The 113,809-nt window shown below is 62.9% G+C and carries 115 protein-coding genes and 1 pseudogene; 50 read left to right on the forward strand and 66 right to left on the reverse strand.

The features are described 5' to 3' along the window. Window positions 1-173 precede the first annotated feature (173 nt). Window positions 174-1,043, reverse strand: coding sequence for an SMP-30/gluconolactonase/LRE family protein (locus tag BJD99_RS03435; RefSeq protein WP_143542064.1), 870 nt, complete (start codon window positions 1,041-1,043; stop codon window positions 174-176). A 38-nt stretch (window positions 1,044-1,081) separates the two neighbouring features. Here BJD99_RS03435 and BJD99_RS03440 point away from each other — a divergent pair, with 38 nt between their 5' ends. Then, window positions 1,082-1,816, forward strand: a complete 735-nt coding sequence (locus tag BJD99_RS03440; RefSeq protein ID WP_084345407.1) for an amidohydrolase family protein — start codon at window positions 1,082-1,084, stop codon at window positions 1,814-1,816. 8 nt (window positions 1,817-1,824) lie between these two features. Here BJD99_RS03440 and BJD99_RS03445 read toward each other — a convergent pair whose 3' ends face one another. Beyond that, a complete protein-coding gene (locus BJD99_RS03445) occupies window positions 1,825-2,307 on the reverse strand; it encodes a DUF456 domain-containing protein (RefSeq protein WP_084345408.1) in 483 nt (160 codons plus the stop codon). Further along, window positions 2,304-3,491, reverse strand: a complete 1,188-nt coding sequence (gene purT / locus BJD99_RS03450) for a formate-dependent phosphoribosylglycinamide formyltransferase (protein ID WP_179142201.1) — start codon at window positions 3,489-3,491, stop codon at window positions 2,304-2,306. Before purT ends, BJD99_RS03445 begins: the two co-directional genes overlap by 4 nt. 117 nt (window positions 3,492-3,608) lie before the next feature. Here purT and BJD99_RS03455 point away from each other — a divergent pair, with 117 nt between their 5' ends. Next, entirely contained in the window at window positions 3,609-4,685 is a 1,077-nt protein-coding gene (locus BJD99_RS03455) for a CaiB/BaiF CoA-transferase family protein (RefSeq protein ID WP_084345410.1), read from the forward strand. An 11-nt stretch (window positions 4,686-4,696) separates the two neighbouring features. Here the strand turns inward: BJD99_RS03455 and BJD99_RS03460 are convergent, their stop codons facing one another. Further along, entirely contained in the window at window positions 4,697-6,175 is a 1,479-nt protein-coding gene (locus BJD99_RS03460; protein WP_084345859.1) for a PLP-dependent aminotransferase family protein, read from the reverse strand. Between the two features lie 75 nt (window positions 6,176-6,250). Between BJD99_RS03460 and BJD99_RS03465 the strand changes: the two genes are divergently transcribed. Beyond that, window positions 6,251-6,769 (forward strand): methylated-DNA--[protein]-cysteine S-methyltransferase, encoded by a 519-nt coding sequence (locus BJD99_RS03465; RefSeq protein WP_084345411.1) that lies wholly within the window; start codon window positions 6,251-6,253, stop codon window positions 6,767-6,769. A gap of 146 nt (window positions 6,770-6,915) precedes the next feature. Here BJD99_RS03465 and BJD99_RS03470 read toward each other — a convergent pair whose 3' ends face one another. The 10 genes from BJD99_RS03470 to BJD99_RS03510 form a co-directional block, all read right to left on the reverse strand. Further along, window positions 6,916-7,356: an LGFP repeat-containing protein gene (locus BJD99_RS03470; RefSeq protein WP_084345412.1), complete on the reverse strand. Its 441-nt coding sequence runs from the start codon at window positions 7,354-7,356 to the stop codon at window positions 6,916-6,918. Window positions 7,357-7,494: 138 nt separating this feature from the next. After that, entirely contained in the window at window positions 7,495-9,216 is a 1,722-nt protein-coding gene (locus BJD99_RS03475; RefSeq protein WP_084345413.1) for a signal peptidase I, read from the reverse strand. A gap of 7 nt (window positions 9,217-9,223) precedes the next feature. After that, window positions 9,224-9,841, reverse strand: a complete 618-nt coding sequence (locus BJD99_RS20700) for a SipW-dependent-type signal peptide-containing protein (protein WP_143542040.1) — start codon at window positions 9,839-9,841, stop codon at window positions 9,224-9,226. After that, complete coding sequence (locus BJD99_RS20705; protein ID WP_256895466.1) at window positions 9,825-10,394, reverse strand: signal peptidase I; 570 nt, start codon at window positions 10,392-10,394, stop codon at window positions 9,825-9,827. Before BJD99_RS20705 ends, BJD99_RS20700 begins: the two co-directional genes overlap by 17 nt. Window positions 10,395-10,405: 11 nt before the next feature. Further along, complete coding sequence (locus BJD99_RS03485; RefSeq protein ID WP_256895467.1) at window positions 10,406-11,032, reverse strand: TasA family protein; 627 nt, start codon at window positions 11,030-11,032, stop codon at window positions 10,406-10,408. Further along, a complete protein-coding gene (locus tag BJD99_RS03490) occupies window positions 11,029-11,547 on the reverse strand; it encodes a hypothetical protein (protein WP_084345414.1) in 519 nt (172 codons plus the stop codon). The genes BJD99_RS03485 and BJD99_RS03490 overlap by 4 nt, the downstream gene beginning before the upstream one ends. Further along, on the reverse strand, window positions 11,544-12,146 hold the full coding sequence (locus tag BJD99_RS03495) for a signal peptidase I (RefSeq protein WP_084345415.1): 603 nt from the start codon (window positions 12,144-12,146) through the stop codon (window positions 11,544-11,546). The genes BJD99_RS03490 and BJD99_RS03495 overlap by 4 nt, the downstream gene beginning before the upstream one ends. Next, window positions 12,143-12,706, reverse strand: coding sequence for a hypothetical protein (locus BJD99_RS03500; RefSeq protein WP_084345416.1), 564 nt, complete (start codon window positions 12,704-12,706; stop codon window positions 12,143-12,145). The genes BJD99_RS03495 and BJD99_RS03500 overlap by 4 nt, the downstream gene beginning before the upstream one ends. Before the next feature lie 16 nt (window positions 12,707-12,722). Next, window positions 12,723-13,280 (reverse strand): alternate-type signal peptide domain-containing protein, encoded by a 558-nt coding sequence (locus tag BJD99_RS03505; RefSeq protein ID WP_084345417.1) that lies wholly within the window; start codon window positions 13,278-13,280, stop codon window positions 12,723-12,725. 407 nt (window positions 13,281-13,687) lie between these two features. Further along, on the reverse strand, window positions 13,688-14,977 hold the full coding sequence (locus tag BJD99_RS03510) for an adenylosuccinate synthase (protein ID WP_084345418.1): 1,290 nt from the start codon (window positions 14,975-14,977) through the stop codon (window positions 13,688-13,690). A gap of 211 nt (window positions 14,978-15,188) precedes the next feature. Here BJD99_RS03510 and BJD99_RS03515 point away from each other — a divergent pair, with 211 nt between their 5' ends. The 3 genes from BJD99_RS03515 to BJD99_RS03525 all read left to right on the forward strand — a co-directional run bounded on the left by BJD99_RS03515 (window position 15,189) and on the right by BJD99_RS03525 (window position 17,223). Then, window positions 15,189-15,866 carry a hypothetical protein gene (locus BJD99_RS03515; protein WP_084345419.1) on the forward strand — a complete coding sequence of 226 codons (678 nt, stop codon included), beginning with the start codon at window positions 15,189-15,191 and terminating at the stop codon, window positions 15,864-15,866. Continuing rightward, the gene (locus BJD99_RS03520; protein ID WP_256895468.1) at window positions 15,863-16,606 is read left to right on the forward strand and encodes a site-2 protease family protein; all 744 of its coding nucleotides are present in this window, start codon (window positions 15,863-15,865) and stop codon (window positions 16,604-16,606) included. Before BJD99_RS03515 ends, BJD99_RS03520 begins: the two co-directional genes overlap by 4 nt. A 149-nt stretch (window positions 16,607-16,755) precedes the next feature. Continuing rightward, window positions 16,756-17,223, forward strand: coding sequence for a pyridoxamine 5'-phosphate oxidase family protein (locus tag BJD99_RS03525; protein ID WP_084345421.1), 468 nt, complete (start codon window positions 16,756-16,758; stop codon window positions 17,221-17,223). Here BJD99_RS03525 and BJD99_RS03530 read toward each other — a convergent pair. From BJD99_RS03530 to BJD99_RS03540, 3 genes are all read right to left on the reverse strand, one after another. Beyond that, window positions 17,213-18,139: a cation diffusion facilitator family transporter gene (locus BJD99_RS03530; protein WP_084345422.1), complete on the reverse strand. Its 927-nt coding sequence runs from the start codon at window positions 18,137-18,139 to the stop codon at window positions 17,213-17,215. The two genes, BJD99_RS03525 and BJD99_RS03530, sit on opposite strands and share 11 nt — an antisense overlap. A gap of 71 nt (window positions 18,140-18,210) precedes the next feature. Beyond that, window positions 18,211-19,308: an aromatic acid exporter family protein gene (locus tag BJD99_RS03535; protein WP_084345861.1), complete on the reverse strand. Its 1,098-nt coding sequence runs from the start codon at window positions 19,306-19,308 to the stop codon at window positions 18,211-18,213. A gap of 37 nt (window positions 19,309-19,345) precedes the next feature. Continuing rightward, window positions 19,346-19,762, reverse strand: a complete 417-nt coding sequence (locus BJD99_RS03540) for a DUF3151 domain-containing protein (RefSeq protein WP_084345423.1) — start codon at window positions 19,760-19,762, stop codon at window positions 19,346-19,348. A gap of 101 nt (window positions 19,763-19,863) precedes the next feature. Between BJD99_RS03540 and BJD99_RS03545 the strand changes: the two genes are divergently transcribed. Next, window positions 19,864-20,655 (forward strand): hypothetical protein, encoded by a 792-nt coding sequence (locus tag BJD99_RS03545; RefSeq protein WP_084345424.1) that lies wholly within the window; start codon window positions 19,864-19,866, stop codon window positions 20,653-20,655. A gap of 73 nt (window positions 20,656-20,728) precedes the next feature. Here the strand turns inward: BJD99_RS03545 and fbaA are convergent, their stop codons facing one another. After that, window positions 20,729-21,769, reverse strand: a complete 1,041-nt coding sequence (gene fbaA, locus BJD99_RS03550) for a class II fructose-bisphosphate aldolase (protein WP_084345862.1) — start codon at window positions 21,767-21,769, stop codon at window positions 20,729-20,731. A gap of 214 nt (window positions 21,770-21,983) precedes the next feature. On the opposite strand from fbaA, the gene BJD99_RS03555 reads away from it, so the two are divergent. Both BJD99_RS03555 and BJD99_RS03560 read left to right on the forward strand, forming a co-directional pair. Beyond that, the gene (locus BJD99_RS03555) at window positions 21,984-22,712 is read left to right on the forward strand and encodes a VTT domain-containing protein (RefSeq protein ID WP_143542041.1); all 729 of its coding nucleotides are present in this window, start codon (window positions 21,984-21,986) and stop codon (window positions 22,710-22,712) included. 60 nt (window positions 22,713-22,772) lie between these two features. Continuing rightward, window positions 22,773-23,423: a DedA family protein gene (locus BJD99_RS03560; RefSeq protein ID WP_084345864.1), complete on the forward strand. Its 651-nt coding sequence runs from the start codon at window positions 22,773-22,775 to the stop codon at window positions 23,421-23,423. Window positions 23,424-23,430: 7 nt separating this feature from the next. Here the strand turns inward: BJD99_RS03560 and BJD99_RS03565 are convergent, their stop codons facing one another. The 4 genes from BJD99_RS03565 to BJD99_RS03580 form a co-directional block, all read right to left on the reverse strand. Beyond that, entirely contained in the window at window positions 23,431-24,543 is a 1,113-nt protein-coding gene (locus tag BJD99_RS03565; RefSeq protein ID WP_084345425.1) for a glycoside hydrolase family 76 protein, read from the reverse strand. Between the two features lie 43 nt (window positions 24,544-24,586). Next, the gene (locus BJD99_RS03570; RefSeq protein ID WP_143542066.1) at window positions 24,587-25,261 is read right to left on the reverse strand and encodes an RNA methyltransferase; all 675 of its coding nucleotides are present in this window, start codon (window positions 25,259-25,261) and stop codon (window positions 24,587-24,589) included. Between the two features lie 5 nt (window positions 25,262-25,266). After that, entirely contained in the window at window positions 25,267-25,872 is a 606-nt protein-coding gene (locus BJD99_RS03575) for a DUF6636 domain-containing protein (protein ID WP_179142173.1), read from the reverse strand. 82 nt (window positions 25,873-25,954) lie between these two features. Continuing rightward, on the reverse strand, window positions 25,955-26,782 hold the full coding sequence (locus tag BJD99_RS03580; RefSeq protein ID WP_179142174.1) for an SDR family oxidoreductase: 828 nt from the start codon (window positions 26,780-26,782) through the stop codon (window positions 25,955-25,957). 48 nt (window positions 26,783-26,830) lie between these two features. Between BJD99_RS03580 and BJD99_RS03585 the strand changes: the two genes are divergently transcribed. Next, window positions 26,831-27,283 (forward strand): hypothetical protein, encoded by a 453-nt coding sequence (locus BJD99_RS03585; RefSeq protein ID WP_084345428.1) that lies wholly within the window; start codon window positions 26,831-26,833, stop codon window positions 27,281-27,283. Here BJD99_RS03585 and BJD99_RS03590 read toward each other — a convergent pair. Then, window positions 27,248-27,919: a lysoplasmalogenase gene (locus BJD99_RS03590; protein ID WP_084345429.1), complete on the reverse strand. Its 672-nt coding sequence runs from the start codon at window positions 27,917-27,919 to the stop codon at window positions 27,248-27,250. The genes BJD99_RS03585 and BJD99_RS03590 overlap by 36 nt on opposite strands. 127 nt (window positions 27,920-28,046) lie before the next feature. Between BJD99_RS03590 and BJD99_RS03595 the strand changes: the two genes are divergently transcribed. From BJD99_RS03595 to BJD99_RS03605, 3 genes are all read left to right on the forward strand, one after another. Continuing rightward, window positions 28,047-28,646 carry a hypothetical protein gene (locus tag BJD99_RS03595; RefSeq protein ID WP_143542042.1) on the forward strand — a complete coding sequence of 200 codons (600 nt, stop codon included), beginning with the start codon at window positions 28,047-28,049 and terminating at the stop codon, window positions 28,644-28,646. 275 nt (window positions 28,647-28,921) lie between these two features. After that, window positions 28,922-30,715, forward strand: a complete 1,794-nt coding sequence (locus BJD99_RS03600; RefSeq protein WP_084345431.1) for a hypothetical protein — start codon at window positions 28,922-28,924, stop codon at window positions 30,713-30,715. 67 nt (window positions 30,716-30,782) lie between these two features. Continuing rightward, window positions 30,783-31,304 (forward strand): class F sortase, encoded by a 522-nt coding sequence (locus BJD99_RS03605; RefSeq protein WP_256895469.1) that lies wholly within the window; start codon window positions 30,783-30,785, stop codon window positions 31,302-31,304. A gap of 8 nt (window positions 31,305-31,312) precedes the next feature. Here BJD99_RS03605 and pyrE read toward each other — a convergent pair whose 3' ends face one another. From pyrE to BJD99_RS03645, 8 genes are all read right to left on the reverse strand, one after another. Then, window positions 31,313-31,861 carry an orotate phosphoribosyltransferase gene (gene pyrE / locus BJD99_RS03610; protein ID WP_084345867.1) on the reverse strand — a complete coding sequence of 183 codons (549 nt, stop codon included), beginning with the start codon at window positions 31,859-31,861 and terminating at the stop codon, window positions 31,313-31,315. Between the two features lie 64 nt (window positions 31,862-31,925). Continuing rightward, window positions 31,926-32,501, reverse strand: a complete 576-nt coding sequence (locus BJD99_RS03615; protein WP_084345432.1) for a LemA family protein — start codon at window positions 32,499-32,501, stop codon at window positions 31,926-31,928. 61 nt (window positions 32,502-32,562) lie between these two features. Beyond that, on the reverse strand, window positions 32,563-33,351 hold the full coding sequence (locus BJD99_RS03620; RefSeq protein WP_179142204.1) for an SDR family oxidoreductase: 789 nt from the start codon (window positions 33,349-33,351) through the stop codon (window positions 32,563-32,565). A 103-nt stretch (window positions 33,352-33,454) separates the two neighbouring features. After that, window positions 33,455-34,264: a hypothetical protein gene (locus tag BJD99_RS03625; RefSeq protein WP_143542067.1), complete on the reverse strand. Its 810-nt coding sequence runs from the start codon at window positions 34,262-34,264 to the stop codon at window positions 33,455-33,457. A gap of 67 nt (window positions 34,265-34,331) precedes the next feature. After that, window positions 34,332-35,285 carry a DUF5666 domain-containing protein gene (locus BJD99_RS03630; RefSeq protein WP_256895470.1) on the reverse strand — a complete coding sequence of 318 codons (954 nt, stop codon included), beginning with the start codon at window positions 35,283-35,285 and terminating at the stop codon, window positions 34,332-34,334. A 76-nt stretch (window positions 35,286-35,361) separates the two neighbouring features. Beyond that, a complete protein-coding gene (clpB, locus tag BJD99_RS03635) occupies window positions 35,362-37,908 on the reverse strand; it encodes an ATP-dependent chaperone ClpB (protein WP_084345436.1) in 2,547 nt (848 codons plus the stop codon). Between the two features lie 97 nt (window positions 37,909-38,005). Then, window positions 38,006-38,629, reverse strand: a complete 624-nt coding sequence (locus BJD99_RS03640) for a response regulator transcription factor (protein WP_084345437.1) — start codon at window positions 38,627-38,629, stop codon at window positions 38,006-38,008. After that, window positions 38,626-39,810 (reverse strand): sensor histidine kinase, encoded by a 1,185-nt coding sequence (locus tag BJD99_RS03645; RefSeq protein WP_256895471.1) that lies wholly within the window; start codon window positions 39,808-39,810, stop codon window positions 38,626-38,628. Before BJD99_RS03645 ends, BJD99_RS03640 begins: the two co-directional genes overlap by 4 nt. A 182-nt stretch (window positions 39,811-39,992) precedes the next feature. On the opposite strand from BJD99_RS03645, the gene BJD99_RS03650 reads away from it, so the two are divergent. The 3 genes from BJD99_RS03650 (at window position 39,993) to BJD99_RS03660 (ending at window position 42,999) form a co-directional block, all read left to right on the forward strand. Beyond that, entirely contained in the window at window positions 39,993-41,078 is a 1,086-nt protein-coding gene (locus BJD99_RS03650) for an ABC transporter permease (protein ID WP_084345438.1), read from the forward strand. Next, on the forward strand, window positions 41,075-41,761 hold the full coding sequence (locus tag BJD99_RS03655) for an ABC transporter ATP-binding protein (RefSeq protein ID WP_084345439.1): 687 nt from the start codon (window positions 41,075-41,077) through the stop codon (window positions 41,759-41,761). Before BJD99_RS03650 ends, BJD99_RS03655 begins: the two co-directional genes overlap by 4 nt. A 74-nt stretch (window positions 41,762-41,835) precedes the next feature. Further along, on the forward strand, window positions 41,836-42,999 hold the full coding sequence (locus BJD99_RS03660) for an FAD-binding oxidoreductase (RefSeq protein WP_084345440.1): 1,164 nt from the start codon (window positions 41,836-41,838) through the stop codon (window positions 42,997-42,999). Here BJD99_RS03660 and BJD99_RS03665 read toward each other — a convergent pair. Both BJD99_RS03665 and BJD99_RS03670 read right to left on the reverse strand, forming a co-directional pair. Then, on the reverse strand, window positions 42,996-44,555 hold the full coding sequence (locus BJD99_RS03665; RefSeq protein ID WP_084345441.1) for an acyl-CoA synthetase: 1,560 nt from the start codon (window positions 44,553-44,555) through the stop codon (window positions 42,996-42,998). The genes BJD99_RS03660 and BJD99_RS03665 overlap by 4 nt on opposite strands. Window positions 44,556-44,577: 22 nt before the next feature. Then, window positions 44,578-45,606: an LLM class F420-dependent oxidoreductase gene (locus tag BJD99_RS03670; protein ID WP_084345442.1), complete on the reverse strand. Its 1,029-nt coding sequence runs from the start codon at window positions 45,604-45,606 to the stop codon at window positions 44,578-44,580. Window positions 45,607-45,673: 67 nt separating this feature from the next. On the opposite strand from BJD99_RS03670, the gene BJD99_RS03675 reads away from it, so the two are divergent. The 4 genes from BJD99_RS03675 to BJD99_RS03690 are packed head-to-tail and all read left to right on the forward strand — an operon-like array spanning window position 45,674 to window position 49,724. Continuing rightward, window positions 45,674-46,636, forward strand: coding sequence for a Zn-ribbon domain-containing OB-fold protein (locus BJD99_RS03675; RefSeq protein ID WP_084345443.1), 963 nt, complete (start codon window positions 45,674-45,676; stop codon window positions 46,634-46,636). Window positions 46,637-46,647: 11 nt separating this feature from the next. Next, the gene (locus BJD99_RS03680; RefSeq protein WP_084345444.1) at window positions 46,648-47,697 is read left to right on the forward strand and encodes a thiolase domain-containing protein; all 1,050 of its coding nucleotides are present in this window, start codon (window positions 46,648-46,650) and stop codon (window positions 47,695-47,697) included. Further along, a complete protein-coding gene (locus BJD99_RS03685) occupies window positions 47,698-48,867 on the forward strand; it encodes a thiolase domain-containing protein (RefSeq protein WP_084345445.1) in 1,170 nt (389 codons plus the stop codon). It begins immediately after the preceding gene. After that, entirely contained in the window at window positions 48,864-49,724 is an 861-nt protein-coding gene (locus BJD99_RS03690) for a TIGR03619 family F420-dependent LLM class oxidoreductase (RefSeq protein ID WP_084345446.1), read from the forward strand. The genes BJD99_RS03685 and BJD99_RS03690 overlap by 4 nt, the downstream gene beginning before the upstream one ends. A gap of 70 nt (window positions 49,725-49,794) precedes the next feature. Here the strand turns inward: BJD99_RS03690 and BJD99_RS03695 are convergent, their stop codons facing one another. Beyond that, a complete protein-coding gene (locus BJD99_RS03695) occupies window positions 49,795-51,063 on the reverse strand; it encodes a cytochrome P450 (RefSeq protein WP_084345447.1) in 1,269 nt (422 codons plus the stop codon). Between the two features lie 230 nt (window positions 51,064-51,293). Here BJD99_RS03695 and BJD99_RS03700 point away from each other — a divergent pair, with 230 nt between their 5' ends. Then, window positions 51,294-52,424, forward strand: a complete 1,131-nt coding sequence (locus BJD99_RS03700) for a steroid 3-ketoacyl-CoA thiolase (RefSeq protein WP_084345448.1) — start codon at window positions 51,294-51,296, stop codon at window positions 52,422-52,424. A 16-nt stretch (window positions 52,425-52,440) separates the two neighbouring features. On the opposite strand, the gene BJD99_RS03705 is transcribed toward BJD99_RS03700, so the two are convergent. Together BJD99_RS03705 and BJD99_RS03710 are read right to left on the reverse strand one after the other, a co-directional pair. Next, window positions 52,441-53,118, reverse strand: coding sequence for a hypothetical protein (locus BJD99_RS03705; protein WP_084345449.1), 678 nt, complete (start codon window positions 53,116-53,118; stop codon window positions 52,441-52,443). A 178-nt stretch (window positions 53,119-53,296) separates the two neighbouring features. Continuing rightward, on the reverse strand, window positions 53,297-53,716 hold the full coding sequence (locus BJD99_RS03710) for a helix-turn-helix domain-containing protein (RefSeq protein WP_084345450.1): 420 nt from the start codon (window positions 53,714-53,716) through the stop codon (window positions 53,297-53,299). Between the two features lie 260 nt (window positions 53,717-53,976). Here BJD99_RS03710 and BJD99_RS03715 point away from each other — a divergent pair, with 260 nt between their 5' ends. From BJD99_RS03715 to BJD99_RS03730, 4 genes are read left to right on the forward strand one after another with little or no spacing between them, the layout of a single operon-like run. Further along, window positions 53,977-54,744 (forward strand): enoyl-CoA hydratase family protein, encoded by a 768-nt coding sequence (locus tag BJD99_RS03715; RefSeq protein ID WP_084345451.1) that lies wholly within the window; start codon window positions 53,977-53,979, stop codon window positions 54,742-54,744. Window positions 54,745-54,749: 5 nt separating this feature from the next. Then, entirely contained in the window at window positions 54,750-55,574 is an 825-nt protein-coding gene (locus BJD99_RS03720) for a CoA transferase subunit A (RefSeq protein ID WP_084345869.1), read from the forward strand. After that, window positions 55,571-56,317 carry a CoA-transferase subunit beta gene (locus tag BJD99_RS03725; RefSeq protein WP_084345452.1) on the forward strand — a complete coding sequence of 249 codons (747 nt, stop codon included), beginning with the start codon at window positions 55,571-55,573 and terminating at the stop codon, window positions 56,315-56,317. Before BJD99_RS03720 ends, BJD99_RS03725 begins: the two co-directional genes overlap by 4 nt. Then, window positions 56,314-57,381 (forward strand): nitronate monooxygenase family protein, encoded by a 1,068-nt coding sequence (locus BJD99_RS03730; RefSeq protein ID WP_084345453.1) that lies wholly within the window; start codon window positions 56,314-56,316, stop codon window positions 57,379-57,381. Before BJD99_RS03725 ends, BJD99_RS03730 begins: the two co-directional genes overlap by 4 nt. Window positions 57,382-57,437: 56 nt before the next feature. On the opposite strand, the gene BJD99_RS03735 is transcribed toward BJD99_RS03730, so the two are convergent. The 3 genes from BJD99_RS03735 to BJD99_RS03745 form a co-directional block, all read right to left on the reverse strand. Beyond that, a complete protein-coding gene (locus tag BJD99_RS03735; protein ID WP_084345454.1) occupies window positions 57,438-57,716 on the reverse strand; it encodes a DUF2277 domain-containing protein in 279 nt (92 codons plus the stop codon). A 33-nt stretch (window positions 57,717-57,749) separates the two neighbouring features. After that, window positions 57,750-58,325 (reverse strand): TetR/AcrR family transcriptional regulator, encoded by a 576-nt coding sequence (locus tag BJD99_RS03740; RefSeq protein WP_084345870.1) that lies wholly within the window; start codon window positions 58,323-58,325, stop codon window positions 57,750-57,752. A gap of 89 nt (window positions 58,326-58,414) precedes the next feature. Continuing rightward, complete coding sequence (locus tag BJD99_RS03745) at window positions 58,415-59,524, reverse strand: ABC transporter permease (protein WP_256895472.1); 1,110 nt, start codon at window positions 59,522-59,524, stop codon at window positions 58,415-58,417. Between the two features lie 135 nt (window positions 59,525-59,659). On the opposite strand from BJD99_RS03745, the gene BJD99_RS03750 reads away from it, so the two are divergent. Genes BJD99_RS03750 through BJD99_RS03760 form a run of 3 tightly spaced genes read left to right on the forward strand, consistent with a single transcriptional unit; the run spans window position 59,660 to window position 62,376 of the window. Then, window positions 59,660-60,262 (forward strand): TetR family transcriptional regulator, encoded by a 603-nt coding sequence (locus tag BJD99_RS03750; protein ID WP_084345872.1) that lies wholly within the window; start codon window positions 59,660-59,662, stop codon window positions 60,260-60,262. 19 nt (window positions 60,263-60,281) lie between these two features. Beyond that, entirely contained in the window at window positions 60,282-60,935 is a 654-nt protein-coding gene (locus BJD99_RS03755) for a GyrI-like domain-containing protein (RefSeq protein ID WP_084345873.1), read from the forward strand. A 52-nt stretch (window positions 60,936-60,987) separates the two neighbouring features. Beyond that, window positions 60,988-62,376, forward strand: a complete 1,389-nt coding sequence (locus BJD99_RS03760; protein WP_084345455.1) for a cytochrome P450 — start codon at window positions 60,988-60,990, stop codon at window positions 62,374-62,376. Here BJD99_RS03760 and dinB read toward each other — a convergent pair. The 4 genes from dinB to BJD99_RS03780 form a co-directional block, all read right to left on the reverse strand. Then, entirely contained in the window at window positions 62,362-63,543 is a 1,182-nt protein-coding gene (gene dinB, locus BJD99_RS03765) for a DNA polymerase IV (protein WP_256895510.1), read from the reverse strand. The two genes, BJD99_RS03760 and dinB, sit on opposite strands and share 15 nt — an antisense overlap. Before the next feature lie 110 nt (window positions 63,544-63,653). After that, on the reverse strand, window positions 63,654-64,802 hold the full coding sequence (locus tag BJD99_RS03770; RefSeq protein ID WP_084345457.1) for an acetyl-CoA C-acetyltransferase: 1,149 nt from the start codon (window positions 64,800-64,802) through the stop codon (window positions 63,654-63,656). A 12-nt stretch (window positions 64,803-64,814) separates the two neighbouring features. Then, complete coding sequence (locus BJD99_RS03775) at window positions 64,815-65,444, reverse strand: TetR/AcrR family transcriptional regulator (protein ID WP_256895473.1); 630 nt, start codon at window positions 65,442-65,444, stop codon at window positions 64,815-64,817. A gap of 110 nt (window positions 65,445-65,554) precedes the next feature. Continuing rightward, window positions 65,555-66,010, reverse strand: coding sequence for a MarR family winged helix-turn-helix transcriptional regulator (locus BJD99_RS03780; RefSeq protein ID WP_084345459.1), 456 nt, complete (start codon window positions 66,008-66,010; stop codon window positions 65,555-65,557). Between the two features lie 228 nt (window positions 66,011-66,238). On the opposite strand from BJD99_RS03780, the gene BJD99_RS03785 reads away from it, so the two are divergent. After that, window positions 66,239-67,120, forward strand: coding sequence for an alpha/beta fold hydrolase (locus tag BJD99_RS03785; RefSeq protein ID WP_084345874.1), 882 nt, complete (start codon window positions 66,239-66,241; stop codon window positions 67,118-67,120). A gap of 11 nt (window positions 67,121-67,131) precedes the next feature. Here the strand turns inward: BJD99_RS03785 and BJD99_RS03790 are convergent, their stop codons facing one another. From BJD99_RS03790 to BJD99_RS03800, 3 genes are read right to left on the reverse strand one after another with little or no spacing between them, the layout of a single operon-like run. After that, complete coding sequence (locus tag BJD99_RS03790) at window positions 67,132-68,997, reverse strand: Na+/H+ antiporter (protein WP_084345460.1); 1,866 nt, start codon at window positions 68,995-68,997, stop codon at window positions 67,132-67,134. A gap of 52 nt (window positions 68,998-69,049) precedes the next feature. Next, on the reverse strand, window positions 69,050-69,847 hold the full coding sequence (locus BJD99_RS03795; RefSeq protein WP_084345461.1) for an SDR family oxidoreductase: 798 nt from the start codon (window positions 69,845-69,847) through the stop codon (window positions 69,050-69,052). Beyond that, window positions 69,844-71,040: an acyl-CoA dehydrogenase family protein gene (locus BJD99_RS03800; protein ID WP_256895474.1), complete on the reverse strand. Its 1,197-nt coding sequence runs from the start codon at window positions 71,038-71,040 to the stop codon at window positions 69,844-69,846. The genes BJD99_RS03795 and BJD99_RS03800 overlap by 4 nt, the downstream gene beginning before the upstream one ends. 55 nt (window positions 71,041-71,095) lie before the next feature. On the opposite strand from BJD99_RS03800, the gene BJD99_RS21180 reads away from it, so the two are divergent. The 5 genes from BJD99_RS21180 to BJD99_RS03820 are packed head-to-tail and all read left to right on the forward strand — an operon-like array spanning window position 71,096 to window position 75,253. Next, the gene (locus BJD99_RS21180; RefSeq protein ID WP_256895475.1) at window positions 71,096-71,230 is read left to right on the forward strand and encodes a hypothetical protein; all 135 of its coding nucleotides are present in this window, start codon (window positions 71,096-71,098) and stop codon (window positions 71,228-71,230) included. After that, window positions 71,227-72,063 carry an enoyl-CoA hydratase gene (locus BJD99_RS03805; RefSeq protein ID WP_084345462.1) on the forward strand — a complete coding sequence of 279 codons (837 nt, stop codon included), beginning with the start codon at window positions 71,227-71,229 and terminating at the stop codon, window positions 72,061-72,063. The genes BJD99_RS21180 and BJD99_RS03805 overlap by 4 nt, the downstream gene beginning before the upstream one ends. After that, window positions 72,064-73,206: an acyl-CoA dehydrogenase family protein gene (locus BJD99_RS03810; protein ID WP_084345463.1), complete on the forward strand. Its 1,143-nt coding sequence runs from the start codon at window positions 72,064-72,066 to the stop codon at window positions 73,204-73,206. After that, entirely contained in the window at window positions 73,203-74,177 is a 975-nt protein-coding gene (locus BJD99_RS03815) for an acyl-CoA dehydrogenase family protein (RefSeq protein WP_084345464.1), read from the forward strand. The genes BJD99_RS03810 and BJD99_RS03815 overlap by 4 nt, the downstream gene beginning before the upstream one ends. Continuing rightward, the gene (locus BJD99_RS03820; RefSeq protein WP_179142175.1) at window positions 74,174-75,253 is read left to right on the forward strand and encodes an acyl-CoA dehydrogenase family protein; all 1,080 of its coding nucleotides are present in this window, start codon (window positions 74,174-74,176) and stop codon (window positions 75,251-75,253) included. The genes BJD99_RS03815 and BJD99_RS03820 overlap by 4 nt, the downstream gene beginning before the upstream one ends. A gap of 98 nt (window positions 75,254-75,351) precedes the next feature. Here BJD99_RS03820 and hsaB read toward each other — a convergent pair whose 3' ends face one another. From hsaB to hsaA, 4 genes are read right to left on the reverse strand one after another with little or no spacing between them, the layout of a single operon-like run. Further along, on the reverse strand, window positions 75,352-75,918 hold the full coding sequence (gene hsaB / locus BJD99_RS03825; protein ID WP_084345466.1) for a 3-hydroxy-9,10-secoandrosta-1,3,5(10)-triene-9,17-dione monooxygenase reductase subunit: 567 nt from the start codon (window positions 75,916-75,918) through the stop codon (window positions 75,352-75,354). Beyond that, entirely contained in the window at window positions 75,919-76,818 is a 900-nt protein-coding gene (gene hsaC / locus BJD99_RS03830) for an iron-dependent extradiol dioxygenase HsaC (RefSeq protein ID WP_084345467.1), read from the reverse strand. 3 nt (window positions 76,819-76,821) lie between these two features. Next, window positions 76,822-77,700 carry a 4,5:9,10-diseco-3-hydroxy-5,9,17-trioxoandrosta-1(10),2-diene-4-oate hydrolase gene (hsaD, locus tag BJD99_RS03835; protein ID WP_084345468.1) on the reverse strand — a complete coding sequence of 293 codons (879 nt, stop codon included), beginning with the start codon at window positions 77,698-77,700 and terminating at the stop codon, window positions 76,822-76,824. Further along, window positions 77,697-78,878: a 3-hydroxy-9,10-secoandrosta-1,3,5(10)-triene-9,17-dione monooxygenase oxygenase subunit gene (gene hsaA / locus BJD99_RS03840; RefSeq protein ID WP_256895476.1), complete on the reverse strand. Its 1,182-nt coding sequence runs from the start codon at window positions 78,876-78,878 to the stop codon at window positions 77,697-77,699. Before hsaA ends, hsaD begins: the two co-directional genes overlap by 4 nt. Window positions 78,879-79,033: 155 nt before the next feature. Between hsaA and BJD99_RS03845 the strand changes: the two genes are divergently transcribed. Continuing rightward, window positions 79,034-80,176 carry a Rieske 2Fe-2S domain-containing protein gene (locus BJD99_RS03845; protein WP_084345469.1) on the forward strand — a complete coding sequence of 381 codons (1,143 nt, stop codon included), beginning with the start codon at window positions 79,034-79,036 and terminating at the stop codon, window positions 80,174-80,176. Beyond that, window positions 80,173-80,496, forward strand: coding sequence for a hypothetical protein (locus BJD99_RS03850; RefSeq protein ID WP_084345470.1), 324 nt, complete (start codon window positions 80,173-80,175; stop codon window positions 80,494-80,496). The genes BJD99_RS03845 and BJD99_RS03850 overlap by 4 nt, the downstream gene beginning before the upstream one ends. 38 nt (window positions 80,497-80,534) lie before the next feature. Here the strand turns inward: BJD99_RS03850 and BJD99_RS03855 are convergent, their stop codons facing one another. Beyond that, complete coding sequence (locus tag BJD99_RS03855) at window positions 80,535-82,151, reverse strand: FAD-binding protein (RefSeq protein WP_084345877.1); 1,617 nt, start codon at window positions 82,149-82,151, stop codon at window positions 80,535-80,537. A 115-nt stretch (window positions 82,152-82,266) separates the two neighbouring features. Here BJD99_RS03855 and kstD point away from each other — a divergent pair, with 115 nt between their 5' ends. The 6 genes from kstD to BJD99_RS03885 all read left to right on the forward strand — a co-directional run bounded on the left by kstD (window position 82,267) and on the right by BJD99_RS03885 (window position 90,644). Continuing rightward, window positions 82,267-83,934, forward strand: coding sequence for a 3-oxosteroid 1-dehydrogenase (gene kstD, locus BJD99_RS03860; protein WP_179142176.1), 1,668 nt, complete (start codon window positions 82,267-82,269; stop codon window positions 83,932-83,934). Beyond that, window positions 83,931-84,791 (forward strand): MaoC/PaaZ C-terminal domain-containing protein, encoded by an 861-nt coding sequence (locus BJD99_RS03865; RefSeq protein ID WP_084345472.1) that lies wholly within the window; start codon window positions 83,931-83,933, stop codon window positions 84,789-84,791. Before kstD ends, BJD99_RS03865 begins: the two co-directional genes overlap by 4 nt. 40 nt (window positions 84,792-84,831) lie before the next feature. Continuing rightward, window positions 84,832-86,565 (forward strand): cholesterol oxidase substrate-binding domain-containing protein, encoded by a 1,734-nt coding sequence (locus tag BJD99_RS03870; protein ID WP_084345473.1) that lies wholly within the window; start codon window positions 84,832-84,834, stop codon window positions 86,563-86,565. A 122-nt stretch (window positions 86,566-86,687) separates the two neighbouring features. Next, window positions 86,688-88,991, forward strand: a complete 2,304-nt coding sequence (locus BJD99_RS03875) for a bifunctional diguanylate cyclase/phosphodiesterase (RefSeq protein ID WP_084345474.1) — start codon at window positions 86,688-86,690, stop codon at window positions 88,989-88,991. Further along, the gene (gene bluB / locus BJD99_RS03880) at window positions 88,981-89,625 is read left to right on the forward strand and encodes a 5,6-dimethylbenzimidazole synthase (protein ID WP_084345475.1); all 645 of its coding nucleotides are present in this window, start codon (window positions 88,981-88,983) and stop codon (window positions 89,623-89,625) included. The genes BJD99_RS03875 and bluB overlap by 11 nt, the downstream gene beginning before the upstream one ends. Continuing rightward, entirely contained in the window at window positions 89,622-90,644 is a 1,023-nt protein-coding gene (locus BJD99_RS03885; RefSeq protein WP_084345476.1) for a hypothetical protein, read from the forward strand. Before bluB ends, BJD99_RS03885 begins: the two co-directional genes overlap by 4 nt. 3 nt (window positions 90,645-90,647) lie before the next feature. Here BJD99_RS03885 and BJD99_RS03890 read toward each other — a convergent pair whose 3' ends face one another. The 9 genes and pseudogenes from BJD99_RS03890 to BJD99_RS03925 form a co-directional block, all read right to left on the reverse strand. Further along, entirely contained in the window at window positions 90,648-91,145 is a 498-nt protein-coding gene (locus BJD99_RS03890) for a DUF427 domain-containing protein (RefSeq protein ID WP_084345477.1), read from the reverse strand. 89 nt (window positions 91,146-91,234) lie between these two features. Next, on the reverse strand, window positions 91,235-92,011 hold the full coding sequence (locus tag BJD99_RS03895; protein WP_084345478.1) for a DUF2637 domain-containing protein: 777 nt from the start codon (window positions 92,009-92,011) through the stop codon (window positions 91,235-91,237). Window positions 92,012-92,149: 138 nt separating this feature from the next. Next, window positions 92,150-92,644, reverse strand: a complete 495-nt coding sequence (locus BJD99_RS03900; RefSeq protein ID WP_084345878.1) for a gluconokinase — start codon at window positions 92,642-92,644, stop codon at window positions 92,150-92,152. 154 nt (window positions 92,645-92,798) lie between these two features. Beyond that, window positions 92,799-93,974, reverse strand: coding sequence for a lipid-transfer protein (locus BJD99_RS03905; RefSeq protein WP_084345479.1), 1,176 nt, complete (start codon window positions 93,972-93,974; stop codon window positions 92,799-92,801). Next, window positions 93,971-94,399, reverse strand: coding sequence for a MaoC family dehydratase (locus BJD99_RS03910; RefSeq protein ID WP_084345480.1), 429 nt, complete (start codon window positions 94,397-94,399; stop codon window positions 93,971-93,973). Before BJD99_RS03910 ends, BJD99_RS03905 begins: the two co-directional genes overlap by 4 nt. Further along, a complete protein-coding gene (locus tag BJD99_RS03915) occupies window positions 94,381-95,301 on the reverse strand; it encodes a bifunctional MaoC family dehydratase N-terminal/OB-fold nucleic acid binding domain-containing protein (RefSeq protein WP_084345481.1) in 921 nt (306 codons plus the stop codon). The genes BJD99_RS03910 and BJD99_RS03915 overlap by 19 nt, the downstream gene beginning before the upstream one ends. Continuing rightward, complete coding sequence (locus BJD99_RS21185) at window positions 95,298-96,437, reverse strand: acyl-CoA dehydrogenase family protein (RefSeq protein ID WP_256895511.1); 1,140 nt, start codon at window positions 96,435-96,437, stop codon at window positions 95,298-95,300. Before BJD99_RS21185 ends, BJD99_RS03915 begins: the two co-directional genes overlap by 4 nt. 114 nt (window positions 96,438-96,551) lie before the next feature. After that, a pseudogene (locus BJD99_RS21190) lies at window positions 96,552-97,478 on the reverse strand (acyl-CoA dehydrogenase family protein); the annotation flags it as partial. A 132-nt stretch (window positions 97,479-97,610) separates the two neighbouring features. Next, window positions 97,611-99,752 carry an acyl-CoA dehydrogenase gene (locus BJD99_RS03925; RefSeq protein WP_084345483.1) on the reverse strand — a complete coding sequence of 714 codons (2,142 nt, stop codon included), beginning with the start codon at window positions 99,750-99,752 and terminating at the stop codon, window positions 97,611-97,613. Window positions 99,753-99,846: 94 nt separating this feature from the next. Between BJD99_RS03925 and kstR the strand changes: the two genes are divergently transcribed. Together kstR and otsB are read left to right on the forward strand one after the other, a co-directional pair. Continuing rightward, a complete protein-coding gene (kstR, locus tag BJD99_RS03930; RefSeq protein WP_084345484.1) occupies window positions 99,847-100,539 on the forward strand; it encodes a cholesterol catabolism transcriptional regulator KstR in 693 nt (230 codons plus the stop codon). Window positions 100,540-100,590: 51 nt separating this feature from the next. Beyond that, window positions 100,591-103,140 carry a trehalose-phosphatase gene (gene otsB / locus BJD99_RS03935; protein ID WP_084345485.1) on the forward strand — a complete coding sequence of 850 codons (2,550 nt, stop codon included), beginning with the start codon at window positions 100,591-100,593 and terminating at the stop codon, window positions 103,138-103,140. A gap of 218 nt (window positions 103,141-103,358) precedes the next feature. Here the strand turns inward: otsB and BJD99_RS03940 are convergent, their stop codons facing one another. Continuing rightward, on the reverse strand, window positions 103,359-104,447 hold the full coding sequence (locus BJD99_RS03940; protein WP_179142177.1) for a LacI family DNA-binding transcriptional regulator: 1,089 nt from the start codon (window positions 104,445-104,447) through the stop codon (window positions 103,359-103,361). 217 nt (window positions 104,448-104,664) lie between these two features. Here BJD99_RS03940 and BJD99_RS03945 point away from each other — a divergent pair, with 217 nt between their 5' ends. From BJD99_RS03945 to BJD99_RS03970, 6 genes are all read left to right on the forward strand, one after another. Next, window positions 104,665-105,603, forward strand: coding sequence for a metal ABC transporter solute-binding protein, Zn/Mn family (locus BJD99_RS03945; RefSeq protein ID WP_084345879.1), 939 nt, complete (start codon window positions 104,665-104,667; stop codon window positions 105,601-105,603). A gap of 106 nt (window positions 105,604-105,709) precedes the next feature. Further along, window positions 105,710-106,528 carry a metal ABC transporter ATP-binding protein gene (locus BJD99_RS03950; RefSeq protein WP_084345487.1) on the forward strand — a complete coding sequence of 273 codons (819 nt, stop codon included), beginning with the start codon at window positions 105,710-105,712 and terminating at the stop codon, window positions 106,526-106,528. Continuing rightward, on the forward strand, window positions 106,529-107,407 hold the full coding sequence (locus BJD99_RS03955) for a metal ABC transporter permease (RefSeq protein ID WP_084345488.1): 879 nt from the start codon (window positions 106,529-106,531) through the stop codon (window positions 107,405-107,407). Window positions 107,408-107,418: 11 nt separating this feature from the next. Then, window positions 107,419-108,177, forward strand: coding sequence for a LamB/YcsF family protein (locus tag BJD99_RS03960; protein WP_084345489.1), 759 nt, complete (start codon window positions 107,419-107,421; stop codon window positions 108,175-108,177). Then, on the forward strand, window positions 108,177-108,779 hold the full coding sequence (locus BJD99_RS03965) for an allophanate hydrolase subunit 1 (protein WP_084345490.1): 603 nt from the start codon (window positions 108,177-108,179) through the stop codon (window positions 108,777-108,779). The genes BJD99_RS03960 and BJD99_RS03965 overlap by 1 nt, the downstream gene beginning before the upstream one ends. Further along, on the forward strand, window positions 108,776-109,633 hold the full coding sequence (locus tag BJD99_RS03970; protein ID WP_084345491.1) for a biotin-dependent carboxyltransferase family protein: 858 nt from the start codon (window positions 108,776-108,778) through the stop codon (window positions 109,631-109,633). Before BJD99_RS03965 ends, BJD99_RS03970 begins: the two co-directional genes overlap by 4 nt. Window positions 109,634-109,653: 20 nt before the next feature. On the opposite strand, the gene rlmB is transcribed toward BJD99_RS03970, so the two are convergent. The 5 genes from rlmB to BJD99_RS03995 are packed head-to-tail and all read right to left on the reverse strand — an operon-like array spanning window position 109,654 to window position 113,705. Then, the gene (rlmB, locus tag BJD99_RS03975; RefSeq protein WP_084345492.1) at window positions 109,654-110,631 is read right to left on the reverse strand and encodes a 23S rRNA (guanosine(2251)-2'-O)-methyltransferase RlmB; all 978 of its coding nucleotides are present in this window, start codon (window positions 110,629-110,631) and stop codon (window positions 109,654-109,656) included. Further along, window positions 110,631-112,046 carry a cysteine--tRNA ligase gene (cysS, locus tag BJD99_RS03980; protein WP_084345493.1) on the reverse strand — a complete coding sequence of 472 codons (1,416 nt, stop codon included), beginning with the start codon at window positions 112,044-112,046 and terminating at the stop codon, window positions 110,631-110,633. The genes rlmB and cysS overlap by 1 nt, the downstream gene beginning before the upstream one ends. Window positions 112,047-112,069: 23 nt before the next feature. Beyond that, complete coding sequence (ispF, locus tag BJD99_RS03985; RefSeq protein ID WP_084345494.1) at window positions 112,070-112,534, reverse strand: 2-C-methyl-D-erythritol 2,4-cyclodiphosphate synthase; 465 nt, start codon at window positions 112,532-112,534, stop codon at window positions 112,070-112,072. After that, a complete protein-coding gene (ispD, locus tag BJD99_RS03990) occupies window positions 112,531-113,205 on the reverse strand; it encodes a 2-C-methyl-D-erythritol 4-phosphate cytidylyltransferase (RefSeq protein ID WP_373270515.1) in 675 nt (224 codons plus the stop codon). Before ispD ends, ispF begins: the two co-directional genes overlap by 4 nt. Before the next feature lie 11 nt (window positions 113,206-113,216). Continuing rightward, a complete protein-coding gene (locus BJD99_RS03995; protein WP_084345496.1) occupies window positions 113,217-113,705 on the reverse strand; it encodes a CarD family transcriptional regulator in 489 nt (162 codons plus the stop codon). Window positions 113,706-113,809: the final 104 nt, after the last annotated feature.

The raw sequence follows: 113,809 nt of genomic DNA on the forward strand, positions 1-113,809 counted from the left end.
CTGGTACCGCCTCGACGCCCACGAACGCAGCCTCGGCGAAACAGAAGGCCGCGAACGCGTCAAAGTCGTCGAACGTGAGGACATGCTGAAGGCGTCCGAGCCGGACAAGGCCTAGCGGCATGTGAGTGGAAATACGCCTGAAGGACGTATTTCCACTCACATGCGCACAGCCTCTATATCTGAACTGCCAGCAGTTTTCCTGCCGTCTCCACCTTGCGCTGATGTTCGTTGAAGTCGGGGGCGGCGCAGACGAACAATGTGCGGCCGTCGTCCCCACCGAGTCCGCATGCGAAGACACCGGTATCGAAGTCGAGCTGATCGATGATGCCTTTGCCGTGCGCGAGGTGAACCACACGTTGCCCGAGCGCGTCGGCTACCCACAGCGTTCCGTCGGTGTCGATACAGCACCCGTCGGCGGCTACGACCAGCTGCCCGAGTGCGGCAGTCACGTCGCCCATGTCGGGGAGTTCGGCGAACTTCACCCAGTCACGCCGCTCCCCGAGCGATCCATCGGGATGAACCGCGAACGCACTCACGCGGTTGCCTATCGTCTCGTCGACGAGCAGGTCCCCGTCCTCCGTCATGGCCATCCCGTTGGGAAAGTACAGATCTTTCGCTGCGACGTGGACGGAGCCATCGGGATCGACCCGCAGTAGATTCGCCGTCGCGGGCGTCGCGAGGTTCATCAAATCGAAGCCGAAGTTACCGACATACGCACGGCCGCCGGCGTCGACCAGCATGTCGTTGAGGTTGGCGCCGACGTACGAAGACAGATCGGCATGCACGACGAGGCTTCCGTCGTCCTCACGCCGCAGAATCTTCTGATCGCGCATCGACACCACGAGCAACCTGCCGTCGGGAAGCCACCCCAGCCCGGACGGCTGCTGCGGGACCTCTGCCTCGATGCGGACATCGGAGCCGTCCGCCTCGGCAGAGATCACCTGCTGGCTGTAGAAGTCCGATACCCAGATACGGCCGGAGTGCCAGCGCGGACACTCCAAGTACGTGTAGTTCTCGAGGACAACTGTGACTTCAGGTTTCATGAACGCCATCGAAACACACACCTGTCATGCTGTGAGGCGTGTTCGACGCTCACTTTCACATCATCGATCCCGCCTACCCCCTTGTCGAAAACAACGGATTCGTCCCGGAGCCGTTCACCATCGCCGACTACACGGCCCGAATCGACGGACTCGGCATCACCGGTGGTGCCGTGGTCAGCGCATCGTTTCAGGGCAGCGATCAGACTTTCATGGTTGCCGCACTGGCTGCGTTGGGCCGCGGCTGGGTCGGGGTGATTCAACTCTCGCCCGACGCCACCGACGAGGACATCCTCGCGCTCGACGATGCCGGAGTACGTGCTCTACGGTTGAATCTCCGGCGCGGCGCTACCGACATACAAACCCTGACCACGCAGGCGCGGCGCGCATTCGACCTCGTCGGATGGCCTGCCGAACTGTACGTCGATGCGTCCATGCTTCTCTCGCTCGAACCGATTCTGGCGAAGCTGCCCGCTGTCAGTATCGACCACCTCGGCATGTCGTCCAAAGGCTTGTCGTACCTGCTCAACCTGGTGGACCGAGGAGCGCGCGTCAAAGCAACAGGCTTCGGCAGAGTGGATCTCGACATCGTGGAGACCATGCGTCGGATTCACGATGTCGATCCGACGGCGCTGATGTTCGGAACCGATCTGCCCGGCACGCGCGCACCGCGTCCGTTCCTCGAATCCGATCTGAACCTCATCGCCGAAGCGGTCGGTGGCGACCTACCCGCAGTTCTCGACGGCAACGCGCGCGCCTGGTATCGCGTCACCTGACCGACACTTCAGAATGCGAAGACGGCGGAAAGCCAGACCGCGCTTGCCAGCAGGGCGCCCAACAGTTCGACGAGTATCGACAACCCCGCAGCTTTGGTTGCATGGATCGTGGATTGCCATGCGGCGGAATGACTTCGATGCCGAGGAAGTTCGGCGGCATAGACGCCGAGCACGAATCCGACGAACAGCCCGACCACCGGGATGACGAAAAAGCCGACGATGCCGAGCAATCCACCGAGGATCAACGAGCGCGTGGGAACACCGGCGTCGCGCATCCGCCTCCCGGGCCAGGTGTACTTGACGACACCGCTGACCACGAGCAAGACCGTCGCGATACCGAACGCCGTCCACGCTGCGCTACCGCCGGTCAACAGCGCCCACAGCCCGATCGCCGCGAAGATCAGGATCGTTCCGGGCAGGATCGGAACGACGACTCCGATCAAGCCCACTGCAATAACCAGTCCCACGAGTACTTCCGCGTAGCCGCTCACGTGACCGGGTGAACCTTTCCTGCGGCTTCGACGGCCCTGGACCGGGCGGTCGCTATGTCCGCCGCTGTCGACACCGCAACACCCATCCGTCTGCGCACGAAGCTCTCCGGCTTGCCGAACAAGCGAAGATCGGTTTCCGGCACGGCCAGCGCGTCCGCGACGCCTTCGAAGCTGATTCCTCTCGCGTCGACTCCGCCGTAGATCACCGCGGATGCGCCGGGCGAAAGGAGCGTCGTATCCACGGGCAGTCCGAGGATCGCACGGGCGTGCAGTTCGAATTCCGAGAAGCGTTGGGTGCGCAGGGTGACCAGGCCGGTGTCGTGTGGGCGAGGGCTTACCTCGGAGAAGTAGACATCGTCCCCCTTGACGAACAGTTCGACACCGAAGACTCCGCGCCCACCGAGCGCAGTGGTGATCCGGTCGGCGACGTTTTTCGCTCGTGCCAGGGCAGTGTCGGACATCGGCTGGGGTTGCCAGGATTCGACGTAGTCCCCCGCTTCCTGCAGATGACCGATCGGCTCGCAGAAATCTGTTCCCGCAACCGAACGGACGGTCAGAAGTGTTATCTCGTAGTCGAAATCGACGAACCCTTCGACAATGACGCGACCGAGGTCGACGCGGCCACCCTTCAGCGCGTACTCCCAAGCCTGTTCGACGTCCTCGGGGCCGTGCACTACCGATTGGCCCTTACCCGAGGAGGACATCACCGGCTTGATCACCGAAGGAAAACCGATGGTGGACAATGCCTTACGCGCCTCGTCGAGTGAATCCGCGAAAGCGAAAGGCGAAGTGGGTAGTTGCAACTCTTCGGCTGCGAGCCTACGAATTCCTTCGCGGTTCATCGTCAACTGTGTTGCGCGAGCTGTCGGGATGACGACCGTGCGGCCACGCTGCTCCACCTCGGCGAGAGCATCGGTGGCGATGGCCTCGATCTCGGGAACCACGAAGTCCGGTTGCTGGGCGTCGATCAGGGACAGTAACTGTTCTGGATCGCTCATGTCGATGGTGAAACAGTGGTGGGCTACCTGATGGCCTGGAGCGTTGTCGTAACGATCGACGGCAATCACCTCGACGCCGAGACGCTGGAACGCGATGATGACTTCTTTACCCAGCTCACCTGCTCCGAGCAGCATCACCCGCGTCGCACCCGAGGTAAGAGGTGTGCCGATCCGTCCAGATTCCATTGCCGCGCTCACCTGCCCATTATCCATACCCCGACTACTTTGACGTCCAAGCACAAGTTAACCTCCAGACACCCAGTCGGCCTGCCGAACGAGCCGACCTGATCGGAACGAGGAAATGTGTCGAGTAGCGGTGGACCACTCACGGGGCTTCGCGTCGTAGAACTTGCTGGAATCGGACCGGGGCCGCACGCGGCGCTGCTGTTGGCAGATCTCGGTGCCGACGTCGTCCGAGTGCAACGCGCCGGGCAGATCGCCGAACACGATCAGCAACTCCGTAGCCGAACGATCGTCGAAGCAAACCTCAAGGACCCGGCCGACATCGAGAAAGTCCTCGGCCTGCTCGAGCGTGCCGACGTCCTGATCGAAGGCTTCCGTCCCGGCGTCACCGAGCGACTCGGCCTTGGCCCGGAGGATGTCCTCGCCCGCAACCCACGTCTCGTCTACGGCCGAATGACCGGATGGGGACAGGAAGGTCCGTGGTCCGCGGCCGCCGGCCACGACATCAACTACATCTCCGTCACCGGTGTTCTGAATGCAATCGGGCGCAAGGGTGAGCGCCCGGTGCCACCGTTGAACATGGTCGGTGATTTCGGCGGCGGGTCGATGTTCTTGATCTTCGGCATTCTGGCTGCACTGTTCGAACGCCAGACTTCAGGCAAGGGCCAGGTCGTCGACGCTGCGATGGTCGACGGCACCGCCGCACTCTCACACATGATCTGGGGCCTACGCGGCATCGGCGCCTGGTCGGACGAGCGCGGAGTCAACATGCTCGACACCGGATTTCCCTTTTACGACACCTACGAGACTTCCGACGGAAAGTACATGGCCGTCGGCGCGCTGGAACCGCAGTTCTTCGCCGAGATGCTCACACTGCTGCAGCTGGATCCGGCGACAACTCCAGGCCAAGGTGAGCGTGACCGCTGGCCCGAGATGGCCGAACTTTTCACTGCCACCTTCAAATCCAAGACCCGCGACGAGTGGGCTGCAATTTTCGACGGCACAGACGCGTGCGTGTCCCCGGTCCTGACGTTCGCCGAAGCTCCCGAGCAACGGCATCTGAAAGATCGCGGCACGCTCATCGAGGTCGACGGCGTCACTCAACACCGCCCGGCACCGCGTTTCTCACGTACCCCGAACGGCACCCCGACCGCTCCCCCGACGACCGCAGCAGACGTCGAGACACTCTGGCGCTGAGCCTTTTTCGTTCAGAAGACGAGCGCCGGTTGTTGACCCTCGACAGTGGGGGCCAACGCCCGGTACGCCGCCGCAGTGGCTGTGACCGCTGCGGCGAGCTCGGCGGGTTCGCGTGTGTACGGCATCCGAAGGAAGCGCTCGAACGCACCCTCGACGCCGAAACGCGGACCGGCTGCCAGTACCGCCCCGAACGCAGGCGCAGTCGCGGCCAATGCACTCGATACGGGCGCGGGAATCTGCAACCACAGCGACATCCCACCCGTCGAACGCCGGTAACGCCAGGCCGGAAGATGTTCGGCGATAGCATCTTCCAAGACCCTACGACGCTCCCGCAGTTGCGTCCTTCTGGTCTCGAGAATCGCATCCGCGTCCTCGAGTAGAAACCCTGCAGCCAGCTGATCCATGATCGAGGTACCCAGATCGTGCGCGGCCCGCGAGCCCGCGAGCTGACTGATCAACGACGGATTTGCTCTGATCCATCCGATGCGCAGACCACCCCAATACGACTTCGACGCCGAACCGATGGTGACGATATCGGTCCCGGACACCCGACCGAACGACGCGACCGGTGGCGGCGGTGGGCTGTCGAGCCACAGATCCACCATCGTCTCGTCGACGATCAGTGTCATCGACGTGTCGCGGGCGATCCGCGCGAGTTCAGCGCGGCCATCGGCGTCCAAGCACCTTCCCGTCGGATTGTGGAAGTCCAGGATCATGTACGCGACTTTCGCCGCGGTCTGTCTGGCCGCACTGCGGATACCTTCCAGATCCCACGCGTCGTCGTCAGGGCGGATCGGCACCGGGACCGGTCGCGCGCCGATGCGCCGGATCGCCTCGAGCGCGTTGGGGTACGTCGGATGATCGATCAGCACGCGATCACCCGGCGAGGTCAACGTGCCCAACAACAACCCCAGGGCCTGCTGCGCTCCAGAGGTGACCATGATCTGATCGGGGGTGGTCGCGAGGCCCCGCTCGGTGAACCGTCGAGCGATTGCCTCACGTAGCACTGCGAGGCCGATCGGCTCCATGCCGTGCGTGGACAAGTACGTTGGAAGTGCTTGCAGCGCAGAGCCGTACGCCGCCAGCATCGCCTCGGTCGGGGCCGCCATCGCAGCGTGGCTCATGTCCACCACCGGCCCGCTCGACGACCTCGTCTGGAGGAGTATGCCGTTGGGGCGCGCCGCGTCGGGAAGGGCGACCGTGCTGCGCGCGCCCTGCTTGCTGATGAGGTAGCCCTCCTCGCGAAGGACTGCGTACGAAGAGGTGATCGTGGTACGGCTCAGCTCGAGCGCAGCGGAGAGGTCCCGCTCACTCGGCAGACCCACCCCCAACGGGATCCGCCCGTCGTGAATGAGGAGTCGGACGCCGTCGGCGAGCGCCCGGTACGTCGGCCGGGACGTCCGACGCCTACTGGACCCGTCATCGGCATCGGTGCGCCAGCGTCCTAGATCGCGTGCCAGCGATGTCGCATGGAGAACCCTCGTAGCCATCGCTCGAGTATTCGCCCACTGGCATTCGGAATCAAATCCAATGACCCATCCAGTGGACTGGTTCATACTGGAGGGGTGCCCTACGTACTCTTCGATACCGCTCTCGGGAGGTGTGGCCTGGCCTGGTCCGACGCCGGTATCACCGCCGTCGGATTACCGGAATCGGGCGACGCACTGTCGGAGTATCTGCATGGCTTCGGCGGTGAACCGGCAGTTCCACTGGGTGCGGCCCGAGAGGCCGTCGAACTGATCACTGCACTCCTCGACGGCAAGCGCGTCGATCTTTCTGCAATTCCGGTAGTCCTCGACGTCTCGGAGTTCGACGGTGCGGTCTACAGCGTCACGCGGGCCATACCGCTTCGGTCGACGATGACGTATGGGGCGCTCGCTGCTCGGCTCGGGCAGCCAGGTGCCGCGCAGGCAGTGGGCGGAGCGCTGGGCCGTAACCCGGTTCCGATCATCATCCCGTGCCACCGCGTCCTCGGCGCTGGGCGCGAGATGGGCGGATTCTCCGCACCGGGCGGGGCGAGCACCAAGGAGAAGATTCTGTCGATCGAGGGTGTTGCGGGGTTCGGGGAGCCGACACTTTTTTGACCGCGCTCGAGCGAGAAGAGTTGCGTGTAAGTGCAGATTCAATAAATGTTCAGGTAATCAATTCCGCAAGTTTCTTATTCATTCGAATTCGATGAATCAATCCGTCGGGCTTGAATTACCACAGGAAAAGAATCCAGCGGTATCTTTCAGGCAGGAATGGAGATCGAATCCGCGGGTAAGTCGGCAGAAGGCGCATTACCTGCCTCGGAACCCGGTGCCGTCGCGTCGCCTTCGCTTCGGCCACCGATGATGAAGGCTCCCGTCTCGGGCATCCAACCGATCGATCCGCGCTCGAACAGGTTGTAGCGCCCGTAACCCGTGGGCGTGGGCTTTTCGTTGCTGATCGGGTAACCCAGCGAGCCGTACGGTCCGCTGTGCTTCAGATAGAAGGCAAGTATCTCCCCGTGCACTTCGTGGGCGCCGCCCTCGGGGAGTGCGAACACCGTCGCATTCCGGTATTCGAGCATTCCTCCGCCACCTGGACCGAGCATGAAATCGCCGACCTGCTCGCCGATCCACGGGTGCTCGTAGGCAAAGCGATCGAATTGATATCCGAAAACTTCGAGACCGCAGTATGTAGTGGGCATCGACCGACCTTCCGTCGCATTAATTGCCCACTATTGTCCCCCCTTTTCAACGTTCCGGGAAGTCGAATCGAAGATATTCGTTTTTCTACCTAGCGAGTCGCTCACTGTTGGATGCCCTGCAGCCCCACCGGGCGATCTCTAGGCAGGCCCAGATTCGGTAGAAGGAACGGGCTCTTCCGGCTCCTGTTCCAACGGTGCCTGACCCGGCGCGGGCACGGGCGGCGCTGCCGGGGGCGGTACGACCGCAGTCTTGACCCAGACGCCAGCGGAGTTGGAGACCGTCCACGTGCCGCTCTCTGTCACGATCTGCAGCACATCGGTGCCCGGCACCCATCCCACCACGTCCTCGGCCGAGACACCGGTGCGGTACACCTCGGTATCCCCGTTCCTGATCACGGCGCTGGGTCCGGTAGCCGACTGGACGACCTGTGCCGTGTAATTGCCCGACGACGATCCGACGGGTGAGGTGAGCGGCTCCTCCGTCGGCGCAGGCGCTATCGGTGGGACGGTCGGTGCTGGCGAGTCCGGCGAGGTAATGCTCGTCTCTCCGGGGGCGGCCGTTGCGGACGGCGCTGGCGTTGACGGCTCATCAGGTGCCGGCTGGGTCGTCGACGGCTGATCGGTTGTCGACGCTGCACCGGGAGTAGTCGTCGGCGCGGCTTCGCTGGTCCGCTCGGGATCGAGAGACCGACGCTGCGCCCCGGCCATTGCTGGGGTGTTCGCCGGAACTGGATCGTCCCCGGATACGTCCCGCACAATTCCGGTGCTGCTCGCTCTGCCGCACCGGGCCCGTGTGCCTGATGCCGGACGATGGATCACCGTTCCCGCCCAGGCGGATGACACCGCACCGGAGGAGGGGAGCGCAGTATGTACTTCGAGGTTGAAGTCGAAAGCAAGTCCATTTGTATTGGGAAACGGCCCGTAGCCGGCAGTGACCGTGGCCCCTGCGGCAGCCCCTACTGGTGGAGTCACGTTGAACGTCGTGTAGATCTGGTTGTTCATAGTTCTCAGCGCTATTTTGTACGTGTACGGCGCACCGATGTGTGTCCAACTCACAAGGATGTCGTAGAAGCCTGGCTCCTGACAGTCAACGAGCCTGCCGCCGCTGAGAGGGGTATTGATCCTCGGTACGAAGGCCGCCTTCGAACCGAACGCACCGCTCTTCGCAGCTGCCGTGGCGGTGAGGGCGGCACTGGTGCCCGAAACGTCTGCGGTGCTGACGGCCGTCAGGAGCACCAAAGTCAGAACGAGAGGACTGCGGTAAAGAATCTTGGTCGATCCCTGCGCGGGGATAGCCGGTTCGGAATTCGACGCCTCATCACGAACTCGACTGTGCAGGTGAGTGTTCCGTCGTCGCCAGTTCGGCCGAACGGCCGTCGACAGCGCTAGAGCTGCACCGAGTACGCCGGCCGCAGCGACAAACGGGTTCGAGAGCCAGACGAGAACGTAACCCAACCCGTTCACGTGGAAGAAGACTCGGTCTGCGGACGTGATGGCGTACGGCACGAGGTCTGCTTGCTGGTTGGCATCGCCCCGAAGCCGAACTTCTGCGGCGTCACCGGAGCTGGCGTCGATGCCGACCACACGGTGAGTGATTCGAGTACCACCCTCACCGTCGACACTGATCACGTCACCGAGGCGAATATCGGCGGCAGGCACGGAATGCGCGAAGCCGAGTGCGCCGGTCTCGATGGTCGGCGACATGGAACCGGATTGGAAAACGAGTGCCTTGACCCCGAAGATCAGTGACGCCAGGACCGCGAATCCGACAACTGCACCGACGGTCGCGGCAAATATCAGGGCAGTCCTGCGGACGCCCCGCGCCGGGCTCGGACTTGTTCGATTCGCTTGCATACTCATCTCGACCTCACACTGTCGTCGCGGAGAAGTTGAAGGTGACCGCGCTCAGCGTCTGGTTCTGCACCGTGGTCGGTGCCGTCGCGGAAAGTTTGGCAATGACACACAGATCGTCCACGCCGGTGGTCGCGGCAAGATCACGGACAGTGGTGATGACGTTGACCGATGCACCGGCTGCGAGCGTCGCCTGCCCCACCTGCGTACCCGTGCAACCCCCGGTCCGCATCCCGTTGGTCGTGGTGTTGGTGGGCGAGGCGCCCGGGAAGATGGTGATCTGTAGGAATTCCGTGAGCGCTGGACTTCCCGCCGGCGTCGTCGCACTCATGCTGTATTTCAACGGAACCGTGCCCTTGTTCTGAACCTGCAGGGTTGCCGCCCTGCTTTCACCGGGCAACATGCTCGCAAGCGTCAAGCTGGTGAAGTTGTATGGACTGACGTTGTTGATCAGCAAGCTGACGGTTCCGGTGCTGAAGGTTCCGGAGGTGGCCGTCGAATTGTCGGTCCACGCAGCCATCGTGCCGACCGTGCCCAGCCCGAGAACGATGCCGAGAGTGAGAAGGATTCGAGCGCGAGTACTCGTCAGCGATTCCAGCGCACGGCGCACAGGTGATCTATTCGGCGGGTTCATCGTTCACCTCTGGATCGACTCTCGACGTCGGCTGCAGGCCACCCGGGCGCCATGCAACCATCAGCAGCACACCCACAAGCACGCCTCCGGCGAAGACCGCGACCGGCCCGGACAACCAGGTGACGACGTACCCAAGCCTGTTCACACTGAACAGAATTCGATCCGCCTCGCTGACTACGTAAGGCTCGGAATCGACGTCCGTGTTGGCGTCACCCTTGAGTACGAGAGTAGCGCTGTTACCCGTTACGACTTCGATGGATTCGATGCGGTGAGTTACCCGGTCCCCGCTCGCATTCGTCACCGAGACGACGTCACCGACTTCGAGTTCCGTAGCCGGCGTACTTCTCGCAAAAGCAAGCGCGCCGGTGTCGATTGCCGGCGACATCGACCCGGACCGAAACACCAGAGGCGTGATACCGAAAATTGCCGCAGCCAGCGCAATCCCGATGCACACCAGCCCGCTGATAGCGCCGACCGTTAGCAAGATTTCACGCAGAACACGCCGGGGGGCGGTGGACACCTTCGAGGAAGGTCCGTCGATCTCATGTGTCATTGCAGGCTCGCTCATGTCGACGTCGCAGTGAAAGTGAGCGAGATCGTTCCAGTCCGCACCGTTCCCGGCAAGATCGCGCTCGAGGGCATCGTGGCCGAAATGCACAGTGGGTCCGCACCTGGTGTCGCTCCAACCTTTGCCGCCACGTTCGGACGTGTCAGTGGGGTCGTGCCACTGACCACGAACGGCTGTGTGGAGGTAGTGAGACCGGTTCGAGTCCCGAGCACGGTGCCCGTGCATGTTGTACCGGCGTAGGCCTCGAGTACCAGCAATTGCCCGAAGGGTGCGTCCGTCATCGAGGCTCCAATTGTGTAGGTGAACACGACCGAGCCCTGGTTCTGCACGACGAACGACGCGGAAACCGCGTCACCGGGCAGCATTGCGGCCTTCTTCAGTCCCGTCGAGATCGACGCCGGGTTGTTGTCCACCCCGTCGAGCTTGATGTCGATCGTGCCCGTCTCGAATTGCCCGGACGTCGCCACCGAGGTATCCGACCATGCAGCCAGGGTTCCCACTGCACCGAGACCGAGAACGATTCCGATCGACATGATCGCACGAGCCCGAGCACTGACGAGGGCGGGGCCGACACGCCGCATTGCGGCCGACGGGTCGAACCCGTCACTCTTACGCGCGATCACGGCTGAGCCTCTTCCTGTCCATCGACCAGGTTACGTAGCGCCCACCCGACACATACGTCATCGTCTTCTTTGTCCCATTGGACCAGGAGGTCGATACCCGCTGTTGCACTTTGTGTTTCATTACTCGCCTCGACATTCAACTCGAGAGTTGTTTCGACCAGGAGTGTTTCGTGGGCGGGTACGGAAATGTGCGTGCACCTCACTGCCTGATCCCCGCCCTCGACCGACAATGTCAACATCTCTCGGAGGGCAGGGTTCCGACTCTCCACGAACAGAACCAGGCGACCATCGTCGTCCGTGTCGTTCGAGACGTGAAGCTCCGTGCTGCGCCTGTCTCCTGGAACCCACCGAATATCGTTGTCGAACAACGGATCGGAAAGAGTGCGTGTCCACGACTCCGCGTCGCTGCTGTAGCTGACGCTCGGAACGGGCCGGCTCGGGCCGGCGCCGATCAGCAGCACGCACGCCAAGGTGGCGAGCCCGGTGACCCAGCAGACCGACACGTTACGTGTCATGGCGCTCCAGATGCCTTCCGCTTGTTGCGATGCTCCATTCCGGCGCTGCCGAACATGTAGAGCGCATACCCCGCAAGCCCGATCACGATGATCGTCACCGTGATCTTCCGCTGTTCACCGTTGAGCCAATTATTGACATAGCCCATGTAGGGAATTGCGTACCAGAGTTTGCCGCGAATCTGGCCGACCTGCACCGGATTCTCGTCGTCGGAGCCGTTGTTGTCCCCGCGGGTGATGAAGGTGAGTTCACCTGCACCGCTCTGTCGGATTGCCACAATTCGGTGCGTCACCAACTCCGGCAAGCCTGAGGCAAATTGGTAGGTGATGGGGGTACCGACTCCGAGCTCGTGTGGATCGACCGGCTTCACGACCACCAGGGTGCCCGGCGGATACGCAGGCCGCATCGACGAGGTGAGAATCGTGTACGGGGTCGCCCCCGTGACTCGCGGAAGTACCACTGTCACAGCCAGAATCAACAGCATCGCCGCCAACAATGTGTAGGAAACGATACGGCTGAACCACCACCGAACCCCGCTCTTCTCGTCAGCCTTCTCCGCCGAAAAAGTCGGGATGACATCGGTGTCATCGACGGAACTCATGTCTGATCCGCCCTGAACGAAAACGTGACCTGCGAAGTCGCGCTCTGTGGTGGTTCAGAAACCGTCGCCAATCGAAAGCACCACACCTCGTTCGCTGTGGGTGCAAGCAATCTGGCGGCGGGAGCAACTGGAACTTGCGCATTGGATGCCGGTCCGTTGAACAGAACGGTCGTGCTACCGGTAGGCGCACCGCCGTTCACCACGCAGTTGGCTGCTGCAACAACTTTGGTGATGGTCAAGTTGAACGGGATGGGGTTCACCCCACTGACCGAAGCACCTTGCAACCGGTAGTTGAACGGCTGATTACCTGCATTACGAATCGACAGCGGTGCCTGCGAGAACCCGTTGGGCCTCAAATTAGTCGCCCCCAACGCCGCGAGGGTGTAGTTGTTCACCTCGGTACCCGATGGACCCACCTTGATGTCCAAAGTGCCCGAAGTGACCGTTCCACCGGCAACCACTTCCTGATCACGCCACAACGCGCCCGTCGTCTGTGCTGATCCGAAGACCAGCACGACGACGGACGCGGCTGCGAGCGCCCAGTAGCGCCTGTGCTTCAACCCGAGACTCGACTAACTATGTCCGAGACTGCTGGAGCACGAGAGTGAAGGCATCGAGGTCCAACTGCTGGTTCTGCGCAACCTGGCCTGCGGTCGCGCTATCGAAGTCGAATGTAATGGTGAGATTCACCGTTTGATCGCCCGACGTGAGTCGAACTACGTCGCCGTTGGTCGGTAGTGTCGTCGTGCCGGACGTGGCAGCGATACTGACGTCGACAGCATCATCCAGCTCCGCATTGCCTGCGCCCGGGGCGATGTCAGCGATATTGACCGACAGGTCAGCCAACAGGTTGTCACCGTCAGCCAAGATGCCGTAGCTGGCCGAGTAGGTGATGATGTCGCCCGGAACGATTCGGTAAGCCGAAATGTCGGCGATTTCGCCTGCCGGATTCACATCACTTGTCGTCTGAGTCCACACCGGTGCCGTCGCTTGGGTCAAAGACAATTCACCCGATGTGATCGTTCCACCGGCGATATCTTCGCTGTCGTTCCACAGAGCGAAAGATCCCAAACCGCCGAGCAGCAATACAGCTGCGGCGCCTGCGGCTACTGCGCCTTTGGTTGCTTTTTTCATATTGTTCTGCTTTCTCTGGTGTGGCCCAGTGAGTAGGCCAGATAGGTGCGACCGGATTGGGTCTATTTGGCCTCGATTGGCCCACGCAACTGGGTGCGGTTTCCAATGTGTCGTCAAGACTAGCCGGTTTATTACCTAGGCAAACTTAAAAGTCCAAAGAATTGTTTAACTACCCTTTACCAGGAAAAGATCGCACGTCGAGTGCGATCGAATGGCGACAAAAAAAGCGTTTACGAATAAGTCCCTCCAAATAGGGAGAATGCTAGACATTCATCGCTGAAAAGAATTAGCTGTCGGCAATTACCTTCAAAGTAAGCCGACGGTCTTTTTCATGCCTTCACGCAGAAATAAAAAATCGGCCCCGGGAACCTGAGTTCCCGGGGCCGATAATCGAATACTGAAAAAAGTCAGCCGAGGATATCCCGACGCACGATGGTTTCATCCCGTCCTGGACCGACGCCGATGCAGGAGATGTATGCCTTGGACAGTTCTTCGAGGCGAAGCACGTAGTTCTGCGCGTTGATCGGCAGATCCTCGAACTTTCGAGCACCGGTGATGTCTTCCGACCATCCGGGCATCTCTTCGTAGATCGGCTTGGCGTGGTGAAAACCGGTCTGTGTCATCGGCATTTCGTCGTGACGCACACCGTCGACGTCGTAGGCAACACAGATCGGGACGGTCTCCAGACTCGAGAGCACATCCAGTTTGGTCAGGAAGTAGTCGGTGATGCCGTTCACACGCGTTGCGTAGCGGGCGATGACCGCGTCGAACCACCCGGTGCGACGCGCACGCCCGGTCGTGACACCGACCTCGCCGCCCTGCACTGCGAGGTACTCGCCGAAGTTGTCGAACAGCTCGGTCGGGAAGGGGCCCGATCCGACTCGTGTCGTGTACGCCTTCAAGATGCCGAGCACCGTAGTGATCTTGTTGGGGCCGATGCCGGACCCGACCGCTGCGCCGCCTGCCGTCGGATTCGACGACGTCACGTACGGGTAGGTGCCATGGTCGACGTCGAGCAGCGTGCCCTGCGAGCCCTCGAGCAGGATCGTCTCACCGCGTTCGAGGGCAAGGTTGAGTTCGAGTCGCGTATCGGAGATTCGGTGTTTGAAGCCCTCTGCCTGTTCGAGAACCTCGTCGACCACCTGTTGTGGGTCGAGTGCGCGTCGGTTGTAGATTTTCGACAGCACCTGATTCTTGAACTCGAGTGCAGCCTCGACCTTCTGCGTGAGTATTTTCTCGTCGAGCACGTCGGCCGCACGGACGCCGACTCGAGCGAACTTGTCCTGGTAGCAAGGCCCGATACCGCGTCCCGTCGTGCCGATCTTCTTGGCACCGAGAAAGCGTTCGGTTACCTTGTCGATGGCAACGTGGTACGGCATGATCAGGTGCGCATCGGCACTGAGCAGCAGGCCAGAGGTATCGACGCCGCGCTCTTCGAGCCCTGCCAGTTCGGACAGCAGCACACCGGGGTCGACTACGACGCCGTTGCCGATCACGTTCTTCACGCCCGGCGTCAAGATGCCCGACGGAATCAAGTGCAGAGCGAACTTGTCGCCGCTGGGGAGCACCACCGTGTGGCCCGCGTTGTTGCCGCCTTGATAGCGAACGACCCACTGAAGTCGCTCGCCGAACAAATCGGTCGCTTTGCCTTTGCCCTCGTCGCCCCATTGGGCGCCGATCAGGACTATCGCCGGCATGTGCTCTCCTGGTGGTTTTTGGTGCAGTGACTTCTTGTGCAGTGGTGGCTGTTGCAGCGTGCTGCCAAGCTCACGGCAGTGCCGGGGCGTCAGTCTAGCCGAGGCAACGGCTTGCCCGTCGTGGCGCTACGGTGGTTGGCGAAAGTATGCGGAAGACTCCAGACAGTTCGCGAAAGACTCGAGACAAGGCGCGGGCCGCCGACCGGCCCGCATGGGGAGCACTGTGACACCGTTCGTCCTGCAATGCGGAACTCCGCTCCTGCCGATCACGTTGACCGACGTTCCGTTGACGTCGGCTTCGAAGATCCCCACGAACGACGAATGCGACGCGTTGTTTGCGGCGGTGGGAGCAGTGTTGGATCCCCGAGTGATCGTCCTCGGTGACGACGCATCACTGGCGGCTGTGCTGACCAGACTGATGCGGACCGAACGCCTGCACATCGAGCTGGCATTCGTCCCCGAGACGACGACCGCGGCGGGCATCAACTACCGGCTCGGAAGCGGCTCACGCGCCGCGAAGGTAGCGATGACCGGCACTGCCACACCGACGCCCCTCATTCGTGACGACGCGGGCAAGGCAATCGTAGGAAAAGCGTTGGTCGAAGGTAACGCCGGCGGCAACCTGGAGGGCGAGGCGTATGTGGACGACACAAAGCTCTTCTCGGGAACCGTCTCCGGTGTAGAAGTGATGCCGACGCCCGAGATGCCCGGTTTGAAGGCCCGCGTCATCGGCCGTCGTCGATTGTTCGAACGGCGGTGGACTTTCGGCCGCGCGATGCAGCTCGGAGCAAACGCCGCGCAACTGACGCGCGACGGCGTCCCGGGTGACCGTGAGGTCAAACGCTCGACGTTCTACCGCCACGACCAGGAGTGGTTGCTGGTGCGGTGAAGCCGAGTCCGATATTTCTCGGGGTTGTCGCCGTCGCCGCAGCCGGTGGCGCGCTGGCATGGACAGCCGAGCCGACCTCGATGTGGTCGCGCGCGGGTGTCTTCGTGCTGGTTCTGGCCGGTTGGATCGTCTCGGTCTGCCTGCACGAGTTCGGGCATGCTTTCACCGCGTTCCGTGCCGGTGACCGCGAGGTGGAACTGCGTGGGTATCTGACGCTCAACCCGCTGAAGTATTCACACCCTCTCCTGTCGGTCGTCCTCCCGATCGTCTTCATCGCCATCGGCGGAATCGGATTGCCCGGCGGCGCTGTCTATGTGCGTTCGGGCATGTTTGCGCCCGGAGTTCAGCGTCGAATCGCGCTGGCCGGCCCCACCGCAAATGCACTGATTGCCGTTCTACTCCTGGCGGTGATCCGCATTTGGGGGATGGACGGCAACCACCTCGTCTTCTGGTGGGGACTCAGCTTTCTGGCATTTCTCCAAGTTATGGCCACGATTCTCAATCTGCTCCCGGTTCCGGGTCTCGACGGCTACGCCGCACTCGAGCCATATCTGTCGTACGACACCCGCCGTGCGCTCGCGAATTTCAAGGGCTACGGAATTCTGGTTCTTGTCGCATTCCTGTTCGTCCCGGCTATCAATTCGGCATTCTTCGGCGCGATTTATTGGATATTCGGCCTGTCCGGAATTCCAGAGATCTACGCGCAGTACGGCAATTACCTCATGAGATTCTGGGCCTGAATTCGACTCGAGGGACCATCGTGAATCTCTCACGATATCGTCTGTCCATGCAGTCTCGTCACCGAGATCGCCTCGGATGTATCGGGAAGGCGGTGTTGGTGCCGTAAGCGCCCCTTCTCGTGAGACCAACATGGTTGCATACTGTGTCCATGGCTACGTGGGGAGAATTCGAGAGCGCGGCGCCGGAGCTGGCGAAGGCCGTTTCCGCCAGGTTCGGCGCGCACAAGCATCATGTACTGGCGACGATCCGTGCAGACGGATCACCTCGAGTGAGCGGCACCGAGGTGGAATTCCTCGACAATGGAACCTTGCGCTTGGGTTCGATGCTCAATGCCCTCAAAGCGCGTGACCTACAGCGCGATCCGCGATATGCGATCCACAGCAACCCCGGAGATCATTCGATGGAGGGTGGCGACGCGAAAATCTCGGGGCATGCCGTCGAACTCGTGGATCCCGAAGCGCTGCACAAGATATTCGACGCGGCACCGCCCGAACTGTCCCCCTACAACGTCTTCGATCTCGATATCTCCGAGGTTGTCCTGACGGAAATAGCCGAGGACAAGTTGAAGGTTCGGCTGTGGAAGCCGGGCGCTCCGGTGCGGACTTTCACCAGGTGAGTTCGTCCTTGCACGTAGCGCCTTGAGCACTCGGCTCGACCTGAACGGTTGCGTGATCGAGGCCGTAGGTGGCCAGGACTGCCTTTGCGCGCTGGAGCAATACCGAACCCGAGCCATCACACTCGAGGTGAACCGTCGCGACGTCCATACCTGTAGTGAGCGTCCAGATATGGAGATCGTGCACTCCGACGACACCGGGAAGAGCAGCGAGATCCGCTTCGACGGCTTCGACATCGACATGTCCGGGGCTCGCTTGCGTCAGGATGCGCAACGCGGACCCGGCCAGCTTGAGTGCACGCGGAACGACCCACAGTGAGATGAGCACACCGATGACGACGTCCGCCCACGTCCAATCGAACACCAGCAGAAGCACACCGGCGATGAGGACGCCGACGCTACCGACTGCATCTGCCAACACCTCCATGTAGGCACCGCGTACCGCGATACTGTCCTTGGCATCGCCGCGAATGAGAAGCATGACAACGAGATTGGCTACGAGACCGGCCGCGGCCGTCAGGATCATCGCCAGCCCGGGGATGTCGGGCGCATCTCCGATTCGATCGATGGCCTCGTACATGATGAAGACCGCGACACCGAGGAGCAGGACTGCGTTGGCAATCGCGGTGAGGACTTCTGCGCGGTGCCATCCGAAAGTCCGAGCGGCGACGGCACTCCCCTTGCGTGCGAGGAGAAGGGCGATCAGTCCCATCGACATTCCGAGCACGTCGGTGAGCATGTGGCCGGCATCTGCCAGCAGACCCAGCGAGTTGATCGCCAACGCCACCGTGGCCTCGACGATGAGAAATACCACGAGGATCGCCAGCGCGATGAACATCTTGCGGATCCGACCGCTCGACGGGCCTACTGCCGGCGCGGATCCCGACATGCCATGACTGTGTCCGTGCCCCGCGCCCATGATTCCCCTCCGGTCGTTCGATACGACCTCACCATATGCGTACATACGCATATGTGCAACGGCGTCGTCCCTCAGAACACGTCCGGAGTCACACCCGGCTTCTCGACGGTCGGCGGCAACGTCGCCAGAGCCGATATCCGCTTCAGACCGGCCACCTGCAGCAGATCGACGATGATCGACCGCAACTGAGCCAACACCACCGTCGCGGACAGACCTGCATTGTCGATCAGTTCAGGTTTCGCACCGGATGCGACCGACCGCAGTGCCCGCGCCGCGTCGGCCGCGTCGGGACGCTGCCCGGGATCGGCGAGAATCATCCGCCGCAGCACATCCACCGCTTGCGAGAGCTTCTCGACCTCGTCGACGAGTCGCGGATCGAGGATCTCGTCGTCACGCACCAGAGACAGCGAACGCCTCGCCAGCACCCGAATATTGCGCACTGCATTGTCGAGCGGATCAGCTGTCTTGGCCAAACCCGCAAGGCGGTTGCGTTGCCTCCAGTACAACGGTGAGATTCGCGCGATCTCTCGGCCACCCTTGAGTTCACTGCGCAGGGTGTCGATATCCGATTGCGTCGCACGCGCCTTCTTCAGCGCTTCCTCGATGGGCTTCGGGTCGTTGGCAACGAGACCGTCGGCCACCTTCTGCAACACCTCGGACGCCGTTTTCAGAATCTTCGCCGCGTCCTTGCGCGCCCGCCACACCGGATGCGTCGGAATCAGCGCAACGATCGCGATCGCGACCAGCCCGCCGACCAACGCGTCGACCATCCGGTCGATTCCGCCGGAGTTTCCGGGTGGAATGAGCGTCGCAACAAGTACGGCCGAGGAGCCTGCCTGCATAGCAAAAATCGGACCGCCGTCGAGATAGACCGCGGCCGCCATCGCGAGTGCCACGACCAGAGCGAGCTGCCAGGGGCCGCTGCCGATCGCCGAAATGATCAAGTCGCCTACACCGATCCCCAGTGTGACGCCTACAACCAGTTCCGCCGAACGCCGCAACCGAGAACCCAGTGAGAGGCCGAGCGAGATGACGGCCGCAATCGGCGCGAAGAACGGAGTCGGGTGTCCGACGATGTCGGTTGCGACAAACCAGGCGACACCGGCCGCCAAAGCACACTGAATGATCGGCAACAACGAAGACTGGAGCCGGATACGTCCGGTCTTCAGCCGTGCCCTGCCACGCTTCGCCGTCGGGCGAAAGCGATCAGCCGAGGCCGAGCGCGTCCGCCGCTTTCGGGTCACAGTCTTCGAGGAGGTCGAGGCAGCGGGCGTACTCGTCGTTCTCGCCGATATCGCGCGCAGCCTTTGCAAGAACGGCGACGCATCGGAGGAATCCTCGGTTCGGCTCATGGTTGTACGGGACCGGCCCGAACCCCTTCCATCCGTTGCGACGCAGCTGATCGAGTCCGCGGTGGTAACCGGTGCGCGCATAAGCGTAAGCGGTGATCGTCTGTCCAGCGGTCAAAGCGGCTTCCGCCAAATATGCCCAGGCAATCGAGGCCGTTGGATTGTCGGCAGCCACCTTCGCCGGGTCCTCGTGATTGAGAAGGGCCGACTCTGCCTCTTCGTCTCCAGGCAAGAGCGTCGGCTGCGGTCCAAGCAGGTCACCGAAAGAAGTCATGGACCCCATTGTGCCCCGACACTCCGCGCGCGTGCGTCCACCCACCCTTCTGCTCGCTAGGCTCGTCTGCGTCGCACAGTCCGGTCAGTTGGGAGAACAGGGTGTCGGATCCGCAGGACAAGCCGAACGAGGTGGGCGAAGAGCCCGCCACCGAGGCGATTCGAAAACAAGAACCACCGGCCGCGAAGCAGCCGCTCACACCGAAGACCCCGCCTCCCGCGGCTCCCGATCCGGCCGAAGCCGAGACCACCGCTCTTACAAAGGTGCCGCCGACCACCGAACAGCCCCAGCCTGCGCCGTCGGCCGTGAAGCCCGCCGGCGCAACGCCCGCTGCCCGGCCGCCAGTGGCACCGCGACGCATCCCCGCGCGGGGTGAGCTCTCGCAGCCACAGGTCCGTCCCCAGCGCATCGAACCGACGCAGGGCACTTCGACCCGGAAGTCCGGGAACAGAAGATGGATCGCCGCACTCGTGGGCGCGTTGGTATTGATCGTCGCTATCGGTGTCGCGGGCTTCGCCTACCTCTCGCGGGACGACGAGGGCAGTTCGGTCGATGCGCAGATCAGAACGTCGATCCAATCGTTCACACAAGCATTGAGCGCCGGAGATCTGACGACTCTCCGAAGCGCCTCGTGCGGCGAACTCGCCACCTTCTACCGCGATATCCCGGACGCCGATTTCGCCGACGTCCACCGCATTGCCGTCGAGCAGGGCAATGTTCCGGTCGTGGAGAGCATCGACGCCGTTCAGGTGACCGGTGACGCCGCGATTGCGCAGGTTCTTGCGCACACCGCGGCCAATCCCGCCGACTCCTCACCCCGCACCTTCGACCTGCGCCGTGACGGCGATGTGTGGAAAGTCTGCAGCCCGAGTAGCCCCGCACCCCCGGAGTAATTCTCTGATCACGCCCAGCACTCGGCCCCGCAACGAAAACACGTTGCGGGGCCGAGTCGGTCGAGGAAGGGTCCTATCCGGCGGACACGCTACGGCCGGCGGACTTCAGGTCGTTGCACGCCTCGATGACGCGAGCGGTCATCCCTGCTTCGGCCTTCTTCAGGTAACTGCGGGGGTCGTAGGCCTTCTTGTTGCCGACCTCGCCGTCGACCTTCAGGACGCCGTCGTAGTTGCTGAAGAAGTGCCCAGCGATCGGCCGACTGAATGCGTACTGAGTATCGGTGTCGACGTTCATCTTGACGACGCCGTAACCGAGTGCCTCTTCGATCTCACTCTTCGCCGAGCCCGATCCTCCGTGAAAGACGAAGTCGAACGGCTTGGAACCCTCGGCAAGACCTAGGTGCTCCGATGCGACCTTCTGGCCGTCGGCGAGCACCGAAGGCTTCAGCTTGACGTTGCCCGGCTTGTAGACGCCGTGCACGTTGCCGAACGTTGCTGCGAGCAGGTAGCGCGATCCCGCGTCGCCGGCGCCGAGGGCTTCGACGGTCTTGAGGAAATCCTCGTTCGAGGTGTAGAGCTTGTCGTTGATCTCGGCCTCGACACCGTCTTCTTCGCCGCCGACGACGCCGATTTCGATCTCGAGGATGATGCGTGCTGCCGCTGAAAGGGCGAGCAGTTCCTTGGCGATCTCGAGGTTCTCATCGATCGCGATCGCGGAACCGTCCCACATGTGCGACTGGAAGAGCGGGTTCTTGCCTGCGTCGACGCGCTCCTGGGACAGGGCGATCAGCGGACGTACGTAGGTGTCGAGCTTGTCCTTCGGGCAGTGATCGGTGTGCAGCGCGATGGTGACGTCGTAGCGCGCGGCGATCACGTGAGCGAACTCGGCGAGGGCTGCTGCGCCGGTGACCATGTCCTTGATCCCGAGGCCCGACGCGAACTCGGCGCCGCCCGTCGAGAACTGAATGATGCCGTCGCTACCTGCGTCGGCGAAGCCTTTGATGGCGGCATTGACGGACTCGGAACCTACGCAGTTGATAGCCGGAAATGCGAATTGGTGTTCCTTCGCCCGGCCAAGCATCTCGGCGTAGACCTCGGGAGTTGCGATCGGCACGGTGGATTCCTCCATGTAAAGAGTCGATCGGCGAGCGCTCACGCGTAGTGGCGCGCGCCGTGTGTCCTCTGCAGTATGGCAACTCACCGACGCTGTGTCGCCCGGGACCCACCGCAGGGCTCTGAAATCGATCACGGCTAATCGGGCAGTCCGTATCCGGTGGTCGAAACCTGTTGTTCAGGTTCTCCCAGGTTCGGCCGGTAGTGTGAGCGCCGTGAGTTTCAATGCCGCCTCGGAATCCGTGACGACCAACCTGGCTTTGCTGCCCGGGTTCCTCGATCCGGTCAACCTGCTCAATTCGTTCGGCGCCTGGGTGTTGGTCGGATTGCTGCTAGTCGTTTTCATCGAATCGGGGTTGCTGTTTCCCCTGCTACCCGGTGATTCACTGCTGTTCACAGCAGGGCTGATAGCGGCATCGAAGTCGACGGACATCGAGCCGTTCGCACCCATCTGGCTCCTGCTGATCCTGATTCCCATCGCCGCGATCCTCGGTGACCAAGTGGGATTCCTTATCGGTTCCAAGGGCGGTACCGCCCTCTTCAAATCGAACGACGCGCGCTTCTTCAAGAAGAAGTACATCGACGAGTCGCATGCCTTCTTCGAAAAACACGGGCCGATCACCATCATCCTGGCGCGCTTCGTTCCGATCGTTCGCACGTTTGCCCCCGTCGTCGCCGGTGCGTCGAAGATGAAGTACTCGCTGTTCCTGACCTACAACGTCGTCGGAGGCATCCTCTGGGGTGCGGGTGTGACGATGCTCGGCTACCTGCTCGGCCAGATCGATTTCATTCGCGAGCACGTCGACATCATCTTCATCGTCATCGTTCTCGTCTCTGTGCTCCCGATCGTCATCGAGGTGGGCAAACGGATGATCAAAGCACGCAAGACTCCGTTGGCCGAAGCGACCGAGTCGATCGAATCGCAGCGGGACGCCACTTCCTGACATGGTGCGTCGAGCATGATCGGCCAGATCAACGTACAAGCGTCCGAGACGATGACGGCGATGGGCAGTTTCGGACCGCTCACCACTGCCGGTCCCCTCGTCGTGTGGACCATCGTCGTCGCCTTCGTGTTTCTCGAATGCGCTGTCATCATCGGCTTGTTTCTTCCCGGTGACTCGATGCTCGTGACCGCAGGCATCGTCATGGCCACACACTCGTCCGGAGTCGGCCACATCTGGGCGCTGTCGGTGGGCGCGATGATCGCCGCGATCGCCGGAAATCAAGCCGGATACGTCATCGGCCACCGCACCGGCTCCAAGCTCGTCGCACGCAAAAACGGCAAGTACCTCAACACGAAGAACCTGCACAAAGTGAATGTTCTGCTAGAGAAGCACGGCTTCTGGGCTGTGCTCGTGGCTCGCTGGATTCCATGGGTCCGCACGCTCTGCCCGATGGTCGCAGGCGCAGCGAACATGAACCATCGTAAATACACGATTGCCAGCACCCTGGGCGCCATCATCTGGGCGCCGGTACTGCTGCTGATCGGCTTCTACTTCGGCAGCTTCCTCGAGCAGGTCCCGTGGCTGCTACCGGCGGTATTGATCGCGATGATCGTCGCGCTCGTCTTGGGTACCGCACTCGGCATCTGGCAGTACCGCAAAGAGATGGCCCGCCCGACGGAAATCGTCGAGGTGGAAGAGGTTCGCGAGTAGAGCTTCGCTACCGGAAGCCGGCCGCGGAGACGACGTGGGCGGCTTCCATCAACATCCATCCACTGAGTTGGACCGATAGATCCCGCTCGGGAATCTTGGACGAGCGGACGGTTCCACCGGTGAACGTGGCGATGGAATGCCCCGGCCCGGGCAGGCGCGCCTCCTTGTTCCAGGCGGCGCCGAACAGCGGATGGTCCTCGACCTCGAGTCTGTTCTCCCACGCGGCCTCCGCCGATGCAAGCACGATCGACGCCGCCAGCGAGCGAGCCTGTTCGTCCTCGTCGCAGTCACCGGGGAGCGTCGTGGCGACGAAAGCGAGGTTGCGCGCCAGAATGCCGTCGAACAGACCGCCGTCACCGCCGCCCCCGCCCACGATCACCAGATCCCGGCACAAGTGCGTCTCGACGGCGGCAACCAGCGCGTGAACGCGTGCGCGATGCCGCGGCGCATCGAGACGAACTGCCAATTCGGTCTCGACTCCGAGCACGACGCCCTGGCAGTAGCTGAACACCGCACGATCGAGCACGCCACCCGTGCGAATGCCGTCGAGGATCAAACCCGTCGCCGGGTCGCGCAGGTGTGCGTCCATCCAGTCCGCCATGGCCTGTGCGCGCCACAGCCGACCGGTGCGGGCAAGCAGTATCGACGCAGGCCCGTTCGCCGGAGTGTTGTAGAAATCGTCACCCTTACGCCACGGTATTCCGCCGCCCTTCTTCGGCGCCCAGGCGTCGAACAACTCCAATTCGATCGTGTGGATCGCCGACCGATTGTCGACGGCGTGCAACCGCTGCGATCGCTCCAGCGCAAGGCCGAGCCATGCCATGTCGTCGTAATAGTTGTTGGTCCATCCGGTGATGTTCCGAATGCGATGTGCGCGAGCAATTTTGGACAGCTTCCTGCGACGCTTGACCGTGGGCGCTCGAGTTGCCGCGTCGACAGCACAGTCCAGCAAGTGCGCCTGCCACCAGTAATGCCAACGTCCGAACAGTCGTTCACGCCGGACGGGGGGCCACGCCACCACTCCTAGCGCGGTACCGGGCAGTCCCCACAATCGACGTACGTGGCGCGCGTAGACCGCCCCTTCCGCGGCGTCCGCACGCTGCGACCATTGCTCCTGCATGCCCCGATCCTGCCATTACAGGCAAGACGAGTGACACAAGGAGTCAGGTCCACGCCTGAGACAAGTCCGCATGCTGCCGAATCCAGGAATGCATAGCGATACCCGCAGCCACTCCTGCGTTGATACTTCGAGTCGACCCGAACTGGGCGATGGACACCGTCATCGAGGCGGCGCCGCGGGCTTCCTCCGTCACTCCCGGGCCCTCCTGGCCGAACAACAGCACGCAGTCACGCGGCAGAACCGCAGTTTCCAGCGGCACCGATCCCGGTGTGTTGTCCACGGCGACAACGGTCAGCGCGTTCGCTCGGGCGAACTCGAGCAAGTCGGCGACCGTGGCGTGGTGGTGAATGTGTTGATAGCGATCGGTAACCATCGCACCCCGCCGATTCCACCGACGACGACCGACGATGTGAACTGCCTGCGCAGCAAAAGCATTGGCCGTCCGGACCACTGTGCCGATGTTGGCGTCGTTCGTGAAGTTCTCGATCGCGACGTGAAGACTGTGCCGACGACTGTCGATGTCGGCAACGATCGCCTCACGTGTCCAATAGCGATAGGCGTCGACGACATTGCGTCGATCTCCGTTGTCGAGCAGTTCGGCGTCGTAACGAGCATCGGTCGGTCGCGGTGCCGTGTACTCCTCGATCCACGGACCGACACCGTTGGGGGCCTCACCCCACTCCGTCGGTCCGGCATCGGCTGCGACTCCGGATTCCATGTCGCTCAAAAGGTTTCGTTACTGTCGGCAGCAATGCGGAAACCGTGACCGGTCTCGTCGTTGTTGCAGGAGATACCGTCGGCAGCCGAGATGCACGTGTACCCGTCGCCGACGATCTGCTGACCCACCTCGAGCGGCGGATCGATCGTTGCACCACCCGAGGTGTACACCGCGCCACCGGAGCACATGAACTCGGCTGCGCCTTCGTTGGTGACGCGAATCCCGTTGCCCCAGCTGATCATGCACGACTCAGGGCGCGGTGGAACCGGCGCGGTCGCGCCTTGACAGCCTGCCTCCGTTCGAGAAGGCAGGGTGACGATTCCGCACTGGAACTGCCCGTCCGGAGAACTGAAATAGTAGGCGCCCTGTAGCGGGGCATACGTAGTCTGCGGCATCGGCGGCGGCGGAGCAGGCTCGGTCGTGGTGGGAAGCGGCGCCTCGGTAGTGGTGACGGGAACAGGTGCGACCGTCGTAGTAGTGGTCGCGGCGGGCGCACTCGTCGTACTCGGCGGCGAGGTTACGGCCACCTCTGCACCGGACTCACTGCCACATGCCGTCAACAGTGCCGACACCGCCAGGACTGCCGCTGCTGCAAGACGCTTGTCCACCATGAAATACCCCGACCCCGCTCTCACTGACCTGTTTCGCAGTGCGACCCTACCGGCGCACCGAGACAAGCACTGTGGGGTGGGGTCAGGTGTGGCTCAAACGGCGGTTGATCTCCCGCGTCAACCATGCCGGCGAGAATCGCGAACCGATCGACATCGCCTTGGACTGCAACCCCACCGGGAAATGAACCTTGTGGAGTAGTCGCTTCGAAGGCCGGGTGGCGTCGAAGATCGCTTCGGAGACGTCGTCGGCCGTCAGCTTGATCCCGAGCGAACTGGTGGTGCCCGTGGAAACACCCTGGGTCATCGCGGTCTGCACGAACAGCGGCCACATCGCCTTCACCGAGATGTCGTACTCAGCCCATTCGAGGTCCAGGGCCTCGGTGATACCGCGAACCGCGAATTTCGTCGCGCCGTAGGTTACAAGTTCGGGTTGGCCGTAGATCGCTGATGCGGAACAGAGGTTGACGACCTGCGCACCGGGGGTGGCCTTCAGATACGGGAAGGCGGCGAGAGTTCCGTAGACGACCCCATTGAAGTTGATGTCGATCTGACGCTTGTGCACATCGAGAGAAATCTCTTCGAACTTGCCTGCAACAAGAATGCCCGCATTGTTGATCAGGACGTCGAGTCGCCCGCCGGACTCCGCGTCGAACTCTGTCAGCCGATCCGCCCACTGAACCGGGTCGGTGACGTCGAGAACTCCCGTGACGACCCGGCCACCGGCCGCGGCGATCTCCTTGCTCAACGACGCCAATCCCGTCTCGTCGATGTCATAGGCCCCGACGAGGTATCCCGAGCGAGCGAATTTCAATGCGGTGGACCGTCCGATCCCGGCTGCCGCGCCGGTGATGAACACAGTTCGAGTAGTCACACCGACAGGATAGGGGTTACTGGGATTATCGGTAAACATTTGGACAGATTTCAGGACTACCCTTAGTAGGTCTTCGAGGAGATTTCGGTGAATCACGAACGAATTCTGCGAGCGGTTGCCTTCGTCGCTGTCGGCTACCTCGTCGTGTTGATCATCTGGGCCGGCTGGCTGCGAACGCACACACCGCCCGGGACCCTGCCCTACCAACTTGTCGGCTTGGTTGCCGGATTCGGCACCGCACTCGGGTTGGCCATGATGGTCGCCAACCGCCCTACTGCCGAACAGCGACGCCTGGCCAAGAATGGCGTCGAGGGCTGGGCGACGGTCGAGGCGAGTCGCAGGATCGACGAGAGGAAAATGGAACTCGACTTGGCATTCACAGTTCCCGGTTCGGATTCCTACGTCGGCAGAATCGTCTATTCGATACCCCCGTCGGAGACAGCGCGATTCCAAACCGGTCGAACCTTGCCGATCATGGTCGACCCGTCGGACCACCACCGCGTCCTACTTCTGCCTGGTGAATCCTTCGACGAGAAGTAGCTGAGCGGCGGAATACGTCGCCAGAATCGCACCTTCGACGACCCGCCGAGACGTCTCGCTCGACAGGTGGAGCCGTCGGTACACGATCAACGCGTCGGAGACGGTGAACAGGATTCCGCCCAGCGCCTGCCAGGAACGCGGATCGGCATTAGGCACCACCACACCCGCAAATACATCAGCTCCTGGTGCGGACGCTGGATCTGCAGCCAACGTCGACATCGCCGCCAGAGCTACGCCGTACCCGGCCAACCCAGGAGCCACCTCCGGTGACTTTCGCGCCAACTGTGACGACGCCACCGCCCACCCGACGAAGCGCGGTACGGCAGCGGTAAGGGTCGGTCGACTGCCTGCCGACGCGAGAAGGGCGCAATAGCAACCCTGCATGACGGCGAACGCCCCGGCTCCGCGCAGAATCTTCGAATCGTCATCCGGGTCCATCAGCAGAACGTCCCCGACGGTGGCGGCCGTGAGCGCTACCCCGAGGACCGGCGAGAAGCGTCGCATCCCGAGCGCGAGCGCAGGAACGATCAGGGGCTTGGCCACCCGGTGCACCTTCTCGTTCCCGGTAACCGCACCGAATACCGTCGCGATGGCAGCCGAACCGAATGCAACACGTGAGAACGTCGATCGCTTCATCGGACTTGTTTCCTCCATCGTCGGTTGAGCTGAGCAGATATGTGATGCTGACCTTGAATGCTTGATCGCAGGCCCCAAGGTTGTCATGGTGATAGTTGGACACGCGAGAGAACACGTGGGGATGACGATGCGCCGAACGCATGCAGAGCACGCCGGGACGCCCCGGTCACCTCATCTTGTCGAGCGAAACCCACTGGTTCGCCGCTCGGACCGCATTCAGTTCACCATCAAGACCACCGTCTTCACTCTGATGATCCTGATGCTGCCGGTAGCTGCGTGGATCGGCATGTCCACCCTCTCCGTCGGGCAAAGTCGGGTCGCAGCACAGGAGAACAGTGTCCACCAGGTCACTGCCACCACCACCGCCGCCGCCGATATCGCACCCGTCCTGCAGGGCGAAGTCGGATCGGTCACGAGCACCACCGTCGGCGCGACGTGGAGTCATGACGGTCTCGACCATCAGGGACAGGTCTCTCTGCCTGCGGGCAGCCCCTACGGCACCCAGCTCCCGATCTGGGTCGACCGCGACGGCGACCCGACCGCACCTCCGGCAACCGGGGCCGATGCCGTCGTCACTGCACTGTTCACCGGATTCGGCAGCCTCTTCGCCGCCGCATCCATTCTCGTCGGCACCTATTTTGCGGTCCGCTTCCGTCTCGACGCCCAAAGGTACGACGAGTGGGACCGCGAGATCGCGGCGCTTCTGGTAGAGAACGACCAGTCCTGATCCAGTGGTAATGGCGCGTCGACGACTCCCCCGCCGCATGTACGAGGTAAAGAAAATCACAGTCGCCCATCGACGCAGCTCAGCCACCCAAACCACTTCAGTCACAGGCGTCCCACACGTAACACTTCGATAACCAAACCCGAAGTAAAGCTTAGAAGACCGTCGGGTCCGTTACGGTCTTGGAACGCTCGTATGCATGTCTCACTAACCTGAATTCCGTGTCGGGGCGGAAATACGGCGGCTCAGACCGCTACCGACTGAAGGGCTCCACATATATGTCGCACAAATCGATCTCTAGGTCTCGGCGTGCCCGCATTGCCGCAGCCGGCGCGGTAGTCGCGATGTCGCTGACGGTCGCCGCACCGGGCATCGCGTACGCGCAGGAACCCACCACACCGGGGACTTCCACGGAAGAAGCAACACCGACCGGGGAATCCACCGCGGGTACCGAGGAAGGCGTATCCGAGAGCGTGGTGCCCAACGCCGCCGTTCCTGCAGCCAACGAGGGTGACGCCGCCGAGGTCGGACCGATCGTTCCTCTCGAGGCGCCGTCCGCCGAGCGCCCACTACCTCAGGTCACTGCCGGCGTAGTCATCAACGACGACGGCACAGCGACCATCGACGTCACTGTCGTCCCGCAGCTCTCCGAAGCGGAGAAGAAGGCGCTCGCCGACGCCGAGATCGCCAGCAAGGCCGCCGCGGAAGCCTCGGTCGCCGCCCAGACTCGCTACGACGCAGCCGTCGCCGCAGCGGCAGCCTCGAACACCGCCGCCGCCAAAGCCGAGCTCGATGCCGCAGGCGCCGCACTGAGCGCGACCGACGCAATGAAGGCAGCGGAAGCGGCCAAGGTTGCCAGCATCGCGGCCTCCGCCGCAGCCACCGCAGCCAAGGAAGACAAAGCAGCGTTGGATGCCAAGGTCGTCGAAACCAAGACCGCCGCCGAGACAGCGAAGACCGAAGCCGCGGCCGCCGAGAAGAAGGCAACCGAGCTAGAGGCCGCCGCCGCCGCAGCGGGTGACCCCGAAGCCGTCGCAGCCGCCGCCGAAGCAAGGGCAGAGGCCGACGCGAAAGCAGAAATCGCGTTGACTGCACAAGCCGACTTCGACAAGTCGACGACGGAACTGCGCGAGTCCGTCGCCGCCGTCGAAGAAGCGTTCAAGAAGTTCAACCTTGCGAAGGTCACCGCGGCCGTCCGCGCAGCAGTGGCTACCGCAGCCCGCTCGGCGTCACTGGCCGTCGAGTCCAGAGCAACTGCGGAAGCGTCCGCGGCTGCAGACGCCAGAGCAACCGAGCTCGAAGCAGACGCTGCGGCGAGCACTGAGGAGGCCGCTGCCGCGACCAAGGCCGCCGAGGAAGCACGGGCTGCCGCAACCAAGGCAGCTGCAGATCTGAAGACAGCGGAGGCCGCCGCAACCGCTGCAGCCGAAGCTGCCGCGACCGCAGGTGACAACGCCGCCGATCTGGAAGCAAAGGCGACCGCAGCAGCCGCTGCGCTCACCAAGGCAGAAGCCGACGCCACCGCCGCGAACGAGAAGGCGGCGGCGCTCGCAACCGCCGCGGATGCCGCTGAAGCCGACGCAAAGACGAAGGCCGAGGCAGTGACCGCAGCGAAGGCCGAGGCAGAAACTGCCAAGATCGCCGCCGATGCCGCAGCCAAGGCCGAAGCAGACCTGAAGAAGAAGGCCGCCGACCTCGCCGCCAGTGGCCCGAAGCTCAGTTTGACCATCAACCTCGGTGGAACCGCTCACGACGACGTCGACAGCACCAAGGTCGACGAGACCACCGTGGTCGTCGACGAGACCGGCGTCGAACTCATCGGAGTCTTCAACGAAGACGGCTCCTTCACCGTCGCCGACTACTTCACCACGAACGACCAGGGCGTCATGACGGTTGCCGGTGAACTGCCCGCCGTCGATCTGGCGCTGGGTGATTCAGCCGATTCGGCGTCGAGTAGTTCTTCCGACTCCAACGCGCTGCCGGCGATCCTTGCCGGCGTCGGAGTCGTCGCAGTGGCCGCAGTCGGTGGCGGACTGTACCTGCGTCGCCGCAACGGTGCCGATGCTTCGTAGATCCATCTGGGTCACTACTGCGGCACTGCTCATCGCTGTATCCGGTTGCGCAAGTGACGGTTCCGACGTGAGCAGTCCCAGCAGGGAGTCGGTGGAGGCGCAGATTTCTGCGCCTCCACCGACTGCCGCGGTCGTCGATCCGGCCCAGCCCGACGCCATCGAACTACGCTCTTCCGACGGCGTCAGCTACATGAGCAGTCCGGTCAATCCCGACGGCCTCTTCCGTGGAGGCGACAGCGGCCAGGTACTCAATCCTGTTGACGAGCGACCTGCATGGTGGGCCGAGAGCGGGCTACCGGGGACCGAGGCTCAACAGACCGTAGTGGTTGTGGGCCACAACTATTCGAAGAAGGACGCACCGTTCAAGGCGCTCGGCGTCGCACAGCCGGGCGACCGAGTCGTACTCGAGACCCCCAACGGAATCCTCGAGTACGCAGTCGAAAGCGTAGGACCACTGCCGAAGGGTTCACTACTGGGCGACAACGACCTTCGTCGCTCGGTGCCCGGACGGCTGATCCTCGCCAACTGCGACGTGCGCGGCGGCGAACCGACGAACGACAACTTCATCGTGGTGGCGCAGCTGCTGTAGTTGGGCTCCTACAAACCTAGATCTCCCAGTCCGAGGAGCGAACGGTACTCGAGCCCCTCGGCGGCGATGACATCGTCGGCACCAGTTGCCCTGTCCACGACGGTGGCAACTCCGACGACCGTCGCACCCGCCTCCCGCAGCGCTGCGACGGCGGTCAGCGGCGAATTGCCGGTGGTTGTGGTGTCTTCCACCACCAGCACCCGCTTACCGACGATGTCGGGTCCTTCGATCTGGCGCTGCATGCCGTGCGCCTTCGCGGCCTTCCGCACGACGAACGCGTCGATCGGGCGGCCCGGTGCGTGCATGACTGCGAACGCAACGGGATCGGCGCCCATCGTCAACCCGCCGACCGAGTCGAAATCCCAGTCCGCGACGAGTTCGCGCATCAACGAACCGATCAGCGCGCTCGCTCGGTGGTGCAGCGTCGCACGGCGTAGGTCGACGTAGTAGTCGGCCTCTTTCCCCGAGGACAACGTCACCTTGCCGTGGACGATGGCAAGTTCACGTACGAGCCCGGCCAGTTCGGCCCGCTCGGCATTGTCGGCGCTGATGGCCATGAAGAAATCCCTTCGGTCGTCTCCGAAGAATCTACCGACTCCGCGTCCGTCGACCGACAGAGGATCAGGCAAGCTGCGCGGGCATGTCCTCCGGCTGTTCGCCGGCCGACGCGGCATGCTCGACGAACGGTTCCGGATCCGGCACCTTCAACGCTTTCGCTACCAACTTCGACGGAAACGTCGTACGCGCCAGCGAGAGTCGATATGCGTTGTCGTTGTACACCCGCACTGCGCCTGCGATTCGCTTCTCGGTCGTCTCCAGATCCCCGGCGGGACCTTGGAAGGCCCAATTGGTCTTGAGCGTGGGATGCATGTCCGATTCCGCGAGCACCGAGTGCACTGCGGCGGACAGCGCATTCTCCGCGGCAGCCTGTGCGTTGAGACCCAGTTCGCGCTCGCGGACCGCTTTGGACCACGATCGAGCACCGACCAGGGCCCGGACTGTTTTCGGATCGAGCCCCGAGGACTCGACGGCAGCGATGAACGGCTCCAGCTGAACGTGACGGCGATCGAGTTCGACGGTCACGAGATGTCGACTCGCAGCGGTACGCGAGGTATAGCGTCGAACCCGCCGTTCGAGGCGCGCCGTGTAGGCAAGGAGAGCGAGTACGAGGATCGTAAGAACCACGAAAACAGTCACGAGGTATGAATTTATCGGTGTTCGGCCCGACACGCCCGCAGGCTCGCCCGCGTCGCGCGAATTAGGTCCGTCCGCGTCCTCGTCCGACAAGGTTGGTCAGCTTCCGGACCGCACTTTTGGGCACCTTGCTGCCGACGGCCGTCAGTACTTTGTACTGTGCGCCGGGAATGCTGATGACCTTGCCTTTGTCCAGATCCTTCATCGAGGTCTGCACTACCTGGTCGACGTTCAACCACATGAAGCTCGGGATCGAGGACATTTCGATGCCCGCCCGCTGATGGAACTCGGTCTTGATGAAACCAGGGCACAGGGCTTGGATCCGAACGCCGGTGCCGGCGAGACCACCGGACAAGCCTTCGGAGAACGAGATGACGTATGCCTTCGACGCCGAGTAGGTGGAGCCCCGTCCGGCCAACAAACCGGCCACACTCGCGACGTTGATCACGGTTCCCTTGGCCGCGGCAACCATCGACGGGAGCGCTGCTCGGGTGAAGTGCATGACGGCGGTGACGTTGACGTCCAACTGCGATTGCAACAGTTCCGGGTCGGCGGTCCAGAATTCGCCCGAGGTACCGAAGCCCGCGTTGTTGACCAGATACTCCACGCCCAGTTCCAAACGCGCGATCACGGTCTCGCGCCCGGCCGAGGTGGCCAGATCCGCGGCAATGATCTCCGAGTTCGCACCGAATCCGACGCGCAGGTCGTCGGCGAGGGCTCGTAGTTTCAACTCGTTACGAGCGACCAGCACCAGGTCGTAGCCGCGCGATGCCAGATGGCGCGCGAATTCACCACCGAGTCCCGAGGTGGGACCGGTGACGAGCGCGACGGGACGCGAAGCGGGTGTGGACATAGGTTCGATCGACTCAGCGGTCATAGACGTGAAGGCTATCTGCTCGAAGCCACTTGATGGCGTCTTGAAAGAACCCGACGTCGTTCCGATCGATCATCGGTCCTCAGGACTCGCGTCGACGCCGTTCCGCGTCGCGATTGATCGGGGTCGGGCCGCTCGGGCGTCGCGGCGGATCCACGGGTGCGGATACGGGCGGGCGCGGAGCCTGCCGGGCAGCGGGTGCGGGTGCCTGCGGACGGTTCGGCGCATGCCCGCCCGCGTCGATGTCGGGACGGCGACGCGGCACGTCGGGTCGGGGAGCTACCGGGCGGTTCCGGACGGGTGGCAGTACGTGGAGAAGTCCCGACAGTCTGGCCACCGCGTCGATAGCGGCATCCCAATCGCGACCGGTGCTGTTCAGCGGCACCGACCCCAGTGCCCATTCGCTTTCGCTCCACAGCAGCGACACGTGTGCCGGAACGGACTCGGTGAAGGCCGCCATGCGCTGATCGCAGACCCGGCGAGCGATTTCGACATCGGTGGCGAACACGACGCGCGGACCGATCGACCCGAGCAATTCCATGTCCTTCTCACGCGGAGGCGGAGTCGATTTGAGACGAAGATCGATATCGACGTCCGACCCGACGGGACGCTTGACCGCCACGATGGTCGAGGTCTCCTCGACGTCGAACAGCACGAACTTCTCGCCCCTGCGAACGCCGCGGACGACATCGAGAGCAATCGCATCGTCGAGTTTGGCCAGCGCTGCCCGATGGAAATGCGAGATCAATTGATCATCCGTCGGGGCGTACGTATAGCCCTGGGCCTTCGCCCACATCTGTCGAACTCGCCCGAGCTGGTCGCGGCGCGATCGATCGACATAGAGAAGGGCGACCGCACCCGCGAGCGCGATCACTGCTAGTCCGAACCACATAACCGTCATCGGTGATCACCTTATAGCGTGCTGGGTGGGGCGCCTGCGTCGATGGAGCCGGGAGGGTTCAGCCACCGAATTTGGGCACTTCGATGATGACCTCGGCCGTGATGGAACCGCCTTCGACAGGTGCGCCGTTGACGACGACCAAGGATCCGACCTTCAAATCGGCGAGGTCGAAACCCGACAGGGAGATGACTTCGGTTTTCGGTGTCGTGGTCACCGTGACGGGAGCGCCGTCGACACCGTTGATCGAGATGGTGGTGCCGTCGATCGCGGTGATGGTTCCGACCGCAGCACCGGCCCCACCGAGGATCTCCGGAATCCCACCGGGCACGAGTCCACCGGGCGCCGAAGGAACGACGGGCGCGCGAGGCGGTGTACTGGGCAGCGGAGCCGAACTCTGGGGCAGCGTCCTGGTGATTCCGGGCGACGCAGTGACCTCGGAATCCGAGGACCGATTGGTGAGAAAGAGAATCCCAGCGAGTATCACGACGACAAGGACTGCCAGGGCAAGGAGAGCAACGAGCCACTTGTTGGACGAGTCACCGCCGGAACCGCCGCCCGAGGCCTCGACCGGTGTCTCCCCCGTGTAACCGGGAGGCTGACCATACTGCTCCGGGTTTAACGCGTACTGCTGGTTCGCGGCGTACTGCTGGTTGGCTGCGTACTGCTGGTTGGGGTCGTACGGGGGCATGGCCTGAGTCGGGTTCGGCTGCTGTGGATACGGCTGCCCGTACCCCTGCCCCTGTGACTGCGGAAAGCCGAACTGCTGAGTGGGCTGATCCGGATACGGCTGACCCGTCGGATAAGGCTGTGCACCTGGATAGGGCTCACCCGGTGGATAAGGCTGGGAGTCCGGGTACTGCTGATACTGCTGACCACCCTGGTTCTGCTGGGGTTGCCAGACCTCGGTGGGCTGGTCGTTCTCGGATCCCTCGGGCGGCGGGTTCGCGGTGCCATCTGCCCAGGACCGATCGCTGCCCCGAGGCCGATCACGCGGCTCATCCGGATTCGTCATGTTCACGAGGGTACGTCCGAAGTAGGGCCCACCGGAAAGTATCCGGTGGACCCTACTTCCATCAGCGAAGCATTCGTCAGCTCAGGATCAGCTGATCCCCGTCGGGAGAAACGTCCACCGAGACGGGGTCACCGTCGCGGACCTTGCCCGCCAGCAGCAGCTTGGCAAGCTGATCGCCGATTGCCTGCTGAGTCAGCCTGCGCAGCGGACGAGCCCCGTACAGGGGGTCGTAGCCGCGCGACGCCAACCACATCTTCGCCGCCGGGGAGACCTCGAGCGTCAGCCGTCGAGCAGCAAGACGCTTGGCCAATTGGCCGAGCTGGATGTCGACGATCGACTCGAGCTGTTCCTCGGACAAAGCGTCGAACACGACGACGTCGTCGAGACGGTTGACGAACTCGGGCTTGAACGCCCGCCGGACCGCATCCATGACCTGTTCCTTGTCACCACCTGCCCCGAGATTCGAGGTGAGGATCAAGATGGTGTTGCGGAAGTCGACCGTGCGGCCCTGGCCGTCGGTCAACCTGCCCTCGTCGAGCACGGCGAGCAGGATGTCGAAGACGTCTGGGTGCGCCTTCTCGACCTCGTCGAACAGCACGACGGTGTACGGACGCCTACGGACTGCTTCGGTGAGCTGCCCGCCTGCTTCGTACCCGACGTAGCCGGGAGGTGCACCGACCAATCGCGCTACTGCGTGCTTCTCGCTGTACTCGCTCATGTCGATGCGAACCATTGCGCGTTCGTCGTCGAACAGGAAGTCCGCGAGCGCTTTCGCGAGCTCGGTCTTGCCGACGCCGGTCGGACCGAGGAACAGGAACGATCCCGTCGGACGGTTCGGATCGGCGACCCCGGCGCGTGCTCGGCGGACCGCGTCGGACACCGCTTGGACGGCATCCTTCTGGCCGACGACGCGCTTGCCCAGCTCGTCTTCCATGCGCAGCAACTTCGCCGTCTCACCTTCGAGCATCCGACCTGCGGGAATTCCGGTCCATACCGCGACGACATCGGCGACGTCGTCCGGGCCGACCTCTTCCTTGAGCATGAGCCCTTCCTGCGCGGGCGTCGACTCGGTCTTGGCTGCGAGTTCCTTCTCCAGAGTCGGGATCCGGCCGTAACGCAGTTCCGCGGCCTTGCCGAGGTCACCGTCGCGCTCGGCGCGTTCGGATTCACCGCGTAGGTTCTCGAGCTCTTCTTTGAGAACACGCACGGAGTCGATGGCGGTCTTCTCGTTCTGCCAGCGGGTGCTCAACTGGTTGAGCTTCTCCTGGGAGTCCGCCAACTCGGCACGCAGCTTCTCGAGCCGAGCTTTCGACGCGTCGTCGGTCTCCTTCTCGAGTGCCATCTCTTCGATCTCGAGCCGACGAACCGACCGCTCCACCTCGTCGATTTCGACGGGCCGTGAGTCGATTTCCATGCGCAGTCTCGACGCGGCCTCGTCGACCAGGTCGATCGCCTTGTCTGGAAGGAACCGTGCGGTGATGTAGCGGTCGCTCAGTGTGGCCGCTGCGACGAGCGCCGAGTCGGTGATGCGAACACCGTGGTGGACCTCGTAGCGTTCCTTGAGTCCACGCAGAATTCCGACGGTGTCCTCGACCGAGGGTTCGCCGACGTAGACCTGCTGGAATCGCCGTTCGAGGGCGGCATCCTTCTCGATGTACTTGCGGTACTCCTCGAGTGTCGTGGCTCCGACGAGTCGCAGTTCACCGCGGGCGAGCATCGGCTTGATCATGTTGCCGGCATCCATTGCCGACTCACCGCTCGCGCCTGCGCCGACGATGGTGTGCAGTTCGTCGATGAAGGTGATGATCTGGCCGGCGGAGTTCTTGATGTCGTCGAGTACGGCTTTGAGCCGCTCCTCGAACTCACCGCGGAACTTCGCGCCCGCGACCATCGAGCCGAGGTCGAGCGACACCACGGTCTTGCCTTTCAGGCTTTCCGGCACGTCACCGGCGATGATCCGCTGCGCGAGTCCCTCCACGATGGCGGTCTTGCCGACACCGGGCTCGCCGATGAGAACGGGATTGTTCTTGGTACGACGCGAGAGGACCTGGACGACGCGCCTGATCTCGGTGTCGCGGCCGATGACCGGATCGAGCTTGCCTTCGCGAGCCTGAGCAGTCAGATCGGTGCTGTATTTTTCGAGGGCTTGGTAGGTGCTCTCGGGATCGGCGCTGGTGACGCGCGCACTCCCCCGGACAGCCTGGAATGCGTCGCGTAGCTCGTTGGCGCCTGCGCCGAGGCCGGTGAGGAGGTCGGCGACATCGGAACCACCTGTCGCGAGGCCGACCATCAGATGTTCGGTGGAGACGTACTCGTCGTCCAGTTCGGTCGCGAGCGCCTGTGCTGCGGTGATGGCCGCAAGCGCCTCACGTCCGAGCTGGGGAGTGGTTGTCGACCCTGTCGCGGAGGGCAAGCGGTCGACCAATTTCTGTGCTTCGGTACGCACCGCAATCGGGTCGACACCGACGGCCTTCAACAGGGGCGAGGCGATGCCGTCCGTTTGGTCCAGCAACGCCACCAACAAATGCGACGGGCGAATATCCGGATTTCCCGCTGCGGACGCGGCTTGCAATGCTGCGCTGAGCGCGGCCTGCGTTTTCGTTGTGGGGGTGAAGCTGTCCATCGGTCACCTACTTTCTCGACTGAGCGTTTCGTGTGTCGCTGGATGTAACACTACTCAAGTTGAGTCTGTTCCGCTCAAGTTCGCACAAGTGGCTCTGTCAGCGTCGCATCAGCCCGCGAGAAGTCGCGGCTGCAACCGCCGAGGTCCGCGAATCCACGCCCAACTTGGTGTAGATGTGCGCGAGGTGGGACTTGACGGTCGCTTGGCTCAAGAACAATTTCTGACTGATCTGCAGGTTGGAGAGGCCCTCTGCCACCAACCCCAGTACCTCGATCTCCCGCAGAGTCAGCGCGTTGTCCGGCGTCCTCATCCGGTCCATCAGCCGCGAGGCGATCGATGGTGCGAGCGCGGACTTGCCCGATGCCGCAGTGCGAACCGCAGCCGCGAGCTCCTCGGGGGGTGCATCTTTCAGCAGATAGCCTGCTGCCCCGGCCTCGATGGCGGCAAGGATGTCCGCATCGGTGTCATAGGTCGTCAGCACCAATACGTGTGGCCCGTCCGGGCGAGCACTGATCACCGCGATAGCTTCGGCACCGTTCATTCCGGCCCCGAACTGCAGGTCCATCAGTACGACGTCCACGTCGAGTTCGGCGGACACTTCGATCGCTTCCTCGGCGGTCCGTGCCTCGGCTATAACCTGAAAGTCGGGTTCGGTCTCCAATACGGCTCGCAATCCGGCGCGCACAACCGGGTGATCGTCTGCCAGCAGAAGGCGAATCATGCTCGCGCCTCCAACGGCAAAGTGACGGCGATAGCGGTGCCCTCGCCGGGGGCGGTCTCCACCACCATCGTCCCGTTCAACGAGCGGGCTCGGGCTCGCATCCCCGGTAGCCCGAATCCTCGATCCGTGCGAGGAGGAAGCGCGTCGGGATCGAAACCCACTCCGTCGTCGACGACGTCGAGGGCGACTTCGGTGTCCATGTAGCTCAGCGTCACCGCTACTCGATCGGCATTACTGTGCTGAACGGCGTTGGCGAGGGCCGATTGAGCGATCCGGAGCAATGCGACCTCATGTGCGATCGGCAACGGAACCGGAGTGCCGGACAGCGTCCAATCGACCACCGGTCCACCAGCATGAAAGGCATTGGCGCACAATCGTTCCAAGGCTGCGGACAACGAACTGTTCTCGAGGTCGGGCGGGGTGAGGGCACGAACGAAACGACGCGCTTCCTCCAGATTGCTCACTGCCGTCTCCCGGGCATGTACGACGTGTTCTTTCGCTTCGTCCGGCCGCTCGGGGAGCATTCGTTCCGACGCACGCAGCAGTAACTGAATACTCGACAGCCCCTGCGCCAAGGTGTCGTGGATTTCGCGGGCAAGACGCTCGCGCTCCGCGAGGGCCCCTGCCGCATGCTCGGCCGCCGCCAGTTCTCCGCGGGTCGCGGTGAGCTCCTCGATGAGCCTGCGCCGTTGTTCACTCTCCCGGTAGAGAGCGTCGTAGCCGAAGACCACCGCAACGGCGACCGTCGCTCCGAGCGCCGGCCCGATGACGACTCCCACAGTGAGGGCACCTTGATGCCAGGAAAAACCACCGATCGCCGCGATCGTCGTCGCCGCAACAGCGGTCAGCCCCCATTTGGGGGACAGCAGGTGTAGTTGCAGGAAGTAGAGCGGAAACGCGACGTACACGGCCTCCGGACTCAACACGAGCAACGCGATCCAGAGAACACCGACCGCTACCAACCACTGCGCGGCCGCCGATCGAGAGGTTCGCGCCCTCGGCCACAACGCACCTGCCGTGTACACCGCGCCGAGAAGCACCGCGATGACGACGATCGCGACCACGTCCGGCGCATCGTCCAGAACCGCCCGCACGATCGAAAGCGCAACCAGTGCGACGAACATCAGATGTAGGCAGCCGCGCAGTACGCGAACGAGTGGGGTCTTCGAAGACGGATCCATAGATGCCTCAGTCTATCGAGGTCGACTCCCTGACTGCATCGTCCGAAAGGTGTAGCGGGTCCTCCCCCTAACGGCCTCACCTATGCAGTCTGCCGGTCGATGCCGAACACGCAGGTTCCGACCAGAGTTGAGATCAGTCACCGAGACCCCATTCGGTGGCATGCAAGGAGAGGCAAAAAGCCGTGTTCGTCGCCTGGAGAGATCTACTGTTCGCCAAGGGTCGGTTCGCCCTGATGGGCACCGTCATCATCCTGATCACCATGTTGGTCGGCCTGTTGTCCGGGCTCACCGCCGGGCTCGGGAAGGAAAGCACATCCGCCATTACCGGCCTGTCCGCGGACCGGCTGGCGTTTTCCGAGCCTGCCGCGGGTAAGTCGGTGTCGTTCACCGACTCCACTGTCACAGAATCCATGTGGCAACAGTGGTCGAGCGTCGACGGCGTCGACCGAGCCGATCCCCTCGGCATCACCACCACCAAGGCCGAGGCCGGTGAGCACAGCGCTGCAATCTCTGCCTTCGGCGTGCAGCAGGGCTCGGCCCTGGCTCCCGAATCGGACCGCATAGTTCCCGGAACTGCCGTGTTGTCGACGTCCGCAGCCGATGAGCTCGACGTGAGCACCGGCGACGACTTCCGCCTCGGTGGGCAGCGTCTGACCGTCGCGGCGATCGACGGCGACGCCTCCTACAGCCACACTCCGGTGATCTTCATGGACCTGGCCGCCTGGCAGACCCTGACCGGCGGCTCGTCGACCGGTCCGCTGTCGGCCACCGTGATCGGTTTGACCACCAGCGGCGACACTGCCGACCTGGCTGCAGCCGACGCGCAGATCGGTACCGACACCGTGACCACGTCCGATGCCAAATCTGCAATCGGTTCCTACACCTCGGAGAATGGTTCGCTCCAGCTGATGCGCGCGTTCATGTTCGCAATCTCGGCGCTGGTAATCGGTGCATTCTTCACCGTGTGGACCATCCAGCGCACCGGCGACGTCGCCGTCCTCAAAGCCCTCGGCGCGTCCACCGGCTACCTGTTGCGAGATGCGCTCGGCCAAGCAGTCCTGCTACTGACTGCAGGCACGGCGATCGGAACCGCACTCGCCGCCGGCGTCGGAGCATTGGTCGGCGGGGCAGTCCCGTTCGTACTCGATATCGGCACCGTGGCACTGCCCGCACTGATCATCATCATCCTCGGCGCGATGGGCGCCGGACTGTCCATCAACCGCATCACCTCGGTTGACCCACTCACTGCACTCGGGAGCGCACGATGAGCTTGAACCTGACCGACATCACCCTCACCTACCCCGACGGCGCCGGCCGCCTCACCGCCCTGGACAGCGTCGACCTGACTGTCGAAAAGGGCACGATGACAGCGATCATCGGGCCGTCCGGCTCCGGGAAGTCCAGCCTGCTCGCCGTCGCGGCAACCCTGATCACGCCCGACCACGGCCACGTCGTCATCGACGGGGTTTCGACCGATTCATTGTCCCGCGGCGATTTGACCACTCTGCGCCGCAACAAGGTCGGCATGGTTTTCCAACAACCGAACCTGCTCCCCTCGCTGACCGCAGTCGAGCAGCTGCAGGTCATCGCACACATCAACGGCCACTCTCCGCGGGCGGCAAAAGAAAAGGCGTTGGCGATGCTCGATTCTGTCGGGCTGGGTAAGGAAGCAGACAAGCGACCGAACCAGTTGTCCGGTGGTCAACGTCAGCGGGTCAACATCGTCAGAGCCATGATGAACGACCCCGCGGTGTTGCTCGTCGACGAGCCCACCAGCGCGCTGGACCAAGAGCGCGGTGCGGCGATCTTGGACCTCATCACCACCCTGACGCACCGCAACGCGACCGCTACAGTGGTCGTCACGCACGACCACTCTCATCTATCCGCCATGGACAACGTCGTCGAAATCATCGACGGAGTTCTGCGGACCTCGGTGAAGAGCGGCGCCTGATCGAGGAGAGGTCGACTATCGTCACCTCCGTTCGTCTAGTTTGGTAGTCGGGCTACTGGGACGGAGGTTGGTTCATGCAGGACGAGCGAGCTATTGCCCTGATCCGGGCCGGTTTCAAATCGGTGCAGGCCGCCGAGGATGGTCCGGATCGGTTGGCCCGCTCCTTTTTTGCACACCTGTTCGCACAGAATCCGGACTTCCGGACGCTCTTTCCGGTGTCGATGGATCAACTCCGTCGCCATTTCGTTCTTGCACTGGGCTACATATTCGACAATCTCGACAAGACGGACCAGGTCGAACCGTTTCTCGAGCAACTCGGACGCGATCACCGAAAGCACGCAATCACCGGCGCACACTTTCGCGCAGGGCAGTCCGCGCTCATTGCGGCCTTCCGTGGTTTCGTAGGTAACGAGGTGTGGACCGAAGAAGTCGAAGCGGCCTGGACCGACACGCTCGATGCAGTGAGCCGCAGCATGGCGGTAGCAGCGGACAACGACGAGTTGCCGCCGTATTGGGGTGCGACCGTCGTCGAGCACCACCGGGTACTCGACGATCTGGCGATCATTCGACTGAAGGTCGACGAGCCGATTCCCTACTACCCGGGCCAATATGTCAGCGTTCGAATTCCCCAACGCCCCAATCTGTGGCGATACCTCTCACCGGCGATACCGAGTAATCCACAGGGGGAGATCGAATTTCACGTTCGGCGCGTCTCGGGAGGATGGGTCAGTCCCGCGATGGTCTCCGAGGTATCTATCGGCGACAGGTGGGCGATAAGTCCTCCTCTCGGCGGCATGTCCATCGATCGAAACAGTCACGAGGACGTGCTGATGATTGCCGGCGGAACCGGGATTGCGCCGCTACGAGCGCAGATCATGGACATGGCGTTGCGCAGCACCAACCCACGCGTTCACCTGTTCGTCAGCGGCGTGTACCCGTGCGATCTGTACGACATCGAAACGCTGTGGCAGATTTCGCTGTCGAATCCATGGTTGACGGTAGTTCCGGTGACCGAGGATTACGAGGACCCCTGGTGGTACTCCGGTCCTACGCGTGAACTGCCGTGGGGAATGCATCGTCAACTCTATGGTCAGATCAGCACTGTCGTAACGCAATTCGGCTCATGGGCGGACCGGCAAATTCAGATATCCGGATCCCCCTCGATGGTGCGTACGACCATGTACGCACTGCGCAGAAGCGGTACGCCGATGGAGCACATACAGCACGATCCGCTCTAGATATTGCTGCGCCCCTGCCAGTACGGATCCCGCAGTGTGCGCTTGTACAACTTTCCGTTCGGATCTCTGGGCAGCTCTGCTACGTAGTCCACGGACTTCGGCAGCTTGAACTTGGCCAAACGCTCACGCGCGAATGCCATGATCTCCTCGGTGAGTTCGTCACTGGGCTCGACACCCGCCTCCGGTTGTACGACAGCTTTGATCTCCTCGCCCCAATCCACATGGGGTACACCGAATACCGCGATATCGGCGATCTTGGGGTGGTTGATCATCTCACCCTCGATCTCGGCGGGGTAGATGTTGACTCCCCCGGAGATGATCATGTCGGACTTACGATCACACAGGAAGAGATACCCGTCCTCGTCGAGGTAGCCGATGTCGCCGAGCGTGAAAAGGTCTCCCACTCGCGCTTCCGCGGTCTTCTTCTCGTCGTGGTGATATTCGAAACTGGAGCCGCCCATCCGCATGTAGATCTGCCCCGGCTCACCCACCGGAAGTTCGATTCCGTCGTCGCCGAGCACCTTGACCACCGAGTTGGGCCATGCAGTGCCCACCGATCCGGGTTTACGCAGCCATGCTTCACCCGAGATGACGGTCCCACCGCCCTCCGTCGCTGCATAGTATTCGGTCACCACAGGCCCCCACCACTCGAGCATGCGCCGCTTGACCTCGAGCGGGCACGGCGCAGCACCGTGGATCATGAATCGGAGCGAGGACACGTCGTACTGCGCTCGCGCGGCTTCCGGTAGCGCCAGTAAGCGGTGGAACTGTGTCGGGACCATATGACTGTGCGTGACGCGGTGGCGGTCGATCAAGGCGAGCATCTCTTCCGGATCCCATCGATCCATCAGTATTACCTTGTGCCCCAATTGAATCGAGATAACTACGAAGTTCAGTACGGCTGTGTGATACAACGGCGAACCGCAGATATGCACGTGATCGTCGAATGGCTTGATCCCGAAGATTCCGAAGAAGCCACTCGATGCGAGTGGCACCTGGTCGGGGTCGGCGCCGGTGAGCGGGCGCCGGACCCCTTTCGGCTTTCCCGTCGTTCCCGAGGTGTAGAGCATCGGCCCACCCAGGGTGCGGATCTCCGGTCGTTCCTCGGACTCGCCGAGATCCTGCAGTGGGGTGAAACCGTCGATCGCGCCAACGGAGAACCGGCCTTCGACTCCGGATTCCTCGGCGGCAAAGGTCGCCGCCTCCGCGAAAAGATCCGATGCGACAAAGGCTTTCGCCTCGCTGTCCTTCAATATGTAGGCAACCTCGGGTCCGGTGAGGTGCCAATTGACCGCGACGATGTACAACCCGGTCTGCAAAGCCGCGAAATAGAACGCGACGAGGTCGGCACTGTTGTGCAACATCATCACGACGCTGTCACCGGGCCGGAGACCCAAGTCGTGGAGGCCACGTCCATATTTGTTTGCCGTGGAAGCCAACTCGCCGAAACTGTACTCGCCGCCGATCGGGTCCACCAGGGCGATTCGATCGGGTTCCTCGGCAGCGATGTTCCACAATCCACCGCCTCGGGTCTGCGTATTGGTGTCGACGGTCATAGCTCCCAATCTAGAACTCGTTCTACTCCTTGAGCAAGGCCCCGAGTTCATGTACTCGATCTGCAGTATCTGCGGTCACCAGAAGCATCGTGACGCCAGCATCCTCCCACCGCTTCACCTCTTCGCGGACGTAATCGGCGTTTCCGATGATCATGGTTTCGGCAACCATCTCATCGGGCACCATCGCTGCGGCCTCGTCCTTACGCCCGGACTGATAGAGCTTGCCGATTTCCGCGACTTCGCGGTCGTAACCCATTCGGTTGTACACCTGGGCGTGAAAGTTCAGTTCCGGCGCGCCCATGCCTCCCACGTACAGCGCAATGGTCGGTTTGAGCCGCGCGATGGTGGCAGCTCGATCGTCGGTGAGCACTACCTGGCAGGTGGCAGCAACTTCGAAATCGGCTCGGCTGCGTCGCGCGCCCGGGCGGGCGAATCCCTCGTCCAGCCACCCGTTGTACATCGATGCAAGCCGCGGCGAATAGTAGATAGCCAGCCAGCCGTCCGCGATCTCGGCGGCGAGGGCAACATTCTTGGGACCTTCCGCACCCAGCCAGATCGGCAGGTCCGCGCGCAGCGGATGAGTGATCGGCTTGAGCGGCTTCCCCATCCCCGTTCCGTCCACGGGCAGCGGATAGTGCGGCCCCGCACTGGTAACCGGCGCCTCGCGGGCGAGAACCTGCCGCACGATGTCGACGTATTCCCGAGTCCGAGCCAGTGGTTTGGCGAACGGTTGCCCGTACCACCCCTCGACGACCTGGGGGCCCGAGACGCCCAGGCCCAGGATCGCCCGCCCCCCGCTCAGATGGTCCAGCGTCAAGGCGTGCATGGCGCAATTCGTCGGCGTACGAGCGGACAACTGCGCAACCGAGGTACCGAGCTGCACCGACTCCGTACGTGCACCCCACCACGCCAACGGAGTGAACGCGTCCGACCCCCAGGATTCGGCCGCGAAGATGGCGTCGAAACCGGCGGCCTCGGCCGCGTCGACCAGTTCGCCCGTGCCAGTAGGAGGCTGTGCACCCCAGTATCCGAGCTGCAATCCGAGCTTCATTCACGAGCCTTCCCGTAGCGCGGCCTTGCCACCATAATGAGAACCTGTTCTACTGAAAAATGTGACTATGGTGAGTACACCACTCAGCGCGCCCTTGAACAACGCCTTCGACTACACCCGCTCTGTCGGGCCAACCATCGGGGCTTTTTTGACGGGACTGCGCCGCAAGCAATTCATCGGCGGACGAGGAAGCGACGGGCGGGTATACGTACCCCCACCCGAATACGACTCCGTCACAAAAGAACCCATCACCGACTTCGTCGACGTCGGTTCCACAGGCACCGTAACTTCGTGGTCCTGGGTAAACACTCCGTACGACGACCACCCACTCGATCACCCTTTCGCCTTCGCACTGATCCAACTCGACGGCGCGGACACCTCACTCCTTCACGCCGTCGACGCCGAGTCCGCGGACCGGATGTCCACCGGAATGCGCGTACAGCCGCGATGGGCACAGGACCACACCGGCGACATTCACGACGTCGTGTGCTTCGAACCTGCGGACCGAGCGGAGGAGTCCGGACCGGAACCCGAAGGTGGGCCCGGGGAAACCGTCGAGATGATCACCACCCCCGTCCGCCTCGAATACACCCACACTGCCTCGGCCGAGGAAAGTTACTACCTTCGTGGTCTCGCCGAAGGACGCTTCATCGGGGGTCGAACAGATTCCGAGGGCAAGGTCTACGTCCCGCCGCGCGGCGCAAGCCCGACGGACGGTCGGCCGACGACGGAGAGGGTCGAACTGCCCGATCACGGCATCATGACGACCTACTGCATCGTCAATGTGCCGTTCAAGGGCCAGAAGATCAAGCCCCCGTACATTGCGGCATATGTGCTGCTCGACGGCGCCGACATTCCGTTTCAGCATCTGATTCTCGAATGCGATCCGGCGGAAGTTCGGATGGGGATGCGGGTCGAGGCCAAGTGGAAGCCGCGCGCGGAATGGGGTTACACGCTCGAGAACATCGAGTACTTCAGGCCGACGGGTGAACCCGACGCCGAGTACGACACCTACAAGCACCACCTCTGAGGGGCGAGAGCATGACCGATATCGCAGTGGTGGGCTTCGCACAGGCACCGAATGTCGCACAGACGGCGGGTACCACCAACGGCGTCGAGATGCTGGTTCCATGTTTCCAGCAGTTGTATACCGAGTTGGGAATCACGAAGTCCGACATCGGATTCTGGTGCTCGGGTTCTTCCGACTACCTGGCCGGACGGGCATTTTCTTTCATTTCCGCTATCGACGCCATCGGTGCGGTCCCGCCGATCAACGAGTCTCACGTAGAGATGGATGCGGCATGGGCACTGTACGAGGCCTGGATCAAACTGATGACGGGCGAGGTCGAGACAGCTCTGGTGTACGGCTTCGGAAAGTCGTCGGCGGGAACTCTGGCGAAAATTCTTGCGATGCAACTCGATCCCTACCTCGTCGCTCCGCTGTGGCCGGATTCGCTGTCCATCGCCGGACTGCAGGCGCGTGCCGGGATCGACGCCGGGAAGTGGGACGCGCGAGCAATGGCCGAGGTCGCCGTCCGCAACCGTGCCAACGCGCATCCGTTGGCCCAGTTGTCCGGCAACCTCGACATAGAACAATTGCTTCAGGCGGACTACATAGCCGATCCCCTGCGCGCACACGATTGCGCGCCGGTGACCGATGGTGCGTCGGCGATCGTGCTCGCTACGGGTGATCGTGCGCGTTCTCTCCGCGAAAACCCCGCGTGGATAAGTGGAATCGAGCATCTGATCGACTCACCGAACTTCGGCGCACGGGATCTGACGACGGCCCCGTCGGCATACAACGCCGCCGTGAAAGCGTCGGGCGGTGATCTTGCCGGCATCGAACTGGCCGAACTGCACGCACCGTTCACCCATCAGGAACTGATTCTGTCCGACTGGCTCCCCGAGACCGCGACGATCAATCCCTCCGGTGGCACGCTGGTGGGGAACCCGATGTTCTCCGCCGGGCTCGAGCGAATCGGCCATGCGGCGTCGAGGATCTTCGACGGCAGTGCCGGTCGGGTTCTCGCGCATGCAACGAGCGGCCCACTGCTACAACAAAACTTGGTCGCCGTCATGGAGGGAAGATAAGTGAGCAAGCAACCCGCTGCGGTACTGGGTACCGGCCAGACTCACTATGTCGCCAAGCGACACGATGTTTCGATGTCCGGACTCGTGCGCGAGGCGATCGACCGCGCGATGATCGACGCCGAGGTGTCGTGGGATGACATCGATGCGGTCGTCATCGGCAAGGCACCCGACCTGTTCGAGGGCGTCATGATGCCCGAGTTGTTCATGGCCGACGCCATCGGCGCCACCGGCAAGCCGCTCCTACGCGTCCACACTGCCGGTTCGGTGGGTGGCTCGACGGCCATCGTGGCGTCGTCGTTGGTGCAGTCGGGCGTACACAAACGTGTTCTCGCCGTAGCTTGGGAGAAGCAATCGGAGAGCAATGCCATGTGGGCCTTGTCGATTCCGGTTCCGTTCAACATGCCCGTCGGTGCGGGCGCCGGTGGATACTTTGCGCCACATATCCGCTCGTACATCCGCCGTTCGAGTGCACCCGAGCACATCGGCGCCATGGTAGCGGTGAAGGACCGGCTCAACGGGAGCCGGAATCCCTACGCGCACCTCAAGCATCCGGACATCACACTGGAGTCGGTTCAGGCGTCACAGATGCTGTGGGACCCCATCCGTTACGACGAGACGTGCCCGTCGTCCGATGGGGCCTGCGCGGTGGTGATCGGCGACGAGGCTACTGCCCACGCTCGCGAGGCGGACGGGAAGAAGGTCGCCTGGATCCACGCTACGTCGATGCGCACCGAGCCAACGACGTTCGCCGGGCGCGACCAGGTCAATCCGCAGGCGGGCCGGGATGCGGCTGCGGCACTGTGGAAAGCAGCGGGAATCACCGATCCCCTCGAAGAGATCGACGTCGCTGAAATCTACGTTCCGTTCTCGTGGTTCGAACCGATGTGGCTCGAGAACCTCGGATTCGTGCCCGAGGGTCAGGGATGGAAACTGACCGAGGCAGGCGACACCGCCATGGGCGGTAAGCTCCCGGTCAACTGCTCCGGCGGCGTTCTGTCGTCCAACCCCATCGGGGCGTCGGGAATGATCAGGTTTGCCGAGGCTGCAATGCAGGTTATGCACCGCGCCGGCGAACACCAGGTGGACAATGCCAAGAAAGCCCTCGGCCACGCCTACGGTGGAGGGTCCCAATATTTTTCCATGTGGGTCGTAGGGAGCGAACAGCCATGAAGTACACGGTCGGTATTGCAATGACACCGCTACACGAACTGCCGGCGCTGGCGAAGACTGCGGAGGAGTGCGGGTTTTCTTCGATCGCGCTGCCGGATTCGTTGTTCTACATGGAAACCCAGTCGACGGACTATCCGTACACCCCTGATGGCACACGAATGTGGAATGCCGAGACCCCCTGGGTCGATCCGCTCATCGCGGCGGCAGCAATGGGTGCGGTGACCTCGACCATCGAGTTCTATACCCAGGTCCTCAAGCTCGGTTCTCGCAATCCGGTTCTGCTTGCCCGCCAGGTAGGTTCGGTTGCTGTACTGACCGACAATCGATTCGGATTCGGTGTCGGGATCGGCTGGGCTCCAGAGGAATTCGAATGGTGTGGGGCGCCTTACGCCAAGCGTGGCAAACGCGTCGACGAGATGATCGAGGTTATCAAGGCGATTCTCGGCGGCGGCATGGTGGAGTACCACGGCGAGTTCTTCGATTTCGACAAGCTTCAGATGAGTCCGGCACCGACGAAGCCAGTTCCGTTCTATATCGGCGGGCACACCGATGTGGCGCTACGACGCGCCGCTCGGGTGGGTGACGGGTGGACCTCGGCGATGATCAAGTTCGACGATCTGGTCACCGTCATCGCCCGTCTGCGCGAACTCCGAGAGGAGTACGGCACCGCCGACAAACCCTTCGAGATCCAGACCGTGTGCGTCGACCGCTTCGGTAAGGACGGTTACGCCGAACTCGAAGACGCCGGTGTCACCGACATCATCTCGGTGCCGTGGATATTCGACGGCATCGGATTCGACGGTCCGCTGGAAGCGAAGCAGGACTCGCTTCGGAAGTTCGCGGAGAAGTTCATCTAGACGCCCTACACATACGAGAGCGGCAGTACGTCTTCGAAGACGTACTGCCGCTCTCGTGTCTGCTACCGGGTTAGTGCGGGACTGGGCAGCCGCCCTTGTAGTCGACCTGGAATTCCTTGACTCCGTTGAGCCATCCCGAACGCAGTCGACGTGGATCGCCGAGCTTGGAGATATCGGGGATGTGGTCGGCGATCGCGTTGAACATCAAATTGATCTCCATCCGCGCGAGATTCGCCCCGATGCAGTAGTGGGCACCGTGGCCACCGAAACCGAGGTGCGGATTCGGGTCTCGTAGGATGTCGAACTTGTACGGGTCCTCGAAGACATCTTCGTCGAAGTTCGCGGAGCCGTAGAACATCACGACTCGGTCACCGGCCTTGATCGTGGTGCCGTTCAGGTCGAAATCTTCCTTCGCGGTGCGCTGGAAGGAGGTGACCGGGGTGGCGTAACGAACAACTTCGTCGGCCGTGGTGTCCGGGCGCTCCTTCTTGTACAACTCCCACTGCTCAGGATTGTCGATGAACGCGCCCATCCCGTGTGTGAGCGCATTGCGGGTGGTCTCGTTGCCCGCGACGGCAAGAATGATCACGAAGAAGCCGAATTCCTCGGGTGCGAGGTGATCACCGTCGATGTCGGCGTTGATCAGGGTGGTGATGATGTCGTCTTTAGGACACTTTCGACGCTCGTCCGCGATGCCGTACGCGTACCCGAGAATCTGGGTCGACGCCTCGACCGGGTCGATGTCGAACTCCGGATCGTCGTACGCGGTCATCTCGTTGGACCAATCGAAGATCTTCTTGCGATCCTCCTGCGGGATCCCGAGCAGATCGGCAATGGCCTGCAACGGCAGCTCCGAGGCGATTTCGGTGACGAAGTCACCGGTCGGGTTCTCTGCCGCCTTCTTGACGATCTCCTGCGCACGACGCTCGAGCTCGTCGTGCAGGCCACCGATCGCCCTGGGGGTGAATCCCTTGGCGACGATCTTGCGGGTCTTGGTGTGCTGGGGGGCGTCCTGGTTGATCATCACGAAGCGCTGCAGTTCGATCTGCTCGCGCGTGATGTCGTCGTTGAATCGCGGCATCGCGGTGTTTTCGAAGCTCGAGAACACGTCGCTGCGCTTGGAGATCTCTTTGATCTCGGCATGCTTGGTGACGACCCAGTATCCGTCGTCGTCGAATCCCCCGACGTTGCGCGGCTGCGGGCACCACCAGACCGGAGCTGTCTTGCGAAGCTCGGCGAACTCTTCGACCGGTATCCTCTGTTCGTAGATACTGGGATCGGTCGGGTCGAAGCCCTCTGGCAAATCGGGACGAATGAGGTCCTGATGTAGGTCTGTCACTTGCTCTCCTGACAGTTTCTTGGGTCGATGCACAGGCTGCGGTCCTGTTCAGGGCCGCCGAGCAGGCTGCGCTCCTGCTCGGAGCCACTTTGTACGGCCGCGCTCTTATGGAACACGTTCTAGGTTTATTCAAACACAAGGGGTCGAGATAGGGAAGAAGATACGGTCAACCGCCATTAACAGTAAGATGGAACCTGTTCTACTTTCGAATGAAAAGAGAGGAGCCCGCAGTGGGCAATCCCGTTATCGTCGAGGCCGTCCGTACACCGATCGGCAAGCGAGGTGGATGGCTGTCGGGTCTGCACGCTGCCGAATTGCTCGGCCTTGCCCAGACCGGCGCAATCGAGCGGCTCGGCGTCGCCCCCGAGTTGGTCCAGCAAGTCATCGGCGGATGTGTCACCCAGGCCGGTGAACAGTCGAACAACATCACCAGGACTGCTTGGCTTCACGCGGGCCTGCCGTGGCAGGCAGGTGCCATGACGATCGACGCTCAGTGCGGGTCGGCGCAACAGGCCAACCACCTGATCGCCGGTTTGATTTCGATCGGAGCCATCGACACCGGTATGGCCTGCGGCGTCGAAGCCATGAGCCGCGTTCCCCTGGGCGCCAATGTCGGCGAGAACGCCGGACCGAGACGGCCCGAGTCGTGGAGCATCGACCTGCCGAATCAGTTCGAAGCGGCGGAGCGGATTGCACGACGCCGCGGCATCACCCGAGCTGACCTCGAAGCCCTCGGCGTTCGGTCGCAGGCCCTCGCGAAAGCGGCATGGGAGGAGGGGCGCTTCGATCGTGAAGTCATGCCGGTGCAGGTCGGAGACGAGACCGTGAGCCGGGATCAGGGCTTGCGTGACACGACGGCCGAGTCGCTGGCGAAGCTGAAGCCCGTGATGGACGGCGGAATGCACACGGCAGGTACCTCTTCACAGATTTCCGACGGCGCCGCAGCCGTCATCCTGATGGATGAGGACCGCGCCAGAGAGCTCGGGTTCACCCCTCGTGCGCGCATCGTCTCGCAGTGCCTGGTCGGAGCGGAGCCCGAGTTCCACCTCGACGGCCCGGTGCAGGCCACCACGCGGGTGCTCGAGCAGAGCGGGATGAAGATCGGCGACCTGGACCTGTTCGAGGTCAACGAGGCGTTCGCTTCGGTTCTGCTGTCCTGGGCCTCGGTACACAAGCCCGATATGGACAAGGTCAATGTCAACGGCGGAGCCTTGGCAATCGGCCACCCGGTCGGCAGCACCGGTTCTCGACTCATCACCACGGCGCTGCACGAGCTCGAGCGTCGCAACGGTTCGACAGCATTGATCACCATGTGCGCAGGTGGGGCATTGTCCACCGGCACCATCATCGAACGGATCTGAACCTCTCAGCTGGAGGTCACAGTTGGTTCGGCGGCTTTTTCGTGTCGAGCAGCGCCACATCGTCGCTGCTCGGCGCGAGCCACGGAATCCACGTTTCGGTGATCAAGCGCCCGTCTCCGGTGAGAATTGCGTCGGGGTCGGGATCTACGAGTACCGGATACGCAGTGGTTGCGCCGAGTTCGATGTTCTTTACGAGCTTGCCGCTCTCGAGCGTGTAACGGATCGGTACTCGGCAGGACTCGGCATCGAACGCCCACGGCGCTCCGACGTAGATCCTGCCTCTGCCCATCTCGTCGAGTGCCGTCACCGATCCGTCGACTTCCACCCGCAGCGCCCAGTCGGCGGGGAGCTCGACGTCGAATTCGAATCGGGTGGGCGCATCCGGTCCGGTCAACTGGATCATCAGCAACGCGCCCTGACCCGGTTTTCGTGACGGGACGATGATGTCGAAGGAGCCGAACGGGTAGAACACGGAATCGAACGGTCCTCTGACGGCGTTGTCGATTCCGGTTGCGCACACCATCCTCAGACGGACTGCTGCAGCACCGTCTTCGGAGTGCAAGGTTACCCACTCGTACGGATGCGGAGCAGGGCGGCCGTCCGGGGTGTAGGACAACACTGCGCGGAGGAGGGGCTGCTCGATGGCGAGGCCACCGTCGAGCGCATCGAACGATTCACTGCGATCGTCAGTCAATGTACTACTGCCCTTCAACGCCTCGCCAGCACTATCGACGGCGAACCGGCGACTGAACCATCCCTTGTTGAGGATTCAAGCGCATCAGCTACTTTTCAGCAACCCCCAGGTTTCAAGAATAGCTGCTCGCGGCCATGTCTATCGACAAATCGCCGTCCGAATGTGTGCAGGACGCGCCCTATCCGGTGCTGTCCGGCGGAACCTCCGGAAGACCTTCACTGGCTCGCAACTTCTCCGCCATCGAACTCAGGAGATTCTGCGACTCCGCGGACAGGTCGAAAGCCCTGGTCGCCAGCCGCCGTAGGCCGTAGCCCTTCAGCTGCGCGAGAAGCTCGAGATCGTGATCGACTTTGGCGGCGTAGATGTCGTTGAAGAAGTAGTCCGGTTCGACCTTGAAGAAGCGAGCCAGTGCGGCAACCGTTTCGTCCGACGGGTTGTTGCGCTGACCGGACCGCAGCTGCGAAATGTACGGCTTGGAAATTTGATGTCCGCTGCCGGCGAGCGCATCGGCAACTTCGGCATTGGTGTGAGGCCTGCGGCCAGGGGGATGCACGATGCTGAAGAGCTTGTTCAGACGTGCCGCGAAGTCGATCGACATCGGGGACATTTCATCCTTCCGGAACGGAGAGGCACCGCCCGCATGAGGCGCCGTAACGATAACGAAAAGGTAACTCTATACCCGGTAGTCGACTGTTTTCCGCTGATCAACAGACATGTTGATCTTGTAATTCGATGAAAACCGCGGAAACGACCCTTTCGAGCAGAGCCCCGAACCGTCGAGAAGACCGATATCGCTGTCTTCGTGTTAACCTACCAAGCACTTGCTTGTTTTTCAGCTTACGTGAGGATCCTTGATCAATGGCAATCACTTCGAGCACCACCGACGGAATCACCGTCGTCACGGTCGACTACCCACCCGTCAATGCGTATCCGACGCAAGGATGGTTCGACTTCGCTGACATAGTCACCGCAGCTAGCCGCGACGAGAACACACGCGTCGTGGTCGTGCGAGCGGAGAACCGCGGGTTCTGCGCGGGCGTCGATATCAAGGAGTTCGCGCGCGACTCCGGGCACGGACGCCTCATCGACGCCAACCGGGGATGCGCCGCCGCGTTCGCAGCGGTCTACGACTGCGCGGTCCCGGTCATCAGCGCCGTGCAGGGATTCTGCCTCGGCGGGGGCATCGGGATCGTCGGTAACTCCGACATCATCGTGGCTTCCGACGACGCAACCTTCGGACTCCCCGAGGTCGACCGCGGCGCCCTGGGCGCGGCGACGCATCTGTCCCGACTCGTCCCACAGCACCTCATGCGCGCGCTGTTCTTCACCGCGTCCACCATCACCGCGCAGCAGTTGGAGCACCACGGCTCGGTCTACCGAGTGGTTCCGCGAGCGGAACTGGACGATACGGCCTTGGAAATCGCACGCGATATCGCGGCCAAGGACCCGCGGGTGATCCGAGCCGCGAAGGAAGCACTCAACGGTATCGATCTGCAGCCGGTACACAGAAGCTACCGCTACGAGCAAGGCTTCACCTTCGAACTGAACCTGTCGGGAGCCGCCGACGAGATCCGCGCATCGTTCGAGGACGATCTCGCACGTGCCAAAGGAGCAGCAGCAAAATGACAGCAATGCGCAACAAAGTACTTACCGCCGACGACGTCGCGGGCCGGCTGAAGAGCGGCATGACGATCGGCATCGGGGGCTGGGGATCACGTCGTAAGCCGATGGCTCTGATCCAGGCGATCCTTCGCTCGGACGTGACCGATCTGACTGTCGTCAGCTTCGGCGGACCGGACGTCGGCTTGCTCTGTGCCGCAGGGAAATTGAAGAAGCTCTACTTCGGCTTCGTCTCCCTCGACTCGATTCCGTACGACCCGTACTTCTCCGCAGCCCGCACGGCCGGAGCGATCGAGATCCGCGAGCTCGACGAGGGCATGGTCAACACCGGCCTCCAGGCTGCCGCACAGCGACTGCCGTTCCTGCCGATGCGTGCCGGTCTCGGTTCCGATGTGCCGAAGTACTTCCCCGAGTTGAAGACCGTTGTCTCGCCGTACGACGATGCCAGCGAACTCATCGCGATGCCTGCTCTCGAACTCGATGCCGCGCTGGTTCACCTGAACCTCGCCGACGCCCACGGCAACGCCGCATACCTCGGCCCGGACCCGTACTTCGACGACCTGTTCTGCCTTGCTGCCGAACAGCGTTTCGTCTCCGTCGAACGCATCGTCGATACCGCAGAGCTCGTTGCAAGCGCTCCCCCACAGGCTCTCCTGCTGAACCGAATGATGGTCGACGGTGTGGTGGAGGCACCGGGCGGTGCCGGATTCACCTCGTGCGTACCTGATTACGGTCGCGACGAAGAACTCCAGAAACAGTATGCGGAGGCAGCGTCCGAACCCGACGGGTGGAAGCGCTTCGCTCAGCTGACAAATCAGGAAGGGGCGTCCGCATGAGCGGCATCGACATCACCCGGGCGGACATCTGCGCAGTTGCATGCGCGGATATGTTCGCAGGCGCAGGCGAGATCATGGCAAGCCCGATGGGCCTCATGCCCAGCATCGGCGCCCGCCTGGCCAAACTCACCACCGAGCCCGATCTACTCCTCTCCGACGGAGAGGCGTACCTCATGGCCGACACACCGGCACTCGGTGCCACCGGTGCGATCGAGGGATGGATCCCGTACCGGAAGGTATTCGACGTCGTCGCCAGCGGTCGACGTCATGTCGTGATGGGCGCCAACCAGATCGACCGGTTCGGCAACCAGAACATTTCGCACTTCGGACCGCACGACAAGCCGACCCGACAGATGTTCGGCTCCCGCGGCGCCCCCGGCAACACGATCAATCACCGCACCAGTTACTGGATTGCGCGGCACTCGGCACGCGTCTTCACCGAGACCGTCGATCTGGTGTCCGGTGTCGGTTACGACCGCGTCACCGACAACGCAGGGTTCGCCCACCACGATCTGCACCGGGTCGTCACCAATCTGGGTGTATTCGATTTCTCCGGCGAGAACCACGCGATGCGCCTGCTCTCGGTGCATCCCGGAGTCACCGTCGACGAGGTGCTCGAGAACACCGGATTCGAACTCGACACCAACGATGTCACCGATTCCAGGCTCCCCACCGACGAGGAGATGACCCTGCTCGGCGTCATCGACCCCAAGGGGTCTCGTAGCCGCGAGGTCAAGGGATGACCGGCCTTCGCACGCCGTTGACCGAGCTGGTCGGCATCGAACATCCCGTCGTTCAGACCGGCATGGGCTGGGTTGCCGGGCCGCGCCTGGTCGCGGCCACCGCCAACGCAGGCGGCCTCGGCATCCTGGCGTCGGCGACGATGACCTACGCCGAGCTCGAAGCGGCAGTGGCGAAGACGAAGACGTTGACCGACAAGCCCTTCGGCGTCAACATCCGTGCAGATGCCACCGACGCTCGTCAACGCATCGATCTCCTGATTCGGGAGAACGTGCGTGTCGCATCCTTCGCGCTGGCACCCAAGGAAGAACTCATCGCGCTGCTCAAGAAGGCAGGCGTAGTAGTAATTCCATCGATCGGTGCAGCCAAGCACGCCAAGAAGGTTGCCGCCTGGGGCGCCGACGCAGTCATCGTCCAGGGCGGCGAGGGCGGCGGTCACACCGGACCTGTCGCCACGACGCTTCTGCTCCCGTCCGTGCTGGACGCCGTCGACATCCCCGTAGTGGCGGCAGGCGGCTTCTACGACGGCCGCGGCCTCGCTGCCGCACTGGCCTACGGCGCGGCGGGCGTTGCGATGGGTACCCGATTCCTGTTGACGCAGGAGAGCACGGTTCCCGATTCGGTCAAGCAGGAATACCTCAAACGGGGTCTGCAGGACACGACGGTCTCGCGACGCGTCGACGGCATGCCCCACCGGGTGCTCAACACCGAACTGGTGACGAGCCTCGAGCAGTCGAACCCCGCTCGTGGCCTGTTCGCCGCTGTCGGCAATGCTCGCAAGTTCAAGTCGATGACCGGTATGACGTGGTCGAATCTCGCCCGCGACGGAATTGCCATGCGCCGCAGCAGCGATCGCACGTGGCAGCAGATCATCATGGCTGCGAACACCCCGATGCTGCTCAAAGCAGGCTTGGTCGACGGCGATACGCACGCTGGTGTGTTGGCGTCGGGTCAGGTTGTCGGAATGATCGAAGACCTGCCGACCTGTGCCGAGCTGATCTCCTCGATCGTCGAAGACGCAGTGCGTCGGATCGAGGACATCCAGAAGTTCACGACCGTTAGCTGATCGACCTTCTGTCACCGCCCTCCACCGATATCGTCCCCTGCCAGACCAGCCGAGAGCTAGGAAGCGGAAGCCTTTGCGGCAATCCGCGCCTGGACCTCGGGCCTGCGCAGGGGCGGGACGGTGGGGGGCGGTTGACGTCGCTCGGGCAGCGCATCGAGCAGTCGGTGCGTCGTGGCGGTCACCTCCGCGACGGCCTGCTCGAACGCCTCCCTGGTGGCGTCGGACGTCTTCTGGACGCCACTGATCTTGCGAACATATTGTCTTGCCGCGGCCTCGATCTCATCGTCCGTGGCGTGCGGTTCGAGCCCGCGCAGGGTCGTGATGTTTCGGCACATAGCCGCCACGATAGTCCTGGTAGTGCGCTCCTTCTAGAGCCTGAGAAGTCCCTCGAGCGCCCGTAGGCACAGCGCGCGCACATCTTCTTTGGAGATGGTCCGGCGGTCCATCCAGTCGAGGCATACAGCCCGTACGAACGACACCCATCCCCGTAGCGCCGTTCTGAGCACCTCGTCCTCTCGGACCGCTGGGGGAAGGGCTGCAAGGATTCGATCCTGCTGCACCCCGAGTTCGGCCGTCACCATCGCCTGAATCTCGGTGTCTCCGGACATCGCGCCTCGGTTGACCGCACGGATTCCGTGTTCGTGGGCGAGCACGTAACCGATATATGCATCGAGCCCCGCTGCGACCTGCTCGGTGATCGGGAGCGAGGTATCGGGGGCTGTCATCTCGAGAATCCGTGCCGACTCGACGCGAATGATCTCGGCGAAGAAGTCACGCTTCGAGGAAAAGTAGTGATACATCAATCCGCGTGAGACGCCTGCGAGGTCGGCGACCTCCTCGATCCACACATCTTCGTACGGTCGCTCGGCAAACAGGCGGGACCCGATGTCGAGCAATTGTGCGCGTCGCAGATCAGGTGACAGGCGTTTACGTGGGCTGGACATCGTGTTGGCGATGTTACTCGGCAGCACTTCGAGACGAAGATGGACGTGGACTCCGCCAAATGCTCGAGGAGTCCACGTCCATTGTCGGGTCAGTGTGCGGCGTGCGCCGCAACATCCTTCGACGTCTTCTTGGGCCGGTGGGTGAAGACCAGCAGTGCCACGGTGAGGACGAGCCATCCGCCCAGGATGAACAGTCCCTTGTCGACGCCAGTACTACCGAAGTAAACGATGGAACGGGCCGCATCCATCGCCCCTGAGCCGATCCAGAAGTTACTGACACCCGACCAGAATCCGGGGAGGAAGTCGACCGGGATGGCCGCACCTGCGCTGGGGAAGTTCAGGAAGATCATGAGGAGCATCACCACCATGATCGCGGCATGGCCGAATACCTTGTTGGCCAGAATACTGACCAGTCCGACGGTGAAGGTATAGGTGAAGATCACCGCGAGCATCGCCAGGTTCTCCACGAACGAAGCTGCGTAGAACCCCACGAATATCGACGACACGAGGTACGACAACGCGATACCGATGAAGGACATCCCGGCGAGAATTCCAAGCTTGGGTCGCATCTTCATGGCCGGGGCAACCTGTGCGAGGACGGTGATCGTCAGATAGCCGATGATCGTGGACACCACGAGCAGGTAGAACAACGCTTGGCCGGTGGGGTCATCGGGTGCGAGCGGCGCGTGATCGACGATGTTCGCCGGCTGTCCCTGGGCGGCGGCAAGTGGTTGGGTCAACCCCTCGACTGCTTGCACGAGCACCGGACCCTCGGCGGACGCGACGTGCACGGTCATGGGTGAACCCAGTTCGATGACGCCGGCAATCTCGCGGCCTTGCAGGCGTTCGATCGCTGCAGCGGTGTCTGTCGATGTCTGGAGGTCGAATTTGCCCTCGACTTTGCTCGCGAGTTGATCGACGAGTATCGAGGTGGAGGACTCGGGTCCAGTGACCACGATTTCCACATTCCGGGGTGTCGGATTGTGAAAGGCGCTCACATAGCAGAGCGCGAACATCACGGCGAAGAAGATCGGAAACACCATCGCTTCGACGACGGAGCGCCACGCGGTCCGACTTTCCCCGGCGGCGGGCGCCGATGCTTGGGAGTGCTCCAAGATATGAGCGGGTGCGATGGCTTCGGTGTCGGCCCCGAAGGCCTGATCCCAGTCGGGGTGCCGGTGGTCGCTGGAGTGTGGCATGCGCAACAAACCTTTCAGTTCAAATGTCAACGATGATGACAAACGACAGTCAACAGTGTTGACAGTGGATTTGTCAACACTGTTGACTATGATTGGTGACAAGTGGTCGATCGAACCGAACGAAGGATGCGAAGCATGCTGGTCGAGATCTCAGACGACGGCGCCCGGTCGGGTACCGCCCACAACCGCCAAGCCGTACAGGCCGCCGCGGCGCAACTGTTCGCCGAACAAGGCTTTGCCGCCACCGGGGTCCGTGACATCGCCAGACACGCCGGCGTGGATCCAGCTCTGGTCATTCGATACTTCGGCTCCAAGGAAAAGCTATTCATTCGCACGATGACGATGTCCGACGCGTTCGTAGAGGTCATGCAAGGTCCACTCGACGAATTGGGCAGGGCCTTGGTCGATTTCGTGGTCCGGAGAACACGTCAGCGACAGGTGGGCACTTCGGCTGCCGTCTACGCAGCACTCGTTCGCGCATCGGACCGCCCAGTGGTCCGCGAACACCTGCAGGAGGCGATCGAGCAGATGATCATCGCGCCACTTGCGCCGCGGCTTTCCGGGGGCGACGCCGAATTGCGCGCCCATCTGCTCGCAGCTCAGCTATCCGGACTGATGAACGCTCTCTACGTCGTCGAAAGCCCGTGGCTGCTCGCCGCATCTACCGATACCATCGTCGAAAGCTACGGCGACGCACTACAAACCGTCATCGATGGCGAGCCGCGCCACCGAGGGTAGACACACGGGGGAACCGATCGTGAAGATCGACTTCAAGAAGCAGATCCAGACGTACACCGCACCTCGGGGCAGATTCGAGGTCGTCACCGTACCGGACATGACGTTCTTGATGATCGACGGCCACGGGGATCCCAACACCTCCACCGCCTACCGGGATGCTCTTGCGACGATCTATCCCGTTGCATACACGTTGAAGTTCCTCAGCAAGAACGAACTCGACCGCGACTACACCGTGATGCCACTCGAAGCGCTCTGGTGGTCCAGCGATATGGATTCGTTCACTTCGGCTCGGGACAAGTCCCAATGGGACTGGACGGTGATGATCATGACTCCCGACTGGATCAACGATGATCACTTCGACGCAGCGCTGCGTACCGTCGAACGAAAAGGTGGCGCGCCTGCCCTCCCCGCGCTTCGGCGCGAGACCTCGAGCGAAGGCCTCGCTGTCCAGACCCTCCACATCGGCCCCTACGACGACGAGGGGCCCGTGCTCGACCGGATGCATTACGAATTCATCCCGTCGCAGTCGCTACGGATGACAGGCAAGCACCACGAGGTCTACCTCAGCGACGTACGCCGCACCGCCCCGGACAAGCTGAAGACGATCCTGCGCCAACCCGTCACCCAGGCCGACATTGCATCGCCGAGTGAGAAGTTGACACTGATTCAGTAGCGAGTAGGTTCACTGTTGTATTCGAGTTCAGTAGTGAATCGAGAGGGTCAGCATGGTCACCGACGTCGACGTGGCGACGCACGCACTTCCGCACCCGAGGAGGCGCCTGCCGCTCCTCGGCGACGTCGTCGGCGTCCACGCGTCCACACCCGTACAGGATTCGATAGCACTGTCGAAGAAATTGGGCCCGATCTTCGAACGCGTAATACTAGGTCGCCAGTACGTGATGGTCTCGGGCGCCGACCTGGCTGGAGAGCTGTGCGACGAACATCGGTTCGTCAAACACGTATCCCCCGCTATCGTGGGCTTGCGCTCGATCGGAGGCGACGGCCTGTTCACTGCGTATTCGGACGAACCGAACTGGCAGAAAGCACACGACCTGCTTCGCCCGGCCTTCACTCAGCCCGCAATGCGCAGCTACCACCACATCATGGTCGACGTCGCGGCCGACCTCACGGCGCACTGGCGCGCGCACACCAAGGTCGACGTGTCCGCCGACATGACCAAGCTGACCCTCGACACCATCGGCAGAACCGGATTCAGCTACGGGTTCGACTCGTTCGACCGCGACAAGCCGCACCCGTTCGTCGACGCGATGGTCGGGGTACTCTCACACAATCAACGACGCGAAATCGTGCCGATCCCATGGCTGGCCGACATCGTTTTTCGCAAAGCCGAGCGTAGGAACGATCGCGACAAGCACTACATCGCAACCCTTCTCGACGACATCGTGCGTACTCGCCGCGACGCCGGCACCTCCGGTCGAGGCGATCTACTCGACATCATGCTCGATGCGGCACGTGACGCCGACAATCCCAATGCCCTGAGCGAGATCAACATTCGTCAGCAGATCGTGACGTTCCTGATCGCCGGCCACGAAACCACTTCGGGCGCGCTGTCTTTCGCTCTGTACTACCTCTCGCAGCACCCCGACATTCTCGAGGCCGCGCGTGCCGAAGTCGACGAGGTATGGGGTTCGCAGACCCCGGAGTTCGAGCAGGTCCCCAAGCTCCGCCTGGTTCGACGCATCCTCGACGAGAGTTTGAGGCTGTGGCCGACGGCGCCTGCATTCGCCCGCGAGGCACGCGAAGACACCTCGATCGGCGGCATCCATTCGATGAAGAAGGGCGATTGGGCGTTCGTTCTCATTCCGGGTCTGCACCGAGACCCGGTCTGGGGCGAGAACCCTGACGCCTTCAGTCCCGATCGGTTTCTTTCCGCCAATGTTCGGTTCCGGCCGGGGCACGTCTACAAGCCCTGGGGTACGGGTGAACGTGCCTGCATCGGTCGGCAGTTCGCCATTCATGAAGCAGTGCTCGTTCTCGGAACCATACTGCAGCAGTTCGACATTCGGGCCGACCCCGACTACCGGCTGAAGATCGAGGAACGGCTGACGTTGATGCCGAAGAACTTCGAGCTGACGGTGTCAGTCCGGAAGTAGCGGAACCGAAGAACCGGAGTTGCGGCCCAACAACACTCCCCTGGTCAGAGCGCCCTTGCCGAATTTGGTATGGACGCCGTCGAGCGCCACATCGAGCGCAGAAGCACTCGGCGCATTCTCGGGTCGATCGAACTGCAGCTCGAGTTGCTCGGTGCCCGTGCGTTCGATATTCGAGACAGTGATGCCCACCAGCGTGATCCCACGCTCGGCGATCAGAGACGCAGCTTCCTGCAGAAGCGTCAGGGACGCGTCGAGAATGGCCTGGGTGTCGGCCGTCGCACGGCCGAGCGTGTGGGAACGTGTGATCCGGGTGAAGTCACCGAACCGTATGCTCAAAACCACTGTACGACCGGTGCGTTCAGCGGCACGCATCCGCTGCGTCACTCGATCCACCAGGGCGATGAGGGAGACCTTCACCTCCGCCGACGACGTCGGGCCGCTCCCGAGTGCGTGCTGCGCACCGATGGAACTGCGTCCCCGATACGTCTGAACCTGTCGGGGATCACGATTGTTGGCGAGCGAATACAGATGATGCCCGGCGCCTTTACCGAGAATCGACACGATGGACGCTTCGCTGTGGGCGGCGATGTCACCGATAGTCACGATGTCGAACGCATGGAGCTTCTCGGCGGTGACTTTCCCGATGCCCCATAGCCGCTCGATCTTCAGCGGATGAAGGAACTCGAGCTCACGGCCGGGCGAAACCAACAGCAACCCGTCGGGCTTTCCGACCGCGCTGGCCACTTTCGCCAGAAACTTGGTGCAGGCGATGCCGACAGTGATGGGCAGGCCGACCTGCTCCTTGACCTCTCGCCGCAGCTTTTCGGCGATCTGGACCGGGGTGCCTCTGATCTTGCCCAACCCACCGACTTCGAGGAACGCCTCGTCGACGGAAATGCCCTCCACGAGCGGAGTGGTGTTACGAAAGATCTCGAATACGGCCCGGCTCGCCTCGGTGTACGCCTCCATACGAGGGGCAACGAAAATTGCGTGCGGACACAGGGCGCGGGCGCGGGCGCCACTCATGGGGGTTCGGACCCCGAATGCCTTGGCCTCGTAGCTGGCGGCGAGCACGACCCCACCACCGACCAGCACCGGTTTTCCTCGAAGGCGTGGGTCGTCTCGCTGCTCCACCGACGCGTAGAACGAGTCCAGATCGGCGTGCATGATGCTGGCTTCAGCACTGCTCGCCGGGGCGTCGGGGGCGAACTCGGTCACGACCACAGGGTCGCACACAGGTCCGACATTCGCCCCGACGCCGGCGCGTTACGGGAGAATCAGAGCCGTTCGATGATCGTGACGTTGGCGGTACCGCCGCCTTCACATACGGTCTGCAGGCCGTAGCGGCCACCGGTACGTTCGAGTTCACACAGCATGGTGGCGAACAGCTTTGCCCCCGTCGCGCCGAGTGGGTGCCCGAGAGCGATCGCACCACCGTTGATGTTGACCCGGGCCGGATCAGCGCCGGTCTCCTTCAGCCACGCCAGGACGACGGGAGCGAACGCCTCGTTGATTTCCACGACGTCGATGTCGTCGATCGACAGGCCGGCCTTCTCGAGTGCGTGCTTGGTGGCCGTGATCGGCGCACTCAGCATGAAGATCGGGTCGGCACCGCGGGCACTGAGGTGATGAATCCGGGCGCGCGGGGTGAGTCCGTGTGCCTCGACTGCTGCTGCGGAAGCCACGAGAGTCGCACTCGCTCCGTCGCAGATCTGGCTGGCGAGGGCTGCGGTGAGCCGTCCACCCTCGATGAGGGTCTTGAGCGAAGCCATCTTCTCGAGAGTCGTCTCACGCGGGCACTCGTCGACCATGAAGTCGCCGACGCCGACGATCTCGCGATCGAATCGCCCTTCGGCTATGGCGTGTCGAGCGCGCTGATGGCTGGCCAGAGCGAACTGCTCCATGTCTTCACGCGTGACGTCCCACTTCTCGGCGATGAGCTCGGCGCCGCGGAACTGTGAGACTTCCTGCTTGCCGTAGCGATGCTCCCACCCCTTCGACCCACTGAACGGGGTCTCGAAGCCGTACTGCTGTCCCACGACCATCGCTGCCGCGATCGGGATCTGCGTCATGTTCTGTACGCCACCGGCGACGATCAGATCCGACGTTCCGCTCATGACGGCCTGGGCGGCGAAGTGAATCGCCTGCTGGCTCGAACCGCACTGACGATCGACAGTGACCCCAGGTACTTCCTCCGGGAATCCAGCCGCCAACCAGGCTGTGCGCGCAATGTTTCCAGCTTGCCCACCGATGGCGTCGACACAACCGAAAATGACGTCGTCGATCTGGGGCGGATCGATCGAGGACCGATCCATCAGGGAACGCAGGACGCTCGCACCGAGATCGGCGGGGTGCGTCTCGGCGAGGGAACCGCCGCGCTTACCGACCGGAGTTCGAACAGCGTCGATTATGTAGGCCTCGGGCATGGGAAGACTCTCCTAGGTTGACGCCGTGCGGGATCGTGTGACGGACTTGGGAGTGCTCGACAATCCGTCGAGCACGATGGCGAGATACTGCTGCGCGACGGCTTCTGCGGTGAGCTTGCCGCCCGGGCGATACCACCGGACGGCCACCCACACTGTGTCGCGCATGAATCGGTAGACGAGTTCGACGTCGACATCCGGCCGGAAACTGCCGTCTGCGATACCGCGCTCGACCACACCGTTCCAGAGTTCACGAAACTCACTATTGCGCTCGGTGATGTACTCGAAGCGTTCGGTGCCGACGAGGTGCTTGGCCTCGTCCTGATAGATCGCGACGGCCGAGTGCGAGCGGTCGATCGCGTCGAACGACGCCACTACGAGACCTTCCAGGGTTTCCCGCGGACCCAATCCCTCTGCCACGATCTTGTGGTAGCTGTCGAAGAGTTCGTCGAGGAACCCCCGCAGAATCTCGTCGACCATCGACTCCTTGGAGTCGAAGTGGTGATAGAGACTCCCGGAGAGAATCCCAGCTGCGTCGGCAATGTCACGGACCGTCGTTGCACGCATGCCACGTTCGGCAAAGAGCGTCGCGGCGAGCTCGAGCAGCTCATCGCGTCGTCCTACGGCTTTGGGGGTTCGGGGCACGAGCACACCATACCAACCAAGCACTTGCTTTGCATACGTGCGTGGGTCAGGCAGTCATGTCCGCAACCGCGAGGTCGATTGCCAACACCTCGAGGCAAGCCGCATTCCCACTACTGCAGAAAGAGTGCCGCGGCAACCCGCTCGACCTCCAGGATACTGCTGAAAAGCTCCTCACCGAGAGCTCGTCGCAGATCGTTCTCGATGCTTGCCGCCAGATGGTCCGCCTCGTCGACCGTCTTCAGTCCGAGACGAGTGAGTCGAACTTCGACAAGCTTTCGATGAATGGGAGAGGCCTGGCGATTGATGAACCCTTTCCCTTCGAGTGTCGACAGCATGGTCGCGATCGACTGCGGTGTTCCCAAGCCGGCTCGCGAAAGCTGTGCGGCCGAACTTGGCTCGAGGTGCTTGACCGACAGGAGCGCGGAGTACTGCGGCACGGTGATTCCGAGCGGTTCGAGTGCGGCAGCCTTGGCGTCGATGAGCAGTCGCGTTATCCGCCTCAAATGTGTGCCGATCCGGTCATCGAGGACCTCGGACAATTGCCCAACGCCGTCACTTTCCACCATCGCCCCTCCTTCTGGTCAGGGTTCGTAGTTGTCGCAGCCTACGTTCTCGAGATCTCCTCCACTTCAGGAAGTACCCACCTTAACCGAACACTGCGATATGACTGCTATCGACTACATGACAGAATGCTGCTACCTTCGCAAACGGGTGCCACTGAGTCAGCACGCGAACAATCCCGGGTGCGGGTGACATCCGATGATCCGACTCTGTTGTGGGACAGGAGTTTCGATATGAGTGCATCCAATTTCGACGACCACCGGGCGAACGACTGGTACGAGAGCACCAAGCGCGAAGTAGCAACCGACCAGGGGGTGTTGCGATATCACGAGGCAGGCGAAGGTCCGCCCCTTCTCCTCTTGCACGGCTCCGGCATCGGCGTCAGTGGGTGGCGCAATTACCGACACAATCTCGAAGTCTTCGCAACACACTTCCGTTGCTACATTCTCGAATTCCCCGGCTTCGGCATCAGCGACACCTTCGACGGACCGCCCATGGTGACGGCAGCCAAATCGGTAGTCCTTCTCATGGAGGCCCTGCGCATCGAATCTGCCGCGGTAGTAGGAAATTCGATGGGTGGTGTCGTCGGCGCGCAGGTGGCCATCAGGTATCCGCAACGTGTAACCAAGCTCGTGACCATTGGCGGGATAGGGCCGAACATCTTCAGCCAGAACCCAAGTGAGGGCACTCGACTGCTGCAAGAATTCGCGGACGGTCCCAGCCGTGAGAAGTTGGTTCGCTGGCTCGACTGCATGGTCTACGACCCAGCGGTAATCACCGAAGAGCGAATAGAAGAGCGATGGGACGCCTCGAGCGATCCTGCTTCGCAGGACTCGTTGTCCGCGATGTACGGCTCCAAGGCCCTCGCCGAGCGGCAATACGCGATGAGAAATTCGGAAGCGCCACCGTACTGGTCGATGCTCCACAAAGTGCAATGCCCGACGCTGCTTACATGGGGCAGAGACGACCGCCAGTGCCCACCCGATATGGCAATGATCCCGATGAGATGCATTCCTGATGCCGAGTTGCACATCTTCCCCAACTGCGGACACTGGGTGATGATCGAAGCCAAGGAGGCATTCGAGCGCGTCACAATCGAGTTCCTTCTTCGCTGATCAGTCGAGGATCAGGCCGTCAGGTGATGCACGAAGCACCACCGCCAGTTCTCCCCCGGCTCGGCAGATTCCATGACGGGGTGGCCTGTCTCGTGGAAGTGCGCGGTGGCGTGCTGACGAGCCGAGGAGTCGCAACACCCGATGTGTCCACAATCCAGGCAGGCACGCAGCGCAACCCACTCCGTCCCGTCGCGGACGCACTCGTGACACGTGCCGTCGGTATGCGTTTGCGCTTCCGGGTATCGGTCGAGGTCCTCGCATGCGACTCCGGGATGGCCACGCAGTTCGTTCGACGCTCGAATGTCTCGACGCGAATCGCTCGCCGCGTCGATCATCGATTCCTCGACGTCGAGCATCCCCAGCACTTCGCCGACGACCTCGGACGGCACGGTTCCCGAGCTGCGGATCTCGAGAATTCGCTCGCGTTCCGCCTTGATCATTGTCAGCCGGACGCGGGCGTACAGCTCGCTGGGCGTCTCCTGATCGGCGGTGGTGGCGAGTCGTTCCCATGCCGCGGAGTTGCGCTGCTCCACGCGCTGGCGAACGAGCGTGTCGATGTCGTGAGGGTCCTCGTATTCGAGCTTGTCGAGCGCGGCGTACCCCGCTTTCGACGCCTGCTGCAGCAGGGTGGCGCGTGCCAACGCGTCGCCCATCGGATCCGGTGATGGGACCTTCAATCGCCGGGCGAGCAGCGGAAGCGACAGTCCCTGCAGGAACAGCGTTCCGGCCACGACCGTGAACGCAATGAGAAGCAGCACTTCTCGATCCTGGGTTCCCAACGGAATGATGAAGGCAGCGGCGAGCGTGACGACCCCGCGCATCCCGGCCCAGCCGATGAGCAGCGTGTAGCGCCACGACGGGACAGTCCCGGTCGCCAGATCGGCGCCCGGGCGTACCAGGGCATAACGGGAGACGAATACCCAGAAGATTCGAATCACGATGACGCCTGCGAGCGTGGCCACGCACACCGAGACGATGGTCAGGGGCGAAAGCGAACTCTTGGCGACGTCGCGGACGATCCACGACGCCTGTAGGCCGATCAGCAGGAAGACTGCATTCTCGAGAATGAACGCAATGGTTCGCCAGTTTATGCGCTCCGCGATCCGGGATTGCGCCGACTGCAGAATCGGGGCTTCGTGCCCGAGCAACAGCCCTGCGACGACAACGGCCAGGACGCCGGAGGCGTGGATCTCCTCGGCCAAGAGATACGCCGCGAACGGGACGACGAACGAAATTGCGGTGTCCAGCACCGGATTGGTCAGTCTGCGCCGAACCTTGGCGACGACATAGAACGTCACCAGGCCGACTGCAACTCCGCCGCCTGCCGCGATGGCGAAGTCGAGGCCGATCCGGCCGGCATTCACCGAATTGCTCAGCGCATAGATTGCCGTGCTCAGCGCGACGAGGGCGGTGGCGTCGTTGAGTAGCGACTCACCTTCGAGGATCGTCACTATCTGACGCGGCAAGCCGATTCTGCGTCCGATCGCAGAGGCAGCGACCGCATCCGGTGGTGCGACGACTGCACCGATCGCGAGCGCTGCAGGCCAGGAGATATTCGGCAGGATGGTGTGCACGATTGCGCCGACGCCGATTGCCGTGACGGCAACCAGTACCACCGACAGTAGAAGAATCGATCGGCGGTTGGCATTGATATCGACCAGCGAGGACTGGATCGCCGTCGCATAGAGCAGGGGCGGAAGCAGTCCGAGCAACACCACCTCGGGTTCGAGGTGGATCTCCGGCATTCCCGGCGCGTAGGACGCCGCGACCCCTACCACGATCAGCAGTAGGGGCGGCGGAACGCCCAGTCGCTCGGCCAGGCCCGCGACGGTGAGTACACCGACCGCGAGGGCCACGAGAAAGACAGCGATCTCCATAGCGAGTCATTGTCCCCGCATCCTCGCCGGACGGCGAAGTGAGGGACCCGTCTCAGGCCCGCTGGCTGGAGACGGACACCACCTCACCGGTCAGGTAGCTCGAGTAGTCGCTGGCCAGCATCGCGATGGTTGCTGCGATTTCCCACGGTTCCGCAGCGCGGCCGAAGGCCTCGTCCGCAGACAGTTGGTCGAGAAGATCCTCGGAGGTCACCTTGGCGAGGAACGCGTGCTTGGCGATGCTCGGTGCGACGGCATTGATCCGCACTCCGAATTCGGCTGCTTCGACGGCGGAGCAGCGGGTCAGCGCCATGACGCCGGCCTTCGCAGCGGCGTAGTGCGCCTGTCCCTTCTGCGCGCGCCAGCCGAGGACGCTTGCATTGTTGACGATGACGCCACCGTGACCGGCAGTACGGAAGTACCGCAATGCCTCTCGGGTGCAGCGGAATGTGCCGTTCAGCGTGATGTCGAGGACCCGATCCCACTGCTCGTCGGTCATGTCCACGACGGGGACTTCGCCACCGAGACCTGCGTTGTTGACAAGGATGTCGATGCGGCCCATCCGTTCGGCGGCCGTGTCGATGAGGTTGCGTACCTGCTCGGTGCTCGATACATCGCACACCGCTGACTCGACTCGGGCATCGGGGAACTGCTCTGCCAAGCTTTCACGGGTGGCGTCGAGCCTGCGCTCGTGCCAGTCGGAAACGAGGACGTCCCCACCTTCGGCGAGTATCCGACGTGCGGTTGCCGAGCCGATGCCGGTTCCGGCTGCAGCGGTCACGACGGCGACCCGGCCGACGAGTAGTCCGTGGCCGGATATCTCGGCCGGTGGGGTGGACAGTAGTCCGGTCATGGACGCGCCTCTCGGGGTAGGCCGAGCACTCGCTCGGAGATGATGTTGCGCTGCACTTCGTTCGATCCGCCGTAAATGGTGTCGGCGCGAGTGAAGAGGTACAGCCGTTGCAGGTTGGTCAGTTCTTCTTCGTAGGTCAGTGAATTCGCACCGAGCACGTCCATCGCGAGCTCACCGAGTCCTCGATGCCAGTTGGCCCACAGGAGCTTCGAGACCGATGCCTCGCCGCCGCTCGTGCCGGCGTCGACGGTTGCCAAGGTGCGCAACGCGTGCGCTCGCATCACCGACAGTCCGATCCTCGCCCGTGCCAGCCGGTCGCTCAGAATCGGGTCCGCGGCCGAACCGTTGCGCTGGGCAATTGCCTCGATACCGTCGAGTTCGCGAGCGAAGCCGACCTGCTGCCCGAGGGTGGATACCCCGCGCTCGAAGGTCAGCGTTCCCATGGCGATTCGCCACCCGTCTCCGGGTTCGCCGACTACGAGTTCCGCTTCGGTTCGAGCATCCTCGAAGAACACTTCGTTGAACTCGGACGTTCCGGTCAACTGGTTGATGGGTCGAACGGTCACACCGGGTTGGTCCATCGGCACGAGGAGATACGACAGTCCGGCGTGCCGCTTGGATCCTGGCTCGGTCCGAGTGAGGACGAAGCACCAGTCGGCGACGTGCGCCAGCGAAGTCCAGATCTTCTGGCCGTTGATTACCCAGCCTTGATCATCGAGGCGCGCCGTCGTGGAGACGTTCGCGAGATCCGAGCCTGCACCGGGCTCCGAGTAGCCCTGGCACCAAAGTTCGGAGACCGTATTGATGCCGGGAAGAAAACGCTTCTTCTGCTCCTCGGTGCCGAACGCGATGAGCGTCGGGCCCAGCAGTTCCTCCCCGACGTGGCTTACGCGCGCGGGTGCATCGGCCTTGGCGTACTCCTCGTGGAAGATCAACTGCTGATCGAGCGTCGCCGCCCGTCCGCCGTATTCCTCCGGCCAGCCGAGGCACGTCCATCCGGAGGCGGCGAGATGGCGATCCCACGCGAGCCGCTCTTCGAAGGCCTCATGCTCCCGCCCGGGTCCACCCAGCCCACGTAAGGCTGCGTACTCCCCGTTCAGATTCTCTGCCAACCATTGTCGAACCTCGGCGGCGAACTCCACATCGGACGCACCCGAGATACCTTGCCGAACCTGCCCCTGGCTTCCATCCACTTCAGTAGGATAACCTACCAAGCACTTGCTTGTTAACGAACCGCCCGAGGAGATCATGACTACGGAACCGAGCATCGGCCCGGACCCACTCCGACGTGCGGCAGGGCCGACCCCGATCAACACTCGTTACAAGTATTACGAGGCCCCCGGCAGGGCCTCCCGGATCGAACTAGGTAAGGAAATCCGATGAGCGAACCTGTGACATACGAAGTTGTCGACAAGATCGCGACGGTGACGTTGAACAGGCCCGAGTACCGCAATGCGCAGAACTCGGCAATGACCTACGCACTCGACGCCGCATTCACCCGCGCGACCGAGGACCCCGATGTAGCGGTGATCATTCTGGCGGGCAACGGCAAACACTTCAGCGCCGGACACGACATCGGTACCCCCGAACGCGACGTGGACGTTCACTTCGAGAACAAGGCCGTCATGTGGTGGGACCACATCGATCGAGTCGGTGGCGACCAGCGTTTCGCTCGCGAGATGGAGGTCTACCTCGGGATGTGCCGCCGTTGGCGCGAAATCCCGAAGCCGATCATCGCTTCGGTGCAGGGCGCCTGCATCGCCGGCGGACTGATGCTCGCGTGGGTGTGCGATCTGATCGTGGCCTCCGACGATGCATTCTTCTCCGACCCCGTTGTGCGCATGGGCATCCCGGGAGTGGAGTACTTCGCGCATCCGTGGGTACTCGGCACCCGTGCCGCCAAGGAAATCCTCTACACCGGCGACCGCTTCTCGGCACAGCGCGCCTACGAGTGGGGCATGGTTTCGCGCGTCGTACCGCGAGATGATCTGGAGTCGGAGACCCGCGCTCTCGCCGGACGCATCTCGGCGATGCCGCAGTTCGGACTTGCGTTGACCAAGAAGGCCGTCAACCAGTGCGAGGACCAGATGGGAATGCGCGCAGGCATGGACTCGGTATTCGGTCTCCACCACTTTGCGCATGCACACAATGCCGAGGTCGACACCGACTCCCTCGGCGGCATGAACGCCAAGACGATGAAGGAGAAGGGCAAGTAAATGGATCTCGATCTCGATGACTCCACAATTGCGTTCCGCGACAGCGTGCGCGAGTTCCTCGCCGAAAACATCCCCTCGGAGCCGCTCGCCTCGATGGACACGGCCGAGGGCTTCGAGCAGCACCGGCAGTGGGAGAACACCCTCGCCGACGCCCGCCTCTCCGTCGTCTCATGGCCGAGCGCACTCGGTGGCCGTGACGCTTCGTTGCTGGAATGGGTAATTTTCGAAGAGGAGTACTACGCCGCCGCCGCACCGGGACGCGTCGCACAGAACGGCATCTTCCTGCTCGCTCCGACGCTGTTCGAGTACGGAACCGAGGAACAGCGCGAGCGTTTCCTTCCGCGTATGGGACGCGGCGACGACATTTGGGCACAGGCTTGGTCCGAGCCCGAGGCCGGCAGCGACCTTGCGGGTATCCGCTCGAGCGCCAAGCAGGTCGAGGGCGGCTGGGTCCTCAACGGTCAGAAGACCTGGAGTTCACGCGCAAGCTTCGCCGACTGGGGCTTCGGTCTCTTCCGTAGCGATCCCGAAGCGCAGCGCCACCGCGGCCTGACGTACGTGATGTTCCCGCTGACCGCCGAGGGCGTCACGGTGCGTCCGATCCCGCAGCTCGACGGTGAGGCCGGTTTCGCCGAGATCTTCTTCGAAGATGTCTTCGTTCCGGACGCCGACGTCATCGGGCAGCCGAACGACGGATGGCGCGTTGCCATGAGCACCTCGAGCAACGAACGCGGACTCTCCCTGCGCAGCCCCGGAAGGTTCACTGCCGCAGCGGATCGCTTGATCGAGCATTGGAAGCAGAATTCCGATGCCGTGGCGAATTCGAACACCACCGATCGCGTCGTCGACGCATGGATCGGGGCGCGTGCGTACCGCCTGCACACCTTCGGCACGGTGACACGCCTGCAGGAAGGCGGAGCACTCGGTGCCGAGTCCTCGGTCAACAAGATCTTCTGGTCCGAACTCGACGTAGCACTGCACGAGACCGCACTCGACCTGCTCGGCGACGACGGCGAGCTCGACGGCTCCTGGCAGGACGGCTACCTCTTCTCCCTCTCCGGCCCGATCTACGCGGGTACCAACGAGATTCAACGCAACATCGTTGCCGAGCGTCTGCTCGGCCTTCCTAAGGCGGACCGATGAGATTCGCACTGTCCACTGAACAACAAGACTTCGCATCCAGTCTGCGTGAACAGCTCACCGGTTCGGCCGGGGCAGTTCGAGCCTGGAGCCGCGACGAACTCGAGCCGGGCCGCAAGCTTCTGCGCGGACTCGCCGACACCGGCGTCACCGGGTTGACCATCGAGGAGAACCACGGCGGTCTCGGCGCACATCCGGTCGACCTCGTCGTCGGATTCATCGAGATCGGACGCGCAGCAGCGCCCGGCCCACTGATCGAATCCGTCGCGGTGGCCCCGACACTGCTCGCGCCGTTCGGCGACCTCGCCGAGAAATGGCTTCCCGGGATTGCCGACGGATCTGCACTGGCATCCGTGGCAAGTCCTCGCGCACTGGACGCAGACGTCTGCGACCTCGTGCTGCGCGTGAGCGGATCACGGCTCGAGCAGGTACAGACAGGGACTCGTCGCAATTCCGTCGACACTGCCCGCAGGCTGTTCGAGGTTACCGACGGCTCGACGTTGGTCGAGGACCCCGCCGTCGCACAGGCCTGGGATCGCGCGTTCGATTTGGCAGCGTTGGCCTGTTCGGCGCAGCTTCTCGGACTCGGTCGCCATCTCGTGGATACGACCACCGAGTACGCCAAGGGCCGTGTGCAGTTCGGCAAGCCCATCGGCTCCTTCCAGGCGATCAAGCACCAGTTGGCCGACGCACTCATCGGTCTGGAAATGGCGATGCCGCTCATCTACGGCGCTGCTATCTCCATTTCCGACGGCAGCGAAGACGCATCCCGTGACGTGTCGGCCGCGAAGGTCGCCAGTTCCGAGGCTGCCTACCGCGCTTCCCGCGTCGCACTCCAGGTACACGGCGCGATCGGCTACACCGCCGAGTACGACCTGTCGCTGTGGCTGACGAAGGTACGGGCCCTGTACACCGCATGGGGAACCGTCGCTGCTCACCGCGCACGTATCGCGCACGCTCTGGCCGCCGTATGAACGGGGTAGGAGTGTTCACCGAAGAGCAGAACGATCTGCGGGTCATGGTCAGATCACTGCTCGACAAGCGCTCGGACATGCGCGCCGCGATCGACACCGACCGCGGCTACCAAGAGTCGCTGTGGCAGCAATTGTGTGAGGTCGGCATTTCGTCACTGGCAATTCCGGAAGAGTTCGGCGGAGCCGGATTCGGGGCCCTCGAATCGCACGTGGTGCTCGAGGAACTGGGTAGATCCCTGACACCGTCGCCGATGCTCGGTTCGGTCGTACTCGCAGGCCAGGCACTGCTCGTGTCCGGCGACCGCGAGGCCTGTGAGCGTTTGCTCCCCGGCATCGCCGAGGGCAGTTCCATTGCGGCGCTGTGCTGGGCCGGTTCGGTGTGGAGTGACGACGACGTCCCGGTGACCGTCACCGACGGAACTCTCACCGGTGTGGCGGAGTACGTCCTCGACGGTCTGTATGCCGATGTTCTCGTCGTCGCTGCTTCGGACGACGGCACGGTATCGCTGTACGAGGTGGACCCGTCCGCCGCAGGCGTCACCCGTCGCAACACTCCGACGATGGACCCCACGCGTCGACTGAGCACCGTCGATTTCGCCGGCGTCACCGGGCGCAAGATCGACACCGCGCCCGGCACGCTCGCACAGGTTCGCGATATCGCTTGTACTGCACTGTCTGCCGATCAAATCGGTGCTGCTGCGGCAAGCCTGGACATGACCGTGGAATACAGTCGCACCCGGGTACAGTTCGGTCGCCCGATCGGAAGTTTCCAGGCGCTCAAACACCGCATGGCGGATATGTACGTACTGCTCGAGAGCGCACGTTCGGTGTCGTACGCAGCCGCGCGGTCACTCGCCGAGCAGCTTCCGTCGGCCCACGACGATGCGGGTGTGGCGAAAGTGCACTGCTCCGAAGCCCTCTCGCACATCGCCGCAGATTCGATACAGATTCACGGTGGCATCGCGATCACCTGGGAGCACGACGCACACCTGTACTTCAAACGGGCGCACGGCTCTTCACAGCTGTTCGGGCGACCGAGCGAGTACGTGAGCCGCTACGCTCCCGCCGCGGTGTAGTCGGACCGTCGCCGGCGGACCGAGCCGGCACGGCGAGGAGACTCAGCGGACGAAAATCGCCCCGGGTGTACCCGGGGCGATTTTCGTCGTGGCTCGAATTACAACCAGGTGTCCGGAGACGACGCGGTAAGGAATGCTTCGAGATCGTCCCGCCATGGTGCGGGAACGGTCTTGTCCGGTTCGATACCGGTGTACTGGCCACGGTAGAAGAGCAACGGACGCTCACCGGTGATCTCGCCGAGCGAGTGGACCCGACCGATAGCGATGTAGTGATCGCCACCGTCGAGAACCGTCTCCACCGTGCAATCTATGTGCGCGAGCGAGCCTGCCAGAATGGGCGAACCCAGTTCCGACGGGCTCCACTCGACACCTGCGAACTTGTCCGGCTCACGAGATCCGAAACGCGCACAGGTGTCCTGCTGCTCTTCACCGAGAACATTGACTGCAAATTTTCCGCTTCGTTCGATTGCCGCCCATGACCTGGAACCCTTCGTGGGGCAGAACAACACGAGCGGTGGATCGAGCGACAGCGCGGCGAACGACTGGCAGGCGAAGCCCACCGGGACGTCCTCGTCGACCGTAGTGATGATCGTGATCCCGGTGCAGAATTGCCCGAGAACAGTCCGGAACGTCCGGGGTTCGAAGTTCGCCACGTGTTCACTCACCTATCTGATTCCCACCGAGAAGTCGTGTCCCCACAGGCTCACGGCCGTACTTTCGCGGGCTACCCATTTCTCGTCTTCGACTTGTCTTCCTTCGCAGCCGAATTCGATGTCGAATCCGCCAGGCGTCTTCATGTAGAAGGACAGCATCAAGTCGTTGACGTGACGTCCCAGCGTTGCCGACATCGGAACCTTCTTACGCAACGCGCGGTCGAGTCCGAGTCCGACGTCGTCGGAGTTTTCGACCTCGATCATCAGATGCACGATTCCGCTCGGGGTCGGCATCGGCAGGAACGCCAAGCTGTGGTGCCTGGGATTGCATCCGAAGAACCGCAACCATCCGGGATCGCCGTCGGCGGGCCGACCCATCATCTGCGGAGGCAGACGCATCGAATCGCGAAGTCGGAAACCGAGGACGTCGCGGTAGAACCGCAGTGATGCGTCGTCGTCGTCGGTCGAGAGCACGACGTGCCCCAGGCCCTGTTCGCCGGTGACGAAAGTGTGGCCGTACGGGCTGACCACGCGCCGATGCTCGAGAGCCGCCCCATGGAACGCCTCGAGGGTATTGCCCGACGGGTCCTCGAACACGATCAACTCGTCTACTCGACGGTCCTGAATCTGCTCGGCGGTGCCCTCCTTGTAGGGAACACCGGCGCTGTCCAGGGAACTCCGAATGCTCTGCAGCTCGGCAGCATTGGCAGTTTCCCACCCGGATACGAGCAGTCGGTCCTTCTCACCCGGAACGATGACCAGCCGGGCCGGAAAGTCGTCCATTCGTAGGTAGAGCGCGCCCGGGGTGACGCCTTTGCCCTCGACCATGCCGAGCACCTTGAGCCCGTACTCGCGCCACGCGTCCATGTCGGTGGCCTCGATACGCATGTATGCCAGAGATCGGATACCCATCTCTCAGCTCCCCTCGGTAAGAAATGCAGCGGTCAAACGATTGAATTCCTCGGCCATTTCGACCTGAGCCCAGTGTCCGCATCGACCGAACACATGCAACTGCGCACGCGGAATCGTCTTGAGTGCCACCAGCGCACCGTCGATCGGATTGACACGGTCCTCGCGACCCCAGATCAGCAGCACAGGCTGGCGTAGCTTGTATGCCTCACGCCAGAGCATGCCCTTCTCGAAATCGGCGCCTGCGAACGACTTCCCCATGGCACGCATCGCGGCGATGGACTCCGGGGTAGACGCGGCGGCGTAGCGCTGTTCGAGTAGCTCCTCGGTGATCAGTGACTGGTCGAACACCATCACTTTGAGGAACGCCTCGAGCTTTTCCTTCGAAGGCCCCGGCGGAGCACTGAAGTTGCCGAGATGCTTGACACCCTCGGTCGGGTCGGGGGCAAACAGGTTGATGCTCAATCCTCCGGGTCCCATGAGCACCAACCTGCCTGCGTTGGAGGGGAAATCGAGCGCGAATCGCACCGCGGTGCCGCCTCCGAGCGAATTTCCGAGCAGGTGGGCTTTCGCGATCCCGAGATGATCCAGCAAATCCTTGAGCGCAGACGACGAGTGCACGAAGTACTGCGGATGGTCGATCGGCTTGTCGGACAACCCGAATCCGGGCTGGTCTACGCACAGGACGTGGAACTGTTCCGCGAGAACAGGAATGTTGGCCGCGAAGTTCGACCATCCCGACGCGCCCGGCCCGCCGCCGTGCAGCAGCACGATCGTCGTATCGTTTCCGACGCCCGCCTCGTGGTAGTGCAGTTTCATGTCCGGACGAATCTGCGCGAACTTCGACGTCGATTCGTAGGTGATCTCCTGCGTGGCCGCGGTCATACCATCGTGTCCTTGAGCGGGAGGCCGAACTCGCCGCCACCGAACATCTGGTACGCGCGTTCCGGATCGTTTGCTGCATGCACTCGGCCTGCATGAGCGTCCCGCCAGAAGCGTTGCAGCGGAGCATCGTTCTGCAGTGCCGTCGCACCTGCGCTCTCGAACAGAAGGTCGATCGAGGCAACGGATCGGCCGGTCGCACGCACCTGATCGCGGCGAGCTCGCAGCCGAAGCTCGATCGGCACTTCCTCGCCTGCCTTCAACAGTGCGTACTCCTCGGCGACATTGCCCGACAACTGACGCCACGCGGCATCGATGTCGCTGCTGGCCTCGGCGATACGCACCTTCGCGAAGGGATCATCCTTACCGGTCTCGCCGACGAATGCCTTACGCACACGCTTGCCCTGATGCTCGACGTGCGCAGCGTAGGCACCTTCCGCCATTCCCACGATCGGGGCGGAAATGGTGGTCGGGTGAATCGTGCCCCACGGCATCTTGTACACCGGAGCAGTATTGCGCTCGAGCCCTTCGGCGGTGTGATCATTCATCTTTCCGAAGCTCAGCACTCGGTGCGACGGAACGAACTGATCCTCGACCACCACGGTGTTGCTGCCGGTTCCGCGCAGTCCGACGACATTCCACACGTCGTCGATGCGGTAGTCCTCACGCGGGATGAGGAACGTCACGAAGTCGACGGGTCGACCATCCTTGATGACCGGTCCGCCGAGCATCGCCCAGGTCGCGTGATCGCAGCCCGAAGACCACTGCCACGCACCGGATACCCGGTATCCGCCGTCCACGACGTTGCCCGCGCCCATCGGTGCGTACGAAGAGGAGATCCGAACATCGGTGTCCTGGCCCCACACGTCTTCCTGCGCCTGCTGTGGGAACAATGCGAGGTGCCAGTTGTGCACTCCGATGATGGAGGAGACCCAGCCGGTGGATCCGCAAGCACTGGCGATCTTTTTCACTGCGGTATAGAACAACTCCGGGTCTGCTTCGTAGCCGCCCCACTGCGCCGGCTGCAGCAAACGGAAGAAGCCGGTCTCCTGGAGTGCTTTCACCGACTCGTCGGGCAGACGCCGCAGATCTTCGGTCTCCTGCGCGCGCTCGCGCAGGGTTGGCAGTAAGGCGTCGATTCGAGCTAACACCTCGTGGCTGACGATCGGCTCCTGCGTCACGATTGACTCCTACCTTCTCAGTGGTTTCCTAGCAAGACTAGAACACGTTCTCTCATGTGTCGAGAACTCTTTTCCGCGCTTTCACTAGCCATTTCTACCGAAATTCTATAACGTGTTCTAGTAGTAACAGCTCGAGTAGACCGTGAGGGGTTCACATGGCAAAGATCCGAGAGATCGACGTCGGCAGTACACCGACCCGCTACGCACGTGGTTGGCATTGCCTCGGCCTCACCACAACGTTCACCGACGGCAAACCGCACTCCATCGAGGCTTTCGGCACCAAACTTGTCGTCTTCGCCGATTCGGCCGGAAAGATCGCCGTCCTCGACGGTTACTGCCGCCATATGGGCGGCGATCTGACCCAGGGAACGGTGAAAGGTGACGAGATCGCCTGCCCTTTCCACGACTGGCGTTGGGGTGCGAACGGCAAATGCGCGCAGATTCCGTATGCGAGGCGTGTCCCACCGCTCGCGCGTACCAGGACCTGGACGACGTTGGACCAGAACGGCCAGTTGTTCGTCTGGAACGACGCTGAAGGCAATCCGCCCCCGGAAGACGTCGTGATCCCGCGGATCGAGGGCGCATACAGCGACGACTGGACCGACTGGACCTGGAACTCGATGGTCATCAAGGGCGCCAACTGCCGCGAGATCGTCGACAACGTCGTCGACATGGCGCACTTTTTCTACATTCACTATGCCTTCCCGACGTACTTCAAGAACGTGTTCGAGGGCCATATCGCCTCGCAATACCTCAATACCAAGGGTCGTCCGGACATCGGAATGGCCTCGCAGTACGGCGGCGACACCCTGCTGAAGTCCGAAGCCTCGTACTACGGCCCCTCGTACATGGTCAACCCGCTGATGAACAGCTACGGCGGCTACGAGGTAGAGAGCGTCCTGATCAACTGCCACTACCCGATCGATCAGGACTCGTTCGTACTGCAGTGGGGCATCACGGTCAAGAAGCCGGATGGCATCGACGACAAGACTGCAACCAAGCTGGCGAACAAGTTCACCGAGGGCATCAGCGCAGGCTTCCTGCAGGACGTCGAGATCTGGAAAAACAAGACCAAGATCGACAACCCGTTGCTCTGTGAGGAGGACGGACCGGTCTATCAGTTGCGTCGTTGGTACGACCAGTTCTATGTCGACGTCGCCGATGTCGACGACAAAATGACCGGCCGGTTCGAGTTCGAAGTCGATACCAGCAAGGCCAATGAGGCGTGGCAGATAGAGGTCGACGAGAACCTCGCCAAGCAGAAGGCCGACAAGACCGAGAACGCCGACGTGTCATGAGCCTGAGCTGGGCCAAGGCACCGGACTTCGCGCAGGATCCGGAGCGAATCGAGGAAATTCACGCGCAGACGTTGCGCGACAAGGAAAACTATCTCGATTCGTCTCTCGCGCCCGTGGAATGCCGAGCATGTGGAACGAGCGTTCTGGTGCGCAAGAACAGTTCCAAGCAGACCTCGGTGCAGTGGACCACCAGGCCGGCCGATACCTGCCCGGTGTTTCGTGAGGCAGGGAACTCTGCCACGCAGGATTCGTGCCCCCGTATGCAGGACAGCATCGACCACGCGGTGATGGAAGGGATTCTGTCGGTCCCCTCCGACTAGACAGTTCCGCCGTGTAGGGGTCCAGCGTCGCTGGGCCCCTACACGTTTCTCACATCGCTTGCCGGTACCAGCGCATGTGCACCTGCCCGACGGCCCGAGAAAACACAGTCCGCGAGCGAGAGTCCGCTGACGTAAGAATTCGAACACAGCCCGACAGCAGTGCGGCCGGCAGCGAACAATCCCGGAATAACCACTCCGCCAGCATCTTTCACACCTCCAGTGTCCTCATCGACAATGAGTCCACCGAGGGTGATCATCGGGCACGGATTCATCATCTTCGCGATCGCCGAGCCGCCAGGAATGCCCGCATCGAAGAGCGTGAACGGCGCCGCGAGGACGGGACGTCGGAAGTCGTCGTGCTTGCCCATCGGATCTGCGATTCTCGACGCGATGGCCTCGTTGTGTCGGTCCACTGTCTCCTGCAGTCCTGCGGGGTCGAGACCGGCAGCGCGCGCCGCTTCTTCGATCGTATTTCCACGCCGGGCCGTGCGCATCAGCCCGGCATTCTGGACTCGCTGGAACCACATCGCTTGCTTGGGTAGTTGAGCTTTGGCGTCCCGCACGAGATCCGCATCGGCGAGCAACCAGCCACGGCCGCCGCCCTTCTCGACGATGGCGTGACCGAGGGCAGCGCCGTAACGAGATTCGTCGACCATGCGCTCACCAGCCCGATCGACGAGCAGGGAGCCGAGGAACGGGACTGCGGGGACGATGAACCGCCAGGCCGAGATGTTGGCCAACTTTGCCGTACCTGCGCCGACGTCGGTGGCCAAGCCGATGCCACTGCCGTCGTCACCTGCCGTTCCGAGTGCAATTCCACCGGTGTATTTCGGTGCGTGCGTCTTCATCATCGTGCGGTTCGCGGCGAACCCACCCGCGCTGAGGATGACGCCTCCACGCGCTCGGATGCGGACCAGACGGCCGTACTTCTTCTCGATCCGAGCGAGTCTGCGCTCGAGCAGGTAGCGAAATTGCGGGGCATAAATGCCCGGCTTCGCGGAGAGTAAGCCGATCCTTTTGTGAGCCAGCCGGATTCGAGCGGGCGCATCCTTCAACGTCCGACTCTCGATGCCTACGACTCGGCCATCCTCGACGACAAGCGAGACCGCGCGAGTCTGCGGTATCAAGTGCACACCCGCATCCCGCGCAGATTTCGCCATCGGACCGTACAACATCTTCCCCGAGGTGCCCTTGCCCTTGGCCCGATGTCCGCGCGGCGCAGGCGTGGCCACCTCTCGAAATTCCCCTGCGGCCTCACTGCCCGAGTAGTAAAGGTAGTGACGATTGGTGGGATACGAAGTCTTGTAAGGGCACAGCGACGCTTCGAACGGCACACCGTGATGGGAAAGCCACTCGATCATCTCCGGGCTCTGATCGCAGAACTTTCGCAGGGTGGCCGGGCTGACGGCGTCGCCGACCTCCTTGGTCAGGTACGCGAACATCTGCTCGGGGCTGTCCTCGACTCCGGCCTGCCCCTGAACGGACGTACCACCGCCGGCGTAGACCACTCCCCCCGAGATCGCGCTGGCACCGCCACCGGCGTACCGATCGAGTGCGATGACGGAACTGCCCGCGGCGACGGCCTCGAGCGCAGCCGCTGCACCTGCCACACCGAACCCGACGACTACGACGTCGGCGTATAGATCCCAGCTCACGTGAAACCTCCCGAACACGAACTGCAACGTGTTTTTGTTCTGGAATCGATTTTCATCAATTCTTCCTGGCAGAAAGCATGGACTGACACCCACATCATTCTATAACGTGTTCTACATGAACAAGCAGGAATACGACATCGTCGTGGTCGGTAGCGGCGCGGGCGGAATGACGGCGGCGCTCACCGCAGCACATCGAGGACTCAGCGTCGTCCTCATCGAGAAGGCAGCAAAGTTCGGCGGATCCACCGCCCGGTCGGGTGGCGGTGTGTGGGTCCCGAACAACGAAGTACTCGAACGCGACGGCGTCGACGACACCCCGGAGGCCGCGCGCGACTACCTACACGCGATCATCGGCGACGTCGTGTCCAAGGAACGCATCGACACCTATCTCGAACGCGGACCCGAAATGCTGAGCTTCGTGTTGAAGAACTCGCCGCTGAAAATGCAGTGGGTCCCGGGATATTCGGACTACTACCCGGAAGCACCGGGCGGACGGGTCGGCGGACGATCGGTAGAACCGACTCCGTTCGACTCCACCTGCCTGGGCTCCGAGGTCGACAATCTCGAACCCGATTACGGCAAGGCGCCACTGAACGTGGTGATCACTCAGGCGGACTACCGGGCGATCAACCTTCTGCGACGCCACCCGAGCGGACTGGCCCGCGTGATGCGCGTCGGGATGCGCTGGATGGGCGCCAAGCTCACCGGCAAGCACCTACTCGGCCGCGGCCAAGCACTGTCCGCCGGACTGCGTGCCGGCCTCCTCGACGCCAACGTGCCGGTGCTCCTCGAGACTCCGATGACAGACTTCCACGTCGAGGACGGCCGTGTCGTCGGCGTCGTCGTGGGCGGTTCCGACTCGGTCATCAGGGCCAAGCTGGGCGTCGTGCTGGCGTCGGGTGGTTTCGAGCACAACGCGGAGATGCGTAAGAAATACCAGCGTCAGCCGATCGGGACCGAATGGACGGTCGGCGCTGCGGCCAACACCGGCGACGGTATCACGGCAGGCCAAAAGCTCGGTGCAGCAGTAGATCTCATGGACGACGCCTGGTGGGGTCCTTCGATTCCGCTGACCGGCGGCCCGTGGTTCTGTATCGCCGAGCGCACGCTGCCCGGCGGCATCATGGTCAACACCGCAGGAAAGCGTTTCCTCAACGAGGCGGCACCCTACGTCGAGGCCGTGCACATGATGTACGGCGGCGAGTACGGCATCGGTGAGGGTCCCGGCGACAACATCCCGACATGGATGATCATCGACCAGCGCTACCGCGATCGCTACATCTTCGCCGGGCTGACCCCGAAGAAGCGGTTCCCCTCTCGTTGGTTGGAGTCCGGTGTGGTCGTCAAAGCCGACACCGTCGCCGAACTTGCAGAGAAGACGGGCATGCCCGTCGAACAGCTCACCGCAACGGTGGAGCGCTTCAACGGATTTGCACGCAGCGGAGTCGACGAGGACTTCCGTCGAGGCGACAGCGGCTACGACAAGTACTACGGAGACAAGACCAACAAGCCGAACCCGAGTCTCGGCGTGATCGACAAGCCGCCCTACTACGCCGTGAAGATGGTGCCTGGCGATCTGGGCACCAAGGGCGGGCTCGTCACTGATGCCGACGCCCGGGTACTGCGCGAGGACGGAAGCGTCATCGACGGTTTGTACGCAATCGGCAACGCCAGCGCCCCGGTGATGGGCCACACCTACGCGGGCCCTGGCGCCACCATCGGACCCGCGATGACGTTCGGCTACCTGGCCGTTCTCGACATGGCGAGCAGGGCGTCTCAGTGAGCATCGATCCCGACCTCGCGATCGGCGCCGAGTTACCGGCGGAAGAGTTTTCGTGGACTGCGAACGACGTGCAGACATTCCACCTGGCGGTCGGGGCCGGTGGGTCCCCCACCGACCCTCGCGAACTCCGCTACTTGGACGACGCCAAGCCGAAGGTGCTCCCGACCTTCGCGACAGTGGCAGCCACCTTCCACGAGGTCGAAGCACCTCGGGTGCAGTTCCCCGGTGTCGACATCGACCTCGCCAAGGTGGTGCACGGCAGTCAGGGCGTGACCGTCTCCGGTCCCATTCCTGCTGCCGGACAGGCCCGGACGATCACTCGCATCACCGATATCTGGGACAAGGGCAGCGCAGCAGTCATCGTGCAGGAGAAGATCACGACCTCGCTCGACGGCACCGAGCTGTGGCGGGCGAGGTCATCGATCTTCGCCCGAGGTGAAGGCGGCTTCGGTGGCGAGAGAGGACCGTCCAACAAGGCCGTTCTACCCGAACGGGCGCCGGACGCCGAAACTTCGATAGCGATTCTGCCGCAACAGGCATTGATGTACCGCATGTGCGGCGATCGCAATCCACTGCACTCCGATCCCCAGTTCGCTGCCGCTGCAGGGTTTCCCAACCCGATTCTGCACGGTCTGTGCACATACTCGATGGTGTGCAAGGCCGTCACCGACACGGTCCTCGACGGTGATGTCGACGCAATCAGCAGTTTCGACGCCAGGTTCGCAGGCGTCGTCTACCCTGGCGAGACCTTGGCCTGCCGTATCTGGCTCGAAGGCGGTAGATATTTGATCAGCGTCACCGTTCCCGCACGAGAGAACGCGCCGGCCCTCGCCGATGTCGTATTGACAACCCGCTAAACCCATTTCGTATCTTCGAGACGACGGAGTACTCAGCACTATGTCCGATCTGAACCGCCGAAAATTCATCGCCGCAGGCGCGGGCGCACTCGCGGTGGCATCCGTGATGCGCGCCGCCCCTGTGGGTGCCGTGCCTTTCGGCAGCCCTGAAAGCACCATCCCACCACCCCCGAACTTTCCGTCGGGAATTCCCCTCTACCAGCAGCGTTATCAGAACTGGTCGAAGGAGATCATTCTCGACGCCATCTGGACCTGTTCCCCGGCCACACCGGACGATGTAGTTCGACTGGCGAATTGGGCCCATGAGAACTCGTATCGCATCAGGCCGCGTGGCGCGATGCATGGGTGGACGCCGTTGACGATCGTCAACGGCGAGAACCTCGACCGGGTCGTACTGGTCGACACCATGGTTCATCTGAACGGGATTTCCGTCGACCCCGCAGATTCGGATCGTCCTGCAACGGTGACCGCCGGTGCCGGCGCGACCCTGGAGGCGATGCTTCAGCAACTCGAGAACAACGGTCTCGGCTGGGTCAGCGTGCCCGCTCCGGGAGTACTGTCCATCGCAGGCGCGCTGGCCGTCGATGCCCATGGTGCTGCGATTCCGGCCGCAGGTGAGATCCCAGTACCCGGAACCACGTACGGTTCGTTGAGCAATCTGGTGACCGCTTTGACCGCTGTCGTCTGGGACGGTGACGCCTATGCTTTGCGCTCGTTCGATCGATCCGACCCGGAAATTACGCCACTACTGACACACCTGGGTCGCGTGTTCCTGACTTCTGTCACGATGATGGCCGGTGCCAATCCACGTATGCGCTGCCAGAGTTATACCGACATCGGTTGGCGCGAAATGTTCGGCGAACCAAGCGCACCGGGACGGACATTCGAGAGTTTTCTCAAGCAAACCGGTCGCGTCGAGGCCATCTGGTATCCGTTCACCGAGAACCCATGGCTCAAAGTGTGGTCGATCTGCCCCGAAAAGCCTTTGACGGCACGCGAGGTGACCGGTCCGTACAACTACATCTTCTCCGATAATTTGCCCGAGATCGCGTCCGACCTGATCGGACAGCTGACTGCCGGAGTAACCTCCATCGCACCCGCTTTCGGGCAGTTCTTCTACACCGCCACTGTCGGGGGATTGGCTGCGACGGGGTCGAACGATCTGTGGGGATGGGCGAAGAACGTCCAGTTCTACATCAAGCCCAGCACTCTTCTGTTGACCGAGGGCGGTGGAGCGGTCATCACCAGCCGCGACAACGTCGCGCGGGTGATCCACGACTTCACCGTCTGGTTCGAACAACGGGTGTCGTACTACCAATCGATCGGCCAGTTTCCGATCAACGGTCCAGTGGAAATCCGCTGTTGCGGCATGGACGCAGAGTCGGATCTCCTCGTCGATTCTGCTGGGCCACCGACGATCTCGGCAATGCGGCCGCGACCCGACCATCCCGAGTGGGACACTGCCATTTGGCTCAACGTGCTCGGCGTCCCCGGCACACCGGGGATGTTCGCCTTCTATCGCGAGATGGAACAGTGGATGCGCTCGCATTACACCGGCGGCTGGGCGACATTCCGTCCCGAATGGTCGAAAGGTTGGGCGTTCAGCACCGAGCTTCCGTACAAGGATGCGGACGTGATCGAAAACATCCTGCCCGACACTTATCGTGAAGGGGTGCCCGTCAGCGAGAACTGGGACACCGCGCGGGCCACGTACAACGACCTCGATCCACACCGGATCTACTCGAATTCCTTCATCGATCAACTGCTTCCCTGAGTCGAACATCTCACTTTCCCGGCTTCCCACATTCTGCGTTCGAAGTGATTCGAGTTGCGAAGTGTGGGAAGTTGGGCAGTGATGAGAAACCGACGACACGACGCAGTGGAAGGATGCACCGGGTGAAATGGTGGTTGTATCCGCTAGTGGCATCGGCCGCATGTATCGGCTACATCTTCACCCCGGATGGCACCGTGTCCAATGTCCTCTACGTCGGTATCGGCCTGTCTGCGGTGATCGCAGTGCTCGTCGGGATCGCGGTGAATCGTCCTGTCTCCCGCGCGCCATGGTGGATGATCGCACTCGGCACCTCGATGTGGCTGACAGGGGACGTTGCGTTCTTCTGGATCGAGCACGTCGACGGCCACCTGCCCGTCCCCTCGGTAGCCGATGCCATTTACATACTCGGCTACCCACTGTTCGCGTTCGGACTCTTTCTCCTGGTGCGGCAGGGCTGGCGGCGAGGCGAGTTCGGGCACGTCGCCAACAGTGTGATCGTCATGATCGCGTTCGGCCTCATCCTGTGGGTGCTCGTCATCCCGGCCGACGGCGTGAACGTCTCGACCGCGTCGGGTGTGGCTGCAATCGCCTATCCAGCGATGGACGTCCTCATGCTCGGGCTCCTGGTTCATTTCCTCGGCACAGTTCAGTGGCAGAGCACGTCTTTTCGACTTCTGGCCGCATCGGCGGCGGTAACGCTGGCCACTGACACCACCATGCGCGTCGGTTCGGCCGAGGTACCGACCATGGCCCCCAATATCACCGTCGCCGGTTACGTCGTCTGCTACGTCCTACTCGGAACAGCTGCTGTTCATCCGTCGATGAGATATCTGACAGTTCCCCGTGCACAGCGCGGCTCGCCGAGCACTCTCGAAGCCTCGTTCAGCACGCCCACCACGATCGTTCTCACACTGGCGGTGCTGACGCCGGGCGCAATCATGGCAACCTTTCTCATCCGTGGGACGCCCGTCACCGAGTGGGGGTGGGGAATCATGCTGTCAGCGACGGTGCTCGTTTCCTTGGTGTTCGTTCGAGTCACCGAACTGCTGCGACTGCTCCGTAGGCAGACCGCCACCCTACGATTGGCTGCTCAGACCGATCATCTGACCGGGACGCGTAATCGTCGAGGGTTGGAAGAATGGATCGACGCCAATAGCGGTCCTCTCGCCCTGCTGTTACTCGACGTAGATCGGTTCAAGGAAGTCAACGACACGTTCGGGCACGCGGTCGGCGACGATGTGCTCCGTGCCGTCGCCGACCGACTGGTTGGCGCCGTCGGCACCGGTGGGGTACTCGCCAGACTCGGGGCGGACGAGTTCGCCGTTGCACTCGCCGTGGACGACACACATTCCGAGGCCGTTGCCGCAGCGCACAAGATGCATGCGGCGCTGTGCTGCCCCATCAGTGTCGGAGGTGCGACGCTTCTCGTGGAGGCCAGCATCGGTATCGCACTGAGTGATCGGACCGCCTCGCGAACCGGGACACGTATTGCCTCGGGCAACGAACTATCCAGTGCACGCTCCGACGACTTGGTCCACCGATCCAATCTGGCGATGCAATCGGCCAAGTTGGTGCAACCACGTATCGCAAGCTACGAACCGTCGATGGACCGCGACAGCAGCCGCCAGTTGCATCTGCTCAGTGAGCTCACCACTGCGATCGATGCCCGCGAACTCGAGCTGTACTACCAACTGCAGGTAAATCTCGACTCGATGGAGGCCACCGGGGTCGAAGCGCTTCTCCGATGGAACCACCCTGTCGAAGGCATCATCGAACCCGATCAGTTCCTCCCGATGGCCGAGCACACCGGACTGATCAGGCCGCTGGCCAACTTCGTCTTGAGTGAGGCGTTGGCCCACCGCAAGGAATGGAGCGAAGCAGGGGTGGAGCTCAACGTCTCGGTCAACATCTCCACACGCAATCTTCTCGACAGCACTCTCGTAGAGCAGGTTCGACGCTCGCTCGCCGCCGCCGGCGCCGCGCCCGAGGATTTGACCATCGAGATCACCGAAACCTCGTCGATGGCTGATCCGCTCGTCGCCATCGAGTCGCTGTTGGGCCTGCGCAAGCTCGGAGTCACGCTTGCGATCGACGACTACGGCACCGGGTACAGCGCACTCGCCTACCTGCAGCGGCTTCCCGTGCAGCAATTGAAGATCGACAAGACCTTCGTCAGCGACATGGCACACGATCAGGCTCACGGCATCATCGTCAGATCCACGATCGATCTGGCCCGAACCCTCGGCCTGACCATCACGGCCGAGGGCGTAGAAGACGCCGCCACCCTGCTCGAATTACGTAAGCTCGCTTGTACAACCGCTCAGGGATACTTTGTGGGACGCCCAGTTCCCGCACATCGAATTCCGGATTCGGTCGCGGAGTCGAACGCCAAACTGAAGGAATACACGAAGACATATGAACGATGACGACAACCCGATGTCGGTGTACACGGCCATCGCAATGCGACGCGACGTGCGCGCAGAGTTCGACGGCAACTCGGTCGACGACGAGGTATTACAGCGAATCCTGAGCGCCGCACACAAGGCGCCGAGCGTCGGCAACACCCAACCGTGGGACTTCGTCGTCATCCAGAACCCCGACACGCTCGCCACCTTCGCCGCACACGTGGCGCAGAAGCGTCGAGCGTTCGCAGACTCGCTACCGCCCGAACGCAAAGCTACTTTCGATCCCATTCGCATCGAAGGAATCGAAACGAGCTGCACCGGCGTCGTGGTCACCTACGACCCGACCCGAGGAGGCCAACATATTCTCGGACGCGCGAGCGTCGAGGACACCGGCCTGTTCTCAGCCGTCCTTGCCATCCAGAACCTGTGGTTGGCTGCGATCTCCGAACGTATCGGAGTCGGATGGGTGTCCTTCTACGAAGAGGACTACCTGAAAGACCTGCTGGGAATCCCGGACCCGATCCGGCCGATCGCCTGGTTGTGTGTCGGCCCGGTCACCGAGTTCGCCGAGACTCCCGACCTGGAACGATTCGGATGGCGCCATCGACGCCCGCTCGTCGAGGCAGTGCACTACGAGAAGTTCGGCGGCGCGTGAAACAGCTTCTCGTTGTTGTTGCCGTACTCGCACTGGTGACGGGGTGTGCCGCGCAGGACAGCGACAAGCCTGCAGTGACGACGCCCGCAGCAGAGCCTGCCGAAGCGCCCTCGGCACAGACACCGGTGGGAGTGGTGACGCCACTCGCGGGCGCGCCGGAGGGAATCGTCGTCACCACTTCGGGCATCGCCGCCGTCGGCGTACGAGAGCCCGACGGCATTCGGCTGGTCGACGCGACCACCGGCGTCGAGCGTTCCTTCGTACCGACAACCGGCGCACCCAGACACCTGTCCCTCGCCGGACCGGATGGACCGGTCCTCGCACCGCTCGAAGCAAGCGACGAGCTACTCGTCGTCGATCCCGAAAACGGTAATGTCATCACCACGGTGCAGGGAGTCGGAAGACAACCGCACGATGCCGTCACCACCTCCGACGGGACCACCGTTGTCACCAACGAGATGGGCGGCGGCGTCGTGTTCGTTCGCGACGGCGCGGTGACGGCCTCGCTACCGGCAGGACCGGTTCAACCCGGTGGTCTCGCCGCCGTCGGCGAGTACGCTGCGGTCGCCGACGTCCAGGGCAACGGTGTGTGGATCTACAGTGGCCCCGATCAGGAGCTAGTCGCACAGGGGCCACTCGGAACCAAATTGACGCACGCCACCGCACTGGGTCGAGACCTTGCCGCGTTCGCCGATACCGACGGTGGTGCGGTTTTCATCGAGAGAGTCGACCCGCAGGTCAGCGAAGTCTCTCGCATCGAAGCACCTGGCAATCCCTACGGACTCGCGTACGACCCGCAACGAAAGTTGCTGCTGATCACGCTGACAGAATCGAACACCCTGCGCGTCGTCGACGTCGCAGACCCGGCGGCTCCGCGGCCGATCGTCGACCTTCCGACCGTGCGACAAGCCAATTCGGTTGCAGTCGATACACGTTCGGGCGACGTGCTGGTGACGGGAAGCAATCCCGGTGACGAATCCAGCCTGCAGATCATCCCTGCCAGCGCTCTCACACCCTGAGAATCACCAACCCCAGCTACCGGGGATCCCTTTGAACGGACCCACCACCTCGCTCGTGATCCAGCCTTCGTAGAAGCCGCCCTCCTGAGGGGTGACGCGTTCGCCATCGACCTCGCATTCCAACCGCGAAGGCGAGAACGCCAGATGCCCGGTGATCGGCAGAAACGACGCCGTCGGCTCCTCGTAACTCCACGCGGCGCCGTCGCTCACCGAGTCGGCACCGTGGACGGTCCAGTACGTCGCTGCACCCTTCCACTCACAATGCGTCGACCGGCCCGCCGAGGGCGAGAGTGCCTCGGCGGCAACATCATCACGCGGGATATACCAGGTCGGTGGGTGCGAAGTCTCGAGCACTCGCCACGCATCGCGAGTCTCGGCGATCAGCGTCCCACCGAAGCGCACCGTGATCAATCGATTCGAATGCTCCAACCGAGGTGGTCTCGGATAATCCCACACTGATTCTTGCCCTGGGCCGGGGACCTGCGGTATCACCTTGCTCATCCCTCGATAGTGCCACTCCACCACTGTGAGGTCACTTCTGTGCACAGCTTGACGCCGTCAGGAGGCATCTCGATCATGGGGTATCTCGATCATGGGGCATCGACCGGGTAGAGGTCCTCGATGCGATCCCCGTCGAGGATCCACCTGTCGACACTGTCCAGAGGCTCTCCGCTGCCCACGTCTTCGATGCCGTCCAACAACTCGACGCCCTTTAGTTCGGCACTGCGCTGCGGTTCGGCACTGCGCTGCGGTTCGGCACTGCGCTGCGGTTCGGCACTCTCGTGGCCCTGCGGGTCGGTATCTTCCGGAGTGTCGTGGGCGACGTGAACCAGTGGAGACTGCGGCGAGTACGGAACGATCGACTCGACGTCTCGTGCCGTGGCCACCTCGGGTTGCACGGTCACCTCGGGTTGCACAGGCACTCCGGGCACGACGGCGACCGGTCCGGGTTGAGTCGAGGGGATTCGCACGAGTATGCCCAGCCCGTGGGTGGCAGCGAGCAGGCTGACCGGTGCGACGGTGGCGATTGCAGCGGACAGCGCGGGATGCAGGGTTCCAGTGTTGGAAGTGAAGGCGTGCAATGCATTTGCGCCGATACTGACCAACGCTGCGATGACGAGCACCCACCAGAAGAAGCGCCTGCCGCTACGCTGATCTGCGAATTGAGCAAGTGCGATGACAGAAATGGTGGCCTGCAGAATTGTGCCGTCGACGATGACCGGCCACAACCACGACAGGTTTCGTGGGACTCCGGCCATGGTCGCCAAATCCCACAGTGCGGCGAAGCTCAAGACGAACGACGCGATGCCGATGACGGTGGTGATGACGACAGCGCTGACGAGTGTCGCGCGCAGGACCTTGTTCATGAGTGCACATGATGCAGTACACCACCGACAGGTTCGGACCGATGCTGTGGGCGCGGTTGTTCGGAAGCCACAGCAGGAAGACGACGACGGCGGTGTGTCAGGAGGCGCGAGCAGATCGCGCGGTCGACGCGGCTTCTTTCATTCGCCCTGGCGACTGTCGAGTTCGGCGATGATGCGAGCGGCGATCTCCTGCGGCGGTGGACCGACGTCGACTAGAAGTGCGTTCTCGTCCGGTCCGATCGGCTCGAGCGTCGAGAGTTGGGAGTCGAGGAGCCCACTCGGCATGAAGTGGTCCGACCGAACGTCCAACCGGTCGCCGAGTTGTGTCTTGGTTCCGACGAGATGAACGAAGAGGACCTGCCCTTCGTATCCGTGCGCGAGCACGTCCCGGTAGCTTCGTTTCAGTGCGGAACAGGTGACGATTCCAGGTTCGCCTCGGCGAGTATGCGACCTGATCCAGTCAGCGATCGTGTTTAGCCACGGCAGCCTGTCCTCGTCGGTCAGCGGGACTCCGGACGTCATCTTCGCGACATTCGACGCCGGATGCAGGTCGTCGCCTTCCTGAAAATCCCATGAGAGTGCTCGCGCAAGGACGCCGGCCACTGTGGACTTGCCCGATCCCGACACACCCATGATGACCAGAACCGGATGTGCGCCGCCGGTGGAGTCCGTCAAAACAGATCACCACCCTCGCCACACTCACTGTGGGTTCGAGGGTGGTGATCTCTCACGCCGTTACGATCCATGTAGTCGAGTTTTCCATGACAGCGGTACCCGACTACGTGCGCTACCGAGTTCGGGAAAGGATGAGCCCCGAGGTGGGCACACCGGTGCCCGCAGTGACGAGAACGTTCTCCACATCCGGAACCGGGTTCACCGAAGTCCCGCGAATCTGCCTGACGCCCTCGGCAATTCCGTTCATCCCGTGGATGTACGCCTCACCGAGCTGACCACCGTGAGTGTTCAGTGGCAACCGTCCGCCGAGCTCGATGGCACCGTCGGCGATGAAGTCACGTGCCTCGCCGCGCCCACAGAACCCGAGTTCTTCGAGCTGCATCAATACGAACGGAGTGAAGTGGTCGTACAACACCGCCGTCTGCATGTCCTTCGGGGTGAGCCCGGACTGCGCCCACAATTGATCTCCGACCAGACCCATCTCCGGAAGACCTGTCATCGCGTCGCGGTAGTAGCTGGTCATGATGTATTGGTCCGGGCCACTTCCCTGCGCTGCCGCGGTGATGACGGCGGCCGGATTCGGCAGGTCCTTCGCCCGCTCCGGCGAAGTCACCACGATCGCAATTCCACCGTCGGACTCCTGGCAGCAATCGAGAAGGTGCAGCGGTTCGGCGATCCAGCGTGAATTCTGGTGGTCCTCCAACGTGATCGGCTTGCCGTAGAAGAACGCAGCCGGATTGTTTGCCGCGTGCTTACGGTCCGCGACGGCAACTCGGCCGAAGTCCTCGCTCGTCGCGCCGTAGACATGCATGTACCGGCGCGCCACCATCGCCACGAACGAGGCGGGTGTACCGAGCCCCTGCGGATACGCCCATCCAGCGTCGACACCCGAGGATGTCGGTGCCGCAGCGAGATGCGGAGCAACCTGTCCGAAACGTGAGCCGGAGCGCTCGTTGAATGCCCGATACGCGACCACGACATCAGCGACTCCGGTGGCAACTGCCATCGCGGCCTGCTGCACCGTGGCACACGCTGCGCCACCGCCGTAGTGAATTCGGCTGAAGAACTTCAGGTTCGGGATTCCGACGGCCCGTGCAACCGCGATCTCGGTGTTGGTGTCCATCGTGAACGAGGTCAGACCGTCGACGTCGGCGGGCGTCAGACCGGCATCCGTCAGTGCGGCCTGCACTGCTTCTGCGGCCAGTCGAAGTTCGCTTCGCCCTGAGTCCTTGGAGAAATCCGTGGCGCCGATTCCGACGATCGCCGCCTTGCCCGACAAGCCGCTCATGCCGGCCTCCCCCCTGTCAGCTCTGACGATGCCAGTTTCACCTTTGCCACGATGTGATCACCGAGAGAGTCGGAGCCGGTCACCTCGACCGTCACTTCACCGTCGGTGACGGCAGATACCTTCCCGCGCAACGTCAAAGTGTCGTAGGCGTACCAGGGAACCCCCAGCCGCAGACCGATCGAGCGGAAGACCGCGGTCGGGCCCGCCCAGTCGGTCACGAAACGCTGCACCAAGCCGGTGTCGGTAAGGATGTTGACGAAGATATCTTTGGAACCGCGCTCGATTGCCTTGTCGCGGTCATGGTGAACATCTTGAAAGTCCCTGGTGGCCAACGCCGTCGAGACTACGAATGTGGGATCGGCGAAAATTTCGAGTTCGGGCAGTTCGTCACCTACCTGCGCTGCAATCATCGGATCGCCTTCCATGCGGGGAGTGTGAAGTTCTCGTCGATGCGGAGGAATTCGACCTCGACGGACAATCCGACCTCGACCTCGGACGGTTCGATTCCGCGTAGCTCACCGAGTACGCGGACTCCCTCGTCGAGTTCGACGAGAGCAACCACGAAAGGCAGTGTCCGCCCAGGCACTTTGGGTGCGTGGTGGACGACGAAGCTGAATACCGCGCCCTTACCGCTCGCGACCACGTAGTCGATCGGCGCGGCCTTGTCCTGCCAGATCGCCGGAATCGGGGGATGCCGCAGCGAGCCGTCCTCGACCCGCTGAATCCTCAGTTCGCCTACTCGTGCTCCCTCCCAGAAGAACTCGGTCTCCTGGGATACGACCGGACGAATCGCCTCCGAAACGTCGTCGGCGACAGGCTTGGCTTCCGGTGCGAACTTGAGTACCCGGAAGACCATTTCGGCGACGGCCTCATCACCCACGTACCAGATGTTGCGTGTGGTGACGAACCAGCCGAGACCGAGACCGGTCTTCTTCGGACCGACGACATTGTCGAGTTTCGTAGTGACCGTGACTTCTTCACCGAGCTCGAGATAACGGTGATAGGTCTGATCGCAATTGGTCGCCACGACGGAGGTGAATCCGGCGTCGTCGAGTATGCCCATCATCAGCCCGAGCGGGTCGTCGGACGAGCGCGTGTAATGCAATCCGCCCATCGTCCACACCTGAGCCATGGCGGGAGGTGCGACGACACCCTTGTGTCCGGCGGCGACGGCGGCCCCGGCATCGACGTAGATGGGGTTCGCGTCGCCGATCGCTTCGACCCAGTTGTTGATCATCGGTTGATTGATCGGGTCCCGCCCAGCGCGAGGTGCGCATTCCCCCGCTGCCGCAATACGATCCGCTGCTTCGCTGATCGATTCGCTCATCGCACGACCCTGGGCAGCCCGAGGCCGGACGTTGCGATCAGTTCCCGCATCACTTCGTTGACCCCTCCACCGAACGTGATGACCACGTTGCGCTTGACCTGCTTGTCCAGCCAGGCCATGAGCTTGGCAGTGTCGGCGTCGAGGGGGTTGCCGTGTCGACCGATCAGCTCCTCGGCAAGCCGGCCGACGCGTTGGATCCGTTCGGTGGCAAACACTTTGGTAGCCGAGGCATCGGCGATATCGACCGCATCCGCAGTGGACGAAGCGATCTGCCAGTTGAGCAGCTCGTTGATCCGGAACGTGGCATGGATCTCGCCGAGAGCGCGTCGGACATCAGGCTCGTCGAGCACGCCGTGCTTCTGCGCCCAACCACGCAAGTGCAGGTACAGACCGTCGATTTTACCGGCCGGTCCGAGCATGACGCGTTCGTGGTTCAGCTGCGTGGTGATCAGACGCCAGCCGGCGTTCTCCTCCCCCACCAGCATGTCGACGGGGACCCGCACATCGTTGTAGTACGTCGCGTTGACGTGGTGTGCACCGTCGAGGGTGATGATCGGCGTCCATGAGTATCCGGGGTCGGTGGTGTCGACGATGAGCATGGAGATGCCGCGGTGACGCGAATCCGCAGGCCCCGTGCGCACTGCGAGCCAGACGTAGTCCGCGTCGTGACCGCCCGTGGTGAAAATTTTCTGCCCGTTGACGATGTACTCGTCTCCGTCGCGCACAGCGGTGGTGCGCAGCGAGGCGAGGTCGGTTCCCGCCTCCGGCTCGGTGTAGCCGATCGCGAAATGCACCTCACCGGCGAGGATCGACTTGAGGAACTTGTCCTTCTGGACCTCGGTTCCGTACTTCTGCAGGGTCGGACCGACGGTTTGCAAGGTCACCGCAGGGAGCGGAATGTCAGCGCGCGCAGCCTCGTTCACGAAGATCGACTGCTCGACGTCACCGAACCCGTGGCCACCGAACTCCTTGGGCCACCCGACTCCGAGCCATCCGTCGGTGCCCATCTGTTGGATGATCGCGCGAGAGGATTTGCCGTGCCGCTCGGTCATCATGATCTCCGCGTCCTCGTCGCTGACGAGATCGGCGAAATACGTTCGCAGCTTTCGCTGTAGCTCCTGCTGCTCTCCAGTCAACTCGACGAAGGGTGACTCTCCGGTTGCGTCGGAGGAGACCTCGACCGATTCGAGTACGTCCTCGCGCTGAATCGATGCGCCCACCAGATCGAGCCGGTAAGAGGCGCCACCGACGAGCCTCGCGACGTCCTTCGCAGCCGAATAGTATCGGTGCATCGGATAGGTGACGTCCACTCCGATTCCGCCGTGTAGATGATGGCAGACCTGCATGGCAGCGGGCAGTTCGGCAGCAATCCAATAGGCGAGCACATCGGCGTCACCCGGCCGACTCGGCGTCTCCTGCGAGGCCTGCCACACCGTCGAGACCGCAGCGACATGAATGGTTCGCGCCGTGACATACACGTCGGCGATCTCACCGGCCACGGCCTGAAAAGATGCGAGCGGCTTGCCGAACTGATGACGGCTCGCCAAGTGCGACGCGGTGAGCGCCGCCGCGCCCGCAGCCAGCCCGTCGGCGACTGCGCCGATGGCCGCGATCGCGATCCGATAAAGCTCGGCAATATTCTCGGTGACGAATTGCCCCGGTGCCGAATCGAATTCGATCGCGTACTCGGGGTCGCCACTCGACGACGGGGTCGGCACGAGCCGAACACCCTCCGCGGAGGGGTCGACCAATACGACACCTTCGGAAGTCGGCACCAAGATGCGGTACGCCTGCTCGGCATACGGCACCGCGATCTTGGTCCCGGTCACACGCATGAGATCGCCGTCGGGAACGGCTTTCGTCTTCGGTTCCGCGGGGAACGGCGACCCGGGTTCCATGAGCGCCGCCGTCAGAATGCGGCCCGAGCCGACGGTGTCACGGATCAGAGCCGCTTCCGCCAGTCGCGTGAGCGGGATGATGCCGAACCCGAGCGTCGCAAGTGCCGGTCCGACTGCCGCAGCCTTGCCGAGCTCGGTCAGAACCGTCGCCGCTTCCGGCAATCCGAGTCCGTCGCCGCCGAGATCCTCGGGCAGCACCATCTGGAACAGCCCTGCCTCGGACAGCGCCGTCCACAATGCTTCGGGCTCGGAGTCGCGTGCGAGCAATCCGGAGATCATCTCGGCGACCGTCGATTGATTGGAGTTTCTGGTGAAGTCCACGCCTTGATCCTGCCTACGGAAGATGAACCGAAGAGTCCTTCGGTAGAACCTGTTCTATTTTTAACACCATCGGTACGGATATACCAGCAGTCATCGAGGCAGACCGAGAATCCTCTCGGCAGCGACGGTCAACAGGATCTGTGAGGTACCGCCCGCAATCGACAAGCAGCGAGTCAGCAGCATCTCTTTCGCCAGGGGTCCCTCGATGACCCCGGCCTGCCCCGAGACCTCCAACGCGAATTCCGCGAGATCCTGCCGATGACGTACGCCGACGAGCTTGCGAACGGAGGATTCTGCTCCGGGATCCTGCCCGCCGAGTCGCCGAAGCGTCGAGCGGAACTCGAGCAGGGAACCCACCAGCCCGTTCGCAACGAGCCCGCCCAACGCATTCGCGACACCGGGATCGGTGCTGGACGACGTCGCCTCGACAACGTCCTCGAGCGCAGAACCGAGCGTCGAGCCACTGCTCATCGCAACCCGCTCGTTGGCGAGGGTGGTCCTGGCCAGCTTCCAGCCGCTGTTCAGATCTCCGACGAGGCAATCGTCGGGGACGAAGACGTCATCGAGGAACACCTCGTTGAACACGGCATCACCGGTGATTTCTCGCAGCGGCTCGATACGGATACCGGGCGAGGTCATATCGAGAACGAAGTAGCTGATTCCCTTGTGCTTCGGGACGTCACGGTCGGTGCGGGCAAGACAGATTCCCCAGTCGGCCTGCTGAGCGAGCGAAGTCCAAATCTTGTGGCCCTTGAGCTTCCAGCCTCCATCGACCTTCGTCGCCGTGGTCCGCAATGCCGCCAGATCGGAGCCTGCCTCAGGCTCGCTGAACAGTTGGCACCAGCGAATGTCCCCACGCAATGACGGACCCGCGAAACGCTCGATCTGCTCGGCAGTTCCGTGTTCGAGAATCGTCGGAACGGCCCACCAGCCGATGACCAGATCAGGAATCTGGAGACCGGCCGCAGCCATCTCCTCCGCGTAGAGCAGTTGCTCCGCTGCACTTGCGTCCCGGCCGTGAGGTTGCGGCCAATGCGCGGCAGCAAGGCCCGCCTCGGCCAGCGTGCGCGGAGGATCCTCCGCCTCTGCCACCGCGCGTACCTCCGCGCGAACATCCTCACGCCTGTTCTCGGCCTCGCCGAGGTCGACGCTCAGGTGGCGTCGCACGCCGGCGCGGGTCAATTCCGTCACGCGCATCTGCCAACGAGATGTACCGCCGAGCAACTGCCGGATGGACAGGGCTCGCCGCAGATAGAAGTGCGCGTCGTGCTCCCACGTGTATCCGATACCGCCGAGGATCTGGATCGCGTCCTTGGCGTTGTCCACTGCGGAATCGAGAGCGATCGCGGCAGCCACAGCGGCAGCCAATGGGTGTTCCTCGGCCGCGGAGTCCACTGCCACCGCCGCGTCCCATGCGGCGGCGCGCGTCTTCTCCACCCGGCACAGCATTTCGGCGCACAGATGCTTGATCGCTTGGAAGCTGCCGATCGGTGCACCGAACTGCTCGCGCATCTTGGCGTGCTCGACAGCGGTACGTAGCGCCCACCCGGCGACGCCTGCCGCATCCGCAGCAGCGAGAGTGGCCGCCAGATCGAGAACGTACGACGTCGAGACGTCGGACAGGACCGAATCCGGATCCACCGCGACATCCTGGAGAGTCAGCCGGGCTACCGGAACACTGCGATCGACGCCGAGCAACGACTCGATCTTCAGACCCGGCGTGTCGATTCCGAGCATGCACCAGACCGTCTCGCCGTCGACCGTTGCAGGCAACAGCACGCCGACGCCATCTGCCGCACCGAAGGCGATATCCGCAGTGCCGTCGAGGAGCAAGGTGTCGCCGTCGCGGCGGGCTACGACCGGCGCGTCGGACAGCACTACGGCGCAGGGAAGTGCGCCTTCGCAGAGATTGGCACCCCACCGCGCCGCCGCAGGTCCCGCGCTCCGACCGACCACGAGAGCAGCCAAGGCGGTCGAGAGCACCGGGCCGCCGACGAGGGCTGTCGACGTTTCCTCGAGCATCGCCGCGAGGTCCGCGACCGTGCCGCCGACGCCACCCACCGACTCGGGAACGGCAACGGAGAACACGCCCAGTTCAGCGAGCCCGCGCCAGTGCGAGCGCCAACCCGACTGCTCGTCGGCGCGTAGCGTCCGCATGGGATCGGCAGTGGCAGCCCACGACCGAATCGACTGTTGGACGTCGCGCTGATCGTCGGTGGTGGCAATTGTCACAATGTTCTTCCCTACTCTTCAAGATGACTTTTTTGTCTAGAACGTGTTCTAATACGGTAGCTGGTTCAGAGTCAAGGTGCGAAGGACAACGTCGATGAGCACATCTTCTCGGTCGCGTTCGGCGACCAATGCCGACAAGAACAGAGGAACGGCCGTGAATGAAACCAACACGGCTACACCACTACGTTCGGTCGGCGTCCTCACCGACGACGACCTGAGTTCCAATGCTCAGCGCGAACGCCGCAAGCGAATTCTCGATTCGACCTTGGCTCTCGCCTCCAAAGGCGGCTACGAAGCCGTTCAGATGCGCGCTGTCGCCGAGCGTGCGGACGTCGCAGTCGGAACGCTGTACCGATACTTTCCCTCCAAAGTGCACCTGCTGGTTTCAGCCCTCTCTCGCGAGTTCGAAAAGATCGACTCCCGTCGCAAGCTCCCGCCCGGCCAAACGCCGCAGGAGCGGATGCACCTGATTCTGGGCCAGATCACACGTGCGATGCAACGTGATCCTTTACTCACTGAAGCAATGACTCGCGCTTTCATGTTCGCGGACGCGTCCGCTGCCGCCGAGGTGGACCAGGTCGGCCGATTGATGGACCGACTGTTCGCCAAAGCGATGAGCGACGGCGAGCCAACGGAACTGCAGCTCAGCATCGCTCGCGTCATCAGTGACGTCTGGCTGTCCAATCTCGTCGCGTGGTTGACCCGTCGTTCGTCGGCCACCGACGTCGCCGCTCGACTCGAACTGACCGTCGATTTGCTACTCGGAGATTCAAAGCCCCTCTACTGAGCGTGCGCGTCCGAGTGAGCCGTATCGGCTCGCATCGCCTAGATTCGTTCCGTGACTGCTTTGGATCTACCGGTTGAACTCCGCCGCGCCCTCATGGCCGTGGCCCGGACGCCTCGCCTGCTCGTTGCCTCCGACTACGACGGGACGATGGCGCCCATTGTCTCCGATCCATCGAAGGCATTTCCGCATGCAGAGTCCGTGACCGCTATGCGTGAGTTGGCGAGTCTCGCCGCGACGAAGGCCGCCGTCATCTCCGGTCGCGCCCTCCGCGATCTGGCCACACTGTCCAGGCTCCCGGCCGAGGTTCAACTCGTCGGCAGCCACGGCAGCGAATTCGACGTCGGATTCATCAATGCAATCGACGACGAGGCCAAGCGACTTCTGCAGGATATCGCCGAGGAGATGACCTCGATTGCCGCCCGATTCCCCGGTGTGGCCGTCGAAACCAAACCCGCGAGTGCTGCGCTACATGTCCGCAATGCCGATGCGGCCGACGCGGAAGCCGCTCTCGTTGCGGTGCGCGACGGCGTGGCGCTGCGCGAAGGTGTGCAGGTGACCGAAGGCAAGTCCGTCATCGAACTCGCTGTCATCGTCACCGACAAGGGTGACGCCCTCGACATCCTCCGGCACCAGGAGGGCGCGACGGCTGCGGTGTTCTTCGGCGACGACGTCACCGACGAGAAGGCCTTCACCCGCCTGCACGGCCCCGACATCGGCGTCAAGATCGGCCCCGGCGACAGTCTCGCCGAGTTCCACATCGACAGCACCGAACAGGTCTCACTCGCGCTGGCATTTCTGCTCGAAGAGCGTCGCCGGTGGCTCTCCGGTGCCGATGCTCCACGCATCGAGCGGCTCACGATGCTCGCCAGCCCCAACGCCGTCGCATTGGTGACTCCCGACGCGAACCTGACATGGCTCTGCCACCCCGAACCGGACTCGGCAGCGATTTTCGCGCACCTCCTCGGTGGCAACGAGGCCGGGCACTTCAGCATCGGCCCCAAGCGCACTGCATTGCCGCTGAGCCAGCAATACGTCGACGGCACCATGACCGTCCAGACCAAGTGGGCGAGCCTGCAGGTCACCGACTACCTTCCGCACGACGTAGCCATCGGGCAGACCTCGCTCACCCGCGTCGTCACCGGCAAGGCCACCGCGATCGTGACGTTCGCACCCCGACCCGAATTCGGCAAAGTATGGGTTCAGCTCGAACCCGAAGAGGACGGACTTCGGATCTCCGGCACCGCAGAGCCGATGGTCCTGCGCAGTCCCGGCGTGAAATGGAACGTCGTATCCGACGGCGCGCAACAGACCGCGCACGCCGAGATCGACCCGACCGGTGGACCTGTCGTTCTCGAATTACGTTTGGGCAGCGAGGATCTCGGACCGTCTGCGCTACCGGAACCAGAGCGACGGGCACAGGCCGAGGCCTACTGGAAGGACTGGGTCGATGTCCTGGACCTGCCGCCACTCAAACGGGATTTGATGAAACGATCCGCCCTGACGCTACGTGGACTCGTTCATGCCGACTCCGGCTCGATCATGGCAGCCGCGACTACGTCGCTACCCGAAGAGATCGGCGGCGTGCGCAACTGGGACTACCGCTACTGCTGGCTGCGCGACGCGGCCCTCACCGCGTCGGCGCTGGTCAACCTCGGCTCGACGGCCGAAGCCGAGGGATACCTCGGATGGATCCACGAGGTCCTGCAGTCCGTGCCTGGCCCGGAACGACTCCATCCGCTGTACACGATCCGTGGTCTCGGTCTGCCGTCCGAGGCCGTCATCGACGAGCTGCCCGGATACGCCGGCTCGCGCCCGGTCCGCGTCGGAAACGCAGCCAACCAGCAGGTCCAGCTCGACGTGTTCGGTCCTATCGTCGACCTCGTCTCTTCCCTCGCGCATGCCCGCCAGTCTCAGGGCATGGCTGGGAAAGAGGCCTTGTCCGACGACGATTGGTCTCTGGTCCGCTCGATGGTCGAGGCTGTCGAGCGCCGATGGGACGAACCCGATCACGGCATCTGGGAGATCCGCGGGACACCCCGCCACCACGTGTACTCCAAGGTCATGGGCTGGATGACCATCGATCGGGCGCTCGCCCTCGCGGCCTCGTTCGGTCGGGAAACCGAACCGAGCTGGGCCAGTCTGCGCGAGCAAATCCACGCCGAGGTCATCGACAAGGGTTGGAACGAAGAAGTCCGGTCCTTCACCGCAGCCTACGAAGGCACCGACCTCGACGCGGCGACCCTGCACATCGGGCTCTCCGGGCTGATCGATCCGTCCGACCCTCGGTTCGCAGCAACCGTGACGGCAACCGAAGCCGAACTGCGTAGCGGGTCGACCGTGTACCGCTACCACCACGACGACGGACTGCCCGGCGGCGAGGGTGGATTCCACCTGTGCGCGGCGTGGCTGGTCGAGGCATACCTACTCATCGGGCAGCGATCCGAAGCAGAGGCCCTGTTCGCCCAACTCGTCAGCGCAGCCGGTCCGACCGGCCTGCTCAGCGAGGAATACGACCCCGTCGCCGAACGCTCACTGGGCAACCATCCCCAGGCCTACAGCCACCTCGGTCTGCTCAGGTGTGCGAGTTTGCTCAGCGCCTGAGCGGGGCCGTGTTCGCTTGCCCACAATCGCTCGCACACAATCGCTTGAATGGTCCACTCATACGATCTGTCAGCATGAGGTGGCCATTCAAGCCGTCTCGCCCGTTCGCTTGAATGGTCCACTCATACGATCTGTCAGCTTGAGGTGGCCATTCAAGCGGTCCAGCCGGGGCCAAGCGGTCCAGCCGGGGCCAAGCGGTCCATCGGTCCAGCCGGGGTCTAGGCGGGCGGCGGCGCTGCCGTACGACCTTTGACCAACTCGGTCGGCAAGAATTCGGCGGCCATGATGCCCGACTGCGAGGTGGAGAGCAGGAGCGCACCTGCGCGTCGCCCCTTCTCCTCGGCATCCTGACGAACGGTGGTGACGTTTTCGCGAATTGCGTCGTCCACGCCGTCGAAACCGGTAATGGTGAGCTGACCCGGAACGTCGATGCCGGCGACCTTGGCGAAGTTGAGTGCGCCGAGCGCGAGTACATCGGTGGTGCAGAGCAGTGCGGTGGTCTCGCGGTTGGCTTGTAGCGCCTGAGCTGCAGCGGAGTGGCCGGAGCGGGTGGTGTGTTCGAACCGTTCGACGACGGTGAGCGATTCCGGATCGAGGCCGCTGTCCTTCATAGCGTCCTTCACCCCTGCTATCCGCTCCCGTTGGACGTGGAAGTGGCTGCCGGCGAGCCGAGCGGGCGGTACGACCCCGTCGCGACGGTCGCGTCCGAGTCTCATACAGAGAACGGCGATGTGGCGGTGTCCAAGGGCAATGATCTGCTCGGCGATCATCTTCATCGCGGATCGATCGTCGATGGCGACGAGTGCTGCCTCCGGCACCCCGCGTGGTTGGTCGCAAATGACAATCGGTAGGTGCCGCTCGCGAACGGCCATCAGGTAGGGGTCGTCGTCGGCAACGGAATAGACGACGAAGCCGTCGACCCCTGCTTGTTGCACGACGGCGGCGGCCGCAGTCTCGTCTCGGTCGGGCCCTGCTGGAATCAGAAGTAGGCCTTGGCCTGCAGCTTCGCAGGATTCGGCGAGCCCGGCCAGGAATGCCATGGCGGCGGGGTCCCGGAAGGAGTAGCTGAGCGCTTCGGTAAGTACGAGCCCGACTGCGCCTGCCTTACGAGTGCGAAGCGAGCGAGCGAGTGGGTCCGGTCCTGCGTATCCGCGGCGTTTGGCTGCCATGAGAACGCGTTCGCGAAGTTCGGGTGAGAGCTGGTCGGGCCGGTTGTAGGCGTTCGACACTGTGGTGCGCGACACCTTCAGGTCGGCAGCGATGGAGGCCAATGTGGCGGGGCGGCGCGGCTCGCTCGACCTGGACATACGGGGACGTTAGCCGGAAAAGGGCGCTGCAGTGAAATTCGGCACCTGGGTACCCGATTCGATCGAGAACCGCCGAATCGCTAGAGTACAACGGTAACCATTTCCAACTAGGCGAATATTTCGCTTCCGCAAGCTTCGACTCAAGGGGTTCCCAGTGCGACAACTCGCCCGCTCGACTACCGCTCTCGTAGGGCTCACCTGCGCCGCCGCACTGGGCATGACCGCATGCAGTTCGGACACGAGCCCATCCAATTCTTCGGCGCCTGCCACCGCGATCGACGGCCCGATCACCATCGTGGCCTCGACCAACGTGTGGGGAAGCGTCGCGCAAGCCGTCGCGGGAGACCTCGCTTCGGTGCAGTCGATCATCGCCGACCCGTCGGCAGATCCGCACTCGTACGAAGCCAGCGCCGGCGATGCCGCGAAGGTGGCCGAGGCGTCGCTCGTCGTATACAACGGTGGCGGATACGACGAGTTCATCGATGACATCCTCGGCTCGGAGGGGAAGGACGTGCCGTCGGTCAACGCGTACGACCTCCTCGGTTCGGACCATGCACACGACGACGAAGAAGCAGCCCCGGACAGCTCCGCCGACTCCACCGAAGGCCACGGCCATAGCCACGGCGACGCCAACGAGCACGTCTGGTTCGACGCCGAGGTTGCCGCATCCACCGCAGAATCGATTGCCGAGAAGCTCGGCCAGCTCGACCCCGACAACGCCGCCCAGTACACCGCGAATGCCGAAACGTTCCATGATCATGTCCATCGCATCACCGACGTGACGAACAAGATCGCCGTCGATCATGCCAATGCTCCTGTCGCACAGACGGAACCGATCGCGCACTACCTGATCGAAGAGTCCGACCTCGACGATCGGACACCCGAGGACTTCAAGAACGCCCTCGAATCGGGCAACGACCCGTCGCCCGCGTCCATCGCGGCTACTCGCGACCTGTTGACGTCGAAGTCCGTTCGGGTCCTCGTCTACAACATCCAGACGCAGGACGCCGTCACCCAGGACATCCGCTCCACCGCCGAGGCCGCCGGAATCCCCGTCGTCGAGGTGACCGAGACGCTGCCCGAGGGCAAGACCTACATCGAGTGGCAGACGCAGGCGGCTCAGGATCTCGAATCTGCGCTGGCGTCGGCATCCTGAGCATGACGACCCCCGAGACTGGGAGTGGAGCCCGCGGAACGACCCCCGAGACTGGGAGTGGAGCCCGCGGAACGGCTGTCGGGTCAGGGCTGGAAAGCTGTAGTTCATGCCTGCTGTAGAACTGCGCGATGCCGGACTGGCGTTCGGGGAGCGCACGTTGTGGCGGAACCTCGATCTCGCGGTGGAGAGCGGTGAGTTCGTGGCTGTCCTCGGACCGAACGGTTCGGGTAAGACGTCGCTTCTGAAGGTGCTGCTCGGCCAGAACCATTTGACGACGGGGACTGCGGCAATTGCGGGAGAGCCAGTCCGCAAGGGCCAGTCCGGTGTCGGTTACATCCCTCAGCAGCGCAGTATCGACGACGGCCTGCCGCTGCGTGGGCGTGATCTCGTCGGTCTCGGTTGGGACGGTCATCGTTGGGGGCTCGGTCTTCGCGGAATGCGTGAGCGCACTCGTGTCGTGCAGCATGCGATCGACCAGGTCGACGCCAATGCTTTCGCGGGTGCTCCTGTCGGGACTATGTCGGGAGGCGAGCAGCAGCGTCTCCGCATCGCCCAGGCGCTGGTCGGCAATCCGACTGTGTTGCTGTGCGACGAACCTCTGCTCAGCCTCGATTTGGCGAATCAACGTCTCGTGTCCGGTCTCATCGATCGGCGACGGCGGGAGCACGACACGGCGGTGCTGTTCGTAACGCACGAGATCAATCCGATTCTGCCGCTGGTGGACCGGATCGTCTACATCGTCGACGGCAAGTTCCGCATCGGCGCACCTGCTGATGTCATGACGACCGAAGTGCTCTCGGAGCTGTACGGGACCGAGGTGGAAGTTCTGAAGGTGCGTGGGCGGCTCGTCGTCGTCGGCACCGGAGATTCCATCGACGCTCTCGGCTCTGCGGGTGCGCACCATCCACCGACCGAGGATCTCTGAATGAACGAGAAAGTGGTCGACGCCCTCTCCAAGATCTTCGACTTCAGCACGACGGCGAACTTGTTGAGCTACGACTTCGTGCAGCAGGCACTCCTCGCGGCGGCCATTCTCGGTCTCCTCTCCGGTGCGCTCGGGCCGCTGATCGTCAGTAGGCAGTGGGCGTTCGCGGTGCACGGTTCGAGTGAATTGTCGTTGACCGGCGCCTCGGCAGCTTTGCTTGTCGGTATCACTGTCGGCCTCGGAGCTATCGTCGGCTCGGTCGTCGCCGCGGTGATGTTCGCTCTACTCGGCTCCAAGGCTCGTGATCGCGACTCGGTGATCGGTGTCATCATGTCGTTCGGGCTGGGATTGTCGGTGTTGTTCATCTGGCTGTATCCGGGCAGAACCGGCACGAGCTTCTCGCTCCTGATCGGTCAGATCGTCGGCGTCGGGCAGAGCGGTATTCAGCTTCTGCTGGTGTGCGCAGTGTTGGTCCTCATCGTGCTCGCGATCGTCTACCGTCCACTGTTGTTCGCCAGCACCGACCCGGAAGTTGCGCTGGCGCGCGGAGTCCCGGTCCGTGGGCTCGCCGTCGTGTTCGCAGTTCTCGTCGGAGTCGCGTGTGCGCTCGGCGTTCAGATCGTCGGTGCGCTGCTCGTGCTGTCTTTGCTCATCACGCCCGCGGCCGCTGCCGCGCGTGTGACTGCAAGCCCGCTCAAGGCGACACTGTTGTCCATTCTGTTCGCCGAGATCGCAGCTGTGGGCGGCATTCTCCTCTCGCTCGCACCCGGTGTTCCCGTCTCGACATTCGTCACGACCATCTCGTTCGTCATCTACCTCATCTGCCGCGCGGTGGGGTCTCGCCGAAAGGCCGACTCCGGTCGCATCGTTGTCGCCTAGACTTGAAACCGATGACGTCCATCGATATCAACTCAGACCTCGGCGAGAGCTTCGGAACGTGGAAGCTCGGTAACGACGACGCAATGCTGGCCGTGGTGACCAGTGCCAATATCGCATGCGGATTCCATGCGGGTGACCCACAGACGATCCTGGCGACCTGCCGAGCAGCCGCAGGTAAGGCCGTCCGTATCGGTGCTCAGGTCGGCTATCACGACCTCGCCGGCTTCGGACGACGCTTCATCGACATCGAACCTGCCGATCTGACTGCCGACGTGCTGTATCAGATGGGGGCCCTCGACGGACTCAGTCAGGCAGCAGGTTCGGCCATCGCCTACGTCAAACCGCACGGCGCGCTCTACAACGCCATCGTGACGCATCGGGATCAGGCGAAAGCGGTTGTCGACGCCGTCCGAATCTACGATCCGACCCTCCCCGTCCTCGGTTTGGCGGGCTCGGTGTTCCTCGAGGAAGCCGAGGCTGCCGGTTTGCGGACCGTGGCGGAGGCCTTCGCCGACCGTGCGTACACACCTTCGGGTGAGTTGGTCTCCCGGCGTGAGGCCGGCGCCATCCTGTCCGATCCTGCCGTGGTCGCGGCCCGCATCCTCCAACTCGTGCAGGAAGGGACAGTCGTGTCGATCGACGGCACCAGCATCGCCGTCTCCGCGGAATCGGTGTGTGTGCACGGAGACTCTCCAGGCGCGGTCGACATGGCCGTCGCAGTCCGGAAGAGCCTGTCCGACAACGGTATCGCGATCTCACCCTTCGTCTGATGATCGTCCGAGATGCAGGTGAACATGCCGTACTGATCGAGTACGGCGACCTCCGCGAGACGATGGCCTTCTTCCGTTCACTGCACGCGACAGCCCCCGCCGACGTCGAGGATCTGGTCCCGGCCGCCCGGACAGTTCTGGTGCGATTCCGGGGCGAGCGAGAACGGATCGTGACGTGGATTCGTTCGGCCGAACCAGTACCAGAGGACAGTGAAGCGAAGGCCGACGCGATGACGATTGCGGTCAGGTACGACGGTCCGGATCTCGACGATGTTGCCAGACACACCGGTCTGTCGACGCCGGAAGTCGTGGCAGCGCACACGGGTCGGATCTGGACCGTCGCATTCGCAGGGTTCGCACCCGGGTTCGGCTATCTCGTCAGCCCCGACGACCGCCTGCATGTTCCTCGCCGATCCGAACCTCGCACTTCGGTCCCTGCCGGTTCGGTCGGACTTGCCGGTGAGTTCTCCGGAATCTACCCGCGCAGTTCCCCAGGTGGATGGCAGTTGATCGGGACCACCGATGCGGTCCTGTGGGACGAGGGCGGCTCGCCCCCCGCGCGGCTACAGCCCGGCACGAAGGTCAGGTTCCGACAGTCGTGAAAGCCGTCGCGATACTGCGTCCCGGGCCACTGTGCACAGTGCAGGATCACGGCCGTCCCGGTCACGCGTTGATCGGCGTCGGAAGATCCGGCGCTGCCGACCTCCGCTCGCACGACGCTGCCAACAGGCTGGTAGGCAACACCGTCGAGGCTGCAACACTCGAGGCAACGATGGGCGGTGTGGTGATCCGCATGCAGGGATCGGTCGTCGTAGCGGTCACCGGCGCTTCGGGCAGTATCACCGTCAACGGCATCGCGGGGGCGATGTACAACACGCTGTATCTGTCCGACGGGGACGAATTGTCAGTGGCGACACCGACTTCGGGACTCCGCAGCTATATCGCTGCGCGCGGCGGATTCGACGTCGCCACGGTTCTCGGGAGCAGGTCCACCGACACGATGTCGGGGCTGGGTCCGCCGCCACTGAGGGAAGGCGACGTCCTCGCGATCGGTGATGCGCAGTCACAGTGGCCTGCAACGGAATTGGCGCCGCCCCCGGACCGCGCCGGGCACATCGAAGTGTCGGTGAACCTAGGTCCGCGCCAAGACTGGTTCACCTCCGAGGCACTCCATGTCCTGGCGAGCCAGATATGGACGGCAACCATCGATTCGAATCGCGTCGGGGTCAAGCTCGACGGTCGGACGCCACTGGAACGAGCGCGGACCGACGAGCTACTCAGCGAGGGCATGGTCCCCGGCGCCCTTCAGGTTCCACCGAACGGCAAGCCCGTCCTCTTCCTCGCCGATCACCCGGTGACAGGCGGATATCCCGTCATCGCCGTCGTTCGAGACACCGATCTGCCATCGATCGGCCAACTGCGGCCCGGGGACTCGATACGGTTCCGAGTGCACTAGTCCCTAAGGGGCGTCCCGTCCTATCGACGACGCTGACGCGCGATATCGGCCAACACGACGCCCGCTGCCACCGAAGCGTTCAGCGATTCGACCGGACCTGCCATCGGGATGGACAGAATCGAATCGCAGGTTTCGCGAACCAGACGTGAGAGACCCTTGCCTTCGGATCCGACAACCACGGCCAGTGGGCCGGTGCCGTCGAATTCGTCGAGCGTGGTGTCGCCCTCGGCGTCGAGACCGATGATGGTGACGCCCTTGGACTGCCAATCCTTCAACGTCCGGGTCAGGTTGGTGGCGCGGGCAACCTGCAGTCGCGCCGCGGCACCTGCGCTGGTGCGCCACGCGACGGCCGAGACGCTGGCGCTACGACGCTGCGGGATGACGACCCCGTGTCCACCGAACGCCGCCACCGAGCGCACGACAGCGCCGAGGTTACGAGGGTCGGTGATGTTGTCGAGAGCGACCAGAAGTGCCGGTTCCTGGTGCGAGCGAGCCGTGCTGATCAAGTCGTCGGGGTGGGCGTACCGATACGGCGGAACCTGCAAAGCGAGACCCTGGTGCAGACCGTTCGCGCTCAGCTTGTCGAGATCCGAACGCGGAACTTCGAGAATGGAGATACCGGCGTCGGCCGCACGCTGGACGCTTTCTTTCAGCCGCTCGTCACTGTCGGTGCCGACGGCAACCCACAGGGCCGTCGCTGGAACTCCCGCGCGAAGGCACTCCACGACGGGGTTACGGCCCAGCACGACCTCTGGCGCGTCGTCGTTCTTCCGAGTCGGGACGCGGGTGCTGCGACCACGGCTGTCGCCACGTGACTGGGCAGACTTCTCCGCCATCTTGGCGCGACGCGCAGCTGGATGCTTGGTCCGCTCCTCAGCGGGCGGAGTGGCGCCGCGACCTTCGAGGCCTCTGCGCCGATTCCCGCCGGAGCCCGCGACCTGCCCCTTCTTGGTGCCGGTCTTGCGTATCGCGCCGCGCCTACTTGAATTGCCTGCCATCACTGCCCTGCTTCGTCGTTACTGCGTGTTGCCCCGACGGACCATTCCGGCCCGTTGGGGGTATCTGTCACGTCTATGCCTGCCTTGGCGAGGCGATCTCGAATCGCGTCCGCGGCCGGCCAGTCCTTGTCCACCTTGGCTTGTGCTCGACGCTGCAACTCTGCATCGACCAACACTCCCAGGGCTCCTTCTAGGGCGTCGGTGTCGCCGGAGCCACCAGCCCAGTGCGGATCCAGCGGATCCACACCCAGAATCGACAGCATCGCACGCACCTGCCCGGCATGCTCGACGGCGGATTCGAGGTCTCCGCCTTCGAGCGCGCTGTTGCCCGCCCGCACCGTCGCGTGTAGCTCGGCGAGCGCCTTGGGAACTCCCAGGTCGTCGTCCAGCGCGGCGGCGAATCCGTCGGTCCAGGTGCCGAGTGGTACCTCTCCCGCTCGCTCGACCGTCCGTTTGACGAATCCTTCGATTCCTCGATAGGTCACCGCTGCCGTCTGCAACGCGTTGTCCGAGTATTCGAGCATCGAACGGTAGTGCGCACCACCGAGGTAGTAGCGCAACTCCTGTGGTCGCACGTGCTGGAGAACATTGGGTACAGACAGGACGTTGCCGAGCGATTTCGACATCTTCTCGCCGCCCATCGTGACCCAGCCGTTGTGCAGCCAGTATCGACTGAACCCGTCACCTGCCGCCTGGCTCTGCGCTCGCTCGTTCTCGTGGTGCGGGAACACCAGATCGAGACCACCGCAGTGAATATCGAAGTCAGGCCCAAGGTAGGTCTCTGCCATCGCCGAGCACTCGAGATGCCAGCCGGGCCGTCCACGACCCCACGGTGTCGGCCACGATGGCTCGCCGGGCTTCGCTGCTTTCCACAGCGTGAAGTCTCGGGGATCACGCTTACCCTCGGCCGCGCTCTCGCCCTGATGTACGTCGTCGAGTTTGTGCCCGGACAGCGCCCCGTAACTCGGGAAGCTCATCACGTCGAAGTACACGTCACCGGCGGAGGCGTACGCGTGCCCGGACTCGATCAATCTGTCGATCAACTCCACCATCTGGGTGATGTGTCCGGTTGCTCGCGGCTCGACCGACGGAGGTAGCACCCCGAGCTGGTCGTAGGCCCAGGCAAAGGATCGTTCGAACGTCGCGGCCCACTCCCACCACGGCCGTCCGGCGTCGCGCGCTTTGTTCAAAATTTTGTCGTCGATGTCGGTGACGTTGCGGACGAAAGCGACGTCGACCTCGTGGGCGAGGAGCCACCTGCGAAGGACGTCGAATGCGACACCGCTACGAACGTGGCCGATATGAGGCTCACCCTGGACTGTCGCCCCACACAGGTACACCGACGCATGGCCAGGGACCAAGGGGGTGAATTCCCGCAAGGCCCTCGTCTCGGTGTCGTAAAGGTGAAGGGTCACGACTCGCCATGCTACCGGGGGTTTTACTCGCTCATGACAAGTGCCGTCGCAACGGCGGCAATTCCTTCGCCTCGACCCGTCAATCCCAATCCGTCGGTGGTGGTCGCAGACACCGAAACGGGGGCTCCGAGAATCGCCGACAACGTCTCCTGCGCTTGCACGCGGCTCGGCCCGATCTTCGGTCGATTTCCGATGATCTGGACTGCGGCGTTACCGATACCGAAACCGTGTTCGGTAAGAAGGCGACGCACCTCGGTCAGCATTGCCGCACCGCTGACGCCGTCCCACTCTGGCCGCCCGGTCCCGAAAACCGAGCCGAGGTCACCGAGACCTGCCGCGGACAGCAGCGCATCGCACAGCGCGTGGGCGGCGACGTCACCGTCGGAGTGGCCTTCGAGCCCGTCACCGTCCTCGAACAGCAGGCCCGCGAGCCAACACGGACGCCCGACCTGGATCGGGTGCACGTCTGTTCCGATGCCGACTCTCATGCATTCTCCTGTGCTGTGATCGCCTCTGCGAGCAAAAGGTCGTGTGGAGTGGTGATCTTGAATGCGAGCAATTCACCGGTGATCGTGTGCACCGTCTCACCGAGGCGTTCCACCAGGCCCGCGTCGTCGGTCGCAGAATCCGTGGATTCGGCGTAGGCGCGGATCAACAGATCGGCGCGAAATCCCTGCGGGGTCTGAATTGCCCGGAGTGAGCTCCGATCGGGAGTCCCGACCACCGCGCCCGTGAGATCGACCGACTTGACGGTGTCGGTAACCGGAACTGCGGGTACGACGGCACCGCGTCCAGCGCGCACCTCGGCGACCACCCGAGAAACCAGGGTGGGCGGAGTGAGCGCGCGCGCAGCATCGTGAACCAGCACGATAGCTGCGTCTCCGGCGACCGCGAGACCGCAACGTACCGAATCGGTACGTTCGTGAGCCCCTTCGACCACTGTGACGGTGGGTCCGAGGAGCTCACGCGTGTGCTCGACCAGATCGGCCGGCACGATCACAACAATTCGGTCGACGGCGCCTGACGCTGTCAGGCCGTCGACCGAATGTTGCAGAAGGGTTCTACCCTTCAAAGTCACATATGCCTTCGGCATTCCTTGTTGGAGCCGAAGGCCCTGGCCCGCCGCCGGTACGAGCGCGACGACCGGGCCAGCATGCACGCTGGTCACACCTAGGAGGCTGCGGCCAGTACTTCGTCGAGAATGATGTCGGCCTTGGCCTCATCCGTTCCCTCGGCGAGCGCAAGCTCTCCGACCAGAATCTGACGCGCCTTGGCCAGCATGCGCTTCTCGCCTGCAGACAAGCCGCGATCCTGCTCACGACGCCAGAGGTCACGAACAACCTCGGCAACCTTGTTCACGTCACCGGAAGCGAGCTTCTCGAGGTTCGCCTTGTAGCGTCGCGACCAGTTGGTGGGCTCTTCCGTGTGCGGTGCCCGAAGCACCTGGAAGACCTTGTCCAGACCTTCTTGGCCCACGACGTCACGAACACCGACGTACTCGGCATTGTCCGCAGGAACTCGAACAGTGAGATCACCTTGCGCAACTTTGAGAACCAGGTACTCTCTCGGTTCACCCTTGATGGTGCGGGTTTCTATCGCTTCGATTAACGCCGCTCCGTGATGGGGGTAAACGACGGTCTCTCCGACCTTGAAAATCATGTGTCCCGTGCCCCTTTCGATTTTGCCAGTTTACCACGCGCTCAGATCAACGGCGCAGGTCAGGGGCATAACGCAGTCTTTTCGGGGGTTGACAGCCGCCGGTT

This window comes from Rhodococcus sp. 1163, from assembly GCF_002091985.1.
Lineage (GTDB): Bacteria > Actinomycetota > Actinomycetes > Mycobacteriales > Mycobacteriaceae > Rhodococcoides.

Bases quoted from the DNA above. Each gene is read 5' to 3' on its own strand.
- BJD99_RS03435 (WP_143542064.1), bottom strand. From the start codon at position 1,043: ATGAAACCTGAAGTCACAGTTGTCCTCGAGAACTACACGTACTTGGAG.
- purT (WP_179142201.1), bottom strand. From the start codon at position 3,491: ATGGAATCTGGACGGATCGGCACACCTCTTACCTCGGGTGCGACGCGG.
- BJD99_RS03460 (WP_084345859.1), bottom strand. From the start codon at position 6,175: ATGGCTACGAGGGTTCTCCATGCGACATCGCTGGCACGCGATCTAGGA.
- BJD99_RS03470 (WP_084345412.1), bottom strand. From the start codon at position 7,356: ATGCCCACTACATACTGCGGTCTCGAAGTTTTCGGATATCAATTCGAT.
- BJD99_RS03475 (WP_084345413.1), bottom strand. From the start codon at position 9,216: ATGAGTATGCAAGCGAATCGAACAAGTCCGAGCCCGGCGCGGGGCGTC.
- BJD99_RS20700 (WP_143542040.1), bottom strand. From the start codon at position 9,841: ATGAACCCGCCGAATAGATCACCTGTGCGCCGTGCGCTGGAATCGCTG.
- BJD99_RS20705 (WP_256895466.1), bottom strand. From the start codon at position 10,394: ATGACACATGAGATCGACGGACCTTCCTCGAAGGTGTCCACCGCCCCC.
- BJD99_RS03490 (WP_084345414.1), bottom strand. From the start codon at position 11,547: ATGACACGTAACGTGTCGGTCTGCTGGGTCACCGGGCTCGCCACCTTG.
- BJD99_RS03495 (WP_084345415.1), bottom strand. From the start codon at position 12,146: ATGAGTTCCGTCGATGACACCGATGTCATCCCGACTTTTTCGGCGGAG.
- BJD99_RS03505 (WP_084345417.1), bottom strand. From the start codon at position 13,280: ATGAAAAAAGCAACCAAAGGCGCAGTAGCCGCAGGCGCCGCAGCTGTA.
- BJD99_RS03510 (WP_084345418.1), bottom strand. From the start codon at position 14,977: ATGCCGGCGATAGTCCTGATCGGCGCCCAATGGGGCGACGAGGGCAAA.
- BJD99_RS03515 (WP_084345419.1), top strand. From the start codon at position 15,189: ATGGGGAGCACTGTGACACCGTTCGTCCTGCAATGCGGAACTCCGCTC.
- BJD99_RS03525 (WP_084345421.1), top strand. From the start codon at position 16,756: ATGGCTACGTGGGGAGAATTCGAGAGCGCGGCGCCGGAGCTGGCGAAG.
- BJD99_RS03530 (WP_084345422.1), bottom strand. From the start codon at position 18,139: ATGGGCGCGGGGCACGGACACAGTCATGGCATGTCGGGATCCGCGCCG.
- BJD99_RS03540 (WP_084345423.1), bottom strand. From the start codon at position 19,762: ATGACTTCTTTCGGTGACCTGCTTGGACCGCAGCCGACGCTCTTGCCT.
- BJD99_RS03560 (WP_084345864.1), top strand. From the start codon at position 22,773: ATGGGCAGTTTCGGACCGCTCACCACTGCCGGTCCCCTCGTCGTGTGG.
- BJD99_RS03565 (WP_084345425.1), bottom strand. From the start codon at position 24,543: ATGCAGGAGCAATGGTCGCAGCGTGCGGACGCCGCGGAAGGGGCGGTC.
- BJD99_RS03570 (WP_143542066.1), bottom strand. From the start codon at position 25,261: ATGGAATCCGGAGTCGCAGCCGATGCCGGACCGACGGAGTGGGGTGAG.
- BJD99_RS03575 (WP_179142173.1), bottom strand. From the start codon at position 25,872: ATGGTGGACAAGCGTCTTGCAGCAGCGGCAGTCCTGGCGGTGTCGGCA.
- BJD99_RS03580 (WP_179142174.1), bottom strand. From the start codon at position 26,782: ATGTTTACCGATAATCCCAGTAACCCCTATCCTGTCGGTGTGACTACT.
- BJD99_RS03590 (WP_084345429.1), bottom strand. From the start codon at position 27,919: ATGAAGCGATCGACGTTCTCACGTGTTGCATTCGGTTCGGCTGCCATC.
- BJD99_RS03595 (WP_143542042.1), top strand. From the start codon at position 28,047: ATGCGCCGAACGCATGCAGAGCACGCCGGGACGCCCCGGTCACCTCAT.
- BJD99_RS03600 (WP_084345431.1), top strand. From the start codon at position 28,922: ATGTCGCACAAATCGATCTCTAGGTCTCGGCGTGCCCGCATTGCCGCA.
- pyrE (WP_084345867.1), bottom strand. From the start codon at position 31,861: ATGGCCATCAGCGCCGACAATGCCGAGCGGGCCGAACTGGCCGGGCTC.
- BJD99_RS03620 (WP_179142204.1), bottom strand. From the start codon at position 33,351: ATGTCCACACCCGCTTCGCGTCCCGTCGCGCTCGTCACCGGTCCCACC.
- BJD99_RS03625 (WP_143542067.1), bottom strand. From the start codon at position 34,264: ATGTGGTTCGGACTAGCAGTGATCGCGCTCGCGGGTGCGGTCGCCCTT.
- BJD99_RS03630 (WP_256895470.1), bottom strand. From the start codon at position 35,285: ATGACGAATCCGGATGAGCCGCGTGATCGGCCTCGGGGCAGCGATCGG.
- clpB (WP_084345436.1), bottom strand. From the start codon at position 37,908: ATGGACAGCTTCACCCCCACAACGAAAACGCAGGCCGCGCTCAGCGCA.
- BJD99_RS03640 (WP_084345437.1), bottom strand. From the start codon at position 38,629: ATGATTCGCCTTCTGCTGGCAGACGATCACCCGGTTGTGCGCGCCGGA.
- BJD99_RS03645 (WP_256895471.1), bottom strand. From the start codon at position 39,810: ATGGATCCGTCTTCGAAGACCCCACTCGTTCGCGTACTGCGCGGCTGC.
- BJD99_RS03655 (WP_084345439.1), top strand. From the start codon at position 41,075: ATGAGCTTGAACCTGACCGACATCACCCTCACCTACCCCGACGGCGCC.
- BJD99_RS03660 (WP_084345440.1), top strand. From the start codon at position 41,836: ATGCAGGACGAGCGAGCTATTGCCCTGATCCGGGCCGGTTTCAAATCG.
- BJD99_RS03665 (WP_084345441.1), bottom strand. From the start codon at position 44,555: ATGACCGTCGACACCAATACGCAGACCCGAGGCGGTGGATTGTGGAAC.
- BJD99_RS03670 (WP_084345442.1), bottom strand. From the start codon at position 45,606: ATGAAGCTCGGATTGCAGCTCGGATACTGGGGTGCACAGCCTCCTACT.
- BJD99_RS03675 (WP_084345443.1), top strand. From the start codon at position 45,674: ATGGTGAGTACACCACTCAGCGCGCCCTTGAACAACGCCTTCGACTAC.
- BJD99_RS03680 (WP_084345444.1), top strand. From the start codon at position 46,648: ATGACCGATATCGCAGTGGTGGGCTTCGCACAGGCACCGAATGTCGCA.
- BJD99_RS03690 (WP_084345446.1), top strand. From the start codon at position 48,864: ATGAAGTACACGGTCGGTATTGCAATGACACCGCTACACGAACTGCCG.
- BJD99_RS03710 (WP_084345450.1), bottom strand. From the start codon at position 53,716: ATGTCGATCGACTTCGCGGCACGTCTGAACAAGCTCTTCAGCATCGTG.
- BJD99_RS03715 (WP_084345451.1), top strand. From the start codon at position 53,977: ATGGCAATCACTTCGAGCACCACCGACGGAATCACCGTCGTCACGGTC.
- BJD99_RS03720 (WP_084345869.1), top strand. From the start codon at position 54,750: ATGCGCAACAAAGTACTTACCGCCGACGACGTCGCGGGCCGGCTGAAG.
- BJD99_RS03725 (WP_084345452.1), top strand. From the start codon at position 55,571: ATGAGCGGCATCGACATCACCCGGGCGGACATCTGCGCAGTTGCATGC.
- BJD99_RS03730 (WP_084345453.1), top strand. From the start codon at position 56,314: ATGACCGGCCTTCGCACGCCGTTGACCGAGCTGGTCGGCATCGAACAT.
- BJD99_RS03735 (WP_084345454.1), bottom strand. From the start codon at position 57,716: ATGTGCCGAAACATCACGACCCTGCGCGGGCTCGAACCGCACGCCACG.
- BJD99_RS03740 (WP_084345870.1), bottom strand. From the start codon at position 58,325: ATGTCCAGCCCACGTAAACGCCTGTCACCTGATCTGCGACGCGCACAA.
- BJD99_RS03745 (WP_256895472.1), bottom strand. From the start codon at position 59,524: ATGCCACACTCCAGCGACCACCGGCACCCCGACTGGGATCAGGCCTTC.
- BJD99_RS03750 (WP_084345872.1), top strand. From the start codon at position 59,660: ATGCTGGTCGAGATCTCAGACGACGGCGCCCGGTCGGGTACCGCCCAC.
- BJD99_RS03760 (WP_084345455.1), top strand. From the start codon at position 60,988: ATGGTCACCGACGTCGACGTGGCGACGCACGCACTTCCGCACCCGAGG.
- dinB (WP_256895510.1), bottom strand. From the start codon at position 63,543: ATGCACGCCGATCTGGACTCGTTCTACGCGTCGGTGGAGCAGCGAGAC.
- BJD99_RS03770 (WP_084345457.1), bottom strand. From the start codon at position 64,802: ATGCCCGAGGCCTACATAATCGACGCTGTTCGAACTCCGGTCGGTAAG.
- BJD99_RS03780 (WP_084345459.1), bottom strand. From the start codon at position 66,010: ATGGTGGAAAGTGACGGCGTTGGGCAATTGTCCGAGGTCCTCGATGAC.
- BJD99_RS03785 (WP_084345874.1), top strand. From the start codon at position 66,239: ATGAGTGCATCCAATTTCGACGACCACCGGGCGAACGACTGGTACGAG.
- BJD99_RS03790 (WP_084345460.1), bottom strand. From the start codon at position 68,997: ATGGAGATCGCTGTCTTTCTCGTGGCCCTCGCGGTCGGTGTACTCACC.
- BJD99_RS03795 (WP_084345461.1), bottom strand. From the start codon at position 69,847: ATGACCGGACTACTGTCCACCCCACCGGCCGAGATATCCGGCCACGGA.
- BJD99_RS21180 (WP_256895475.1), top strand. From the start codon at position 71,096: ATGACTACGGAACCGAGCATCGGCCCGGACCCACTCCGACGTGCGGCA.
- BJD99_RS03805 (WP_084345462.1), top strand. From the start codon at position 71,227: ATGAGCGAACCTGTGACATACGAAGTTGTCGACAAGATCGCGACGGTG.
- BJD99_RS03810 (WP_084345463.1), top strand. From the start codon at position 72,064: ATGGATCTCGATCTCGATGACTCCACAATTGCGTTCCGCGACAGCGTG.
- BJD99_RS03815 (WP_084345464.1), top strand. From the start codon at position 73,203: ATGAGATTCGCACTGTCCACTGAACAACAAGACTTCGCATCCAGTCTG.
- BJD99_RS03820 (WP_179142175.1), top strand. From the start codon at position 74,174: ATGAACGGGGTAGGAGTGTTCACCGAAGAGCAGAACGATCTGCGGGTC.
- hsaC (WP_084345467.1), bottom strand. From the start codon at position 76,818: ATGGGTATCCGATCTCTGGCATACATGCGTATCGAGGCCACCGACATG.
- hsaD (WP_084345468.1), bottom strand. From the start codon at position 77,700: ATGACCGCGGCCACGCAGGAGATCACCTACGAATCGACGTCGAAGTTC.
- BJD99_RS03845 (WP_084345469.1), top strand. From the start codon at position 79,034: ATGGCAAAGATCCGAGAGATCGACGTCGGCAGTACACCGACCCGCTAC.
- BJD99_RS03850 (WP_084345470.1), top strand. From the start codon at position 80,173: ATGAGCCTGAGCTGGGCCAAGGCACCGGACTTCGCGCAGGATCCGGAG.
- kstD (WP_179142176.1), top strand. From the start codon at position 82,267: ATGAACAAGCAGGAATACGACATCGTCGTGGTCGGTAGCGGCGCGGGC.
- BJD99_RS03870 (WP_084345473.1), top strand. From the start codon at position 84,832: ATGTCCGATCTGAACCGCCGAAAATTCATCGCCGCAGGCGCGGGCGCA.
- bluB (WP_084345475.1), top strand. From the start codon at position 88,981: ATGAACGATGACGACAACCCGATGTCGGTGTACACGGCCATCGCAATG.
- BJD99_RS03890 (WP_084345477.1), bottom strand. From the start codon at position 91,145: ATGAGCAAGGTGATACCGCAGGTCCCCGGCCCAGGGCAAGAATCAGTG.
- BJD99_RS03895 (WP_084345478.1), bottom strand. From the start codon at position 92,011: ATGAACAAGGTCCTGCGCGCGACACTCGTCAGCGCTGTCGTCATCACC.
- BJD99_RS03900 (WP_084345878.1), bottom strand. From the start codon at position 92,644: ATGGGTGTGTCGGGATCGGGCAAGTCCACAGTGGCCGGCGTCCTTGCG.
- BJD99_RS03905 (WP_084345479.1), bottom strand. From the start codon at position 93,974: ATGAGCGGCTTGTCGGGCAAGGCGGCGATCGTCGGAATCGGCGCCACG.
- BJD99_RS03910 (WP_084345480.1), bottom strand. From the start codon at position 94,399: ATGGAAGGCGATCCGATGATTGCAGCGCAGGTAGGTGACGAACTGCCC.
- BJD99_RS03915 (WP_084345481.1), bottom strand. From the start codon at position 95,301: ATGAGCGAATCGATCAGCGAAGCAGCGGATCGTATTGCGGCAGCGGGG.
- kstR (WP_084345484.1), top strand. From the start codon at position 99,847: ATGAGCACATCTTCTCGGTCGCGTTCGGCGACCAATGCCGACAAGAAC.
- BJD99_RS03940 (WP_179142177.1), bottom strand. From the start codon at position 104,447: ATGTCCAGGTCGAGCGAGCCGCGCCGCCCCGCCACATTGGCCTCCATC.
- BJD99_RS03945 (WP_084345879.1), top strand. From the start codon at position 104,665: ATGACCGCATGCAGTTCGGACACGAGCCCATCCAATTCTTCGGCGCCT.
- BJD99_RS03950 (WP_084345487.1), top strand. From the start codon at position 105,710: ATGCCTGCTGTAGAACTGCGCGATGCCGGACTGGCGTTCGGGGAGCGC.
- BJD99_RS03955 (WP_084345488.1), top strand. From the start codon at position 106,529: ATGAACGAGAAAGTGGTCGACGCCCTCTCCAAGATCTTCGACTTCAGC.
- BJD99_RS03960 (WP_084345489.1), top strand. From the start codon at position 107,419: ATGACGTCCATCGATATCAACTCAGACCTCGGCGAGAGCTTCGGAACG.
- BJD99_RS03965 (WP_084345490.1), top strand. From the start codon at position 108,177: ATGATCGTCCGAGATGCAGGTGAACATGCCGTACTGATCGAGTACGGC.
- rlmB (WP_084345492.1), bottom strand. From the start codon at position 110,631: ATGGCAGGCAATTCAAGTAGGCGCGGCGCGATACGCAAGACCGGCACC.
- ispF (WP_084345494.1), bottom strand. From the start codon at position 112,534: ATGAGAGTCGGCATCGGAACAGACGTGCACCCGATCCAGGTCGGGCGT.
- BJD99_RS03995 (WP_084345496.1), bottom strand. From the start codon at position 113,705: ATGATTTTCAAGGTCGGAGAGACCGTCGTTTACCCCCATCACGGAGCG.